The sequence below is a fragment of the Methylomicrobium sp. Wu6 genome (assembly GCF_035916875.1).
Taxonomy (GTDB): domain Bacteria; phylum Pseudomonadota; class Gammaproteobacteria; order Methylococcales; family Methylomonadaceae; genus Methylomicrobium.
The window spans coordinates 1-115,343 of sequence record NZ_JAXUHN010000096.1 but is presented as its reverse complement, the minus strand read 5'-3'; the positions used below and the strand labels follow the sequence as shown (position 1 = coordinate 115,343).

Here is a 115,343-nt window from a genome sequence, read left to right as displayed (position 1 = left end):
TTCGAGCCATGGGCGCCGAGCGTCACGACCAGAGCCTCGACCCGCTCGGCCAATTCCGCGAGCGACAAGCCGGTGCGCTGCTGCAGCAATTCGGATTCGTAGTCGTTGACCACCGCCCAGGTGGCCTGATCGAGGAAGGTCAGCAGTTCGGCGCCGTTGAACATCGGGATGCCCTGGCCAGGATCGAAAATGAACGGAATGTCGAGTTCGCTAAACTGCGCCGCATGCAACAACATCCCGTCTCTGCCGTCCGGCGATACGATCCCGATCGTGATGTCGTCCCGATGGGTCGGCACCGCATTCAGATGCGACTCGCTCATCGCGCCCGGATGAAACGCGGTGATCTGGTTGTCGTCTTCGTCGGTAGTGATATAGGCCTGACCGGTGTAATGGTTATCCAGAATCCGGATGTATTCGCGCGACAAGCCGTTCTGGCAAAGCCATTGCATGTAAGGTTCGAAATCATGGCCGACGGTTGCCATAATCAACGGATCTTCATCCAGCAGATTCAAGTTGTAGGCGATGTTCCCCGCGCAGCCGCCGAACTCCCGGCGCATGACCGGCACCAGAAACGAGACGTTCAGTATATGAACCTTGTCCGGCAAGATATGATTCTTGAAGCGGTCATGGAACACCATGATCGTGTCGTATGCCATTGAACCGCAGATCAATGCGCTCATAATTTAACTCCTGCTAAAATGTAAGTCCAAGTGACCGCCGCCCATACCAGCGACAGCATCACAGCCGACGAGCCAATGTCCTTGGCGCGGCCCGATAATTCGTGTCGTTCCAGTCCGACCCGGTCGACGATCGCTTCGATCGCCGAATTCAACAATTCGACCAGCAATACCAGCACGACGCTGCCTATCAACAACAGCTTTTCTATCGGCGTCCGGCCCAGCCAGATCGCTACTGGCGTGGTGACCACAAACAGCAGCACCTCTTGCCGGAACGCTTCCTCATGTGTCCACACTGCCTTGAAACCGGCAGCCGAAAAATAACACGCATTGATGATGCGCTTAAAGCCTTTCTCATTTTGATTTGCCATGCATTACCACAAGGTTTATTTAAAAACGGACTGACAATGCGCAAGGCATCGTTGATTACCTGGTTCTGCTTACTCGGCGTCGATCATTTTTTGATAGGCGTTGGCATCCATTAATTGATTCAAGGCGGAAGCATCGTCTGCTTGCACACAAAAAATCCAGGCGTCGAAGGGAGCATCATTGACCTGTTCGGGGCTGTCGGACAAACTGTCATTGACCGCGACAATCTCGCCGCTGACCGGGCTGTAAAGGTCGGAAGCGGTTTTGACCGATTCGACCACCGCGCATTGCTCCTGCGCCTTCACCTTCCGGCCCACTTCAGGCAACTCGACATAGACCAGGTCGCCGAGCTCCTCCTGGGCGAAGTCGGTGATACCGACGCGCACCACATTGTTGTTTTCGAGTTTCGCCCATTCATGGGTCGTGGCGTATTTCAGATTTTCCGGCAAATCACTCATATCGTCCTCTCTTGATCAATTACAAAATCTTGAGTCTGCGCAAATTTGCGCCAAGCTTCATTTTGTTTCCATCATACCATTTAAGCGCGTGTTTTCTCCACCGGACCGAGGTGAATGGCCACCCGTTTCGCCCGGTGTTACTCCGACGGTTATTGAAAAACGCAATAGCCGGAAATCAGCCACCGGCCTTGCGAGAAGATGAACTTGAACGGCGTTTCCCATCCATACGGCGATACCACGAGCAACGACGCTGTCGTATCGCCGGTCTTGAATTGTTTGATTTTGACTCCGTCGATGAAGGATTGCTTATATTCGTATTCCTGCGCGCAGAAGAATATGTCCATGTCCTCGACTTCCATCAGCGGACCTCTGCCATCGCGGGGCATGTCTTCAAACTCCTTGTCAGTCAGCTTGGCGAATTGTTGCCGGTAGCGGTCGTAATAATGGGCGACGGTCTGCTTGAATTCGGGCGCAAAATAACCACTGCCGATAAGTCGCCCGGAAAAATTGTTCAGATTCGTGGTATCGAGCACAAACCGGCCGCCGGGTAGATTCTTGATCGTCGGTTGCAAGGAGGCAACCGATTTGCCATTCGTCAGTGTCCAGGTGTAAAACTCCTTGACCACTTCCAGCAATGTGTTTTGGTCGGCTCCGGCGCTAGCCGCGGACATATGCAGGCAGAGCAGGATGGGCAACAAGCCATACCGAAAAAATATCATGACAAACCCTCTGAGTACTTACCGCTATTCGGCTGCCGCGCCAAGAAAAATCATCTCGATCCGGCTCTGATGGATTGTGAATATGAGACCGCCATAGATCGAACCGGCCACGAACTGGACGCCGGACTGACTTTTCTCGGCGTTCTTTTCGGCGTCATAGGCTTTCGTCAAGTCGGTTTCGCCGCCAATACCGGTGCCACGGCCGCTTTTCGCCTTGGAAGGCGCGCTGATTGTGATCGAGGTTAGCAATTTGGCTTGCCTCTGTGCTTCGGGAGCCATATCAACGCGGATTCCGCAGACCGGATCGCGCCAACCTTGGTGGTAAAGACCGTCGGCTTCCCATGGCTCGTCCTTGCCGCGCTCCAGGAGACAAGTGGCAAGCGACTTGACTACCTCCATTTCGGTCGGCGAGGCTCAGTCCAAGGGGCAATCCATGAACAGCAATTACGAATAGAAATTTCCGCAACATGTTCTTCGTCCTCGCGCTGTGTCGAATGCAAAAGATTCATGAGCAAACTTTTAACCGCTTGGAACCTTAAAGTGTTTATATTGTTTAACTTCAAGTTCAAACCTTCGTCAAGCTATTGTATCAAGAGACCATGAAAAATATTCACCGCATGCTGGAAGATATCCGGCAGGAAACCGTTATGACCGCCTTTTTGACCGGCCGCAAAACGCTCTCGCCAGAGGTGATGGACGCCATGCGCGACGTGCCGCGCGACCAGTTCGTTGATCCGGGCATGGCTTCTATGGCCTTCGATAACGGCCCGCTGCCGATCGGTTACGGACAGACTATATCGCAGCCCTTTATCGTCGCGTTGATGACCGATCTGTTGGCAATCAAATCCACCGATGCGATCCTCGAAATTGGCACCGGCTCGGGTTATCAGACCGCGATCCTGTCGCAGTTGGCCGCTCAGGTTTATACCCTTGAGGTGATAGAAGATTTGAGTCTCGAAGCCTTGGAGCGCTTCGAAAAGCTCGGTTATCAAAATATCCATGCCAAGGTCGGCAACGGCTATGACGGCTGGCCCGAACAGGCGCCCTACGACGGCATCATCGTGACCGCCGCCGCGCCTTATGTTCCGGACGCGCTGATCGACCAGTTGCAAGAGGGCGGACGGCTCGTTATTCCGGTCGGCCAGCCTTTCGGACACCAGGAACTGATCGTGCTCGAAAAACATGCACTTGCGCACAACAAGATCAGCAAAATCCTCGACGTCGCCTTTGTGCCGTTGGTCGATCATCCCTAAAAATGGCACTAATCGCAAGGTTAAGAGTCAAATTGCGAGTGCCTTGGTATAGGAGTTTATCGAAATGATCCATCCAAAACATCTTTTGCTGATGTTGCTGCTGTTGGTGGCATTACTGCTTCTCTCCTCCGTCCTTGCTTGGGCAGAACCTGATGCTTATGCACGACAGCGCGCGGCGATGGTGGACGAAGTCGAGGCATATATGGCTTTCACCTCCGATAGGCTGGGGCGAAAAGCATTGAGCCCGGAAGTCGCGAACGCCATGCGCAACGTGCCCCGGCATTTATTCGTCGGCGAGGATGAGCGCCCCTATGCCTATGAGAATCGACCGTTGCCGATCGGCCATGGCCAGACCATTTCACAGCCCTACATCGTCGCGGTGATGACCGAATTGCTCGACGCGAAGCCCGGTGCCAAGGTGCTCGAAATCGGCACCGGCTCGGCCTATCAGGCGGCGGTGCTCGCTGCGGTCGGCGCCGAGGTTTACAGCATCGAGATCATCGAACCCTTGGCCGACAGCGCGCGCGAGCGGCTCAAAAAACTCGGCTATCAAAACATTCATACGCGCACCGGCGACGGCTATTACGGCTGGTCCGAAGCCGCGCCGTTCGACGCGATTCTGGTGACCGCCGCGGCAAGCCACATTCCGCCGCCCCTGATCAAGCAGCTGAAACCGGGCGGACGCATGCTGATTCCGGTCGGCGACCGCTTCAATGTGCAGCAACTGGTTTTGGTCGAAAAAAGCCCTGACCAGAAAATTAAAACCCGGCAGTTGCTGCCGGTGGCCTTCGTCCCTCTGACCGGAACGCACCCTTGAGTCTCAATACCGACTCGATACCTGGCTACCGCGGGCTGCCGCTCGCTATCGCGATGCTTTCGGGGGCGGCGATCGGCTACGAAATCCTTCTGATGCGGCTATTCTCGATTATCCAGTGGCATCATTTCGCCTACATGATCATCAGTCTGGCCTTATTGGGCTATGGCATCAGCGGGGTGTTCCTGGCGCTTTTCCGGGGTTGGTTGAACGCGCGCTTCGAGTGGATTTTTCCGGCCGGCATCGTGCTGTTCAGTCTGACCGCGCCGGGCTGTTTCTGGCTCGGGCAGCGCCTGCCGTTCAATCCTTCCGAGCTATTTTGGTCGCCGGTGCAGCCGCTGTATCTCTTGCTGCTCTATCTGCTGCTGGCCCTGCCGTTCTTTTTTGCGGCCTCGGCGACCGGGCTGGCGCTGTTCCACTTCCGCGACCAGATCTCGAAGCTCTATGCGGCCGATCTGGCCGGTGCGGGCCTCGGCAGTCTGGTCATTATCGGCTTGCTGTTTGTGTTTCCGCCCGAGCAGGCGCTGATTGCCTTGGCCCTGATCGGCATCGCGGGCATTCTGCCGGTCTCGATCGCCTGGGAAAAAAACTGGCGGGGGCCGGCCATCTGTGCGGCCGTGTTGGCGTTATTTTGGCTCGCGCCGGCGGACTGGAAAACCCTGCACATCTCGCCTTATAAGGAATTGCGGCAACTGCTGCGCATTCCGGGCACGCGTATCATCGACAGTTTTTCGAATCCGATCGCCTATACCGATGTGGTCGAGAGCCCTGTCACGCCGTTGCGGCATGCGCCCGGACTCAGCCTGAACTCCGACCGCGAACCGCCCGCCCAATATGCGCTATTCTCGGACGCCGGCAATATGTCCGCGTTGACCCGCTACAACGGCGATCCGGCCACGATTTCGTATCTGGACCAGACCACCTCCGCGCTCCCTTACCATTTGAACAAGCCGAGGCAACTGTTGATTCTGGGCGTCGGCGCGGGCAGCGATTTGTTGCAGGCCGAATGGTTCGGCGTTCCCTCGGTTTATGGAGTCGAACTGAACGGCCAGTTGATCGACTACATAAAAAACAGACACGATGCGTTCAGCGGCGGCATCTTCACGAATGAACGCCTTAGACTGCACATTGGCGAGGCGCGCGGTTTCGTCTCCGCCACAAAAGAGCGCTTCGACCTGATCCAGATCGCCTTGATGGACGCCTACGGTGCTTCGTCGGCCGGCCTGTACGCCTTGAGTGAAAACTATCTCTATACGGTGGAAGCGCTGCGCGAATATATCCGCCATCTGCAACCAGGCGGCTATCTGGCGTTGACCCGCTGGGCCAAAATGCCGCCGCGCGACGCGCTGAAGCTGTTCGCGACCGCCGCCGAGGCGCTGGAGCTGTCAGGGACCACCGAGCCTGGCCGGAACATGATCTTGATCCGCGGCTGGCAGACCAGCACCCTGCTGGTCAAGAACGGCGAAGTCACACTTGCGGACATCGGCAAGCTCAAAACCTTTTGCGAGGACCGCAGTTTCGACATCGATTTTTACCCCGGCATAACCGAGACCGAGACCAATCGTTTCAACCAACTGCCGGAATCGTATTATTACCAGGGCGCAAGCCAGATCCTCGGCGTCGAACGCGCGGCCTATCTGGAGCGTTACAAATTCGCGATAGAGCCTTCGACCGACGACCGGCCTTATTTCTTTCAGTTTTTCAAATGGACGACCCTGCCTGAAATCCTGTCGCTGTATGGCCAGGGCGGCATCTCGCTGCTCGAGACCGGCTACATCATCCTGGTCGCCGGCGCGCTGCAGGCGCTGCTCGCGGCCATTCTGTTCATCGGCCTGCCGATGTGGCGTTGCCGGCAACGGCTTGGCCTGCCGGACTATTCGCCGCGCTTGTGGCGCGTGATCGGTTATTTTTTTCTGCTCGGCAATGCGTTTCTGTTCATCGAAATCGCTTTCATCCAGAAATTCATCCTGTTTCTGCATCATCCAGTGTATTCGGTCACCGTGGTGCTGTGCACGTTTCTGATTTCGGCCAGCCTCGGTAGCGCGGCGTCACGAAGGCTGCAAGACAATCGTCATGGGCATGTTGTGCCGATCGCCGGCATTGCGCTGCTGACGCTCTTCTACATTCTGTTCTTCAATAACCTGACCGGCGTATTTCTCTATCAGTCCGCGCCGGTCAAAATCGTGGTAACCGTGCTCCTGACCCTGCCTTTGGGATTTTTGATGGGCATGCCGTTTCCGCTCGGTCTGCAACGTGCGGCAACTTTGTCCCCGAGCTTGATCCCCTGGGCCTGGGGCGTCAACGGTTTCGCCTCGGTGATTAGCGCGAGTCTTGCGACTCTGATCGCGATTCACGGCGGTTTTAATGTGCTGATTTTGACGGCGGTTGGGTTTTATTTGGGCGCGGCGGTCTGCCTGCCGCGTATCGAGGAAGCGTCATAAAATCCTGATCGAGAATTTCGCTTTCCTTTTTTCTATTCATTGCTCCTTTATGCGCCGATCCTGTTCGCGGGCCGGGCTGCGCGCTGGCGCTGTAGTTATGCGTTCGTTCGCTGCCTTGACGTTGGATGCGGTGTCGAAAGCCGCCGCATGCTGCAACGGCCAATCCCGATAATTGAATACCTGTCCGTTTTCCCGCACCCGGGCGATGCTGTCCAGATCGATTTCCGCAAACACCCACTGGCTCGCATTCAATTCGCCGATCGCCAAGATGCCGTCGTCCGGAAAACCACGATCGACCGGCGTATAGATCGCCGCCGCGCCGATGTTCACATCGACCGCTTCCGACCAAGGCGCATGGCCGACTGTGGGCGACTGCACCACGTAGCACTGATTTTCGAGAGCCCGCGCCTGACAGCCGATGCGGACCCGGTTATAACCGGCCAGCGTGTCGGTGCAACTCGGCACCAGAATCAAATTCGCGCCCGCTTCGACCTGTTTTCTGGCCAGCATTGGAAATTCGCTGTCATAACAAATATTGATCGCAATGCGTCCGTAGTCGGTATCGAAGCACTTCAATTCAAGGCCGCGATTGATCAGCCATTGCTCGTTTTCAAAGCGGGTCATCATCAGTTTGTCCTGATAATCGAACTCGCCGTTCGGTGTAAACAGATAGGCGCGGTTGTGATAGATCTCGCCTTCGATCCGCACCGGAAACGTGCCCGCTTGGATATAGCAATGGTGTTTTTGCGCGAGTTCCCGGTTCAGTTCGATATAGTCGTCGAGCAAAGACTGCATCGCTGCCAGCTGCTTGCTCAGCGAGGAATAAACGTCTTGGCCGAACAGCGAAGCGAGCTCCATGCTGCCGTATTCCGGAAACAGCAGAATTTTTGCGCCCTGGTCTGCGGCCTCGCCGACCCAGCGTTCGATCTTTTGTCGGTAATTCTCCCAATTGTCGAGAAAACCGATGTCGTATTGCGCGGCGGCGATCTTAACTTTCATGTTTCAGCCAGAAGGTCATCGGTTTCGGGGTTTCTGCGTCATCGTCCAGGTCTTTCCAGAGATAAGTCGTCTTCAATTCGGGATGCTTCACATAGCCGCGTTTGTTCCAGAACTTGTCGAGCGGCACATAGTCGGCCGGCCGGCGCGGATGATCTACAGGCCGTTCGACGCAGCAGAAGGTGATGTGCTTGAAACCGCCCAGTTCCTGCGCATGCGCCTCGCGCTCCTCGAAAAAGCGCACGCCGATGCCGAGGCCACGGTAATTCTTGTCCAGCACCGATTCGCTGCAATAAAAAACCTCTTCCAGGTTATAACCGTTTTCGATGAAAGGCCGCTTCATCTCCTCTGTTTCGTATTGCATCGGGATCGCGGTCGACGCGCCGACGATCTTGTCACCGTCGAACGCAATAACGATCACGCTCTGCGTGCAATTCAGATAGGTTTGCAGGTATTTTTCCTCATATTCATAAGTGCCGTCGTACAGATACGGAAACTCACGGAACACCTGGATTCTCAGACGGGCCAGCTCCTTGATATAGGGTTCTATGGCCTTGCCGCTAAATCTTTCAATGCGAATATCTTTGGACATGAAATTGATTAAACGATGTGAAAAAGGCGCTATTTTACCAAAGCTTAGGAGGTCATGTGCGGTTTGTGCCGCATTCGGCGGACGAAACGATTTAATTGGCTTTTCAACAGCATTTCAATACTCGGGACGGGCGTTTCAAACGCCGCCAGGCCGAGAGGTTGCGCGCTTTTAAAACGCAACCTCTTTAAACGACGCATTCGGCGTCAACGTTGTCATTTTGATCAGTTGGGTCAGCTCAATCAGTTGTTTCTGTCCGTCATCGAGCAGCAAAAATTCCCGCTTTTCGGTCGTCGTAATCAGATCGATAGCGTTGCCTTCAAGGCTTTGGCCGTCCTTTAATTCGAGTTTGACCCGGTAACCATACATGCAGGCGATTTCGAGGTAATCGTGCAGTTCGCAGGCGATGAGTTTGCATTGCGTCATGATTGTGACCGTTCAATGTTGCTATGAATGCCGACATCGTAGCGTTGTAGGGGGAATGTCGGCAACGGATTTTGGCAATGACTTCGAAAGTCGCTGAGTCGCAAGACATTGCTCCGCACAGTTGCCACTGCCATGCGGCGATCGATCCGCGGTTTGGGGCGTCTTATGGCGCCCCAAACCGCAGCTATTTTACCGAAGATTGATATTAATAAGGCCGAGGCTGTTTGACCGGGACCGGCTTGGCGATCCGAGCCTTGACAGTCAGTTCGCCGCCTTCGCGCAGAATATTGAGAGTGACCATGTCGCCGACCTGCATTAGCGCTATGTGATTGTGCAACTTGGTGGCGGAGTCCACGGCTTGGCCATTCACCGCGATCACGACATCGCCTCTTTGCAGCCCCGCGTTTTCGGCTGGCGAACCCGGAACGATGCCGGCGATCACCGCGCCATGCTGCTGTTTGATCCCGAACGCACTGGCCAGGTCAGGCGTCAGATTTTGTATCTGAATGCCGAGTTGGCCGCGTTGAATCTTGCCGAACTGAATGATTTGGTTGACGACCTGATTGGCCATGTTGATCGGAATCGCGAAGCCGATGCCAACATTACCGCCGCTGGGGCCGACGATCGCGGTATTGATGCCGATCAGTTCACCTTGTAGATTGACCAGGGCGCCGCCGGAGTTGCCGGGGTTGATCGAGGCGTCGGTCTGGATGAAGTCTTCATAGCCTTCGATGCCCAAGCTGCTGCGGCCCAAGGCGCTGACAATTCCTGAAGTTACGGTTTGGCCAAGGCCGAAAGGGCTGCCGATTGCGACCACGAAATCGCCGACCTGTAAGCCATCCGAATTGCCTTTCGGCAGTTCGACCAGATTGCCGCCGGGTATCTGGATCAGTGCCACATCCGTGCCCGGATCGCTGCCGACCAGCTTGGCTTCCAGATTGCGCCCATCCTGCAAGGTGACGGTGATCTTGTCGGCTTTGTCGATCACATGATTGTTCGTGATGATATAGCCCTTAGCCGCATCGATGATCACGCCCGAGCCCAGACTCTGTCCTTCGCGTTCCATCGGCATGTTCGGAGGAATATCGAAGAAACGCCGGAAGAAAGGATCGCGCAGCAACGGATTTTCTTCGTAGCGTATCCGCGTCCGAGTTGAAATGTTCACGACGCCCGGCACGACTTTTTTGAGCATTTCGGGTAGGGGATTGTTCGCCAGCGGCAAAAACGCGCCTGCCTGCAGCGGTGTTCCGGCGGCCAGCAGGGATAAGAGCAACAGGGCTTGGAAAAATCGGGGCATGGTCTTTTTCATATTCGCTCCGTAATAAAAATCAAGGGATTACCGAAGTTAGGGCGGAAAGTAAATTGTCACGAAACCTTCGACCATAATTTTTGCGAAAAGTCGTCAAGAGCAAGACGATCGCTATGTGTTATCAAGCTTGTCTGTTTTTTGCGACAATTGCACAATAATTGCGCGACAATTGCAAAAAATCCAACAAAAATCCTTGTTTTAGTGCATAAACAGCCTTTTTTACCTTCTTTTTCAAGCCATCTCTTAGATCATACGATTTTCCGTAAGGTATTCCGGATGCCCAGCCGCCATTCTTCTGTGTATTTAAAACCCTATAAAAATCAATGTCCCATGCGCTTTTCAAGCGGTTTGCGGCTGCTTGCCGGTCGCCTTGTGGGTAAAGCCGATGTGATTTTGTTGCCTGATAAGCAGGTTTGGCATCAAAAATGCTTCCTATGAATTGTACTCTAGGGATAGGGTTGTTATTTCTCTCCTCCAATGTTGTTACGGATATAGGCGCTTATCCCTCCGGGATAGGCGCTCTTTTTTTATCAGGAGTATTGAAAAAAAATTTTTCTCCGCGGCAAGCTCAAATCGTCAACACGATTTTCCCTTGCGTATGTCCCTCTTCGATCTTTTCGTGTGCGATGGAGGCGTCTGCGAGCGGCAATTGCTCGCCGACATGAACCCGCAAGCGCCCCTGATCGAACCAGGCTGCGCACTGATCCAGAATGGCTACATGTTTGTCCCGTGCTTCGTGCAAATCCCGCAGCATCGGGGTCAGCATCAGCTCGAAGCCGATCAGCAAATTGCGCATTCGGGCTTCGGCCCAGTTCAACTCGCCAGGGTCGAGGATGGTGACTAGGCGGCCGAAATGCGCGGTGACTGGGATACTTTGCTCAAATACAGACGGTCCTACTGTATCGAAAACGAGATCGCAACCCTTTCCGTCGGTCAATTTATTGACGCTATCCGCAAAACTCTTTATTCGGTAATCGATCACCTCGTCCGCGCCCAGCGTTTTGACGAATTCGGCCTTTTGTTCCGAACTGACCGTGGTAATCACGCGCGCACCTTTAAGTTTCGCCAGTTGAATTGCGATATGACCGACGCCACCCGCGCCGGCATGAATCAGTACAGTCTGGCCTGCTTGCAAGCCACCGCGGTCAAAGAGTGCGCCCCAGGCGGTAATCAACACCAGCGGGGAGGCGGCCGCCTCGGCGAACGACAACGCTGTCGGCATCGAACTGGCCCAGCGTTGATCCACTACCGTATAGTCGGCATAGTTGCCTTGTTCGCGGCCGAGTCCGCCGTGGCAGAACCAGACCTTGTCGCCGGGTTTGAAACGGTCAACCGCAGCGCCGACCGCCACGACCTCGCCCGCGCCGTCGCAGCCGAGTACCGCCGGCAGCGGATTCGGAAAAAAAACGCCCCTGCGGCGGACTTTTGTGTCGATCGGATTGACGCCGGCCGCATGCAGTTTGACCCTGATGTCGGTCGGCGAGGCAATTTGCGGTTCGTCGATGTCACGGAGCGACAAGACTTCGGGGCCGCCGGCGGCGGTCATAAGGATGGCTTTCATAGGAATACCTGTGATGAAATGAATGAACGAAACGGATCGCCATTATATCGGGCCTTGACGGTAATCCTGAATTCGACCATCAATATCCGAATAGCGATGCGCCGGTTTCTATCGGGGATCGCCAATAAACCGCCGGGAATTGCTAAAACAACTTCTTTGAAACTTCTCATTTGTTATACTATGCGCCTTTTAAGACGAGGTCTGATGGCTCCGCTATCTGTTGAGGCGGTTTTGCAAATAGGGACGGAACCTTGGACGCGTGTCCCTGAAATGTATCAATTTCAATCGCAACGAATTCAAATACTACTCGCTAGAACAGGAACATAGAATGGCTAACAATTTAATTTCAGAAATTACCGGACAGAACGACATCGATCCGGCTGAAACGAGGGAGTGGATTGAAGCCTTGCAGGCCGTTTTGGAAAAAGACGGCAACGAACGCGCGCATTTTCTGATCGAACAATTGGTCGCGGTCGCGCGTCATTGCGGCTTTGATGTGCCGTTCAGCGCAAATACCGCCTATCTGAATACCATTCCGGTTTCAAGACAGGCCAAATATCCCGGCGATCAGGACATCGAGCAAAAAATTCGCGCTTATGTGCGCTGGAATGCAATGATGATGGTGCTTCGGGCGAACAAGCATACCAACGTCGGCGGCCATATCGCGAGTTTCGCGTCCGCGGCAACCTTATATGAAGTCGGTTACAATCATTTCTGGCGCGCGCCGTCCGATCAGCATGACGGCGATCTGATATTTACTCAGGGCCATTTGACGCCGGGCGATTATGCACGAGCGTTTTTATTGGGCCGACTGACCGAGGAGCAACTTGATGGTTTCCGTCAGGAAGTCGGCGGCAGTGGTTTGTCATCCTATCCGCATCCATGGCTGATGCCGAATTTCTGGCAATTCCCGACCGTATCGATGGGCTTAGGCCCGATCATGGCGATTTATCAGGCGCGCTTCATGCGCTATCTGCAGGGACGTGGTTTGGCCGATACGAACGGGCGCAAGGTCTGGAGCTTCCTAGGCGACGGCGAAACCGATGAGCCGGAATCGCTCGGCGCGATCGGTTTGGCCGGACGCGAAAAACTCGACAACTTGATCTTTGTGGTCAACTGCAACCTGCAGCGGTTGGACGGTCCCGTGCGCGGCAACGGCAAGATCATTCAGGAACTCGAAAGCGAATTCCGCGGCGCCGGTTGGAACGTGATCAAGGTCGTCTGGGGGCAGCGCTGGGATACCCTGTTGGCACGCGACACCGAAGGACTGCTCGCGAAACGGATGATGGAATGCGTCGACGGCGATTATCAGACCTTCAAGGCGAAGGATGGTGCCTATGTGCGCGAGTATTTCTTTAATACCCCGGAATTGAAAGCGATGGTCGCCGACTGGTCCGACCGCGACATTTGGGAATTGAACCGCGGTGGCCATGATTCGGTGAAGGTTTTTGCGGCATTCCACGCGGCGGTCAACCACGAAGGCCAGCCGACCGTGATTCTTGCGAAAACGATCAAGGGCTACGGCATGGGCGAGTCCGGCCAGGCCCAAAACATCACCCACCAGCAAAAGAAAATGAGCGAAAGCTCACTCAGCCATTTCCGCGACCGCTACAACCTGCCGGTCAGCGACGAACAATTCCATAAACTGCCGTATATCAAGTTTCCGGAAGGTTCGAAAGAGTTTGAATATATGCAGCAGCGCCGCGTCGAACTGGGCGGACATCTGCCCGCTCGTCGCGCAAAGTCTTATGCGCTGGATGTGCCGGTGCTGAGCGATTTCAAGGGGCTGTTGGAGGCGACCGGCGAAGGCCGCGAGATTTCGACCACGATGGCGTTTGTCAGGCTGTTGAACATTCTCGCGAAAGACAAGAACATCGGTAAACGCATCGTGCCGATCGTGCCTGACGAGTCCAGAACCTTCGGTATGGAAGGCATGTTCCGTCAACTCGGCATCTGGTCGCAGGTCGGCCAGCTGTACACGCCGCAGGACGCCGATCAATTGATGTTCTACAAAGAAGACAAGCACGGCCAGGTATTGCAGGAAGGCATCAACGAGGCGGGCGGCATCTGCGACTGGATCGCGGCGGGCACGTCCTATTCGACGCACAATGTGCCGATGATTCCGTTCTTTATTTACTATTCGATGTTCGGCTTCCAGCGCGTCGGCGATCTGATTTGGGCGGCCGCCGACCAGCGCACGCGGGGCTTCCTGATGGGCGGCACCGCCGGACGGACCACGCTGAACGGCGAGGGTCTCCAGCACGAAGATGGCCACAGCCATCTGATGTCCGCGACCGTGCCGAACTGCATCAGTTACGACCCGACCTATGCCTATGAATTGGCGGTGATCATTCAGGACGGCCTCAGACGAATGTATGTGAACCAGGAAGATATCTTCTATTACATCACCGTGATGAACGAAAACTACGCACATCCGGCGATGCCGAAGGGCATCGAGCTGGATATTCTGAAAGGGATGTATTGCTTCCGCCAGGGCGCGAAAAAGAAAGGACCTCGGGTGCAATTGCTCGGTTCCGGCGTGATCTTCCGTGAAGTCGAGGCGGCGGCCGATCTGTTGCGCAACGATTGGGGCATCGAGTCCGATCTGTGGAGTTGTCCGAGCTTTACCGAGCTGGCGCGCGATGGCCGCGAAGCGGAACGCTGGAGCCGTCTGCATCCGACCGAACCGTCCAAGGTGCCGCATGTGTCGAATTGCCTTGCGAATCAGCAGGGACCGGTGATCGCCGCCTCCGATTACAACCGTGCGTTTGCCGATCAGATTCGACCTTATATCGCCGCGCCTTATACCGTGCTGGGCACCGACGGTTTCGGCCGTTCGGACACGCGCGAAAATCTGCGCCGTTTCTTCGAGGTCGACCGCTTCCATGTGACGACCGCGGCATTGAAGAGCCTCGCGGATTCCGGACAGTTCGATGCGGCGAAGGTGGAAGTCGCGATCGCCAAATACGGCATCGATCCCGAGATCAAAGCGCCCTGGTTAGTTTAAGTGGAAGGAAGAAGATGACGAATTTGGTTGAAATTAGAGTACCCGATGTCGGCAATGTCGCTGATATCGATGTGGTCGAGGTATTGATCAAGCCGGGCGATGTAGTGGTGCTGGAACAAACGGTCGCTTCTCTCGAAACCGATAAAGCCAGCATGGATTTGCCGTCGAGCGCGGCGGGTACGATTCAGGAAGTCTTTATCAAGCGTGGCGACAAGGTTTCCGAAGGCACCCTGATTGCGACGGTGGCCGCAGAGGCGGGTGCTCCGGCTGTGGTGAAGACTGAAGCGCCGCAAGCGCAGCCGGAGCCGGAAGTGAAGTCAGATGATAAGCCGAAAGTCGAAAAAGCGCCTGAGCCCGCACCGGTCGCTCAGAACGCTCCTGCACCGGCGATTGTTCCAGAATCCGGCGCCGCGCTGATCGCGCATGCCTCGCCGTCCGTGCGCCTGTTTGCGCGTGAGTTGGGCGTCGATATCGCGAAAGTTGTCGCTGGCACCGGCCGCAAAGGGCGCATTTTAAAAGAAGACGTGAAGGCCTATGTCAAAAAGGCGCTGATCGAACCCACGGTGGCGGTCGGCGGCGGCATTCCGGCAATTCCGGCAGTCGATTTCTCGCCATATGGCGAAACCGAAACGGTCAAACTGAGCAAAATCAAGCGCTTGACCGGTCAAAACCTGAGCCGCGTCTGGCTGAATCTGCCGATGGTGACTTATCATGACGAGGCGGACATCACCGACCTGGAAGCGTTTCGCAATCAGATCAATGCCGAGAAGAAAAACGGCGAGGTCAAAATCACCGGCCTGATGTTCATCATCAAGGCGGTAGTCGCGGCGATGCAGCAGTTCCCCAGTTTCAACGCTTCTTTGTCGAGCGACGGCGAGAGCCTGATTCTGAAGAAATATTACAATATCGGCATTGCGGTCGATACCCCGAACGGATTAGTCGTGCCGGTCTTGCGCAACGTCGATACGAAAAGCATCAATCAACTGGCTGCCGAACTGGCCGAGAAAAGCGAGAAGGCGCGCCAGGGCAAGCTGATGCCGGGCGATATGCAGGGTGGCTGTATGAGTATTTCGAGCCTCGGCGGCATCGGCGGCACCGCATTCACGCCGATAGTGAATGCGCCGGAAGTCGCGATTCTCGGGGTAACCCGCGCGAAGATGCAGCCGGTCTGGAACGGCGGCGAATTTGTTCCTCGGTTAATGCTGCCGCTCGATTTGACCTATGATCACCGCGTGATCGACGGTGCCGAAGGCGCGCGCTTCATGGCTGCGATCAAAACCTATCTCGGCGATCTTCGCCGTCTGTTACTTTAAAGAAACCCGGAGACTCATCGCGATATGAACGGCGCAACATTGCATTCGGAAGTTTTGGTTTTAGGCGGTGGTCCCGGTGGCTATACCGCGGCGTTTCGCGCGGCCGATCTCGGCAAGCAGGTCACATTGGTCGAACGTTATCCGGTATTGGGCGGCGTCTGTCTGAATGTCGGCTGTATTCCGTCGAAGGCGCTGCTGCACATGGCGCAGTTGATCCATGAAGCGGAAGAGGTGCGGAGTCACGGTTTGAGCTTCGGCAAACCCGAAATCGACATCGACAAGATCCGCGCCTGGAAAGCGAGTGTCAGCAAGTCTCTAAACGATGGTCTGGCGGGATTGGTCAAGCAGCGCAAAGTCAATCTCGTGCAAGGCACGGGCCGTTTTACCTCGCCAAATTCGGTCGAGGTCGACACACCCGAAGGCACCAAGACGATCACCTTCGATCAGGCGATCATCGCGGCCGGTTCGCATCCGACTCAAATTCCGACGTTTCCGAATGACGACGAACGTTTATGGAATTCGACCGATGCGCTGGAACTGAAGCAGGTTCCGAAGAAGCTGCTGATCGTCGGTGGCGGCATCATCGGTCTCGAAATGGCGACCGTCTATCATGCATTCGGTTCGGAAATCAGCGTGGTCGAATTGATGGATCAGATCATTCCGGGCTGCGACAAGGATCTGGTGACTCCATTACTGCGCCGGATCAAGAAACAATACAAAAACATCTGGCTCGAAACGCGGGTCACCGCGATCGAGCCTCAGGACGACGGACTGAAAGTCTCGTTCGAAGGCAAGGGCGCGCCCGACTCGGAGGTTTTCGATGCCGTGCTGGTCGCGGTCGGACGACGGCCGAACGGCAAGCTGATCGGCGCGGAAGCGGCCGGCATCACGGTCAATGACCAGGGTTTCATTCCGGTCGACAGGCAGCAGCGCACGAATGTCGCGAATATCTTCGCGATCGGCGACATCGTCGGCAATCCGATGCTGGCTCATAAAGCCGCACACGAAGGTAAGGTCGCGGCCGAAGTCGCGGCAGGCCATAAAGCCGGATTCGATGCGTTGACCATTCCTTCGGTCGCGTATACCGATCCTGAAATTGCCTGGATGGGACTCAGCGAAAATCAGGCCAAGGCGCAAGGGCTCGATTATGACAAAGCGGTGTTTCCGTGGGCTGCGAGCGGCCGCTCATTGAGCCTCGGTCGTAAGGAAGGCGTCACCAAGATCCTTTGCGACAAGGAAACCGGTCGGCTACTCGGTGCGGGCATGGTCGGTCCGAATGCGGGCGAGTTGATTGCGGAAGCGGTATTGGCGCTCGAGATGGGTGCTGACGCAGACGACATCGCGTTGACGATACATCCGCATCCGACCTTGTCCGAAACGCTCGGCTTTGCGGCCGAAATGATCAACGGCACGATTACCGATCTTTATATCAAAAAAGGCTAATATTCTTTTTGTAGGGTATGCATTTATGTCCGAGAGGGTATTGCGTACCTTTATTAGCCCTGATGTCGGGTTATACGCTAACCCGACCTGCGTTTCGATAAGCAAACGATTTAAAATTGTCATTTGCCGCAGGCGAATTGCACTATAATTTGGCCGACCATCAGAGTCGGTCGATGATGGTTTTCCCGAGTTGGCGTCGTCAACACAAACCAGACGATCCTTCCCAATCCTCTCTCCCAACAAATGCACTTACTATAAAATACTTTCGAGTATCTTGATGAAAAGAACACTAACGATTTTGCTAACGTTGACTGTGCTCGTTCTGGTTAATTTCAATATCTGGAGCTACATCAACAACCCGTTGCAGTTGAAATCATGGACCAAAACGACCATGGGGGTGACTTTCGATCCACGACGGAAAGAATATACCCAGAAAAACGGTCAATTTCCGACCGAGGCCGAGATTGATCAGGACTTGGCCTTGCTCGAAAACAAGGTCCATGCGGTGCGTACCTACAGTGTGTTGAATGGTTTGCACAAAATACCCGAACTGGCCGCCAAGCATAATCTGAATACGACGGTCGGCGCCTGGATCGACGGCGATCTCGAAAAAAATCGTCAGGAAATAGAGACCTTGCTGCAGGTCAGCAATCAAAACAATAATAAAATCGTCCGAGTGATGGTCGGCAACGAGGTATTGTTCCGAAATGACATTTCGACGCAGCAACTGATCGACTATATCCGCGAAGTCAAGAAGCGCACTTGGCGTCCGGTCAGCACCTCGGAAACTTTCGACATTTGGTTGAAGCATCCCGAATTGGTGGCCGAGGTCGATTTCATCGGTGCGCATATTCTGCCGTATTGGAACGGCATCGCGGTCGAGGATGCGGTCGATTTTGTGTTTGAAAAATATCAAGAACTGAAGCAGGCCTATCCCGATAAACCGATCGTGATTACCGAAGTCGGCTGGCCATCGGACGGTCAGCCGTACAAACACGCGACAGCCTCGCGCACTAATCAGGCATTCTTTTTGCGGGAGTTTTTGAATCGCGCCGCCGAGCAAAAGATCCCTTACTATATCGTTGAAGCGTTCGATCAGCCGTGGAAGATGGAAATCGAAGGCTCGGCCGGTGCATATTGGGGTATCTTCAATGCCGACCGCCAGCCGAAATATCCGATGGACGGCGCGGTATTGGCCTTGCCCGGCTGGAAACACTGGGCGACTGCCGCCGCGGGGGTCAGCGCGGTGCTGATGGGTCTGTTTTTGTTTACGCGCCGAACGTTGGCATTGCCTGGCATCGTGTTTTTCGGCCTCATTACTAACCTGGCCGCGTCGTTCGTTTTTTGGACCCTATCGATCGGCGCGCAACAATATCAAAATGAATTGACGATCGCGTTCTGGATTTTGCTGATCCTGATGCAGATATTGGCGTTGACGATTCTGTTGATCGAAACGATGGAAATCGTCGAAGTCGTCTGGCACCGCCGCACCACGCGCAGTTTCCAGCCGCTGACGCCGTCGCCGGATTTCCGCTATCCGAAGGTGTCTATCCATCTGCCGATTCACAACGAGCCGCCGATGATGGTGCGGAAAACGTTGGAGGCGTTGAACAAGCTCGATTATCCGCATTTCGAAGTGCTGGTGATGGACAACAACACCAAGGACCCCGAAGTGTGGGAGCCGGTGCGCGACGACTGCGAACGGCTGGGGGAGAAATTTCGCTTTTTCCATCTCGAAAACTGGCCCGGTTTTAAGGCCGGCGCGATCAACCACGCGCTTGAACAGACGGCGCCGGATGCCGAAATTATTGCGGTGATCGACAGCGATTATATTTTGTCCCCGGACTGGCTCAAATGCATGGTGCCTTATTTCGATAATGAAAACGTCGGTTTCGTGCAGTCGCCTCAGGATTACCGCGACAGCCATGTGAATATGTTCAAACGTTTCTGTTACTGGGAATATGCCGGATTTTTCAATATCGGCATGGTGCAGCGGAATGAATACAATGCAATCATCCAGCACGGCACGATGACGATGGTGCGTAAATCGGCGCTTTTCGAAGTCGGCAAATGGTCCGAATGGTGTATCTGCGAGGACAGCGAGTTGGGTCTGCGCCTTTACGAAGCAGGCTACGATTCGGTCTATGTAAAGGATTCGTTCGGCCGCGGCCTGATGCCTGATACGATGTCCGGATATATGACACAGCGTTTCCGCTGGGTTTACGGCGCGATGCAGATCATCAAGGCGCATTGGAAGAGTTTCACGCCGACCAAAAAGTCGCCGCTGACGTCGGCCCAGCGCTATTATTTTGTCGCCGGCTGGCTGCCGTGGTTTTCTGATGCATTGGCTCTGATTTTTACCTGCGCCAGTTTGATTTTGACGGGTGTCATTTTCCTCGATCCGATTCACAGCGAATTGCCGGTCAATGCGTTCCTGCTGCCGACGATCGGGTTGTTTACCTTTAAAATTTTGCGTAGTCTGTGGCTCTATCAGGCCAAGGTGCCGTGCTCGATTTGGGAGTCGATCGGCGCTTCGTTGTCCGGTCTGTCGCTGACCCATACGGTCGCACGGGGCGTTTGGCAGGGTATGTTCGTTCCGGGCAAGCCGTTCATGCGCACGCCGAAATACGAAAAGCAGGGGCCGTTGTTCGCGGGTCTGATGGTGGTCCGTCAGGAGTTGTTTCTGCTGTTATTGCTGATCGCGGGAGTCGTCGGGATGAACTCGTTGGAACATTTCGACAATATGAGCGGGAAGCTGTGGATGGGTGTGCTCTCGGTGCAGGCAGTGCCGTATATGGCCACCGTGATCACGCTGTTAATGAGTATTTTGCCGCATTACCGGAAAAAATCGGCGCTGACAATCGAAGAGATCGACGACGAATCGATTTGACGTAAACCAGCCTGAATGTAGCCCGGGTGCAGCGAAGCGGATCCGGGCTACTCGCTTATCCCACCTGTAATAACCCCGTATGACGATCATCAAGCAAGACGATTTCATCCAAAGCATCGCCGATGCATTGCAGTATATCTCCTATTACCACCCAGTCGATTTCATCCAGGCGCTTGATGCAGCCTATCGGAAGGAGAAGAACCCTGCCGCGAAGGATGCGATGGCGCAGATCCTGATCAACTCCAGAATGTGCGCGGAAGGCCGACGGCCGATCTGCCAGGATACCGGCATCGTGACGGTATTTTTGAAGATCGGCATGCAGGTGAGCTGGGATGCGGAGATCAGCGTCGCCGACATGGTCAATGAAGGTGTCCGGCGCGCCTATTCGCATCCCGACAATGTCTTGCGCGCATCGATTCTGAGGGATCCTGCCGGCAAGCGGGTCAACACGAAAGATAACACCCCGGCGGTGATCCATATGGAAGTCGTGCCGGGCGACAAGGTCGAAGTGAATGTCGCGGCGAAAGGCGGCGGCTCGGAAGCGAAAGCCAAATTTGCGATGCTGAATCCGTCCGACAGCATAGCCGACTGGGTGCTCAAAACAGTGCCGACGATGGGCGCCGGCTGGTGTCCGCCCGGCATTCTCGGCATCGGCATCGGCGGCACCGCCGAAAAAGCGATGCTGCTGGCCAAACAGGCCTGCATGGAATCGGTCGACATTCAGGAACTGATCGAGAGAGGTCCTCACGATGCGCTCGAAGAACTGAGGCTCGAACTGTATCAAAGCGTCAATGCGCTCGGCATCGGCGCGCAGGGCTTAGGCGGCCTGACCACCGTGCTCGATGTCAAAATCCTCGATTATCCGACGCATGCGGCGAATCTGCCAATTGCGATGATTCCGAACTGCGCCGCGACCCGGCATGCGCATTTCGTACTGGATGGCACAGGTCCGGCCGAACTGGCCCCTCCGAGTCTGGATGACTGGCCGGCAATCAGCCGGGAAGGCGCGCCGGCGAAGCGTGTCGACCTCGATACGGTCACCCGTGCCGAGGCGGCAAGCTGGCAGCCGGGCGATACCTTGTTGGTCAGCGGCACCTTGCTGACCGGTCGCGATGCGGCGCACAAGCGCCTGGCCGACCTGATCCGGCGCGGCGAAGCCTTGCCGGAAGGCGTCGATTTCGAGAACAAGTTCATCTACTACGTCGGGCCGGTCGATCCGGTACGCGATGAAGTGGTCGGCCCCGCGGGACCGACGACCGCGACCCGGATGGACAAATTTACCGAGACTATGCTGGCTCATACCGGTTTGCTCGGCATGATCGGCAAGGCCGAGCGCGGTCCCGAAGCAATCGCCGCTATCAAAAAACATCAGGCGGTCTATCTGATGGCGGTCGGCGGAGCGGCGTATCTGGTTTCGAAAGCGATCCGCAAGTCCCGTGTAGTCGCTTTCGAGGATTTGGGCATGGAAGCGATCCATGAATTCGTCGTCGAAGACATGCCGGTCACCGTCGCGGTCGACAGCCGAGGTATTTCGGTGCACGAAACCGCGCCGGTCATCTGGCGGAAAAAGATCGCCGATATCGAGGTCCTGTCATCATGAGTCCGCTTTCGGTATAATTACGACTATTTTTAACCAGGAAATTTAAGGCGCTATGTCGGAAATCAAAAAAGTGGTATTGGCTTATTCCGGGGGCTTGGACACCTCGGTGATTCTCAAATGGCTGCGGGAAGTCTATGACTGTGAAGTCGTCACTTTCACGGCCGATTTGGGGCAGGGCGAGGAGGTCGAGCCCGCGCGCGCGAAAGCGCAGTCCATGGGCATCAAGGAAATCTATATCGATGACCTGCGCGAAGAATTCGCTCGCGATTTCGTGTTCCCGATGTTCCGCGCCAATGCGATTTATGAAGGCGAATACCTGCTCGGCACCTCGATCGCGCGGCCATTGATCGCGAAACGGCTGATCGAAATCGCGAATGAAACCGGCGCGGACGCGATCTCGCACGGAGCGACCGGCAAGGGCAACGATCAGGTGCGTTTTGAGTTGGGCGCTTACGCATTGCGTCCCAACATCCATATCATCGCGCCATGGCGCGAATGGCAATTGACTTCGCGGCAAACCTTGCTCGACTATGCCGAAAAACATGGCATTCCGGTCGAAATGAAAAAAGGCAAGGCATCGCCGTATTCGATGGATGCCAATTTGCTGCATATTTCCTATGAAGGACGCATTCTCGAAGACCCTTGGGCAGAGCCGGAAGAAGACATGTGGCGCTGGACCGTGTCGCCTGAAGCCGCACCCGATAAGCCGACCTATCTGGAGTTGACCTACAAACAGGGCGACATCGTTGCGATTGACGATGTGCCGCATTCTCCCGCCCAGGTGATGGAGAAGCTGAACAAGATTGCCGGCGAGAACGGCATCGGCCGTCTTGACATCGTCGAAAACCGCTATGTAGGAATGAAGTCGAGAGGCTGCTACGAAACGCCGGCCGGCACCGTGATGTTGAGAGCGCACCGCGCCATCGAGTCGTTGACATTGGACCGAGAAGTCGCGCATTTAAAGGACGAATTGATGCCGCGTTATGCGTCGCTGATTTATAACGGCTACTGGTGGAGCCCTGAGCGCCTTATGCTGCAGCAAATGATCGATTCGTCGCAAGTCAATGTGAACGGCAAGGTCAGGGTCAAATTGTACAAAGGTAATGTGACCGTGGTCGGCCGGCGTTCGGATAGCGACAGCCTATTCGACGAAAGCATTGCGACGTTCGAGGACGACGGCGGCGCTTACAATCAAAAAGATGCCGAAGGTTTCATCAAGCTGAACGCGCTCAGGATGCGCATTGCGGCGGCAAAACAATTGCGCTGATACGCAAAAATAAAATGCGGCAATGATCGATTAGCTTGTATAATTCTTTCCGAGTCATGGCATTACGATCTTTTGACAATAATAAAAAATGGGGCCGGGCGTTTAAGGGGGCTGTATCGTCCGGTTCAAGAGGCGTTAATTGATGAGCGAAAATCAAGAATTTCATTCACAAATCATTGAGGTGCGGGGGAAACTGCAAAGCGTTCCTTCGGCTCAGGCATTGGTCAAGGCTAATCGGTTTTTGCTGCTGGCTGTTATCGTATTAACGGTGTTGGTCGCGGTTCTCGGCTATTTCGTGGTGCCTCCGCATCAGTCCACGGCCTATCTGAAAAAACAGCAGAGCGCGGCGAATGCCGTTGAAGGCAATTCTGTCCTGAGTACCGAGGTGAATGCGTTAAAAGGGCAGGTGATTGGTCTGGTTAGTGGTTCGATCGAAAGCAAACTCAGAATGCTCGAAGACAGTATCCGGATGGGTGCCGCAGCCAATTCGTTGGGTACCATCGAGGATTTAAAAAACGACGTCAAAGTGTTGCGCTCCTATTCGGAGCCGTCTCCGAAGGTCCGGAATGCTGCGCAGGCCGAGAGCAATCAACAGGTGCTGCAAGAGATGTCGCAGTTGAAACGGCTGATCTATGTCAGCTTAGCGTCCTGCGGCTTGATGCTTGCGGCGATCGCCAGCATCTGGTTTAAAAACCTGAATGTATTGACTTACAAACAAACGATAAAGAATTATTTGCGCAAACAGTAATCGGTTATTGGGTAAAATAAAAAGCCGCACTCACCTTCAGGTGATGCGGCTTTTTTATTGCAATGGGCTTGCGTAATAGAAGATATTACGTAAAATCACTGCTGCTTAAAGCAGGGTGTGATGAAACACCCTGCTAAGCGCGGAGGCTTATTTGTTTTTCAGATATTCGTACAAGTCATCAACCGCCAGTTCTTCGGTCAGGCCTGCTTTTTTAACAGCTGCGTTTTTCATAATCTCATCCAGCGCTTTCGGCATGCCGCCTTTGCCTTCGCGCAGGACTTGTTCAAATTTTGCTCTGTCCAGGGTGCCGGCTTTAATCAAAGCGGGCAATTGTGGATTCGAAGCGATATCGTGGCAAGTGCCGCAACCACGGCCAAAGGCGCGCTCATAGATTTTTTTGCCGATTTCGTTAGCTTCGCTGGAGAAGGCTTGTCCGCTCAATGTGATCAAAGCGATTCCCGCGAATGTGGCTAATGATTTTTTCATGTTGACCTCTCTTGATGGTGAAAGGACTGCGGAACAGTCCGATTAATAGTTAAACTCGCTAAGGATAAGGAATTTAACAGGAAATTTCAATTCTTATTCTTTTCGATCGCCGCCAATCAGTTATGCATCATTATCGTCGCGGACAATGAATACAGGCTGAATTGAACTTGGGTTATTATCGCAAGGATTGCTGATCAGGGCTAGCGTTTCGCGTGAAAATCCGCTGATTTACGTAGGTCATAAGACCGGCAGCGTCCGTCATGTTGTCTTGAACCATTCCAGCTTGCTGTGCAGGCTCACGACGGTGCCGATGATAATCAGCGTGGGCGCCTTGATTCGTTCATCGGCGACTTGGGCCGGCAGTGTTGCGAGCGTGCCGGTAATCACTCGCTGATGATTTGTGGTGCCTTGCTGAACCAACGCGATCGGCAGGTCTTTCGGGCTGCCGTGCGCGATCAGCGCTGCGCAAATCTGTTCCAATCCGATCAGGCCCATGTAGATCACGACCGTTTGGTTCGGCGCGGCCAGTTGCGTCCAGTTCAGATTGACCGTGCCGTCTTTCAGATGGCCGGTCACGAACGTGCAGGATTGTGCATGATCGCGGTGTGTCAGCGGAATACCCGCATAGGTCGCACAACCGGAGGCGGCGGTGATGCCGGGCACGACCTGGAAAGGGATACCTTGCTGCATCAGGGTTTCGATTTCCTCGCCGCCGCGGCCGAAGATGAACGGATCGCCGCCTTTGACTCGCGCGACGCGCTTGCCGGCTTTGGCGAGATCGGCCAGCAATACATTGATCGATTCCTGGGGCAGGGTATGATCGTCGCGCTGTTTGCCGACATAAATCCTTTCCGCATCACGCCGTGCCAGATCGAGAATTTTCGGCGTGACCAGGCGGTCATAAACAATCACATCGGCCTGCTGCATCAACCGCAACGCGCGGAAGGTCAATAAATCGGGCGCGCCGGGTCCGGCGCCGATCAGATAGACTTCCCCTCTATGTTGATTGGGATCGGTCTGCGCCAGGCCAGCTAGGAGATGCTGCTCGGCTTCTTCGTCCTTGCCCGCATAGACCAGTTCGGCGGTTCGTCCTTGCAGCTGGTTTTCCCAGAATATCCGCCGCAGTGCGGGCTGTTTAATCGCTTCTTTGACCTTGTCCCGGTATTTTTCGGCAAGCTTTGCAAGGCGTCCGTAACTCGGCGGTACGACGCTTTCGATTTTAGCCCTGAGCAGTCGAGCCAGCACCGGCGAGGCACCGCCCGAGGAGACGGCGGCTATTATCGGCGACCGGTCGATGATCGCCGGAAAGATGAAGCTGCATAAGGCCGGGTTATCGACTACGTTCACCAGAATGTTGCGCTCATGCGCCAGGCGGGAGACCCATCGATTGGTTTCGCCGTCATTGGTCGCCGACACGACCAGGCGAAAATCGCCCAAATCCTCGGCGGCAAAGCGCTTGTTCAGCAAGGTTAATGGTTGGCTGGTTTTGATCGAGGAGACGCTGCTGCTGAGTTCCTCGGCGACCACGGTGATGAGGGCCCCGGCCCGGGACAACAGCTCAATTTTTCTAGCGGCCACTTCACCGCCGCCGATTACTAGACACGGCTGGTCCTGCAAATTGACAAAAAGAGGGAAATAATCCATTTCGCTGCGATCATTCTCGGAGAGTTGGGAGAGTGGTATTATAGGACGTCTTTACCGAGTCATTACAAGTTAAAATCGAACGATGGTTGAATTTGATATCGAAGTTGATGCCAGCGGCCTGCATTGCCCATTGCCGCTCTTGCGTCTGAAAAAAGCGTTGCTGGACATTGACAGCGGCGATGTGGTCAAAGTGATCGCGACCGATCCGGCTGCCCATCTGGATATCGGCGTTTATTCGGACCAGTCAGGACATAAAATCATCGATTTCGTCCGGCACGCGCAGCAGCAAATATTTTATATCCGCAAAAAATAAACCGCTGCTGGCTGTTTGGGTGTTTTTCCGCCGTTTCATCTTTCGCGTCTTTATCTCGACATCATGACTCATAGCGTCCTTCCTCGCATCGCGGGATATAAGCAACTGAAGAAATTGCGCACGGTATTGGCGACCGCGCGCGGCTGCGTGCTGCTGTCCGCTCTGCGCCAGGAAAACGAGGCAACCATTTCGCACGATCAGACCAAGCGCGTGACCTATCTTACTGAACTGTTCTCGCATATTCACAGGGAGATGTATCAGGATTGGAAGGAACAACCGACGGTCAAACACCGTCCGGGGTCGATGATCGATCCCGACAAGCGGCAAAAATTCCGCAAGGCCGTAGCGGGGCTCGTGCTCGACGATGAAAAGTGCCGCGATACCGCCGTTTTCGATAATAACGGCTTCGTGATCCGCACCGCCGACATCGCCGAACGGTTGGCCGGTTTCTATCTGAAAATGCGTAAAATTCGGCCATTTTCGTATGGCAATCGGATTACCCTCGATTTTTTTATGACCGTGCTCGGCAAGCTGCCGGCTTTCAAGAGCGTTTATGAGGCGGGCATCGATTTTCGCCGACTAACCGCCGAAGATGCGAAGGCTTTGCACAATCAACAAAGTTCGCAGGCCGATCTGACGCTTGCGTTCGAGCATGCGCTGGATCCGACACGCACGAAAAGCCTGCAAAACCCGCCGAATGCCTTCGGCAAATGGCCGGAGCATAAAACCTTCGTCGGCGGGATTCCGTTTTTGTCGCACCGGACCGAAGACGGCGTCGATTGTCTGGTCAGGATTGACGGAGGCCTGGTGCCGCTCGACAGCGTGCGCGAAGAAGACTTCGTGGCCGGCAAGCATTTCGCGGATTTTCCGTTACGCATTTCGGAACGGGTGATCGGCTATCTGCCGGGCACTGCAGAGCTGCGCGCATCCGACAAGCACGAGATCGATGGCCTGCGTTTGAGTACGAACGGCATTGCGCCGCTGTTCTGCCTGGACATCAACATGCTGACCGGTTTACGCCTGCCGAGCCATACCGAATTGATGGAGTTGCTCCGGCAATGCGAAGGCGGCAAAACACCGATTTTCAAACTGGCCAATAATGAGGCGCTGAAAACCCGTTTGCTGATCGCGGCCGATGGCGACGTGCGTCTGAAACGCGGGGTCGAAATCGCTTACGAGCGGCTTGGCCGTATCACTGCGAAGTTAGAAGCGGCGAAAGCGGCAATCTTTGAAGGCAAGACTCCGGATGCGAATCCGAAGCTGTTCATGTGCATGGGCGGCGCCGGGTCAGGCAAGACCGCCGTCGAGGAGATCGCCAGAGCCCAATGCGGCGACAATTTCGTGATCGCGTCATTGGACGAGTTTCGCAAGGTCAGCGATTTGTACCTGGTGCTGACCACCGCCGGCCATCACAGCGACGATTATGTCTATGTCGAACCGTTCGCGAACCGCTTGCGCGACATGGTCGCCGATCATGCGCGCACTTTCCGTTATAACCTGCTTTATGACGGCACCAGCATTCCCTATCATCCGCGTTACGCAAACCTGATCAAGCAATTCAAGGAGGCTGGCTTCCATACTCAGATTGCGGCGGTCGATGCGTTTATCGTGAAGCCGCCGGGGCGCGAAGAGGAACTGTTCCGTTCCGGCGTGATCGACAGCGTGAAGTCGCGTTTCGAGGACACCGGCCGCGCGTTGCCGTGGGTGATCACCGTCTACAAGCACATCCGTTCGCCCGAATCGTTTCTGAACGCGCTCGAAGACTCGGCGCTCGACAAACTGGCGCTGTTCGCGAACGACGGCGAACGCGGCAAACATTATCTGGTCGCCGAAAGTTTCATCCTGTCCGACCAGCAGGTTGACATCTTGCGCGAGAAGCAGCGCGACGGCGGCTTGGCCGAACATTTGCACCTGATTATTGCCTGGCGCTACGATTCCTTGCTGAACGTGCTGTCGCTGGGCGATCAGGACCGACTGGCCGGATTGTTCGCGCGCAACCCGGCGTTTGATGAAAGCAATATTGCCTACCTGATTTATCCGGTGCAAAACGGCAACCGGGTGCTACTGATCTACAACACCCGGCGGATGATCGATTTCGTCGAAAAACGCCAGCTTAACCCGCATGCATCCGGCGCGGAAGGCCTTCTGCACAAACCTGAAGCGCTCGCATTCCATGTCGACCCACATACGCAAGAGCCCTGGATGACCCGCCTGCAAGGGTCGATCAGCGGGTAGGGGATGATCACGGCTTTTTTGAAAGCCGACAACTCTCCCTCAATGTATCCATAAAATATGTTGTGTCTCGATCGGTACCAGGCAGCCGGGATGGTGCGGAATGATGCGGGGAGTGTAATCCTTGATCGGCCGGACCGCAGGAATCGTGAGGCTGTATACATAGCCGTTGATCGCGCCCGGAATCGGATGATCGATCGGGATTTGATGGATGGTTTGGTGAATGTCGGCGGTGGGTTCCGAAAACAATTGTACCGAGACATCGTCGGCGGTCAGATCGCCAAGGTAGATGTGCAGCTTAAAGCAGTATTGAGTGCCCTGATCTTCGGCCTGCACATTCGCGACATGGATTTTCGGCCAGAAGTCATAGAGATTCTGAAACCATTCTTTCAGTTTTTTACCTAACTCGCCTTGTTTTGCGGCCCGTTCGTGGTAATGCGCGGCCATCGGCAGATAGAAACGTTCGGTATATTCCCGAACCATCCGGTTGGCGGAAAAATACGGTGTCAGGGTGATCATGCTGGCGCGCATTTTTTTGGTCCAGCGTTCGGGGATGTCGTTTTCGTTGCGGTCATAAAAGGCCGGCACGATTTCATCCTCCAACAGACGGTAGAGAATCTCCGCCTGTTCCCGGTCACTGTGCCCGTCTTCATTGCCGTTCAAAGTCCAGCCGACTTCCGGAGTGTAGGCCTCGGCCCACCAGCCGTCAAGTTCTGAAACATTCAGACCGCCGTTGACCAAAATCTTCATGCCGCTAGTACCGCAGGCTTCCCAAGGACGCTTTGGCGTATTGATCCATAAATCAACGCCCTGCACCAGATATTCCGCAGTGACCATGTCATAATCGCTCAAAAACACTGCCCGATCACGAATCCCCGGGCGGCGCATGAACTGATGCCAGGCCTTGATCAATTGTTGGCCGGGAATATCGGCGGGGTGCGCCTTGCCCGAGATGACCAACTGCACGGGCATGGCCGGATTGCACAGAATGCGAGCCAGCCGGTCGGGATCGGTCAACAACAGGTTAGGACGTTTGTAGGTCGCGAAGCGGCGCGCGAAACCGATCGTCATCACATTCGGATCGAACAGGCGCAATACGCGCTTATCGAGTCCATTTTCGGGTAAATTACTGTGAATGTTGAGTTCGCGCCGGAATTCGTCGCGCACGAAATGAACTAGGCGCGCTCGGTTTTTCGCGCGCATTTGCCAAAGTTCCTGATCTGCGACCCGGTTGAAATTATTGCTGACTATGTCCGGATCGCAGAACCAGCGGCCCTTGCCGCAAAGGCGTGTCCATAATTCGTCTGCTTCCTTCGAATCCCACGCCGGAACGTGGACGCCGTTGGTCACATTGGTGACCGGACTGTCAAAGCGTGACCAGTTCGGAAACAGCGGACTGAAAATCTCTCTGCTGACTTCTGCGTGCAGGCGACTGACGCCGTTGACTGCCGCGCTGCCGTGTATCGCCAGATAGGCCATGTTGAAAGGCGCGGAGGGATCCGTGCAGTCGGGCGTCCGGCCCAGACTCAACAGCGTCTGTACATTGATATCGAGTTCTTTCGCATACAGCCCCAGTTGATCGTTGATCATCTGGGGACTGAATCGGTCGAAGCCGGCTTCGACCGGCGTGTGCGTGGTGAAAAGGTTGCCGGCTCGTGTAATCGTCAGAGCCGTCGCAAAATCGAGATTTTTCTCGCGCATCACATCGCGCGCCCGTTCGAGTACAACGAAGGCGGCGTGGCCTTCATTCAGATGGCATACGTCGGGCGTGATGTCCAAAGCCTGTAAAACGCGCCAACCGCCAATGCCGAGCAGAATTTCCTGCGCGAGCCGGTGTCTGGAGCCTCCGCCATACAATTCCGTGGTGATGCAGCGATCGACAGGATGATTGATCGGATCGTTCGTGTCGAGCAAATACAATTCGATGCGGCCGATTTGCGCCTGCCAGACCCTGACCCAGAGTTGATAAGGCGTTAAGAGCTTGATGCGCAGCAATTCGCCGCTCGCATCGCGCACCGGCGTGACCGGCAGATCGGTGATATTGCTGGACGGATAGAGTGCAATCTGGTTGCCGTCGGCGTCGAAATCCTGGCGAAAATAACCGTTCTGATAGAGGAGGCCGACACCGACCAACGGCAAGCCCAAATCGCTGGCGGCCTTCAAATGATCGCCGGCCAAAAGTCCGAGACCGCCGGAATAAATCGGCAGCGCCTCGCTGAGGCCGAACTCCATGCTGAAGTAGGCAATTTTCTTCAGCGCGGTTTGTTGCTCGTAATGGTGTTGGAACCAGCGATTTTCGGACAATGCAAGCCGGTGTGCCGACACGATTGCGTGCAGTTTCTGACAAAAGTCAGGGTTTTCGGAGAGCCTTTCGAGATGCGAATGCGATACCGATTGCAGTACCAGCCAAGGATTGCGCGTCAGGTTCCATAATTCGGCATCGAGTTCGCACCAGATTTCGTCCGCGCCGTGTGCCCAAGTGTAACTGCAGTCACCGGCCAGTTCGACCAGACCGTCGAGCTTTTTGGCCATGTCGGGCCGAAAGAATCCGGTTGTTTTCATAATGCTTTACCTGTGTAGAGGACGGATCGCCTGTTCAGACACTATCCGGCTGTGATTTGTTGAAATCTTTTTTTATCAGCGTAAATTGCTGCAATTGCGCATCGACCTTCGCATTGAACGATTCGGGCGGATAGCTGCCTGCTGCGTCGGCTTCGCCGGCTTCGAGATCGGTTAATATTTCCAGAGCTTGATCGACGGTCGTTACCGCATAGATCGAAAACTGTTTCGTCTGCGCTGCATGCACGACATCCCAGCGCAGCATCAGGTGTTTGATATTGCTAGTCGGGATAATTACGCCTTGCGTGCCGGTCAAGCCTTTCGCCGCGCAAATGTCGAAGAAACCTTCAATTTTTTCATTGACGCCGCCGATCGGCTGTACCTGGCCGAGTTGATTGACCGAACCGGTGATTGCAATATCCTGTCTGAGCGGCGCCCGCGCCAGTGAGGACAGAATCGCGCAAAGTTCGGCCAGCGAGGCGCTATCGCCTTCAACTTCGCCGTAGGCTTGTTCGAAGACTAGGCTTGCGGCCATCGAAAACGGGCTTTTTCTGGCATATTTCGCGGCGATGAAGCTCGACAGTATCAGCACGCCTTTCGAATGCAGCGCGCCGCCGAGCTCGGTTTCGCGCATGATGTCGACGATTTTGCCGCTTCCGAGGCGCGTGGTCGCGGTAATCCTTGAAGGCTGGCCGAACATGAAGTCGCCGACTTGCAGTATCGACAGTCCATTGATCTGGCCGACGACCTTACCTTCGGTGTCGATCAGCAGGGTGTCGCGCAAAATGTTTTCGTACAGTTTTTCGCGTATCTTGTCTAGACGCCTGATTTTGTGATCGATCGCCTGTTGCACGTCGCTGTGGGTGATCTCGGTATGGCCGTTGCTGCTTGCCCAATAATCGGCTTCGGTCAACAGATCGGTGATGCTGCGCAGATGCGTTAAAAGTTTCTCCGTGTCGCCGGTCAACCGCGCGCTATGTTCGATGATCCGGGCGACCGCCTGGCGGCTCAATGGCCTGAGGTTTTCACGGCGTGCGAGCGTCGCCAACAGGCGGGCATAGTCGGGCGTTTTGGATTCTCGGGAGACCGTATCGTCGAAGTCGGCCGCGATCTTGAAGAGATCATGAAACTCCGGATCATAGGCGCTCAGTAAATAATAAAACAGCGGTTCGCCGATCAGGATGACTTTGACATCGAGTGGAATCGGTTCGGGTTCGAGCGCCGAGGTGCTTATCAGGCTCAGCGCGCGCTCCAGGGATTCAATCTTAATTTCGCCCATTTGCAGGGTTCTTTTCAGGCTTTCCCAAGCATAGGGCTGAAACAGCAGTTTTTGCGTGTCTAGAATCAGATAACCGCCGTTCGCCTTGTGCAAGGCGCCGGGCTTGATCATCGTAAAGTCGGTGACCAGGGAGCCCATAAAGGCCTGATGATCGATCCGCCCAACCAAATTGCTGTAATTCGGATTTTGTTCGAAAACGACCGGCGCGGATTTCTTCTGGCTTAAATCCACCATCAGATTGACCTGATAGCGTTTAAAAGGATTCTGTTCCTGAGGAAATTCCATGAAAGAGATGACCTTTTCGGAATGCGGAATGAAATCGCGGATATGATCGATGATGTCCTGTTTGACATCTTTCAGATAAGCCAGAATCACTTCCTGTTTTGCGTATTTCGCCAGCAGATCGTCTATCGAGTGATTGACCGCGAGTTCAGCTACTTCGCGGTTCAGCGCCTGCAGTTTGCGCTTGGTTTCCTTGCGCCAGGACGGAAATTTTTTGAGCAGGTTCTGCAAGCGTTCCTGAAATTCGAAGATCGATTTTTCAATCTGGTGCTGCTTGTCCTTGTCGAATTTACCGAACTCTTCGGAACTGATCGGGTGTTCTTTGTCGTCAGCCGGAGCGAATGCATAGCCCGTCGGTGTTTCGGTCAGGATGATATGCGCGTCCGCGGCTTCGTCGCGCAGTTGGCTGAGTTGGTCGATTTCATGCTGGCGGGACTTACTTTCCAGTTCGCCGACTCGGGAACGGTATTCATCGCCGTCGAAGGCCGCGGGTATAGCGATGCTCAGTTCGTCGATCAACTGCTCCATATCGGACTGGAAGATTCGACCTTGGCCGGGAACGAGTTTGATCGCGTTCGGCTTGGACGGCTGGCTGAAATTATGCACATAACACCAATCGGCCGGTATCGCCTGGCGGCCGGCTTCGTGTTCGGCAAGTTGCAATACCGACGTCAGTTTTCCGGTGCCGGAGGGGGCCATCGCAAATATGTTATAACCTTTCCTGGCGATGCGGATGCCGACCTTCAGTGACTCGATCGCGCGTTCTTGGCCGACTGCGAGGTCAATATCGTCCAATTCCTCGGTGGAAGCGAAGTTCAGCTGGGATAGGTCACAAGGCTTGTAGAGTTGAGAGGGGTCTAACGGTATTATTTTCATGATGATTTCTGAGTCAATGAGGCATTATTATTTCACTGAATACGCCATACGCCGTACTTGCGCGGTTTTTATTTTACCCGAGAGATGTGATTAACATGTGAAATCTGTTGGGTAAAGACAGCAAGTTTTCATTATAGTTTTTTCGGGTTAGGATTATCATAACCTTTTTGAATTTCCCAACCCTGTGCCGATCCGATGGAGTATAAAGATTATTACAAGATCATGGGCGTCGATCGCAAGGCGACGCCGGAAGAAATCAAAAGGGCGTACCGTAAACTGGCCCGCAAATACCATCCCGATGTGAGCAAGGAAGCCAATGCCGAAGCCAAATTCAAGGAACTCGGCGAAGCTTACGAGGTGCTGAAAGATCCGAAAAAACGCGCCGCCTATGACAAAATCGGCCAGAACTGGCGGGAAGGACAGCCCTTTACGCCTCCGCCCGACTGGCAGCGTGAATTCGATTTCGGCAAGGGTTCTGCGGGCGGCCGGCCGGCAGGCTTCAGTGATTTTTTCGAGGCCTTGTTCGGCGGCGGCTTTGCGCCCGGTCAGGAAGGCGTATTTTACCGGGGCTTTCATGCCCAGGGCGAAGATCAGCAGGCGCGCATCGCGATCGATTTGGAAGACGCCTATCTTGGCGGGGTGCGGATGATTACGCTTAACATGCCGGAAATCGACGCTCAGGGCCGGATCATGTCGAATAAACGTACACTCAATATCAAAATTCCGCGCGGCATCCAGGCCAGCCAGCGCATACGCCTGGCCGGTCAGGGGATGCCGGGAGTTCACGGCGGACAGAGCGGCGATTTATATCTTGAAGTCGAGTTTAACCCCCACCGTTATTTTCATGCGAAGGGTAGGGATATTTATATGGAATTGCCAGTGACGCCATGGGAGGCCGCTTTAGGCGCAACGGTTTCAGCTCCCACTCTGGGCGGCAAGGTCGATGTCAAAATTCCTGCGGGTTCGCAATCGGGCACGCAATTGCGTCTGAAAGGCCGAGGTCTGCCTGCCGCGACGCCGGGCGATCAATTCATCACACTAAAAATTGTGACGCCGCCCGCGAACAGCGAGCCGGCAAAAGACTTATATCAAAAGATGGCTAACGTCATGCCGATGAATCCGCGAGCAGACATGGGTATCAAGTGATGACTAAAGAAATGTTTGTTATTACCGGTATGGTATTGGATGAGACCGTATGGTTTTCCCTGGTCGATCTGTGCGAGTACGCTAAAACAAGTCCCGAGCAGATCATTGAAATGGTCGAAGAAGGGGTATTGGAGCCGCAGGGCGCTAGTGTGCAAACTTGGAGGTTCGACACCAAAGCGTTGAAACGTTTACAGGTTGCGATCCGCTTACGGCAGGATCTGGGCGTAAATCTGCAAGGCGTTGCCCTGGTTTTGGATTTGCTGGAAGAAATGGAGATGCTGCGAACGCAAATGCAGGGACGATGATGCCTCCCGCTAGCAATAAAAATCCTCCTGAAATTTACGCTGGATTTCGTTGATTTCCGCTTCGTTCTGAATCAGAGCATTGACGCAGTCCCGATCGAATTGTTCGCCGGCCATTTGCCGCAGCAGTGTGAAAGCAGTTTCATTGCTCCAGGCGTCCTTGTAAGTGCGCTTGCTGGTCAGCGCATCGAACACGTCGGCGACCGCGACGATGCGGGCTTCCAGCGGTATGTCCGCGCCTTTCAGGCCGGCCGGGTAGCCGCTGCCGTTCACTTTCTCATGATGAAACTCGGCGATGTTGCGCAGAATGCTGATATCCTTGATGCCGTTGAGTTCGAAATTGTTGATCAGTTCGTCGATCATTTGCCTGCCTCTCACTGTATGCGTTTTCATCAGATTGAATTCGTCTTCGTTCAGCGGACCGGCTTTCAATAAGATGTTGTCCGGTATCGCGATTTTACCAATATCGTGCAAGGGCGAGAACATGAAGACGCGATTGATAAACATGTCGTCCAATCGGTATTGGCCCGCCAGGGCGGAGGCGATCAGGCGCGCATAGCGGGACATACGATCCAGATGGTTGCCGGTTTCCGGATCGCGGAAATGGGCGATGTCCTGGGTGGTTTTGACTGCCGCGTTCAACATGCCGATGATGGATAAATCGTTGATCACCAGCAGTGTGACGATCTGGCCGTAAATATCCAGTTTATGCAGGCAGCTTTCGGTAAATACATCGGTTTCGAACGAATTAAAAAATTGAAACCCGAAAAAAAGGCCGTGATAGAACATCGGGCGCGTGTAGCTGGCCGCATAACCCGCCTGTTCGATTTTAAGCGTGTGCTCGTGCTCGCCGTTCGCAAAGGCTATCAGGTTGTTGACGACCCGCGGTTTGCCTTGCCGCAGAATCTCTTGCAAAGATGGCGCCTGTTCCAGATCGGCTTGATAATTCGGCAATGGATTGTCTGCGCCGCTACTGTGCAGGTAGGTCGTCAGCTTCTCCGTTTTAGAATCATACAAGGCAATCGCCAGACGAGCTATAAACGGTAGTTCCGCCTGCAATATCCGATGCAGGCGTGCCAGTTTTTGCTTCAAAGAACTGGCGTCATCAAACTTGGCAAATAAATCTTGATGAGTGAACATGCTTGCTTTTGTTAAAATAACAAGAAAGTCTGTAAAGTTTAGACGTATTTTTGCCTTCCAACGTTACGAGTTGATGCATCGCAAGGTGTTGTCAGTCGAAATATCTGTAACACAGGGATGGCTTCAATGTTTTATCCAATCTAAATGTTTGGCAATGCCATATAATAGTGAGTCGATAATGATTTTGAAAAATAGCGGCTAAGACGGTCCTGTTTGATGAATCAATGCAAGCCATGATTGAATGCTGTCAGGGAAGTGCGAGCTTTCATGACCTCGCTTAAAATTTGAGGATGCAAGTCGGTGCCTGATCATATTCTTAAAGTTGACGAGGTGTAGTTGATAACATGCGCAAGACCCCCCGCTTGCCTTCGCAGGTAAAAGGATTTTTTTCCACGATTCCCGTTTTGATCCTGCTGGACGGATGCGCTCCACCACCTTATCAGCCTGTGTTGCCGCCGGCTTACATGCAGGAATTTAAACCCGCCGATCTTGATTCCGCATCCGAGCCGAAACCAGCCTTGCCGGAAGATCAAAAGCCGTCATCCCCCAAGCCCGAGGCTCTGGAGTTCAATTTAAACCAGGTCATCCATACCGCTTTAAAAGCCGATCCGGTCATAAAGTCCGCTTTTGAAAATATTACTCAGGCGGAAGCGGATTTGCTCACGGCTGGCTTACTACCGAACCCCAATATGTCGGTCAGTGGCTCGTTGATGCAGTTGGATAGGACGTTTACCGTGAACCGGCAAGGCGGCCCGCCGCAATTCGATGCCGGAATTTCGATGCCGATCGACTGGTTTTTGTTCGGTAAACGCGCCGCCGCGATCGCTTCCGGTCAACACGGCGTCGACGTTGCCACCGCGGATTTCGCCAATACGGTCAGGTTGAGAATCGCCTCTGCGATCGCGGCTTATTATTCGGTGCTGGAAGCTCAGGCGATGTTGAAGCTGGCGCAGGAAAATAACGATAATCTGACCAAGATGGAGCGGATCATCATCAATCGCGTGGCACTGGGCGGCGTCGGCACGATCGAAGCGGACAGAATCCGCCTGTCCATTTTCAGCAGCCACCGCGATGTGCATGCGCGCGAACTGGAATTGAACGCCGTCCTGAATCAATTGCGCACCTTGCTTGGCATCGTCGAAAATGTGCCGATTCAGGTGAAAGGATCGCTGGAAGTTGCGGAGCCGGCGACGCCGCTCGAGATCGACAAGGCCTTTAAATTGGCCGAGGAAAACCGTCCCGATCTTTTATCCCTGCGACGGCAACTCGATAAAGCAAATGCCGATATTTCGTTGGAAGAAAGCAAAGCCTATCCGCAAGTCGTGCCAAAGATCGGCTATACCCGCCAGTTTCAGCAGCAGGCCATCGGTTTTCCCGATGCCAACTCCTGGGGGGCGGGAGTCGATATTGTCGTGCCGCTTTTCGACCGCAATCAGGGCAATATCGCCAGGGCAAAATCGGTGTTGATTCAGTCCCGATCCAATTTGCAGGCGCAATTAACCACGCTGCGCGGCGAAATCGATCAAGCGGTCAATGCTTTTGCTTCCGCACATCAGATCATGGTCTATGATGATCCCGGTCAACTGGATGCGGCCATAAACGTGCGCGACAAAATCAATCAGGCTTATGAGTTAGGGGGTAAAACGTTGATCGAGGTCTTGGACGCACAACGAGTCTTTCTTGAGACCTACCGTTTGCACATCACCAGTCGTTCCAATTACTGGCACTCCCTATATCAACTCAATGCCGTTATCGGAAAAGAAGTGTTGCGATGAATCATTCTTTATTTTCATTTACTGGCCGAAGCCTGCGGTTCAAAGCCCGCTTAATCGTATTCGCCACTGTTATTTTGTTTGTCCCGGTTGTATGGCAAGCCGGTCAAGCCCAGCAACATATTGATGCTACGGCAGTGGTCAAACTGGCAGGGCCAAGGATTGTTGCCGTGCAAGCAGGGAGTCTTCTGGAACAAAAGCTGGATATCTCGGTTGTCCTCAGGGATCAAATCACTACGCCGCTGCTCTTGGCGACGGGTTCTGTCGTGGCGCATTTGGCGCCGGGCTCGAATCCGAGCGAGGACCGCTGGCAATTCAACACGATCGAGCTTTCCGGAGTTTATGCGGACTGGCAGCGGGCGCGCGCGGAAAAAGAATTCAACATCAAGCGCCTGACCAAGATCCGCGAATTGACTGCGGCGCAAACGCAATCGCAAGGGCTGGTGGTCGAGCGCTTGCGTAAACTGGTCGCGACCGGTACGGAGGCGATCAGAGATCTGACCGCCGCCGAAGCGAATCTTCTGCAAGTCCAACTGGAAGGCCAAAAAGCAGTTTATGAGGCCGAAACCGCGTTGACAGTCGCGACGCGTAATCGCGCCGCACTGGAACGAACCTTATTGCAAGACGGCGTCGATCCTGTGTTGCTGGAAAATGCAGCTTCCGGCACCTCCTTGATCAAAGCGGACGTGCCCGAATTAAAAATCAGCCTGGTCTCCGCCGGGCAAGCCTGCGTGGCCAAATTTTACGGCTTGCCCGGACAAACCTTCAACGGCAAGGTCAAGAGCCTGGCGCCGGCGTTATCCGCCGAACAGCATACCTTGCGCGTCTTTTTTGAATTACCGGATGTGAATAACAAATTCAAGCCGGGCATGTATGCCGAGATTGGCCTCGGCACCGATCCCAGAATGGCGATCTTGGTGCCTTCGGATGCGGTCTTGCACAGTAAGAATGCTGATTTTGTGTTCATCGGCAACGGTCCCGGCTTATGGAAGATTACCGAAGTCCAGGTCGGCGAAAGCATCGGCGATAAGGTCGAAATTCTGGCTGGATTGCAGGGTGGCGAAAAAATCATCGGCACCGGCGCGATTCTGTTGAAACCGATGCTGGTCCAGGCATTGTTGAATGAAGAGGCGGCCAAAGAGATGCAACCCGACGGTGTTTCGAAATGATTCCGCAACTCCTGAATAAGGCGATGCATCACCGCCTGATCGTGTTGGGCGCCGCGGTCGTGATTACGTTGCTTGGCCTATGGTCGTTCTCGCGGATGCAGATCGATGCCTACCCCGATATTTCCGCGCAAATGGTTCAGGTGATTACGGTTTATCCGGGGCGGGCGCCCGAGGAAGTCGAGCGTCAGGTGACCGTGCCGATCGAGATTCAAATGCGTAACGTGCCGCGGGTCGACACGATACGTTCGCGGACCATTTTTGGTTTGTCGGTCGTGCAATTGATTTTCGAGGAAGGCGTCGAGGGCTATTGGGCTCGGCAGCGAGTACAGGAAAAACTGACCGGTTTGGATTTGCCAAACGGCGCCTCGGCCGAATTGGGGCCATTGGCGACTGCTTACGGGGAAATCTTACGCTATGAGCTGGTCTCGGACGGCCGCTACGATCTGATCGAACTGCGTTCGATAAATGACTGGGTTGTCATCCCGCATTTGCTGCGCGCATCGGGCGTTGCCGATGTGAGTAATTTCGGCGGCTACGAAAAACAATATGCGGTGCTGATGAATCCGGCGCAATTACAGCGCTTCGGGTTGTCGTTGAGCGATGTGGTCGATGCGATCCAGACCAACAACGAAAGCGCGGGCGGCAGTGTGCTGTCGCGCGGCAGCATGTCCTTTGTGATTCGGGGGCGCGGAGCGCTGCAAAGCGTCGAGGAAATCGGCAAAATCTTCATCAAATCGCATGGCGGTACACCGATCTATGTGCGCGACGTGGCGGATGTCGAAATCGATTCGAAAGTGCCTTCCGGCATCTTGAGCAAGGACCGCAATGATGCGACGATCGAAGGCATCGTGCTGATGCGCCGGGGCGAAAATCCTTCGAATGTGTTGAACCATGTCAAGGATGCCATTGCCGAGCTTAACCAGGTCGATTTACCGCAGGGCGTGCAGGTCGTGCCGATTTATGACCGGTCGATGTTGGTCAATAATACGCTGCATACGGTCAGCCACAGCGTATTGCTCGGGATTTCGCTGGTGACGCTGGTGCTGCTGTTTTTTTTGGGCAGGCCCTCATTGGCCTTGCTGGTTGCGTTGACGATTCCGTTTTCGTTGTTGTTTGCGTTGGTGCTGATGAACGCGATCGGCATTCCGATCGGCCTGTTGTCGATCGGCGCGATCGATTTCGGCATCATCGTCGACGGAGCGGTGATCATAGCCGAAAACATTGCCCACCGCCTGCATGAAGCGACACAACAAAAAAATCAGACCGGCGTCGCCAAAACGGTATTGCATGCGTCGCTGGAAGTCGAGCGCCCGGTGTTTTTCTCGATACTGATGATTGTCGGTGCGTTTTTACCCTTGCTGACGCTGACGCATATCGAAGGCCTGCTGTTTCGGCCGATGGCATTGACGATTCTGTTTGCCTTGTTCGGCGCGATGCTGTTTGCGATCTTTGTGGTGCCGGCCTTGGCCAGCTATTTATTTCGGAATGGCTATCAGGACTGGGAAAGTCCGGTGTTGAAATGGCTCTATCCCCGCTATAGCGTATTGCTTGAAAAGCTTATGCGCCATCGTTGGCGCACGGTTGCTGTTGCTTTGGCGGTGCTGTTCGCCAGTTTGCTGTCGATCGTGCCCCGTCTTGGCACTGAATTTTTACCTTACATGGATGAAGGTGTGCTTTGGGTGCGTGCGAACTTCCCGGAAGGCACGGCGCTGGAGCAAACCTCCAAGTTCGGCCAGCGACTACGACAAATTGCGCTGGAGTTTCCCGACATCGATTTTATCGTGGTGCAGGCGGGACGAAGCGACAGCGGCACCGATCCCTTTCCGCCCAGCCGGATAGAAATGTTGGTCAGCCCCAAACCACGCGATCAGTGGACGCAATATACCCGCAAGCAGGAATTGGTCGCCGCTTTGGGCGCGCGCTTCCGCGCCGAATTTCCAACCACCCGCTTCAATTTTACCCAGCCGATCATCGATAGCGTGACAGAAGACGCGAACGGAACCTCAGCCAACTTGGCCGTCGAGTTTTCGGGCGCCGATTCGGAGGTGTTGCTGCGGTTGGCGCAAAAGACCAAGGAATTGTTGACGAAAGTCCAGGGTTCGGCAGACGTCAGCATCGAGCAGGAAGGACCTCAACCGCAATTGGTGATCAAGCCGGATCGCTTTCTTTGCGCGCGCTATAACATCAGCGTCGAAGATGTCAATCGACTGATCGATGTGGCGATCGGCGGCTCGCCGATCGGCCATTTGTTCGAGGGCGAGCGTCGTATCGACATTGTCGCCCGTTTCGCGCGGGAATATTTGTCTTCTCCCGCCGCGATCGGGAGGCTGCCCGTTTACAATGCGGAAGGCATTCCGATTCCTTTGGCGCAGGTCGCGCATATCGACATCATCGATGGCCAAACGATCATAGCCCGCAGCGACGGCCGCCGGCGTTTGACCGTGCGCACCGACATCGTGAACCGGGATCAAGGCGGATTTGTCGCGGAGGCGCAACGGCTGTTCGAAAAAGAAATAACGGTTCCAAGCGGCTACCGGGTGGCCTGGCTCGGCATGTTTGAAAATTTGGAGCGCGCCGCACAACACTTCAAAATCCTGGTGCCGACCAGCATCGGCGTGATTTTTATGTTGTTGCTAGCGACTTTCGGCTCGCTGCGCGCGGCGCTGATCCTCTTGTTCGCGATTCCTTTCGCCTTCGTCGGCGGGATGATGGCGCTCTATTTACGCGACATGAACGTGAACGTTTCTTCCGGCGTCGGTTTCGCGGCGGTTTTCGGCGTATCGATCATGAACGGCGTACTGATCGTGCGCACCATCACCGAATTGCGGATAAACGGCACCGCGTTGGAAACAGCGATCGTACAAGGTTCCGTGCGCTGTATCCGGCCGATTTTGATTGCTTCCTTGGTTGCGATTCTGGGCCTGGTGCCGGCCTCGCTGGCGACCGGTCTCGGTTCGGACGTCCAACGGCCTTTGGCGACCGTGATCGTGTGGGGACTGTTTAGCGCAACGGTCATGACCATTTTATTGGTGCCGGTGCTCTACCGTTTATTTGAGCCGCCGATCAATTTGCCTAGCGAAGAAGAACTGGAATTGGATGAAGTTTAAGGCTTCGGCGCTTTATAAATTGCCATTCAAACCCGGTATGCCGATGTTCTGGATATGGAGCGCATTCCTGCCCTCTTCATAGGCCAGCAGTTTGCCTTCTTCGCGCCAAAGCCGGAAGGCCAGCGAATAGGATAATACGCGCACCGGATAGCCGCGCGGCATCTCCTGGAGATAGGGCTGAATGGTCGTAAAATCCGAGGCGTGGTATTGGTTCATGATGAAACGCAAACCGCCGTTGGCGGGACCGATGTTGTAGGCCAGGAGCGCCAAAAACAAGTCTTCGTTCATTTCAGCCAGATAATGCTTAAAGGTCGCGGCCGCAACAAAGGCATTGTGTTTCGGATTTTGTAAGTCCAGTTTGTCGATCTCCAATCGCTTGGAGGCTTCTTTGATGATCGCCTTCGGCACTTGGGTAATCTGGAACAAGCCGCGCCCGCCGTCGGCGCTGTCTCTCGGCAAGAACGAAGATTCGGCTGCGGCAATGCCGTGCAGGATATTCACGTCGACATCGAAAGCCGCGGCCGCGGCCTCGATCGCGGGCGTAAATTCCTTGGACCGGTCCAGCATTTTTTGCAGGTCCTTGGCGCCGTAACGCCGGTAAGCGGCATAAACCTGATGTGACAGGGTTACCCGCCCGGCTTCTTCCTTGCCGCCAACCAGCGTGCGGAATTGTCCGTAGGCCAGCGCGAAATTATCCTGCACGCTAAACCAGCCGATGATGATAGCCAGACTGGCGGCGATCAAAGGCGTCAAAAATTCTGACTTCAAATGCAGCCATTGCCGCAACCGCCACCAGCCGAGCACAAAAAAGACCGCCATCAGCACCAACAGCAATACTCCGAACGCAAACGGCAATAAATTAGTGAAAAAACGGGTGCCGGTGAAGCGGTCGGCGGAATAACCGAGCAGCACGATAATCACGGAGATTGCGACGCTCGCCAGGCTGATCAGTTCGATAGCGATCATCGCCAGCTTTCGCTGCAGATAACCGGGCGGCGGCGCTTTCTTCTTTTTGCGGGATTTCGAGGCGCCTTTTTTGCTCGTCGATTTTTTTTTATGTGTCGCCGGTTTACGTTTCGGTTTCGGCTCAGCTTCAGGCGGCGTTATATCGGCTTCGGGTAGGCTTTCCTGTATATCCATAATGGGCTATGGGGTCATTTGTGCAAATGATCGGCGGGACACACGCCGTTGCGTAGACTAATGATAGGCCATTTTGCCGATTCCGCATGCCGCCGCAAGGTGTCATCGGGATCGACCGCGATCGGGTTTTCGACCTTGTTCAGTAGGGGCAGGTCGTTGTGCGAGTCGCTGTAAAACCAGCTATTTTGTAACGACTCATGCGAACTTTGCAGCCAGTTTTCGAGATAAGCGACCTTGCCTTCCCGAAAACATGGCAGGCCGATGAAACCGCCGGTATAGCGTCCGTCCGTGAATTCCGGCGTGGTCGCGAGCAGGTTTTCGATGCCGAACAGTTCCACGATCGGTTCGGTTACGAAACGGTTGGTTGCAGTGATCACCATCAGCGTATCGCCGCGCTTTTTATGTTTGGCGACCAGTTCGAGAGCCGGTTGCAGCAAGAGAGGGCGGATGATGTCCTCGACGAATTCGTCGCGCCACCGGAAAAGCCGTTCCGCTGTATGCAAGGACAAAGGGCGCAGCGAAAATTGCAAAAACTCGACGATGTTCAAGGTGCCGTGTTTGTAGTCGTCGTAAAACTTTGCGTTCGCCCGCTCATATTCATCTTTGTCTACGATGCCGCGATCAACCAAAAATTGTCCCCATAAATAGTCGCTGTCGTCGGCTATCAGGGTGTTGTCCAAATCGAAAATTGCTAAACTCACAGCTATCCTGTCAATAATAAAAGGCTGATCGCCTATGGAAACTCGGTTGATTTTATGGTTCAATGAAGTATTAATTTAACTGCCCCCGCCATCCTGGCAATTTTATCATATACGCGTTCGGGATAAGGCAAGGCAAACAATAAGGTTTTGACATGATAGACTCGAAAGGATACCGGCCCAATGTCGGGATCATCCTTTGCAATGACGAGGGTCGCGTGTTTTGGGCAAAACGGATGGGGATGAATGCTTGGCAGTTTCCTCAAGGCGGTATCAATCAAGACGAAGACCCCGAAACGGCGATGTATCGTGAATTGTGGGAAGAGACCGGTTTGCAGCAGCAGCATGTTCAGGTGCTTGGGCGGACTCGTTACTGGTTAAGATATAAACTGCCTGAACGTTACATTCGCAAAAATACGCTGCCGATTTGTATCGGACAAAAACAGATCTGGTTTATGTTGCGGCTGGTCACGCATGAATCCAACGTGCGTTTCGACCATTGCCCTAAACCGGAATTCGATAGCTGGCGCTGGGTGGATTACTGGGAGCCGCTGAATGATGTCGTTTATTTCAAGCGCAAGGTGTATCTGCGTGCAATGACCGAATTGAGCGTGATTTTGGCCATCGAAGGGGGGCCTGTCGAGGCGGCGGGCAAAACGGTTGGAGAAAGGCAAACGGCGAGACCTCCCAAAGGCTACCGCAGATTCAAAAACAAAAAGGCCGGGGCAAGGGCATAGTTGTGTTCTCGATGGGTAAGGATTTTCAATAGGGATCGGCTTTAGGCCGTAAACCGCTGAGCGCTTCCGGCAAGCGGTAAACGGCGGTTTCCAGACCGCCGTCCCGCTGCAGTCGAATCATCCGGTAGCCGGGCGCGGTATCGACTACGCTGAATTCCAGGCTTTTCGGCTCGAATTGAAAGCAGGTCGAGGGTGCGCTGAAGATGCGTAGCGATTCAACTTGCTTGTCCACCACCTGGTGGATATGGCCGCAAGTGACCGCCTCGACCTTAGGGTAGCGGTGCAGCACGGCAAGAAATTCATTACTATTTTCGATCATCATCGCATCGAGCCACGGGCTGGCTATCGTTAGGCAAGGATGATGCACCGCAATCAGCGCGTGCCGATCCGGGTAAGCGCGTAAGCAGTCTTCCAGAAAGTCCAATTCCTGCTTTGCCAACCGTCCGCCGGGTTTGCCTGGAATCCGGCTGTTCAAGGCAATGATCTGCCAGTCGCCGATGAATGTTTGTTTGTTGCAACTGACCCGGCCCACATTCAAGGCGCTTTGCATCAGCGCATCGTCATCGTGATTGCCGGGTAGGCAAATGCAGCGGATGCCGTAAGTCTGTAGTTTTTGTTCGATGCGCTGATAGCAGTCGAGATAAGGGTCTTGCGTCAGGTCTCCGGTGACCAGGATCAACTCGATTTTGGGATTTGCCGCGAAGGCATGGTCTAGAACCCGGTGAAAATAATATTCCGTGTCGATGCCAAGCATCGTCTCACCGGCATGCGGAAGAAGATGCAGGTCGGAAATTTGCAGGATCGTATGCGTCGGCATGCCGGGGTTTCAGTCGATCGATTTGCAGAGAATCTTGGAGTTTCTCTGCGGATTATAAAGGCTCTTCAACGAATCCGGCAGGCTGGGTAAATCCGACTGGCTGAATCCCCGCTCGATGAACCAGTGCATCGTCTGCGTCGATAAGGCGTATATCTTTTTCAATCCCATGCGCTTCGCCATACCATAGGCATATTCCAGCAACCGGTTGCCTCTGGAAGCGCCTTGGTAATCGGTATGCACGGCCAGACAGGCGATCACGCCGCTTTGGCTCTGTTCGTCCCGATGCAGTGCGGTGCAACCGATGATTAAACCGTCGCGTTCGATGATGATGTAGTCGGCGATTTCCATTTCGATTTTTTCGCGCGAGCGTTTAGCCAGAATGCCGTGCTGTTCGAGCGGTTTAATCAGTTCCAGAATGCCGCCGATGTCGTTCAGCGTCGCCGGACGCAATTCTTCGAACGGCGTCGCGCTGATCAGCGTACCGACACCGTTGCGGGTGAACAGCTCGAGCAACAGCGCGCCGTCGGTCGTGCGGTCGATCAGATGTACCCGGTCGACGCCTGCGTTCGAACAGTGGATCGCGGCTTTCAAGGGCAGGCTGACGATCATCGGAAGGCCGGGGTGTTGCTGCAGAAACGCGCAGGCTTCGAGAGTCGTCATCTGCTGGATTTGTTTGCCGCTGTCGGGATCGCAAAAGCTTTGCTCGGTCAGCAGAATCAATTTTTCGGCTTTCAGCGCTATCGCAACCTGCGTTGCGACCTGCTCTGCTGACAGATTGAAAACTTCGCCGCTCGGCGAATAGCCGATAGGCGAGATCAGCACGATCGCATCCTGATCGAGTTGCTGCGCGATCGCCGTGCCGTCGATGCGCCGCACTTCGCCGGTATGGCCGTAATCGACGCCGTCGATCACGCCGATCGGCTTGGCGGTTACGAAATTGCCGGAGGCGACCCGCAACCCGTAACCCGCCATCGGCGTATTCGCCAAGCCCAGCGACAACAGTGCCTCGATCTCGACCCGCGCGGTACCGGCCGCTTCCTTCACGCATTGCAAGGCCAGATCGCTGGTGATCCTGAGGTTGTTGTGAAATAGGGCAGGGGCGTCCAGTCTTTTCAGCCGCTCGTCGATTTGCGGGCGAATCCCGTGCACCAACACCAGACGAATGCCGAGGCTTTTCAGCAACGCGAAGTCGTGCACCAGATGATCGAAATCCGGGTCGAGTAAGGCTTCGCCGCCGAAATTGATCACGAAGGTTTTATTGCGGTGCGCGTGGATGTAGGGAGAGGAATCTCTGAACCAGTTGACGAAGGATTGGTTGGGCAACATGAAATGTTAGGTTTATTGATTATGCAGTTCGAACTTAACTTGATGAAGAAATAAGTTGATCGTAACGATCATGCGGGCCAATCATTAGGAAGCTGACGATAGTGAAACCAAAACTCTGGTGTGGCAAAGAATCAATCGGGAACCAAATCGTCTTGGTAAACGAGGCCTGGCATCTTGCAAATATAGACGGGGTGAGGAACTGGCATAGCAGGCGATCCACTCCGGATGATCTTGAACTTCGATGCTCCTTGGTAGTCGGCTCCAGGGAGCGGTCTGAGTGTCACGCCATAATTGGTTTGGGGACCTTTTGCCTCGCCCGAAGAGCTTTGGCAGATGTTCACCAGCATTTCCTTCCGATCCTCGTCGTACGATTCGATGCTGTCGATGATTCCGATGTGGTAATTGTCCCATATCACGAGGCAGAGCCGCTCAACCTCAGTAATTGATTTCACTGGTTTGAACTCACGGCGGTAATCGGCTGGGTAATACGTTTTGTATTCCTTCCAGACTCCAGCATAAACAAGATACTGGGACACGAAGCCGATACAATCGAGACCGAAGACCTTCTTCTCGACCATCTTATTGAGGATTGCCTCGGCATCGAAAGTCGGATTGCGGAAATACTCCTTATTCTTGAGTTCCGGTGCCGCACGCATTTTGTCCATGTTGTCGGTCATATGCTCCATCAGTAAAATGAAGTCGTCAGGATAGCCTTGGCCCGTGGTCAAGCGTCCGATATTGCGTGTATAGCTGCTAATCTTCTTTCGTGTCGACTCGTCGGCATATATCTTTTGATTGGCATAGCCGATGACCTGTGCGGCTTCTGCATTCCCGCCGAACTGTGGAGCGGAACACACATACTGTTTAAGCGGGATGTTCATGTCGTAGACAGGCAGACCTGGATCGGTGAGGTAGTCAACGAAGTCAGACGGAGTCTTGGTGACGATGATGGACATGGGAATTCCTCCAAATATGATCTGACGGAACGGACAGGAAATTCAACTGCTTCATTTTAATTATTCCACCTTAATGCCATTATTACAATTACAAGCACCAACCCCCTCTGTCAAGTCCCGTGAGCTTGTATCTCTCCAAACAACGCGTAGGCTGGGTTGGAGCTTTGCGGAAACCCCGCACATTTGTGCCTGAATGCTGGGTTTCGTGCCTCAACCCAGCCTACGCGCTACGGTCCTATTGCCTCAAAATATTCACAATTTTTTGATAATTAAAGCAGGCTTTTTGCATACCACCGTACCAGATAGATAAAGGAGTATTTGGATCAGTTGAGCTTTCAAATTCATCTATTTCATTTAATTTTTCAACTTTCGTTGGAAAACTATAATTGAGCCATTTCATTGAATGAGGGTCGATACTAAACGGAAACGTAGGAGCCTTTAAGGCAGGCAATATATCGTAAGAGGATCTAACTGTCATGGTGTCTCTCTTAGCTTTATCTATAATTACCACGGGACGCCTGCCGTTATGATGAAATCCTGAAAATGCTGAGTTCAAGTGATCATCTTGGAAACCATATCCAAGAAATAAAACTCCCTCGCATTCATGCACTAATCTGCCCAGTTCAGCATGATAAGTTCTGAACGGTTCGGGTTGCAGTTGTGATAACTTACCATATCCAAGCACGATTTCAGAGCCTGGAAAAATCAGCCCTTCTTTGGTGTGTCGACTTGATCTTCCTCTAGCCTTTAAAGCCTCAAGATCAGGGCCTTTGGAGAGATCATGTAGCCAGTTATTTCTTTCCCAAAAATCGAAATGAACTGAACCGTGAAGATGCAGTAAACACCGCCAGATTTTGCGGTAAAAAATGGTTTCTGGCTTAAACAGCCCAGTGTCGGAGGCGAATCCAGTATTTATCGGACGGAGTGCTTGATATACCAGATCATCGTAGTTTAGGTTGACGATAGCCAGCTCAAAATCATTATCCAACTGGCTTAAAAATCCATTCCATTGTATTAGTTGATTTTTGTACTTATCATCAGTCTTAACATTTTGACATCTTTTTCTAAACTCAAACAACAGCGATTTAGTCAAATCCGAAGCAAGGTTGTTTAAGACCTGAGTTTCGGTTGCTCGATGATGCCCAAAACACCGTATATCCGGTAGTTTCCTTCCGCTAAGAAAAGCGCCAATCGGAGAGGTAAAAATGCCGTTTAAGAATACGGCAGGCAAGAGATATAAAACATATAAAACCTCTTCGAAATTAGTAGCGGACCTAAGATGTTTTTCTAAATGATTTTTCTTATATCGCTCAATTTCTCGAACAAAAAATGAATAAAGATTGCCGTATTCATTGCTAGCTAAGGGATAACCTATTTGCGCCCATTTAGAGAATAAGATATTGATGCATTTTACAGAAGGCATACCAAGTTCTATGGATGCGCCCGCACCGACCACCACTAGAATCTTCTTCTTTTGAGGCATATTAAAATTTTAAGCTTCGTAGTCATGTGGGCAAACAGCTTTATCGTTTGTCCACTATCCGCTGATATATTGATGGGCAGCCTTGTAGGTTGGGTTAGCGATAGCGTAACCCAACGTTTGTGTCTTCGATTGTTGGGTTACGGCTGACGCCTAACCCAACCTACATTTCATCAATCCAGGTTGTCCGTGACTGCGCCTTTGGATGCAGAACTGACCAATTTCGCATATTTCGCCAACACGCCACGGGTGTAACGCGACGTTGGCTGTTTCCATTTGTCGAAACGGCGGGCAATCTCGTGCTCGTTCACATGCAAGGTTAACTGATTGGTTTCCGCGTCGATGGTGATTTGATCGCCGTTTTGTACTACAGCCAGTGCGCCGCCGGTGTAGGCTTCCGGAGTAATGTGGCCGACTACGAAACCGTGCGTGCCGCCGGAGAAGCGGCCGTCGGTGATTAGGGCAACGTCCTTGCCGAGCCCCTTGCCCATCACCGCCGAAGTCGGCGACAGCATTTCGCGCATGCCGGGGCCGCCTTTCGGACCTTCGTAGCGGATCACGATCACGTCACCCTTGACGATATCGCCGTTCAGAATCGCTTGCAGGGCCTGTTCTTCGGCATCGAAGACTTTCGCCTTGCCGGTGAAGACCAGGCCTTCCTTGCCGGTGATCTTGGCGACCGCGCCTTCGGCGGCGAGATTGCCGTACAGCACGACCAGGTGGCTGTCTTTCTTGATCGGCCGATCCAGTGGATAAATCATATCCTGGCCTTCCGGATAAGGCTTCACGTCGGTCAGGTTTTCGGCCAGCGTCTTGCCGGTCACGGTCAGGCAATCGCCGTGCAACAGGCCGCGGTCGAGCAGTTCCTTCATCAACGGCTGAATGCCGCCGATTTCGATCAGTTCGGCCATCGAATAGCGGCCGCTCGGTTTCAGGTCGGCGACCATCGGCACGTGTTTGCCGATGCGGGTGAAATCGTCCAGCGTCAGTTCGACGCCGGTCGCGTTCGCCATAGCCAATAAATGCAGCACCGCATTGGTCGAACCGCCGAGCGCAATCACGACCGTGATCGCGTTTTCGAACGCGGCCTTGGTCATGATGTCGCGTGGCTTGATGCCTTTTTTCAACAGTTCCAACACCGCCGCGCCCGCGCGTTCGCAATCGAGGCGCTTGTCTTCGGAAACCGCCGCCTGCGCGGAACTGTTCGGCAGGCTCATGCCCAGGGCTTCGATCGCGGACGCCATCGTGTTCGCGGTGTACATGCCGCCGCAGGAACCGGCGCCCGGAATCGCTTTCGCCTCGATTTCGGCCAGTTCCGCGTCGTCGATCTTGTTGTTCGCGCGCGCGCCGACCGCTTCGAAGACAGAGACCACGTCGAGCTTCTTGTCTTTATGGCAGCCCGGCAGAATCGTGCCGCCGTAAACGAAGATCGCCGGACGGTCCAAACGAGACAAGGCGATCATGCAGCCGGGCATGTTCTTGTCGCAGCCGCCGATCGCGACGATGCCGTCAAAACCCTGGCAGCCGACGACCGTTTCGATCGAATCGGCGATTACTTCGCGCGACACCAGCGAATATTTCATGCCTTCGGTGCCCATCGAGATGCCGTCGGAAATCGTAATCGTGTTGAAGATCACCGCTTTGCCATTGGCTTGATTGACGCCGCGCGCCGCATCGTCGGCCAGTCGGTTGATGTGCATGTTGCAAGGCGTTACCATGCTCCAGGTCGAAGCGATGCCGATTTGCGGTTTGTTGAAGTCTTCGTTGGTGAAGCCGACCGCGTGCAGCATCGCGCGGCTCGGCGCGCGCTCCATGCCGTCGACGACCAGGGATGAAAAATGACGGGTTTTATCGGTGCCGGGATTGTCCATGTATCAGTTCCAGGAAAATGTTGAAAAAGGAAAAAAGGGGGGCAATTCTTTAAAGATCGCGCGCCGATTTTCCGGCTGTAAAGATCGATTAAAAACTATCCCAGTTGCTTGTTTTGCGTCGCCAGCTCAGTTTCGGCAGAACGAAGCCCAAAAACATGCCGAGGGAGGCGACGAGGCCGCCATAGAGAAACCAGTCCTGCTCGGTGCGATCCTTCAATGCTTCGTTTTCACGTTCCAGTTGCTTGACTTCTTTTTCGATCTGCACGTAGCGTTCCTGATAATCGTCGCGCTCAGCCTTGATCTGGGCCGCCTCGGCAGCGGTTTCTTTGAGGTCGCTGAGTTCGCGGGCCAATTGATCCCGTTCCTTGCTCAGGGATTGTTCGAGCGTGGTGCCGGGCGTGATGAACTGTTTCAGCTTGATCAGCTCGAGCTTCATCGCCGCGTTTTCGGATTTCAGCGTCGCGTTCTCTTTTGTGGTCGACGCCGGTTGCGTCTGGCTCGGTGGCTCTTTTGCCGTGTTGTTGGTTAGGATATAACCCTCGGTGCCGTCTTGCAGACGTATGCGGGAATAACCGCTTTTCTTGTTGATTTCCAATACGGTCAGCGGAGCGCCGGTCTCCAGTATGCGCACCACGGCCCCTTTATTGCTTGCCTCGCTGCGCAACGCAATGATGTGGGTGTCTGTCACATAGACGGTCTTGGGCGTCTCTCCCGCATGGGTGGCGCCGATCATCAGCAAAGCAGTGAGGAATAGACGTTTAACCATGGGATCTCTTGAGGGGGCGGGGGAGTTGAAATTTTAACGTTATTTTCCGCAGATGAGAAATTCGAGCAGTGCTTTTTGCGCATGCAGACGGTTTTCGGCTTCTTCGAAAACGACGCTTTGCGGGCCGTCGATCACACTGGCCGCGACTTCCTCGCCGCGGTGCGCGGGCAGGCAATGCATGAACAGCGCATCCGGCTTTGCGGCGTGCATGATATCAGCTGTGATTTGATAATCCTTGAAAGCCGCTTCGCGCAATTTTTGTTCTTTTTCTTGCCCCATGCTGGCCCAGACATCGGTGACAAGAAGGTCGGCGTCCTTGGCCGCATCGATCGGCGCGGCGAAAAACCGCACATGATCGCCGGCCGCTTGTACGATCGTCTGATTTGGACGGTAGCCGTCCGGGCAGGCGAGATGCAGGCGAAAGTCGAGAAGCATCGCGGCATGAATATAGGAATGGCACATGTTGTTACCGTCCCCGATCCAAGCGACCGTTTTGCCCTTGATGTCGCCGCGCTTTTCGAAATAGGTCTGCATGTCGGCCAACAACTGGCAAGGGTGCTGCTCATCGGTCAGTCCATTGATTACCGGTACCCTGGAATTCAATGCGAAATTCGTCACCATTTCATGGCTGTGGGTGCGCAGCATCACGCAATCGACCATGCTGGAGATTACCCTGGCGCTGTCTTCGATGGGTTCGCCGCGGCCCAGTTGGGTATCACGAGGCGAAAGAAACATCGAACTGCCGCCGAAATGCGCCATGCCGGCTTCGAACGAAACACGCGTGCGGGTCGAGGATTTTTCAAAAACCATCGCGAGCACCTTGCCTTTCAACGGCTCAAAATTGGGATCGCGATGTTTTTTGAGTTCGATTGCTCGATTGATCAGTTTCCGGAATTCATAGCCGGTAATGTCGAGCAAGCTGATGAAATGTCTGACTTTCATAGTGTTACAACTTGTGCGGTATAGTCTTTAATAAGGCCGGATAAGGTGGCGGCGAGCAATTCGATTTGCGCATCGTCAATAATCAATGGCGGCAGCAGACGAATCGTTTTTTCATTGGTCACGTTGATCAACAGGCCTTGCTCCAGAGCGAGGGAGACCAGATCGCCGCAAGGCCGATCCAGTTCGATGCCGATCATCATGCCTTTGTGGCGAATATCGACAATGCCCAGGATGCCGCTAAGGCTTTCGGTCAATGTCGCGTGGATGGCGCGACCTTGCCGCTCCGCCCGTTCAATCAGATTCTCCTGCTCCAGCGTTTCCAAGACTGCCAAAGCCGCGCTACAGGCAAGCAGGTTGCCGCCGAAGGTCGAGCCGTGGTTACCCGCGGTCAGAACCTGCGCGGCCTTGCCGTGCGCGAGACAGGCGCCGATCGGGACGCCATTGCCCAAGGCTTTCGCGAGCGTTACCACATCGGGCAGTATGCCGTTGTGCTGGAAGGCGAGAAATTTACCGGTGCGGCCGACGCCGGTCTGGATTTCATCCAGCATCATTAATAAATGGTGCCGGTCGCAAAGGGCGCGTATCCGGTTCAGATAATCGGCCGCCGGCACATTCACGCCGCCTTCGCCCTGTACCGGTTCGACCAGAATCGCGACCACTCCGCTGTTTTGGGTCAACGCCTGTTCGATCGCCGCCACGTCGTTATAAGGTACGCGGATGAAGCCTTCGACCAAAGGTTCGAAACCTTGCTGTACTTTCGGGTTGCCGGTCGCGCTCAAGGTGGCCAGTGTGCGTCCGTGGAAACTTTTTTCCATCACGATGATCCGAGGAACATCGATGCCCAGACTGTGGCCGTATTTGCGCGCGATTTTGATCGCGGCTTCGTTCGCTTCGGCGCCGGAATTGCAGAAAAACACGTTATCCATGCCGCTCAATTCGGCGAGCCTGGAAGCCAGCGTTTCCTGCACCGCGATGCCGTAAACGTTCGACGTATGCAAAAGGGTTTCGCTCTGTTTACAGATTGCGCGGTGCACGGCCGGGTGCGCATGTCCCAGACTGCAAACCGCAATGCCGGACAAGGCGTCCAGATAGCGCTTGCCGTCGGTGTCCCACAACCACGCGCCGGACCCGCGCGCAAAGGTCACCGGCAGGCGCCCATAAGTTGGCATGATGTGACTACTCATTTCAATTGCCTGTAAACGAGAAAAACCGGCGACTTATCGCGGCCAGCAGAAAAAAAGGCTCGATTATAAATTTCTATTGACTATCAGGCAAGTAGCGGCGTAAAGATTTGCTTTTTTAATGCGCGCAAACTTGCTAGAATCAACCGCTTTCCTTTATTTGAGTGTTAACAAAAATGAGTGTCATTGACAGAATCAAATCCCAGTTAGAATCGAATTCCGTAGTCCTTTACATGAAAGGCTCGCCCGATTTTCCGCAATGCGGTTTTTCAGGCCAGGCTGTGCACATTCTGGATTCTTGCGGCGCAAAATATGCCTATGTGAATATTTTTGAAGATCCCGAATTGCGCGAGGCGTTGAAAAGTTATTCGAATTGGCCTACCTATCCGCAGTTATATATCTCGGGCGAACTGGTCGGCGGTTGCGACATCATGACCGATTTATACCAAAAAGGCGAACTGGCTAAAATGCTGGAGGCCGCTGCTTCCGTTGCCGGCTGATTTTCCGCGTTTTATTCCTTTCCGACCAAAGTCCCGGCGTTTGTCTAGGATAAAGCCGGCTTCATGTCGCCGCCATCGGGCGGCGACTCTCTTGCATTGTAAACTTCAGCAACTTTCTTTATTCAGCGGGTGCTGATCGACGGCGAATCGATTATGCTTCGCATTCAATCGGATATCTTGGGAATTTGCGATCTCTGATGTCGACAGCGTTAAAATTGGCTGATAAGCTTAAAATTTAAGGCTGGGAAGAGGATGCAAACAGATGAAGGTGCCGGCATACTTGTGGTTGGGAAGGCTCGCTGCGGTTTATTTGCTCTGGTTGACACTCTGGATCGTATTGGGCGACCAGTCCTTTGGCCTTAATTTTTATAATTGGGACCAGACGGCGGTAGCGCTCGCGGCTGCGTTTACGGCGTTTTTTACCGCTTGGAAAACCGATAAGCCTTATAGGGCTTTTCTGCTGTTTCAGAGCCTGAGCCTGGTTATGCTCAGCGTGTCATGGGCAACCTACGATCCCGACAACATTCATCGTGCTTTCCATTTTAAGCATGACGATCTGCCGCCTTATTCCAGCATCAGCTATGGCGGCTTTGCTTTTTTCGGCGTTTGCGCCTGGGGTTATCTGGTCCTCGAACAGTGGTTATGCTATCCGCCGACTACGTTGACCCGGGCCGTTTTTGCACTGTTGTCCGCCGGCTTGTTTTTAATCCTGGCCAATTTTTATTATCCGCTTTATTCGCCGTTGCTCGGCGCAGCATCAGGCAGGCTTGATGCAGTGATATCCGGCTTTGAGTTTCTAATGCTGGTGCTCGGTTTAATTTGTATTCTGCTGAAGCAATCGCTGGCCTTGAACATGACGCTGTTGGCAACGGCGTTGGTGTTGGCGAGTGACTTGGCCTATAGCGAGAACGATGTTCCGTATGGAATCGAGGCGGTCTGGATGTTTGGGCAGTTATTGATGCTGGCGGCGTTCACGGGATTTTCCGGTCAGCAACTGCAAGCGAACGGCAGTCAGGAATTAGGCAAGGGGCGGTCGGGCCTGTCGGCGGTGCTGATACTCTTGTCGCTGGGCGGATTGCTGTTGGCGGTCGCGGTGGGCTTTTTGCCGATTCATCGGGTTTGGAAATCGTTTTATGCGGTGTTATTCGTGGTCGCGCTGGCCGTGATTGAAGTGTGGCTGACCGACCGCTTTGATGATACGGTCAAATATCTGAAACATCATGTCCAGCGCCTGCTGCATAATCGTCTCCGGTCAGAGGACTGGAAATCGGCAGATACCCGTATTTATGCGACATTGCAATCGACAGGACTTGGCGGTTATCTCGATTTTCTGGACGCGTCCGCGCTGAAACTCAAGCGGGATGTGATCTTTCTCGGCCCGGAAAGACTGTTTCCGGTTGCGGCGGCGGATGAAGGCGAAACCGGAACAAAAACATGTTTCTTGGTGATGCCTTTCAGTCATGCCTGGTCGAACGACGTGCACAAAATCCTTTCCGGCGCCTGCAAGGCGCTGTCGGTACAAGCGGTGCGCGGCGATGACGTGTTCACGCCGACCGATATTCTGGTCGACATCTGGAAAAGTCTCAATATGGCAGATTTTGTGATCGCGGACATTACCGGCCGCAATCCGAATGTGCTTTATGAACTCGGCATCGCGCATACGCTGGCCAAGCCGGTGTTGATTATTTCGAGAAATGCCGGCGACATTCCGATCGACTTGAGCACCCGGCGGGTAATCCTCTACGGACAGAATGAAGAAACCTGGCGCGAGGATTTGGAATTAAAAGCCAGTCAGGCGATCTCCGAAATCATCCGTGCTTATGGTTTGTAAAGGAAAGTGAATGAGATTTAGAGGCATCAACATACAGGGTTTGCTTGTCTGCTTGTTAGTGGCAAATCGTTTCCTGGCCGCCGATCTTCGTGCGGCGGATCAGCCGCCGCTTGCGCCGGGATACGGCAATTTGCAATTCACTTTGCCGGAGCCTGGTACCTATCAATTGCCGCCCTTGGGCGAAGCCGCCGACGGCAACGTGCTGGACAGTCACGGCAATGCCTTGAAACTGCATGATTTACTAGGCGGCAAGGTCGTGCTGCTCAGCTTTGTCTATTCGACCTGCAACGATGTGAACGGTTGCCCATTGGCGACCGCCGTGCTGCATAAAATCAAGCAGCGCCTGGCCAAGGAAGCGGATATTGCGGCCAAACTCCGGCTGATCACGTTCAGTTTCAATCCCGAGCATGATACCCCTGAAATGATGGCGAAATATGGCGAGGAATTTCAAGCGCCGGGCGTCGAATGGCATTTTTTGACAACCGCATCCGAAGCCGACTTGCAGCCGATTCTCGACGGCTACGGGCATACGGTGCAGAAGGTTTATGACGCCGAGGGCAAAAGCACCGGCACGTTTTCGCATGTGCTGCGGGTTTATTTGATTGATCAGGATAAACGCATCCGCAATATTTATAGTGTATCGTTTCTGCACGCGGATACGCTGATCAATGACATCAGGACATTGCTGACCGCCGCACCGAAAGCCTCGGTAAAAAAGGCTGCCTCGATCGGCAAGCCGTCGCTTTATCAGTCCGGCGATAATAAGTCGCATTATGATAGCGGCGATTATCAGACCCATTCGGTTTCGATGAAGGAGAGGCAAGGCAAGTCGATCGATCTTCTGGCTCACGCACGAAAGCCGATTCTGGGCTTGCCGCGCGTACCCGTGCCGAAAGACAATCCGCTGACCGCCGCAAAAATCGGCCTGGGCCGCAAACTGTTCTATGACCGCCGCTTGTCGCTGAACAAGACGTTTTCCTGCGCGATGTGCCACATACCGGAGCAGGGCTTTACCAACAACGAAATGGCGACTGCGGTCGGCGTTGAAGGAAGGAGTGTTCGGCGCAATTCGCCGACCTTGTATAACGTGGCTTATCTTACCAGTCTGTTCCATGATGGCCGGGAGACGACCTTGGAACAACAGGTCTGGGCGCCGCTCCTGGCGCACAATGAAATGGCGAATCCGTCGATCGGTTATGTGTTGGAGTCGATCGCACGAAACGCCGACTACCACGGACTGTTTCAAAATGCCTTCGGCAGGGGGCCGAGCATGGAAACCGTCGGCATGGCGATCGCCAGCTACGAACGTGCTTTGAATTCGGCCGCTTCTCCTTTCGACCATTGGTATTACGGTAAGGATAAAAAAGCGCTGGATGAGCAAGCGCAACTGGGCTTCAAACTGTTTACCGGCAAGGCGCAGTGTTCCGGGTGCCATACGATCGACTCCCGCTTTGCGTTATTCACCGATAACGGCTTCCACAATACCGGCATCGGTTACGCAGGCGCGATGGGCGGCACGACCGGTAAGCAGCGCGTGCAGGTTGCACCGGGCGCATTCGTCGAGGTCGATCGCGGGATCATTGCTTCGGTCTCCGCCGGCAAGGACAACGACCTCGGCCGCTATGAGGTCACCCAAAAGCCCGAGGACCGTTGGAAATACAGGACGCCGCCGTTGCGCAATGTCGGTTTGACCGCGCCTTACATGCATGACGGCAGTCTACAAACATTGGAAGAGGTGGTACGGTTTTATAATGAAGGCGGACAGACGAATGAAAATCTGGACCCGATGATCCATCCCTTACATTTGAGCAATGAGGAGGTTGCGGCGTTGGTCGCGTTTCTGAAAAGCCTGACCGGTTCGAGCATCGGCGATCTGGTCGGCGATGCTTTTGCCGCGCCGGTCGGCGACGCGCGCTAAAAATTTCATTGGTGTAATCAACGCTTGATCGAGTTGCCGCGCCCAACATAAGATTTATCTATCATTGCCGGAGGATTCCTACAAGTCAGTAATATGGAGAAACCGCCGACTGTCAGCATGAAATCCGTCTCCGCAAGGTGCTTGAGAGGCAAGCCCAACCAAGCACCTTGCGAAAAATCACATTACGCTATAATAAAAAAGGTTAAGTGTGGATTGTAATATCCCTTTTCCTGTTTTAAGCCAATGATAATCGACTGGATTGTCAAGATTTAATTGGTGTCATCCTGAAATCGGGACGGGCGAAGACGATTTTGTTCACATGACCTTAGACCGGTGTGATCGCCTCTGTTTGTTACTCCTGAGTTTATTCTTCCAAACTTGATAGAGCCATGAAATTATGATTTTAGTTACTGGAGGCGCCGGTTATATCGGTTCTCACACTTGCCTGGAACTGTTGCAGGCCAATTATTCAGTCGTTGTGGTCGACAATTTTTGCAACAGTAAAGAAGAATCGCTGCGTCGAGTAGAAAAGCTGTCTGGGCGCAAAATTACACTGATAAGAGGCGATGTCCGCGACCGGATTTTGCTGCGGAAGGTGTTTGCGGAGCATAAAATTGACGCAGTGGTGCATTTCGCCGGCCTGAAGGCGGTTGGCGAGTCTGTGCAGAAGCCTCTTGTTTATTATGATAACAATGTCGCCGGTAGTGTAGCGCTTGCCGAAGTCATGGAGGAGTACGGGGTGAGGACGCTGGTATTCAGCTCTTCAGCCACGGTCTATGGTAATCCCGACAGACTTCCGTTCCGCGAGGATTTTCCGGTTGGGGCAACGACCAATCCCTATGGAAGCTCCAAATTGATGATAGAGCAGATTTACCGGGATCTGGTTACCTCCGATCCGGAATGGCGGATTGTGCTGTTACGCTACTTTAACCCGGTCGGTGCGCATGAAAGCGGCATGATCGGAGAGGATCCCAGCGGCATTCCCAATAATCTTATGCCTTTTATTGCTCAAGTCGCTACTGGCCGTCTTGAGGAGCTAAGTGTGTTCGGCAACGATTATGCAACTCCCGACGGTACTGGAGTGCGTGATTATATTCATGTGACTGATCTGGCTTTGGGCCATCTTGCTGCATTGAAAGCCATTCCGGAAATGAGCGGCGTGGTGGCGATTAATCTTGGCACCGGCCGAGGATTTAGTGTGTTGGAAATGGTGAAAGCTTTCGAAGCAGTCAGCGGTAAAAAAGTGCCTTTCCGTATCGTTCCCCGTCGCCCAGGCGATATCGGTGCGTATTATGCCGACCCGACACTGGCTTTTGAATTGTTAGGGTGGAAAGCCGAACGCGGAATTGAGGCCATGTGCCGCGATACTTGGCGCTGGCAATCGATGAATCCGGGCGGATATGCGGAGAACGATTAGCAGCCTGCCGCTTGGGTTGGCAGGTAGGCTATCGATGTATTAAAGAGTGGTATCGGTAGGTCAAAACAAACGTCCTTGCCATAGGGGGCTCACGGCCTTGTAAAAGGGCCGCCTCGGGCCCGGGCATCAGGCGTAATTCTTATCATGGGCTTCCGTCAATTCTCGCTGCGCGGCCTTCGAGCCTTGGCAGGCAAATGGAAACGGGTCGCTTTAGCCTTCACTGAAGCGGATGCATGTGCTTTCTTACGCTTGGGAAGCGGAGATCGTGAGTGGTGAGCGCTTAAACAGATCAAGCGCTCGACAGTAAACGATAGCGGATCGTTTTCATCCGGCAGCCCGTGGCTTTAGCCGATAAGCGCTTTGTTCAAAGCCAAAAAATCCGCCAATGCGCTGAAATCAGGTTGTTTCAAATACGGTAATACGCCGAGTAAAGGAATGTGAAGCGCCTGCTCGAGAGTGCTGATATTGGCTTCAGCATATGGCATGTCGGCATCGGTACGAACCGCGATCCAGCCGGCAAACTTGAGCCCTTTTATAGCGATCGCTTGCGCGGTCAATTTAGCATGATTGATACAGCCAAGTTTGATTGCTACCGTCAGGATTACCGGCAATCCGAAGGCCAGCGCAAGATCGCTGATGTCTTCCCGATCATTTATCGGTGCATACCAGCCGCCGGCGCCTTCGACCAGGACGATATCGGCCAGGTTTTTCAGTTGCTCGAAGCGGGACGTCAGCGCGGCTAAATCGACGGGGTTATTCTTTCCGGCCAGATGCGGCGAGATCGGGGGTTCGTAGGCATAAGGATTGATAAGGTCGTAGTCGATATGAATGCTAGCGTATTGTTGAAGCAGCAATGCATCATCATTTTTTAATTTGCCGCCCTCAACCCGGCAGCCCGAGGCGACCGGTTTCATGCCAACAACCGTTCTGTGCTGATTTTTGAAGGCCTGCATCAACGCCAGTGTCGCCCAAGTTTTGCCGGCATTGGTGTCGGTGCCGGTGATGAAATAGCCTTGTTGCATGATGTTTAGGCTCTTGCAGAAACCAGCAAAATTTCGAAGGTGGCAGGAATCGAGAGTCCGTAACGGTGGCGTTCATAAGCGCTTGACATCGCCTGCATCCGCGCTTTGCCGGTTAGGTTTTTCGGGCGTGCAAGATGTGAGTTATGAGCTCCGATCTGTTTCAGTTCGCGCATTAGATCGATTACCGACGCATAGCGGGAGATATGCAAAGTCCGCTGAATCCGGCAGGCGCTAAAGCCTGCCGCTTGCAAGAAGCTCATCAGTTCCTGTTCGTGAAGAAAGGCGTTCACATGCGGCAGGTCGTCAACCTTTGCCCAGGCGCTTTTGAGTTCGTGCAGGGTCTCTGGGCCGAAGGTCGAGAAGATCAGCGGGCTGCCTGGCTTCAGTATCCGCCGCAAATCGGCAAGCACTTTTTCCAGCGGGTCGCACCATTGCAGGGCCAGATTCGAATAGACGCCATCCAGGCTATCGGTTGCGAACGGCAGCCGTTCGGCGTCGGCGCAGACATAATTCAGCGCCGGTTTTGAACCCTTTTTTCGGTTCAGTTTACAACGCGCGGCTTCGATCATCGACGCTGCAATATCCAGCGCGATCACTATGTCGGGTTTGCACTCGGCGGACAACAAAAGCTCGGCCAAATTGCCGGTGCCGCAGCCGAGATCGAGCACGCTGCCTTGCATGCCTTCGGTCTCGGCCAGTTGGGTGACATCGATCGCGCTGCGCCGTTGCAGCGCCGCGGCCTGATCATAAGTCGCCGAGGCGGCGGCGAACGATTGTTTGATCCGGGATTTATCGAGCAGCGCCGCGTTCATCGTGACTCCATGAAGCCGCAAATGAGCCGAATCAGCTCTTCCTGATGGGTCAGGAAGGGCACATGCCCGGCTTTTTCGAGCAGATGCAATTGCAGGTTCGGTTGCAGGCGCTGCAAATGCGCGCCGACCGCGTGTGGAACCAGCGTGTCCCTGCCGCCAAGAATCGCCGCGAAGGGGCGGTCGAACGCCGCCAACGCCGGGCGCAAGTCGGCTTCTTTCAGGATCTTCAGGCCTTGCCGCAACGCGGTATTGTCGGGCGGGTCGCACTCGAAAACCGCCGCTTTCAAGGTCTTCAACAGGGCTTTCGTATCCGCAAGGCCGTGCACTTGCAGCGCCAGAAAGCGCAGCAGGGTTTGCTGGGCATCTTCGCTCAACTGGCCGGAAAAGACGTCCAATACGCGGGGCGAAACGCCCGGCCAATGGTCGGGGTTATTGGCCGCATCATGGGTGCGGATAAACCTGGGATTGCCGGCCAGCAATATCAATGCCTCGGCGCGCTCCGGAAAGCGGGACGCGATGTCGAGCGCGACCGTCGCGCCGAGCGACCAGCCCAGCCAGCAGGCCGGCTCATCGCCAACCGCGGCGACAAGCGCCGAACCGAGATGCTCCAGATCGAAAGCAGAAATCCTGCCACTACGCCCATGTCCCGGCAGATCGATGCAGGTGACGCGATATTGCCTGGCCAACGCTTTCGCGAAAGGCCGCCAGATTCCCGTGTGCATGCCCCAGCCGTGGATCATCACGATAGACTTGCCGTGACCGTAGGTTTCTGTATGGAGGTGTGTCATGTCGCCTTGAGCCTGTCCAATGAATCCAGCAGTCTGTCGATTTCGGCTTCTTCATGCGCGGCGGAAAAGGTTACCCTGAGCCGTGCGCTGCCTTGGGGTACGGTCGGCGGCCGGATCGCGCCGACCAAAAAGCCTTGATCAAGCAAGGCCTCGCTGAACGCCGTGGCTTTCCGGCTATCGCCGATCAGAATCGGCTGGATAGGCGAGGGGGACGGCATCAGCTCGAAGCCGATTTGCAGAGCGCCTTGCCGGAAGCGTTCGGTCAAATGTTTCAGCTTGTCGCGCCGCCAGTTTTCGGCGCGGACAAGCTTCAAGCTGGCGCGCGTGGCTTCCGCAATTGCGGGCGGCAGCGCGGTGGTGTAAATATAAGTGCGCGCTTTTTGAATCAACAGTTCGATCAGGGTGTCGGAGCCCGCCACGAAGGCGCCGAAGGTGCCGAACGCCTTGCCCAGCGTACCGACCAGTACCGGTACGTCGCTTTGCCGCAAGCCGTAATGTTCGAGTACGCCGCCACCCTGCTCGCCGAGTACGCCGAGGCCGTGTGCGTCATCGACCATCAGCCAGGCGTCCTTATCTTGGGCGAGCCTCGCGATGGCCGGCAGCGGCGCCAGATCGCCGTCCATGCTGAAGACGCCGTCGGTCACGATCAGTTTTTTACCGCTGACGGCGTTGAGGGTATTCGCCAGATGTTCGAGATCGGCATGCCGATAGCGCTTGAAGCGCGCGCCCGACGACAATCCGCCGTCGACCAGCGAGGCATGGTTCAGGCGGTCTTCGATCACCGTATCGCCGCTGCCGATGAGCGCGGAAATCGCGCCGAGGTTCGCCATGTAGCCGGTAGAGAACAATAAGGCGCGTTCGCGGCCGCAAAACTCGGCCAGTTCCTCTTCGAGCGCGTGATGGGCTGCGCTATGGCCGCAGACCAGATGCGCCGAGCCGCTGCCGACGCCGTAACGGTCGGCGGCGTTTTTGAACGCGCGGATCACTTCCGGATGATTCGCGAGGCCCAGATAATCGTTGCTGCAAAAATTGATCAGCTCGCGGCCGTCTGCAGTCAGATGGACGCCCTGGGGCGAGGCAACGATTCGCCGTTTGCGGTACAAGCCTTGAGCGGCGACTGCTGCGAGTATGTTTTCGGCATCGGTCTGGAAGGAATTCATCGAAAAAATCAGGCTAGGCTGGCCTTTAGAGGTAACTTGAGCGGGGCGGGGTTTGCGCCCCCGTTCCAAACGTTTCAATGCGTACATGGGGGCATTGAACCGGATATATCCAGGCGCCAAACGTTACGGACGGGATGTATATCCCGTCCGGCGGCGAAGAATAACGATCTGCGCCGGAGCGTATCCTTAAGGGCATAAACGGGAACGATGCATGGCGACTATTGATGCGCGTAGCTCGATCCGCCCATATGCACGCCCAGCCGGTCGAACAGCGCTTTGTCGCGATTCGTCATCGGGTTGTCGGTGGTCAGCAGTTTTTCGCCGTAGAAGATCGAATTGGCGCCGGCCAGGAAGCACAAAGCCTGCATTTCGTCGGTCATGCCGGTGCGGCCTGCGGACAAGCGCACCCGGGAATTCGGCATCATGATCCGGGCGACCGCGATGGTCCGGATGAAAACAAACGGGTCAAGCGCTTCGACGCCCATCAACGGCGTGCCTTCGACCTGCACCAACATGTTGATCGGCACGCTTTCGGGATGCGCGGGCATATTGGCCAGCTCGAGTAACAGCTTGGCGCGGTCGTCGTCGCTTTCGCCCATGCCGACGATGCCGCCGCAGCAGACGTTGATGCCGGCGTCGCGGACGCGCGCGAGCGTATCGAGACGGTCCCGGTAGGTGCGGGTAGTGATGATTTCGGAATAATACTCTTCGGAGGTGTCCAGATTGTGATTGTAGTAATCGAGGCCGCCATCCTTCAGGCGCGCGGTCTGTTCGTCGGTCAGCATGCCGAGCGTCACGCAGGTTTCCATGCCCAGCGCTTTGACGCCTTGCACCATTTCGACTACTCTCTCAATATCCTTGTCCTTCGGTTTGCGCCAGGCCGCGCCCATGCAGAATCGGCTCGCGCCTTCGGCCTTGGCACGCTCGGCGGCTTTCAGTACGTCCTCGACCGGCATCAATGCCTCCGGCTTCAGGCCGGTGTCGTAACGGGCGCTCTGCGGGCAATAGCCGCAATCTTCCGAGCAGGAGCCGGTCTTGATGCTCAACAGGCTGCTGACCTGCACTTCGTTTGGATCGAAATAGGTCCGGTGCGCGCATTGCGCCTTGAAGATCAGGTCGTTGAAAGGCAGTGCGAACAGTGCGCGCACTTCGTCGAGCTGCCAGTCATGGCGGATCGGCGCGGCGGCTTCGAGGGCGCTGGCGGCGGGATGGGCGGTCATGCGAAAGATCTCCGGGGGTAAATTGAAAACTGATCAACCCATTCATGTGAAAATGGTGAACAACTGGCTCGATATTATACAGCAACTGCTGTTTCCGCCAACCTGTATCCTGTGCGGGAATGCGGGTCAGGCGGGCCGCGATCTTTGCTCTCACTGCCAGCTGCAATTGCCGGTCAATGCTTGCTGTTGTCCGTGCTGCGCGAATGCGATGGCCGCGGCCGAGTCCGATAGGCTTTGCGGACGCTGTATCAGCAGTCCGCCCGCCTTCGATAAAGTCCATGCGCCTTTTTTGTATCAGGAAGGCATCCGCTATTTGATTACCGGTTTGAAATTCAGCGCTCGCCATGCGCATGCGCGTTTGCTCGGCCAATTGCTCGTTGAGCATGTCCGGCAGCAAGCACGGATGCCCGATTGCATCCTGCCGGTGCCTTTGCACAATGCGCGATACCGAGAACGCGGTTTCAATCAGGCGATTGAAATCGGAAGAGTCGTTGCCTCCGAGATTGGGGTTCCGCTTGATTTGACCTGTTGCCGACGGCGGCGCGATACCCCGCATCAGGCTGGGCTGAGCGCTAAACAGCGGCGCAAAAACATCAAAAATGCCTTCGAACTGGCCAGGCCGGTGCCATACCGCCATGTCGCGATTATCGACGATGTGATGACGACCGGTTCGACCGCGCATGAGATGGCTTCGCTACTCAAACGGCACGGAGTCGAGAGGATCGATGCCTGGGTTTGTGCACGGGCTTGATTCAGCATTTATATTATGATGAACAAAACCACGCAATTTACGGAGAGGACATGAGCCAAATGATGGTGCGCGATTTTTCCCGTTTGAATGATCTGACCTTCGATGTGCTGATTTGCGGCGGCGGCATTTACGGGGCCTGGACCGCCTATGATGCGGCCTTGCGTGGCCTCAAAGTCGCGCTGGTCGACCGAGGCGATTGGGCGAATGCGACATCGAGCGCATCGAGCAAGCTGGTGCACGGCGGCCTCCGTTATCTCGAGAATTTCGATTTCAAGCTGGTGCGCAAAACGCTGGCCGAACGGCAGATGCTGATGGTCGCAGCGCCGCATCGTGTGCGGCCCTTGCGCTTCGGCGTGCCGGTTTGCCGGGGCAGCCGGCTCGGCAGTTTTCGGCTGGCTGTGGGGCTGACGCTGTATGACGGACTGGCCGGTTCGATCGCCGATGAACAAGGTTTTCGGCGTTACGATGGCCGCGAGTTTGCCGGGCGCTTTCCATGTTTGCGGACATCGGGGTTGAAGGCCGGCTTTACCTATCTCGATGCGCAGACCGACGATGCGCGCCTAGTGCTGGAACTGGTTGCGGGCGCCGAAAGTGCCGGCGCCGTCTGTTTGAACTATTGCAAGGTCAGCGATTTTTTCGAACGGAACGGCATACTTGTCGAAGCGGTAGTGACCGATCAACTCACCGGAGATAGCGTCACGGTGCAGGCGAAACAGTTCGTGAATACGGCCGGGCAATGGGCGCGTTTGCTGGATGCTGAATGCAGCTACCGCTTGAGCAAGGGGGTGCATCTGATTCTGCCGAACCTGTTGGACAAGGAAGCTTTATTGTTGACCGCGAAGTCCGACGGCCGGGTGTTTTTCATGATTCCCTGGTATGGAAGAACCCTGGTCGGTACAACCGACACCGATTATGACGGCGATCTCGATGCGGTCAAGGCCGAGGATAAGGACATCGATTATTTGCTGAATGAGGTGAATGGCGTCGTCAAAGACGCGAACTGGATGAAAACAGACATCATCGGCGCTTTCGCGGGGCTGCGGGTGTTGAAGAAGAGTGATCGGTCTTCCCCGTCCGCGGTCAGCCGGGACTGGGAGTTGCATGTCGGGGACAATGGCCTGTTGACCTCGATCGGCGGCAAACTGACTTCGGCCAGAAGCGATGCGGCGCAGATTGTCGATAAACTCTGCGATCGCCTGGGAGTTCGGCAGCCGTGCACAACCTTCGGCAAGCCGCTACCCTGGTCGCCGGGGCCCGATTTTCAAGGTTGGTCAGCAGAGGTGACCCAGCGCGCCCTGGAAGTCGGAATCGATAGCGAAAGCGCGAAATGGCTGCTTTTTCGTCATGGAAGCCGCGCCTCGGAAGTCTTGGCGTTATGCGAAGACCATCCCGAATCGGCCGCACGGATCATTCCTGAGTCGCCTTTTGTCGTCGCCGATTTGCTGTTTTGTGCGCGTACCGAAATGGTCGTGCATCTCGAGGACTTGCTGCGGCGCCGGCTGCCTTTGCTGATTCTGGCGAAGTTGAAGCCGGAAGATCTGCGGCGGATCACGGACATCGTCGCGCCGGTATTGGCTTGGGATCAAGGACGGCGCGAGTCGGAACTCAAAGCCACTTGCGTTTCCTGAAGAAATTCAACAATAGGCCCGATATCGCGATAAAAATGACCCATAGCAACGGATAGCCCCATCGCCATTTCAATTCGGGCATGAATTCGAAGTTCATTCCGTAAACTCCGGCGATGAAGGTCAACGGGATGAACAGCGTCGAAAACACGGTCAACACCTTCATCGTCTCGTTCATTTTATTGCTGATGCTGGACAGGTAAATGTCCAGCATGCCGGAAATCAGGTCACGGTAGGACTCCAGCGCTTCGATGATGCGTATCGCGTGGTCATAAACATCGGTGAAATAATGTTTGGTGCGTTCGCTCAATAGCGGCGATTCGCTGCGATGGATCGCGGCCAGCAGTTCCCGGAGCGGCGAGATCGAGCGGCGCAAATATATCAGTTCGCGTTTGATTTTCTGTATCGCCGTCAGCGTATCGTTGGTCGGGTTGGTCAACAGTTCGTCTTCTATCGTTTCGATCAGATCGTCAAAGGTATCTTGCAGAGCGAAATATTCATCGATCACCGTGTCCATGATCACGTAAACCAGATAATCGCTGCCTTGAGCGCGTAGATGGCTTTGCGGGATATTCAGTCGGTTGATGATAGGGTCCAGGATGTCGTCGGGTTTTTCTTTGAAAGTAAAGACGATGTTATTCAGCAGGAGTAGGCTGATTTGCTCGTATTCGACCGATGCGTCACCGTTCTGCAAGGTAATCGCTTTGAATACGATGTACAAATAATTCTCGAAATCCTCGAATTTGGGGCGCTGATGCGTATTCAGAATGTCTTCGAGCACCAAGTCGTGGATGCCGAAATACCGCCCGATCGCCTCGATTACCGAGACATTCTGCAAGCCGTTCACAATGATCCAGGTGATCGTGTCGGGCGTGATGTAGGGCAGGATGTCGTCGACCGAGGCAAGCGTGCGTTTTTCGATTTGCGAGGCGTTGTAATTGATCACCGAAATGCTTTGGATGTGATCATGTACATCGCCGACATGCACCAGCGACCCTGGCGGCATGCCCGATTTTTCGGAGGCGTAACTTAATGATTCAATCATTTACGTTAGGGATGGGCCGATAAAACAGGAAATAAACCTTTCAAACCGCTCGCCATGAATTCGATAGCCAGCGCCGACAGCACCAGTCCCATCAGCCGGATAAAGACATTGATGCCGGTCTGGCCCAGGCGTCGGGTTAGCCAAGGGATAAAACGGATTACTATCCATAAAATCAGTACGACCGCGAGGATGTCGAGGCTGATTAGCAGATAATGCCGGACACTGTCGCCCATTTGCGCATACAGGATCACCGTACTGATCGCGCCCGGGCCGGCCAAAAGCGGCATTGACACCGGCACGATCGCGATTGACTTATGGTTTTCGAGCGTCTCCGCTTCCTGTCGGTTTTGCACTGTTTCACTGGTCTTTGCTTGCAGCATCGAGAGAGCCATTAACATCAGCAAAATACCGCCGCTGATTTTAAAGGAGTTAATACTGATACCGAAAAAATAAAGCAAATCTTCGCCGATAAACAGTGATATAAAAAGGATTGCCGTGACCGCCAATGCGGCTGTACTGGCGATCGCATTCAGTTGGGTGCGGCTGCCGCGCCCCACCATTCCGGCGATGATCGGCATTGCGCCGATCGGATCGACCACCGCCAAGAGAGTAATGAAGATTTTTATGTAGTCGGTGTATTCGAGCATGATTTATCTTCCCGCAAGGAATAACTTGCGGCGAGTGATTGTAAAGCTGCAATGCATTCTAGCCTTCGTTCGACTAGGCTATTTCCGAAGGCTTGGCAACCGGATGCATTCTGTGCTTGAACACCAGTGAGCTCAGCGCTGGCAGAACCACGAACGTGCAGGTCATGATCCAAAAAATACCGATCGTAATCACCAGGCCCATGCTCGCGATGCCCTGATGCGGCGAAAACGCCAGGCCCGCGAAACTCGACGCGGTGGTCAAGGCGCCGTAGAACATCGCCCGCGCGGTGCTCGACTGGTAGATGTTCTGCTCTTCCGACAGTGAGTGATGCAGTTTTTCGACCATGTGAATGCCGTTATCGACACCGAGCCCCAACAGTAGAGGCAGGGCGATGATATTCGCGAAGTTGATCGGCGTGTCGGTCAGCACCGTGCTGGCCATCGTAAAGAGTCCGGCCAGAATCAGCGGGGTCATGACCAGCAGGGTGTCGATCAGATTGCGCCGGATCGCCATCAGCAGCAGGGCGATCGTGATCAGCGCGATGATGATCGCTTGTTGAAAGGAGTTGATCACTTCCTTCATCGACTCCCAATACATGACCGGCAAATCGGTCGTATCCGGCGCGATCGCCTGAACGTCGGCGATGAACTTGGCCATGTTGCCGAGATCGTTCAAATCATACTTCGGAACGATCTGAATCCGGTACAGGCCGGTCTTGCTGAGCCATCTTTCCTTGATGTCCTGCGGCACGTCGTCGAGGGTCACTTCGCTCGCGTTCAGGCTCGCGTAAAGTTCGTTCATCACCTTCGGTAGCGTGCCGAGCAAGGTAATCTGCACTTGTTCGATGAATTGGCGGCGGCTGGTTTCCTGGCGCGCATCCAATTCGAGCAAAATGTCGCGCAATTCTTTGCGCAGATTGGTCAGCGATTCGATTTCCTTCGCGTCCTTTTTGGTCGGCAGGACCGTGTCGATCGCTTTGATCAGTTTAACGATGCCGGGTTCCGGCTCCAGGTCCGGCTGCAATTCGGGGAAGCGTTGCGGTTGCGCGCCGAGCATCAATGCGATTTCATCGATGATCGCCAACTTGTCTTCCTGATTGTCCGGCACGAAATCGAACAGGCTGATCGTTTTATCGACAGTATCGATCTTGGCGAGTTGCTGTTGCAAAGCTTTGGCTTTGCCCGCATCTTGCGCAAGGACCGTCAGGGTCATCGGGGACGTGTCCTTGTCCTTCATCAGACTCTTGAAAGCGATCACCGATTCGGTTTGGGGATCGCGCAGATTCAGCGGATTAAAGTCGGTCTTGACTTTGAAAACCAGAATGACCGACAGCAGGGTCAGCACCGCCGTCCCGATCGCAATCGGTTTCGCGAAATGCAGGGTCAGATGGGCAGATTTTTCCCCCAGGGTCGCCAGGGTCGGGTGTGTGGAATCTGCTTCTTTCGGCACCGAGACCGGTACGAACTTGAGCAGCAACGGTAATACGGTCAGCGTCACCAACAAACAAATGAACAAACTGGTGCCAGCCAAAAGACCCAGTTCCGACACGCCTTTATAATCGGTCGGAATGAAGGCGTACAGTCCAATCGCTGTGGTGCCGGCGCACAATAACAGCGACGGGCTGGTGCTGAGCAAGGTGCTGCGAATCGCACGGACCCTGTCGACATGATGAAGCAGGTTGTCCCGGTAGCGTAAACAGAAATGGATCGCGTATTCGACGCCGAGGCCGATATTCGAGACCGCGAATGCGACCGAAATCAGATTCAATTCCTTGACCGAAAACGCGGCGAAGCCGCCGCAAAACACCATGCCCAAGGCGAGCGTGAATAGGGTCGCCAATGTCAGTGCGAGCGAATGGTAGGCTTTCAACAGAATCACGAAAACCAGCACCACCGAGAAAATACTCGCATTGAAGGTGCCGGTGCTCATGCCCAGGAGTTCGTCATCCTCCAGGCCGACTTCGCCGGTGACCCAGACTTTGACCGCTGGCAGATTCGGCTCCTGAATGGTCGCGGCGGCTTTGCGGATCGCCTCGATCGCAATTTCGGCAGGACGAATCGAGGAATAATCGAATTTGGGGAGCACATTGATGAAGCCTTTGTTCGCGCTTGCCTTCGTGATTTTCTGCTCGGCGATCAGGTTTTCCCAGGACAACAGGCTATTTTCGCCGTTGATCCGCTTATGCAGGGCGGCATTGATCTTATCGATCAGCGAAGTCAGGTCGATCGGTACGCTTTGATCCTTGTTCGCGGAGGTCAGCGCATCTTCGAGGATCGAAAAAAAGCCGGTCAGATCCGGTTCCTTCGAAATCCGGCCGATGAAGGGCTGCGCCTGCGACAGGCTGTTCGACAAGGTTTGCAGATCGTCCTGTTCGAGATAGAGCAGGCCGTTGCGGTGGAAATACTCATTGTCGTTCGGAACGTAGACCGAATCGAAATTGGTCTTGTCCGCGGCGAGTAAACGGCCCAGGCGTTTGGTCGCCGATTTGGTCAGTTCGGGCGTGTCCGACTCGACCACCAGCAACAGCGTATGCAAATCTTTCGAGAAGTTCTGTTCGAACTTGCGGCGGTTTTGCTGAAACGGCGCATCGGGAGCGATCAGTTCCGCGGTATCGGTATTGATGCTTAAATGGCCGGCAGTGTATTGTATGACGCCAGCGACCAGCAGGCAGATGATCAGGAAGCTTTTGAACGGATTGCCTAGGATGCGATTCCCTACGGACGAGATAATGTGTTGTACGGTGGTTATGGAAGACATTGTGCGGGTGTCCTTGGTCCAGGCAATTATGGCTGGGTGAGAATATTTAACGTAGTGAACGAGTCTGTTTGCGATTCGAGTAACTGATTGTTCTGCAGCCGGATGAATAGCGCGGCGAGGTGTTCGGCATTGGCGGTTTTGATCCCTTGTTCCTGGCCGAGGCACAAAAGCGCGGTGGACCAGGCGTCGGCGATGACCGGATCGGCATGCGCGACCGTCACCGAGACCAGATCGTGCGTGACCGGGCGTCCGGTGCGCGCATCCAGGATATGGCCGTAGCGTTGGCCGTTCGCATCGAAATAATGCCGGTACGTGCCCGAGGTCATGATCGCGAGCGTGGCATCCTGAGGCATCGATAAAATTTTATGCAACTGGTGCTCGCCGGGCAGCGGTTTTTCGATTGCGATGCGCCAGGACGAGTGATCCGGCTTGTGGCCGCGGGTTTTCAGTTCGCCGCCGATTTCGACCATATAATCGTTCACGCCATGTTTTTCGAGCACGCGGCTGATGCTTTCAACGCTATAGCCTTGCGCGATCGAGGAAAGATCGACTTGTAACTCGGCTTGTTTTTTGCTCAGATGAGTATCATCGACGGGGGTCAGTTTCGCCATGCCGATCTGCTTCAGCGTATCGGCAATCGCTTTGTCGTTCGGAACGGACGGCCTTTCGCCATTAAAGCCCCAGAGCGTGAACAACGGCTTGATCGTCAGATCGTAGCAGCCTTGCGAGGCTTGATGCACGGCTGACGCGATCCGCGCCAACTGTACGATTTCGGGGCCGACTTCCTGGCTCCCGGTGTTGGCGCTGCGATTGAACACTTCGATAACCGAATCGGGGCGGTAATTCGAAAGTAGCTTATCGATAGTGGCGAATTCGTTATCGACCGCTTTTTTGACCGCTTGCGCATCGATGGGAGAGGCGGACCAATAACTGATATGATAACTGGTGCCTTGTGCAAATCCTTTTAATTGCTGCAATGCCGGTGATTTCGTACAGCCGGCGAGCGCAATGAACAAAAGCGTCGTCGTTACGCGGGACAAAACGGACGTAATACCGGTGTTCAATGTTGAGCGATGTCGATCGATAGTTAATTTTGATACAAAGCTTTTCGGGGCAAAATCGCCGAGCGCTGATTTAATCATTTGCTAATATGAATAAGGAATGGGATTGAATGCGAGTTTCCGACGGACGCAAACAATGCCGGCATTTACTTGAAGTCGCCGGATAATAACGCTTTTCAATCGAGGTCTCGCATTCGGTCGTAGGGTTTATTATAATCCGAACGGCATTTGGGTTTTTTAAAAAAATGAACGTTCGGCTAGCATGGCGTTCGCCATTAATCGTTTGCTTAATATAGCGGGACGCCATTCGCATTGACAACCCCCCTCAAGCCGTCTCAGTATCGATTGATCGAGGGCGGCATCCTGAAAAACTCGGAACGAGTTTTTACTCACTATGAATAATTTATTTTTGATTGCAATCGCGATTTTGCTCGTCGTCCTGAACGGTTTTTTCGTGGCGGCTGAGTTTGGCCTGGTCAGACTGCGTCCGACGCGTATCCGTGCGATCGCGAAGACGCAAGGCTGGCAGGGGCGGATGCTCGCGAAAGTGCACGCGCGGCTCGATGCGTATCTATCCGCCTGTCAGCTCGGCATTACGCTGGCTTCGCTTGGTCTCGGCTGGGTCGGCGAACCGGCGTTCGCCGAGCTGATTGCGCCCGGGCTGAGCCGACTGGGCATTGACTCGCCTGAATTGCTGCACAGTATCGCATTTCTGACCGCTTTCTCGGTCATTTCGTTTTTGCATATCGTGGCCGGCGAACTGGCTCCGAAGTCGCTCGCCATCCGCAGCCCCGAAAAGGTCGGACTGATCTGCGCCGCGCCGCTCTATGGCTTTTACCTGCTGATGTATCCAGCGATCCGGGTGCTGAACGTCAGCGCAAACTTTACCTTGCGACTGATTGGCATCAAACATTTAGAGGGTCATGATCCGTATTATACCGCCGAGGAACTGAAGCTGATCTTGCGCGGCAACCGGCGGAGCGACAAGTTTACCCAGGACGAATGGAATGTTTTGGCGAATACGCTCGATTTCAGCGAGTTGCAGGTTTCCGATCTGATGCGGCCCTTGCACGAAATGGCCGCGCTGCATGCGAAGAAGAGTTTGAATGATAATCTGCGGGCGGTCTGTCACAAACATTTTAGCCGCTATCCTTATTTCGATTTGAACGGCATCGACGTGCTGGGCGTGATTCATTTGAAGGATTTGTTTTTTGCGCAGCAGGAAGGCAAGGCTATCGACGATTTGCGCCAGTATCTCCGCCCTGTTCAATATGTCTCCGCGCATACCCCGGCGCTCGAATTGTTCAGAAATTTCCGCGCCGGCGCCGCGCATTTCGCGATCGTCGGCCAAAAAAAACGCATGCCGCTGGGTTTCATTACGCTGGACAATTTATTGAGCGCGATGGTCGGCGAGATTCGCGACGAATTCCGCCCGAGCGTCACCGAATGGACACGGCTCGATGATGGCACAATCATTGCCAAAGGCAGTGTGGCGATTTTTTCGCTGGAACGGATCTTGGGCATCGACATCGAGAACGAGGACCTCGAACTCGAAAACGAGGTGTCGGTCGGCGGGCTTATCCTGGCCAAACTTCGCGACATTCCGGTCGAAGGGCAGCAAGTCGAATTCCGTCAATTTGATGTGGTGATCGACAAAATGCAGGACTCGCGTATCTTAGAAATCCGCATTTTTCCGCATGTGCCGGAAAGCCTGGAGCATCCACCGGCATGAGGCCGGCGGTCCCAAGATGAATGATTCGCTAACCGACAAACCGACCCGCTTCTTGATACCGGGCATTTTGCTGACAGGCCTGCTATGGTTGAGTTACCAGGTGCTGCGCGAGTTTTTGCAGACGATCGCCTGGGCGTTGATCATTACCTATGTCATGTGGCCGTCCTATCATTGGCTCCGGCGCAAGCTGCATCACCGAAACACATTGAGCGCCGCGATCATGACCGGTATCATTTCGGCCACCATTATGCTTGCGCTTTACGGACTTGCGGATCTATTGCAGGACGAACTCAGGATGGCATATCAATCCGTCGTAAGTAATCTGCAGGATCCTGAATATCGACCGCCGGAATTTCTGGCCAAAATACCCTGGATCGGCCCCTATCTGCAGGAACAATTTGCTCAGTTGATCAGCGATCGGGCCGAAATGGTCGTGCAGATATCAGAATGGGCGCGGCAGTGGCTCGGTGAAGTGGCAAAGTTTATTGGGGGCATCGGCCATTATGTATTGAAGCTTTGCGTGATGCTGGTGATGCTGTTTTTTTGCTTCCGTGACGGCGATCGGGCAGTCGCGCAACTGCACCAGGGGTTGGTCCGTTTTCTCGGCAAATACCAGCATCTTTATTTGCAAGCGGCTGGTTATACAGTCCGCGCAGTCGTTTATGGTCTAGTTTTGGCCGCATTGGGGCAGGGAGTATTAGCCGGTGTTGGCTATGCCTTTTCCGGCGTTAGGGCGCCGGTAATGTTTGGGGCGGTGACCGCGCTGCTTGCCTTAGTGCCGATGGGAGCGACTCTGGTATGGGTTCCGTTAGGCATCGGATTAATCATCGCCGATCATCTTTGGCAGGGCTTGGCTTTGTTGGCGTGGGGGTTTCTGGTCGTCAGCACCGTTGACAATGTGATCCGCCCCTTGGTGATCAGCGGCGCCAGTCGCGTGCCGTTTCTTGTCGTGATGTTTGGCGTATTCGGCGGCCTGTCCGCTTTTGGCCCTGTCGGTTTATTTTTAGGGCCGGTAATTTTGGCGGTTCTACTTTCGGTCTGGCAGGCCTGGGTCAAACAACAGCGTCAGGATGGATAGCGGGGTGCGATTTCTGCGTGTTGCGGTAAAATAAACCGGAAACGGCTCAGTTTGGAGGCGCCGAGAAGGGGCCACTCAGTGAATCGCGGATGACTTGTTAACTTAACGTAGGTGGTAAAGATGGGAATCAGCGTTACCAAATTATTGATCGTGCTGGGCATCGCGATCGTGCTTTTCGGAACCAAGCGCCTTAGAAACGCCGGCTCCGATATCGGAGCCGCAATAAAAAATTTCCGCTCGGCGATCAAGGACGGCGAGGGCGACAGTGAAGAGCATGAGCCGGATTCGGCGATCGAAGGCGAAGTGGCCGACCGAAAGAAAGAGAAATAATTTTTGCCGGGTTACGCTGGATGGGCAGAGATTTGCTCCTGCAATCCCTGGCGGTTGCAGGAGATAAGGTAACGCCGCCACTTGGGGAGTCTAATGACAGAAGCGTTACCGGGGCCTAAGCTTGTAGCCCGGACCGAGTTTCACTCCACAAAATAACGCCCGTTAATCAAAAAGTGGACCCAGATACTTGCAAAAAAGCCCAGCATGATCGCCGGAGTGCATTTTAAATGGCTGGTAAAGGTATATAGCCCCTTGGTTTGCCCCATCAAACCGACCCCGGCCGCGGAACCGACCGCCAACATGCTGCCGCCGACGCCGGCTGTCAACGTCACCAACAGCCATTGTCCCTGGGAAATATCCGGTGCCATTGTCAGCACCGCAAGCATGATCGTGCCGTTATCGACGAAAGCCGATGCGAATCCGACCAGAATATTCGCTATGGTCGGGTTCATGCCGGCATACAGATGTTGCGAAGTCAGTTCCAGATAGCCGACAAAGCTCAAACCGCCGACTGCAAGCATCACGCCGTAGAAAAACAGCAGCGTATCCCATTCCAGATTGGCAACCTTGGAAAAGACATCAAAGGGCAAATCAAAATGTCGCTCTTTTTTGTGTTCCCACTCTTCCATTCGGTTCATGATTTTCATCGGGCCGAAATAATCGATATAGCCTTCCCTTACCACGGTCAGATTTTTGACTGCCAGATCCTTCTCGATTTGTTTCTCGGCTTCGTACTGTGCCGAGTCTTGTGCCGCGATCAGTTTAGGGGGAATCTTTTGCAGGTAATAGCTAAAGAATTTCAGGTAAGTCAACCCCAGCATCATGCCGGCAGTCGGCGGCAAGTGCAAAAAGTTTTCGAAACAGGCCGAGGTGATGATGGTCAGGATGAACAAGAATATGATCACGATGCCGCCGCGCTTCATCGGTTGCGATTCCTCGATCGGCACCGGACAGGCCTCGGGTATCCAAAAATACATGATGGCGGCCGGCACCACGAAATTGATCATCGCCGGGATCAACAGCGAAAAGAAGTCGCCAAAGGGCACGACGCCTTTTTGCCAGACCAGCAGGGTCGTGATGTCGCCGAAAGGGCTGAACGAGCCGCCGGCATTGGCGGCGACGACGACATTCACGCAAGACAGGGCGATAAAGCGTTGATTGTCCTTGCCCATCGCCAGGATCACCGATCCCATCAACAGGGCCGTGGTCAGGTTGTTGCAGGCCGAGGAAATCCCGAACGCCAGAAAGCCGGTAATCCAGAATAGTTGCCGGTAGTTGAAGTTTTTGTTTAATAGCCAGACCCGGAGGCGTTCGAATACGCCGCGGTCTTCCATCGCATTCAGGTAAGTCATCGACACCAGGATGAACAAAAACAGTTCGGCATAGGCTTCCAGCGTCGTTCGGAACGCCATGGCGGCTTTTTCGGTCATGCTGCCCCCGGCGTAAACGACGGCGATGATGACCCAGATCAGGCTGGCTGCGAACACCATCGGCTTCGATTTGCGCAGTTCGGTCACTTCTTCCAGCATTGCCAGAATATATGCGCTCACGAACAGCAGCACGATCATGTATCCAGCCCAATGATGCGTCAGATCCAGAGGCTGTTCGGTGTTCGTTCCGGTGGTTTGCTCGGATGCGAACGATAGAGCAGGGGACAGCAACCCTAAACCGATGAGGATCGTTTTGGAAGGCAGCGGCAAGCGAGCCGGCGTTCCTGTCTTAGGGTTCGGACGACAGCGATCGAGTAAATTGAGGGATGTATTCGAATAATTAAGTAGAACAAGGACAAATAAGCAGAATAAAATTTCAGAATACATAAGTCAGATATAAATGACAGAAATACTGGGTTTATTATATTAAATTGCGGTTTGACCGTCATGCAATTAAAGCCGCCGCTTGTGAAAGGCTTTCCGTCCGTGAATGCTAGCTGAAAGAGGCGCTTTACGGGAGGGAGAGCTGTGGCCGAAAGCTTCCTGCGGTATGATCAATGCTGCAGTGTTTTCCTTTTCAAGAGAACCGCCGTTATGCAAAAAAACGCCGCAGATAATGGCCGGTAAAAGAGGCCGGATGTTCCGAAATTTCTTTCGGCGTGCCTTCGGCTATCAGTGTGCCGCCGCCGTCGCCGCCTTCCGGTCCCATGTCTACTATCCAGTCCGCGGTCTTGATCACGTCCAGATTGTGTTCAATCACGATCACCGTGTTACCGTGATCACGCAGCGTGTGTAGCACCGTCAGCAGTTGCTTGATGTCGTGGAAATGCAATCCGGTGGTCGGTTCGTCAAGAATATACAGCGTTTTGCCGGTGTCGCGCTTGGACAGTTCCTTGGCTAGCTTGACTCGTTGCGCCTCGCCGCCGGATAGCGTGGTCGCGTTCTGGCCGAGCGTGATATAGCTGAGGCCGACTTCGGTCAAGGTTTGCAGCTTGCGCGAGACGGACGGAATCGCGCTGAAAAATTGGGCGGCGTCCTCGACTGTCATCTCCAGCACTTCATGGATCGTCTTGCCCTTGAAGCGGACTTCGAGCGTTTCCCGGTTGTAGCGCTTGCCGTGGCAGATTTCGCAATTGACGAAAATGTCGGGCAGAAAGTGCATTTCGACCTTGATCACGCCGTCGCCCTTGCAGGCTTCGCAGCGTCCGCCTTTCACGTTGAAACTGAAGCGTCCGGCTGTGTAACCGCGCGAGCGCGCTTCCGGGGTGCCCGCGAACAGTTCGCGGATCGGCGTGAACAGGCCGGTATAAGTGGCCGGATTCGAGCGCGGCGTGCGGCCGATCGGGCTTTGATCGATATCGACGACCTTGTCGAAATGCTCCAGTCCTTCGATCGCATCGCAAGGCGCGGGCAGGGCGCCGGCGCGATTGATCAGGCGCGCGGCCTGGCAGTACAAAGTGTCGTTCACCAGCGTCGATTTGCCGGAACCGGAAACGCCGGTCACGCAAGTCAAAAGGCCGATCGGAAATGCAATATCGACATTTTTCAGATTATTGCCGCGCGCATTACGGACGATGATCTGTTTGTCCTTATCGTTGGGCGTGGTCGTCTCGGGCGCATGAATGCCGGTCTTGCCGGACAGATATTGGCCGGTCAGCGAGGCTTCATTGTTCAGGATGTCTTCGAGTGTGCCTTGCGCAATGATCTGACCGCCGTGAATGCCCGCGCCGGGGCCGATATCGACAATATGCTGGGCGGCACGGATCGCATCTTCATCGTGTTCGACCACGATTACCGTATTGCCGAGATCGCGCAGCCGGAACAGCGTATTCAGCAGCCGCTGGTTGTCGCGCTGATGCAGGCCGATCGACGGCTCGTCGAGCACATACATCACGCCGACCAGGCCCGCGCCGATCTGGCTCGCGAGCCTTATGCGCTGGGCTTCTCCGCCGGATAACGTATCGGCGCTACGATCGAGGGTCAGATAGTCGAGGCCGACATTGACTAGAAACTCCAGGCGTTCCTGGATCTCCTTGATGATCCTGGCCGCGACCTCTCCGCGCTTGCCGGGCAGATTCAACGCTTGAAAGAACGCCAGCGCCTTGCGGATAGGAAAACGGGTCAAATGGTGAATCGGCAGATCTTCGACAAAGACATTGCGGGCCGACAGATTCAGCCGCGCGCCGTCGCACACGCTGCACGGTTTTTGCGAGAGGTACTTAGCCAGTTCCTCGCGCACCATTTGCGAATCGGTTTCGTGGTAGCGCCGTTCCATGATCGCGATGATGCCTTCGAAGCGGTGGCGCTTCTTTTTCGAGAAACCGAATTCGCCGAGCATCTTGAACTCGATTTCGTCCTCGCCGCTGCCGTACAGGATGACCGCCTGAATTTCTTTCGGCAATTCTGCAAACGGCGCTTCGGGGTCGAAGCCGTAATGCTTGGCGAGCCCGCAGATGATTTGGTAATAATACGCGTTGCGCCGGTCCCAGCCACGGATCGAGCCGCCGGCCAAGCTGATGTCCGGGTTGTGCACGACCAGTTCCGGGTCGAAATATTCGCGGACGCCCAGACCGTCGCAGCTGCCGCAGGCGCCTTTCGGATTGTTGAACGAAAAGATGCGCGGTTCGAGTTCGGTCAGACTGTAGCCGCAATGCGGACAGGCATAGCGCTCGGAAAACAGCAGTTCGGTGCCGTCGTCGATACAGGCTGCGATCGTCATGCCGTCCGCGATGCGCAATGCGGTCTCAAACGATTCCGCAAGCCGCAACGCAATGTCTTCGCGGATTTTGAAGCGATCGACGATCACCTCGATCGTATGTTTCTTCTTCAGATCCAGCGCCGGCGCTTCTTCCAGTTCATACACCACGCCGTCGATCCGCGCGCGGATGAAACCCTGTGCCCGCAAGTCTTCGAGCAACTGGCTGTGTTCGCCCTTGCGTTCGCTGACCACCGGCGCCAGCAGCATCCAGCGCTGCTCCGGCGGTTGCGCGAGCACCTGATCGACCATCTGGCTGATCGTTTGCGCCTCCAGCGACACCTGATGTTCAGGACAGCGCGGCGTGCCGGCGCGCGCATACAGCAGCCGTAAATAATCGTAGATTTCGGTAATCGTGCCGACCGTCGAGCGCGGATTATGCGAGGTGGATTTTTGCTCGATCGAGATCGCCGGCGACAAGCCTTCGATATGATCGACATCGGGCTTTTCCATGATCGCGAGAAACTGCCGGGCGTAGGCGGACAGCGATTCGACATAGCGCCGCTGGCCTTCCGCGTAAATCGTATCGAATGCCAGCGACGATTTGCCGGAGCCGGACAGCCCGGTAATCACGATCAGCCGATCTCGGGGCAAATCGAGATCTATATTCTTCAGATTATGGGTACGGGCGCCGCGGATGCTGATAGTGTCCATCAAGTAGTTCCGTGTATCGGGTTAGCCGCATACTATACGATCAAAAAGGGGGTAATTCAAACCAGACACAACAACGCGGAAATGCCGCCTTCGATTCCGAATACGCATATCACCAGGCCAAAGCAGGAAAACCAACCCAAACCGAATATTGTTCTATACTTAAAAGCGTATGGCTGGAAAAGTTGCTTGACATCGTTTAGGCGGCGTAGCCTTCCATCAGGAAAGTATCATAGAGGGCAGGCAAGTGGGTTTGTGGCATCTAGGCTTGATCAAAATATTCCAGCATTAAGGCGGTTTCCTCCCTATATTTAAATTCTCAAATGAGTCGATAGGCCAGCCGAATTCTCTCAAACAAAACGAAAAGAGAACGTCTATAGCGCGTATAGCGCGCAAGAATGCAGTTCGACAGTGCGGTTTTTCGTAGCCTTAAACATGACAACCGAGCATGAGAAATTCCGGGCCAACGAGGCGGCAAAGCTGAGTGTGATCGATTATTTGGCTTTTTATAACGGTAGAGGCGCACACCCATAATTTAAGTTAGCAATCGCCAGGCGAATTGGATCGAAATTTTTATAGGAAAAACAACATTAAGAATGTGTCCTGTTTCAGCGGATCATTACAGTTTTTACGTTTATTGTTCGTAGAGTATTCGAGAACCGTAGCGAAGTTACAGAGTATTTTAAGCAAAATATGAACATCAAATTTGATGCTTTTTTGCTTCAATGCAATTACGTCGCCGTCTTTTCTATAACAGTAGATTCTGGGGCTATTAATCCAGAGACCTAGCGGCTACTTTAAATGGTACGCGGCAGGGATTTTTGAGCAAATTTTACATTCGTTATGCACACTACATTTTAGGAGTTTTCATGCGCCCACCCCTCAAGCCCTTGAGTGCCGCCATTATGCTGGCAGGTTTTTCCCCATTTACCGCGCATGCGGCTTTTGTTCCGCCAATTGCCGACAGCTACACCGCATCGAGTTTTCCGAAGTCTAATTATGGCTCTGCCGCCCGCCTGAAAATCAACAACACCGCCGAAACGTTACTTCGCTTTGATTTGTCTACCTTACGGTCTGGAACGCTTTCCAACGATGTTGCCAAGGCGACCTTGTTTATATTTGTTAATAAAATCATCACTCCGGGGACATTAACAATTAAGCCAGTTACTACTGCGTGGACTGAATCGGGCGTTAATTCCAGCTCCTTGCCGGGACTAGGCGATATCGAGGTGAAGGAAATTCCCGTTGATCAGAGCGGTATTTATATTCCTGTGGATGTTACCAACCTGGTTAGGTCATGGGTCGCTACGCCCGCGGACAACTTCGGTTTGGCTATAGCACCCGATGTTGGAGCACCCGGCACTTCGGTTTTGATCGATAGCAAGGAAAATACACGCACAGGCCATGCCGCATTTCTTGAAATTGCCTTGACGGGGTCCGGGCCAGTGGGAGCAACCGGGTCGACAGGAGGTGTCGGCCCGACAGGGCCCGCTGGAACAACCGGCGCCACGGGAGCAGTTGGCGCCACGGGAGCAGTTGGCGCTAAGGGAGCAACCGGCGCCACGGGAGCAACCGGCGGCACGGGAGCAACCGGTGCCACGGGAGCAACCGGCGCCACGGGAGCAGGTGCCACGGGAGCAACCGGCGCCACGGGAGCAACCGGTGCCACGGGAGCAACCGGCGCCACGGGAGCAACCGGCGCCACGGGAGCAACCGGCGACACGGGAGCAACCGGCGCCACGGGAGCAGGTGCCACGGGAGCAACCGGCGCTACGGGAGCAACCGGCGCCATGGGAGCAACCGGCGCCACGGGAGCAGGTGCCACGGGAGCAACTGGCGCCACGGGAGCAACCGGCGCCACGGGAGCAACCGGCGCCACGGGAGCAACCGGCGCCACGGGAGCAGGCGTCACGGGAGCAACCGGCGCCACGGGAGCAACTGGCGCCACGGGAGCAGGCGCCACGGGAGCAACCGGCGCCACGGGTGCAACCGGCAGCAATGGCCCAACCGGCCCGACTGGCAACACAGGTCCCACCGGTCCCACCGGTCCCACCGGTCCGGGCGGCGGCGTTTTCATGGCCAAAACGACATTTATCCCCAGTAGTACAGTGCCCGCCTTTGCGCCAATATCGGGAATCCTTGGTGTACAAACTACGGAAAATGTCGCCCAAGAGATCATACCCCGAGCCTGCACACTGTCCAATCTGACTTCGAAAGCTTCCATATCAGTATCTATGACTGTCACCTTGATGAAAAATGGGGTTGGAACGGGCTATTCCTGCACCTTCAGTAGTTCCACCAGTTGCGGGGCTCCGGCTGGCTCCCCTGTTGCGCTCGTTGCAGGCGATTTGGTTGACTGGCAGTTTTCCGGTACAGCGCCGGGCGGGACGACCCAGGTTTACATCTCCGCGATCTGTCAATAAGCATTGGAGATCCAAAAAAGAGCTTGCCGACAATCCGCCGGACGGCAAGCCCTTCCACTTGATCCGGCGGCAAAACCAATGAGGAATACAAAATGGCAGAAGCATTTCTAGGCGAAATCCGCATGGTCGGTTTCAATTACGCGCCCCAGGGCTGGGCCCTGTGCGATGGACAGGTGTTATCGATCTCGCAAAACACCGCGCTCTTCGCACTGCTCGGCACCACCTACGGAGGGAATGGCCAGACCACTTTCGCGTTGCCCGACCTTCGCGGCAGGGTTCCCGTCCATCCAGGGCAAGGGCCGGGCTTGAGTCCGTATGTCCTCGGCCAAAGCAGCGGAGTGGAAGCGGTTTCGCTGAATGCCGCTCAAATACCGGCGCACTCCCATCCCGTTGCCGCTAATTCCAACTCGGGCGGCGCCGATAGCCCCATCGGCAACTTTCCCGCTGCCATTACCGATCCCAACTCGGGCGCTTCGATCAACGCATTCGCCACCACTGCCAACGGCGCGATGAACCCCGGAGTTGTCGGCGTCACGGGCGGCAGCCAGCCCCATACCAACCTCCAACCCTCTCTTTGCGTGAACTTCATCATCGCATTGCAAGGCATTTTCCCGTCTCGGAGTTAATTGACATGCCATAAGCACGCTTCCGTCTTCCCCGCGAGAGGGAGTGTGCTTTCATCCTGCTTAACCACGGATAATTGTTTATGGTTACTCTTGACAACCCGATCGCTTCCGCCGCGTTCGACCCTGCTGCAAGCACTCTTCGCGAGGAACACCCGGAGGATGAAACTTTTCTTCGGCGGCTGTACGCGTCCACTCGAACGGAGGAAATGGCTTGCGTTCCTTGGTCGGATGAACAGAAAACAGCATTTTTGGACATGCAATTCGACTTGCAGCGCGCACATTACCGGAGTTATCACCCCCAAGGAGAGTTCAAGATTGTACTGATTGGGCCGCGGCCCGCCGGGCGTTTTTATCTGGATCGTAGCGGTGAGGCTTTCCTGGTAATTGATATCGCTTTATCGCCCGAATATCGCGGGCTAGGCGTGGGTGGGCATTTGTTGGAAAATTTGTTGGCCGAAGCGAGAGTGGCGTCCACGCCGGTTCGCTTGCATGTGGAACCCTATGGCCGAGCCTTAAGATTGTATCAACGGCTTGGTTTCACTCCAATAGAAGTTCAGGGGATACGCTGGCTCATGGAATGGAAACCGGGTTGAGCAAGGCCCGCCTTTGAAAACCGCGCATTGAGCAATCGAGACGCTATGGTAAGCATCGGTCTGTGCATGATCGTCAAAAGTGAAGCGCATATCATTCGCCATTGACAGGAAAGTGTGGTGGCGCGGATCGACCGCGAAAATACAGGGCAACATTCTTCAAGATGCCCGTGTTCAAGGAATGCCGGTTTGTATCCATGTCGAATGCTTTAATTCGGCTCGGAATCTTTATCGTCGTCTGGGCTTCGTAAGGAGCGATTGAGTTGAAGTTAATGGCGGCATCAGGATCGGCCATCGTTAGTGTGCAAGGCGAGAGTCTTGTTTTTTTGCAGTTTAGAGGGGCCGGGAATCCCCATTCTACAACAAGGCATTTTCAGGATCGGACATTGCAAGATGGGAGAACTCGGGATTTTTCTGGCGCCGATCGGTAAGGATGTCAACGGCGTTCAATACAAAGCCATCTTTACCCGAATCTTTTCTCACGACTCTCCACTGATCCGCGCAGCGAATTAATTACCGCTTGGTTCGCTTGGTTGCATGGCCTAGACGCGGAATTATTATTCATTTCTGAGCGTTTCCCTACGAAATAGTTATGCTAAATCACGATTGTGAATATAATTTATCGGGTTGCGGAACGCATTCTCCCAAGAATGCCTCATGGACGGAAGGTGGTTTGGCCGACAATCCGGCTGAGCCTAAGGAATCCTGATAATAACAATGAAAAAGTGGAGAGAACGATGAGTATTTTCAAACGGCTAACAGTGACGGGGATGCTTTTTTCCTTATTCACTGTGAATGCTATCGATGCGGCGGAGCACCATAGCGGGCACGGCGGCATGTCGGGCGGCGGCGGAGGCACTGCAAGCCAGTGCCAGAAAGCAAGTCTGGAACGCTTCAAGCCGCCGCATTTGGCGAAGGTTGCGCCGGGATCGGAGTTTTCTTTTTATGCATTCAATATCGACAGCCCCGAACAGTTGTCCGCAACCGTCAAAAAAGAGCCTGTGGAATTGACGGCGGAATTCAAGGAGCCCTATTTTCTTGTCAAGGGAAGGCTCCCGGCTCATCTGACCAAGACGGCGGCTCGAATTGATATCAAGGCTTCCGCAAAATCAGCGCATTGTGAAGATGAGAAAGGCTGGCTGCTGATCATTGAATAATAAGTCCTCCTGTCTGGTGCGTAGCCTCGCGTGCAATATTTGCCGATTTTCCGTCTGTCGGATAATCTATTCCGGTTCTGTTTGTCGATGAGAGGCTCCAATGTCCGCTAACCCTCCTGTCAGACGATGCGTCGCCTATTGTTTGGCGCACCGTTTCCATATCGACGCATTGGCGAGAGTGCTCTCTGATTCGAGTCTTATCCGTTTGATCAAGGGAGCATTGCTGGTCGAAGAGAATGATACATACACGGTCATATTAGGCTACGGCGCGGTGGTGCACTGGAATGTCAGCCCGGAACGGCAGGCGGTGATCCATCGGTTGCTGTTGGCAAACGCGGAGCAGCCGTTGCCGTTAATTGAAGAAGATCATTTTACTTTCGCCTATGACTGTCCGGTCACGCGCATTGTCGAGGATCATATCGAACTCGAGTCGTCCGATCCGATTTTGATGTTTGCCTTGTCGCAGGGCATGGCGCAGTCGATAAAGCTGGCTTCTTTCGAAACTCAGGCCCTGCGCACGATCGATAATACCAGTTATATACCGAAATCGTTGGCCGACAAAGGCAGAATCAATATCAGCCGCCGCGACATTGCGAAAATCCGCGGCCAATTGTTTTTGACCAAGAGCGACATCATCGTCAATTACGATTTGCTCGATATTCCAGATTTTTTTTGGGAATACCCGGAATACGAAGACTATTACACGATCGCCGCCAAGTATCTGGAAATTGCACCTCGCACCGACGTGCTTTCGAAAAAACTGGAAACGATTCATGAATTGTTTGAAATGCTGGCCGATGAACAAAACCATCGACATTCTTCGCGGCTGGAATGGATCATCATCTGGTTGATCGCCTTCGAGATCGGTATGACGATTTACGATAAGGCGCTTTAGGATCGTTATGCTGAGCTATCGCCATGCCTTTCATGCGGGTAATTTCGCCGATGTGCTGAAGCATATAGTGCTAGTTCACATCATCGAGCATCTGAAAAAGAAGGATAAACCGTTTTGTTATATTGATACGCATGCGGGCGCGGGCATGTATGCCTTGAACAGCGAGCCGGCGTTAAAAAACCGCGAGTTTGACGGCGGCATCGCAAAATTGTGGCGGCAGGAGGGCTTGCCTGCGGGTGTGCGGCGCTATGTCGATGTGGTCGGGCAGTTCAATCAAGGAAATGAACTTCTGCGTTACCCTGGCTCTCCGTTAATCGCCGCAAGTTTGATGCGCAAGGATGACAAACTGTTCCTGTATGATTTGCATTCCACGGAATTCAAGTTCCTGCACGCGCTGGTCGAAAAAGACCGCCGTATAAGGACTTTCCATGCCGACGGCTTGATCGATTCCTTAGGCTTGTTGCCGCCGAGGGAGCGGCGCGGTCTGGTTCTGATCGATCCTTCCTACGAGCTTTCTAATGATTACCGCTTGGTCGCTGAAACCTTAAAAAAAATGCACAGACGTTTTGCAACCGGCACTTACGCGCTGTGGTACCCGGTTGTCGAACGGCAACGTATCCGCCGCCTGGAACGTGCATTGCAGGAAACCGGCATCGCCGATATTGCGTTGTTTGAGCTGGCTGTTGCCCCGGACAGCAAGGGCCATGGCATGACTGCCAGCGGAATGATCGTGATCAATCCGCCGTGGGCATTGGCGTCCGAAATGCGCCTAGAGTTGCCGTGGTTGGCTCAGGCACTGGGTGCTGAAGGGCGGGGCGGCCACAGAATCGTCAGTCTGGCACCGGAAGGCATCGATTACGCACCATAACGATCAATATTTTCTGTTTTTCAAATCCTCAGAACTTTCAGGAGACTGAGTGATTCTTGCCAAGGCTTAACGGTAGTGGCGACAGAGGGTGAATGCAGAGGTAAAACCGGGAGAGTAACAAAATAAAATTTAATTTCTGTGACCTATTTCACAACAACTATAGCGGCTAGCTGTTTTATCGGTAGCCCATTTGTAAATTGATAATAACGGACTATTCTTTTGATAACACAGTTGTCCATGTGATGAGGTCTGCCTTGAATACCGTTAGTGATCGCAATATTGATGAACCTTCGGCGTTAGAGTACGTTTTTGATAAGTTCACCGCCGGATTCCGCGAGTGGCCTGAATCGTCGGTGGACAAGCGTCTGGAGCGCTTGGCCTTCCGGGTTTCCAGAAAACCCAAGTCTTTGCGGGCGCATGTGGAGCGCATCCATTATTGTTTCAGCAATTATTTGAATGAGCAGTTGTATGCGGCGCTGATCGATTTGTTGATCGTGCTGAACAAAGCTGGCCGTGAACTGAGCAGGCGCATGATATTTGGGGCTAGGTCAAGACTTACGGAAAGTCAATTTCAAGCGCTGAGGCAGTATCTGAAAAATCAGGTAGGCGAAGAATCTTTGCCATGCAACCGTTTTTCATTGTTTACCAGGGGATTGCTGTCGTCTTCACCGCTTGTGCATATGGTCGAGGACGCGAGCGAAACCGAATATGATCCTTTGCAACTGGCCAGGGACTATGTCGAGTTTAGCCAGCTTGATGAAGCGGCCCGGGTGCTTGAGCAGGCCGTTCTGACGCGCCCGGAACGCGCTGAATTGCACCGCGAGCTTTTGTCGCTTTATCGATCGACTCGTGACCGGACAGGATTTAAGCGAGTTCATGAAGAGCTGACTCGTCTTGGCGCAAGTCTGCCGCCCGAATGGGCGCAGTTGCAAGATTTGTTAAAGGTTTGATCCATGTCGGAACATAATAAAAGACCATTAAAAGTTGCCTTGCACGGAATGGATGTCCGTAGTTGTAAAACCATGATGATGTTTTTACAGGGTCCGTGCAAGGGCGCAGCGACCGTTGTTAATGAAAACGACGCTGATGTCGATATTTTTGACGGCGATGCGCCAGTCTCAAAAAATTTATTGTCCCAACATTTGCAGACGGAAAGACAAAAGCCGACGATCGTGCTGTCTCTACAGGATTTTACACATGATGGCGCGCTCCAGGTCAGAAAGCCGGTGAAGACCGATGACATGTTGTCGGTGTTGAGAGAAGCTAAAATTTTGCTGGCGGAATTTGCTAAGAAAAAAGCCCAGAAACAGGCCGCTCCCGCCATGGCTACAGCGGTTGCCGGGGAAGCGGAAGAAGAGGAGGAAACCGGGGTTGAGCCGCAACCGCTTAAGACCTATGTACTGGATCAGAGCGAGCGTAAAAAAACCTCCAAGCATCAGACCGCGATGCGCTTCGATGAAAAAGGTTTTCAGGCCTACATCGGTTCGCTTCCTGACATTGATGTGAACGATCCGGCGCAATTTGCACAGGCGTCATATGACCCGAAAGATTATTTTCAGGGGTATATCCAATCCGCTTTTATGGTTTGCCGGGCCAAAGGCCAGATTTTGCAACTGCAATCGGGTTGGAAACCGATCATGATTTTTCCACATACTCATGAAGTCTGGCTTGACGCCGATGATCCCCAATTGCGGGCTTTCGCGGGAATTAAGCTGAACCCGAACTCTGCATCGAAGATGTCGATTAGTCCGGCGAATGCGCAAACCATGGGTTTGGGAGGCTCACTGGACAAGTTTCAGAGTATGGATGCGTTTTTATGGAAATTGGCCTGTTGGACATCAAAAGGCCGTTATCCTCATATGATCGACTACACACAACCGGTCTATTTGAAAAACTGGCCCAATTTTACCCGTTTGCTGATTACGCCGCATGCTCTCAGAATTGCGGCGTTAATGATGCAAGGGCCGAGGACGCTTACCAATATTGCGCAGGTGCTCAATATTAAGCCGCAATATGTGTTTGTATTCGCCAGCGCCGCTCACTCCCTGGGGTTGATGGGACAGGTAAAAAGAGAAGCCGATAATTTGGTTCAGCCGCCGGAGGTGAAGCCGAGCAAGGGACAGGGCTTATTGAGCCGTATCATGAATAAATTGCGTGGTTAACTCAGCACAATAGAACGACATACATATGAGTCAGTACAAAATCATTTTTACAGGACCTGTAGGCGCCGGAAAAACCACGGCAATTCACTCGATCAGCGACGTGCCACCGGTCAAGACCGATGCCTTAGCCAGCGACATGACCAAGTCCAGAAAGGCCGCCACGACTGTCGCGATGGATTATGGCGTGATGAATCTCTCCGACGGAGAGAAAATTCATTTGTACGGCACGCCAGGGCAGGAGCGTTTCGATTTCATGTGGGATATTCTGATCAACGGAGGCATCGGTTTGATTCTGCTCCTGGATAATACCCGCGCCGACCCGTTCAAGGATATGAAATTTTTCATGGATTCCTTCGGCGATTTCATCTCTAAGACCAGTGTCGCGATCGGCGTAACGCAAATGGATTTGAGCACCAAACCGACTATTGCCGATTATCATACGCAGTTTCAAGCTTCAGGATTGAAGCCGCCGATTTTCGCGGTGGACGCTAGAGTCAGAAACGATGTGTCGCTGCTGGTGCAATCCCTCCTCTATTCATTGGACCCGGGGTTGGCAGAATAATATGAGCGGCTATCATTTGACAGAAGGGCTTTTTTTATACCCGACCCCGTCTGGGGCCTACTACGCGGTGTCTTCGCACGAGATGGACAAGCCGCGCCAATTTATCCGGCAAATGCTTTTACAGTCGGCGACCAAAGCGCTGACGATCGAGAATCTTCAGGCGCTGACCGGCCTCGATGAGGCGGAAAAATGTATGGAATTGCTGCATCATTGCCAAAAGCTCGGTTGGGTGCAGGGGGTGAGCGAAGAGTTGACCTATCCGGCCGACCAACTCGACAAGATTCTGCCGAATATGCTGAGCACCATTACCGAGAACGGCAAGGTGCTGCTGGCCGATATGGAGGGATTTTATCTGGCCAGTCATGGATTCCCGCATGAAGTGGCCGAGGAGTTGTCGGCATTGAGCGCCGAGATTGCAACTGTTCATGCACGCCGTGCCGGGGTATTGGTAAATAATTTGGGGCAGGCAAGTCAGGCATGGGCAATTGTCGATGTATTCGGCAACAGTCAAATGGGTTTTTGGCCTCTCTTTATTGGCAAAAATCGTTTTGTGTTGGTCATTTCCGGGATTCCTCATTTCAATCAGCCGGAATTTGTGAGTTTGGTTTGGGCGCTGGCAATCCGTTACGCGGCCAAGGCGTCTTAATAATTTATTTTTTTATCGTTAAAGAGGAAGAAAAATGCGGGCAGATATGCTTACATCTGTGTTGACAGATTTGAATGGAACTTCAGCGGATATTGAGGCATCGGGAATCATTTCTACAGATGGTTTGATGATGGCCTCCGTTTTGCCGGCCGGAATGGATGAGGACAGAGTCGGTGCGATGAGTGCCGCGATGCTGTCCCTTGGCGACCGGACCGCGCATGAGTTAGCCAGGGGCACTCTCGAACAGGTGCTGATCAAGGGTGAAAGGGGTTACGTCCTGATGACCTATGCCGGCGATGATGCCGTATTGACCGTGCTGGCCAAACCGAATGCAAAATTGGGTTTGATTTTCCTGGATGTAAAACGCGCGGCAGAAAGCATCACCGCATTACTGTAGTGTCGTTCTTCCGTCAAAAAACATCGATCACGGTTCGGGCATTCATGCGGCCTAGTTTTGTCGGATGTAATCTTGCATTGATTTCGACCGCGACCTCCTCCTGCCTCGATTGAGTATTCTTACTACCACAGGGATGTGGGTCAGACTTGCTTTGAATGCCGTCATTTTAAGTGAAAAAATATCCTTTATTGGTATTTTATCAATTAGTTAGCAGTGTGCGGCATGATAGTGCTTGCTTGCGCATCAGTTCTTTGCTTTACTAAAGCATTAAGTTTTCGCTGCCTTTCATTATTAGGCTAGAGTGTTTCGACGTGAGTCGGCAGACCGGACATGGGCTCTGGTTATTGCCGTGAGGAACACGAGGCCGACGGTCATGCTTGTTATTAAGCGCGTCATCCCACATTTTGGGCAGGTTAAGCTTCTTGTCCGCCGTTTAAAGGTATTTTGATGGCTGTTCTCGAATTAGCCTACAGCGAATTGGGTCAACCTGATGCCGCTCCGCTGATTATTCTGCACGGATTCTTCGCTTCCTCGCGTAACTGGAAATTCATTGCGGAAAAATTGGCGGGCTCACATCGGGTGTTTGTGCTTGACCTGCGTAATCATGGAGCATCGCCGCATCATGCGTTGATGGATTACCCAGTTATGGCGGAAGATGTGCGTCAGTTTATGATGCGGCGCGGATTGACGCGCGCCAGTCTGCTTGGTCACAGCATGGGTGGCAAGATTGCGATGTGGCTGGCGCTGAATTATCCCAATATGGTCAATAAACTGATCATTGCCGATATTGCCCCAGTGACTTATTCGCATCGTTTCGACGAAACCCTTTCGGCATTAAAAATGCTGCCGTTGTCTTCGATCAGCAACCGTAAGCAGGCCGAGGAAAAGCTTGCCGACGCCATTCCCGAATTGAGTTACCGTCAATTCTTATTGCAAAATCTGATGCTTCGCGACGGTTGCTACCAGTGGCGCGTGGACCTGGATATTTTCGAGCGTTCGGCGCCGACTATCGCGGCTTTTCCCGATGTCGGAGGGCGTACGCCTTATCGGGGGCTCTCATTGTTCATTGCCGGCGCGGAGTCGAATTTTGTGAAAGCCGAGACTGTATTGCCGTTGTTTCCGAATGCGCAATTGAAGGCACTGGCAGGCGCCGGGCATTGGCTGCATGTTCAGCAGCCCGAAAGCTTTTTGGCTGCGGTGCTGGATTTTTTAGGCGCCTAAGCGATCGTCCGTTGGCTGACTGAACTCCCTTTGCGGGTAGAAACAGGAAAAATGCCGTAATATGCCCGGACAATAGGAAAGCAGAGCGAGAAATGATAAGCTATCCATCTCATTGGGCGCCATTCGGGCGCATCATCTTGGAAAAATCATTAGGAACAATGCCGTTCTTAATTTATTCATTGTGTTGGTTTGCGTTTACCGTTATCTTTTATAGCATTCTACAAACATAATAAGGAGAAATCGGATGTCAAAAGGTCAAAATTTACAGGATAATTTTCTGAATACTTTACGAAAAGAGCATACCCCTGTTTCTATCTTCCTAGTCAACGGGATCAAATTGCAAGGCAAGGTCGACTCGTTCGATCAATATGTGATCATGTTGAAAAATACGGTCAGCCAAATGGTTTACAAGCACGCCATTTCAACGATCGTGCCTGGAAAAGCGGTCAAAATGATCCCGGAAACCGAAGGCGAAGAAGAGTAATTGTTCTATACCGCGGTTTTTGTCAATTTTTGAACGCCTTTATGGCGCGTTTGTCTTTTCGGCGCTGGAGTTGTTGATTGTTTGATCGCCCCGATTCGGGTGAACGGGCTGTTCTTGTTCACCTGATCCTGCATTCCGGGCAGAAAGATCTTCTGGAGTTGAAGGAGTTGGCCAAATCGGCCGGCGCCGAGCCAATGCATGTCGTGACCGGCAGCCGCAGAAATCCAGATCCGAAATATTTTGTCGGTACAGGCAAGGTTGAAGAGATCAAGCAGGCCATTGCCGACTATAACGCCGGCATCGTTCTGTTCAATCATCCGCTGACGCCGAGTCAGGAACGGAATCTCGAAGCGGCACTCGGTGTGCGCGTCGTCGATAGGAACGGCCTGATTCTTGATATTTTTGCGCTACGCGCTCAGACCTTCGAAGGTAAACTGCAAGTCGAATTGGCGCAGCTGAAACATCTTTCGACTCGCCTGGTGCGCGGCTGGACACACTTGGAGCGGCAAAAAGGCGGTATCGGTCTGCGCGGCCCCGGCGAAACCCAATTGGAGACCGACCGGCGCTTGATCGGCGAACGCATCAAACAGATTCAGGCGCGTCTCGCAAAAGTCGAAAAGCAGCGCCATCAGAGCCGCGGTAAACGCAAAAAGGCCGAGATTGCAACCGTATCGCTGGTCGGCTATACCAACGCCGGCAAATCGACCCTGTTCAACCGGCTGACCGGTTCGAATATATATGCGGCGGATCAGTTGTTTGCAACCCTCGATCCGACCCTGCGTAGTTGTCGTTTGCCGAACAATTCGGAACTCGTGCTGGCCGATACGGTCGGCTTCATTCGCCATTTGCCGCATGAATTGGTTGCGGCGTTTAAATCGACCTTACAAGAAGCCAGCGAGGCGGATTTATTATTGCATGTAATCGATGTGCACGCGGAAGACCGCGATGCGACGATTGTCGAGGTCAATCAGGTCTTGATGGAAATCGGCGCCGATAAAATTCCCCAGCTTGAAGTTTACAACAAGATCGATTTGCTTGATGGCGCCCATCCCCGGGTCGACCGTGATGAAGCGGGCAAGCCCGCCAGAGTTTGGCTGTCCGCGGTAACAGGCGCAGGGGCGGATTTATTGCTGCAGGCGCTGGCCGAGCTATTTTCCGTGCGCAAAATCCGAATTCGTTGCCATTTACGGCCGGATCAGGGCGATATTCGTGCGAAAATGTATGCCTACGCGACGATCCTCGAAGAACAGATCGGCGATCATGGGCAGTCTGAAATGGTCATCGAAATCGATCCGAAATATTCGGGGTTTCTGGAGACGGTGCGCGGCGAAGTGATATCGTCCTGACCATCGCAAATAGAAAAATGGAATACCGGGACAGTTTGCCGAGAGGCCCTTGTTCCTTGAAGTTTTTCGTTTTTTTTCGCTATTTACGTTAAAATGCCCTTCATATTCGCAGGCACAAGGAATTGGCTTGCCGTTTTTTATTGGCAGACCCTTATTAGGAAACTGCCTTCGGCAATTATCTATTATTATGATAAGCCGTTAATTTTAAATATAAATATATTGCTATGGAGCAAAAAGTATGTCCTGGAATGAACCTGGAGGCGATAATAAAGACCCGTGGAGCGGTCGGGGCGATCAAAAAGGACCACCTGATCTTGATGAGACGATACGCAAGGCTCTGGACAAGTTACACAATCTTTTCGGCGGCAGCGGTGGCGGTGACAGCCAGGAATCGGCGGGCGGCCCGGGAAAAAATCTCGGCTTGATCGCGGTAGGCGCGGTCGCGGTGATCTGGATCGCCAGCGGCACTTATAAGGTCGATGCCGGTAATATCGGTGTGGTAACTCGCTTCGGCAAATACGTTGAAGAAACCAGTCCCGGTTTGAATTGGCATTTGCCTCTTCCCATCGAGCGGGTCGACATCGTGAATGTCGAGCAAAACCGCACGTTGGCGGTCGGCTTTTCCAGCTTTGGCGAAGCCGGCGACCGTTCGGAACCGAAAGAAGCGTTGATGCTGACCCGCGACGAGAATTATGTCGATGTGCGTCTGGTCGTGCAGTACAAGGTCAGCAATCTGTCGAACAGCGCGAAAAAGTTTCTGTTCAATGTGGTCGATCCGGCAACGACTTTGAAACAGGTCACCGAAAGCGCCGAACGTGGCGTGATCGGCAGTTCGGACATGGACTTCGTGTTGACCGAAGGCCGTAATGAGGTCGTCGCACAGGTCAAAAAGGAAATTCAGGAAGTGATGGACCGTTATGAGTCCGGCGTCGAGATTACCAGCGTGAATTTACAGGATGTGCAAGCGCCCGAGCAGGTGCAGGCGGCTTTTCAGGACGTGATCAAAGCGCGTGAAGACAAGCAGCGACTGATCAACGAGGCGGAGGCTTATTCGAACGACATCGTGCCCAAGGCGCGCGGCGCCGCGGCCAGAATGTTGCAGGAGGCAGAAGGCTACAAGGAAAGAGTCATTGCCCAAGCCGAAGGCGAAACCAACCGTTTCTCCAAGATGCTCGGAGAATACCTGAAACAGCCGGAAGTGACCCGCAAACGCCTCTACATCGACACGATGGAGTCAGTATTGGGAGAATCGAATTTGGTGATGATCGATGCGAAAGGCGGCAACAACATACTTTATTTACCGTTGGATAAGATGGCGCAAAAGTTACCTGAAATCGAAACCCAGAGCGTAACGCCACCGGCGAAAGCCGAGTCTTTACCCGTCGAAGCGGAAGAACCGATCACGGTAAGGCCATCAAGCCGTGGACGCGATGCAAGGGGACGCCAATGACAACATTCAATAAAATTATCATCGGTATCGCCGCGCTATGGTTGATCGGCGCGATGTTTGTGTTTTCGGTCAACGAAACCGAAAAAGCGATCAAATTCAAGTTTGGTAAAATCGTCGAATACGATTTTACGCCGGGACTGCATTTCAAATGGCCGTACCCGTTCAACGATATCAAAAAATTCGATTCGCGCATCCAGACGATGGTTTCGAAGCCGGAAGGTTTTTTGACCGCCGAAAAGAAAAACGTGTTTGTCGACTTTTTCGTCAAATGGCGGATTGATGATGTCAGCAGCTTTTATCAACGCGTTGCCGGTGATGTTTATCAGGCCAATAGTCGGCTGGATCCGATCATCAAGGATGCTTTTCGCGGCGAGTTTGCCAGACGCGACATCAAGCAACTGGTTTCGACCGATCGCAAAGCGATACGTGACATTATGATCGCCAACGCGCAAGCGTCGGCGAAAAACCTGGGCCTGAAAATTATCGACATCCAGGTGATGCGGATCGACTTGCCACCGGAAGTCAGCACTTCAGTGTTCCGTCGGATGGAAGCCGAACGTGAGCGGATAGCGCGCGAATTCCGTTCGCAAGGTTCGGAAGCGGCCGAAAAGATTCGTGCCGATGCGGATCGGCAAAGTGTGGTGACCAAGGCGAACGCGTTTAAAGACGCCGAAAAATTGCGAGGTGAAGGCGACGCGAAATCGTCTGAAATCTATGCAAAAGCATTCGGAGCCGATCCCGAGTTTTACGCTTTTTACCGCAGCCTGAATGCGTATAAAAAGACATTCAACAAATCCTCGACGCTGGTACTTGATGCGGATTCCGACTTCTTCCGCTATTTCAAGCAACAGAAATAGCGATTAAGTTGAACACGGCCGCCTTGCGGCTTCGATAACATTGACAAACGCCTCGCCCGTGCGGGGCGTTTTGTTTGAGTGGACTTAGAAAACATGCAACAAAAAGACTCCTGGCTCCTGCCGGACGGCATCGAAGAAATCTTGCCGGCTGACGCCAAACATCTGGAAAGTCTGAGACGCCGGCTGCTCGATATGTTTGCCTGCTGGGGTTATGAGCTGGTGATTCCGCCATTCATCGACTTTCTCGATTCGTTATTGATCGGCTCGGGGCACGATCTCGATTTGCAAACCTTCAAGCTGACAGACCAAATCAGCGGCGAAATGCTCGGCGTCAGAGCCGACATGACACCGCAGGTTGCCCGCATCGACGCGCACCATTTGCATCACGAATGGCCGACCCGATTGTGTTATTACGGCACGGTGCTGCATACCCGCGGCGATCCTTTGGAAAAAACTCGCAGTCCGATGCAGATCGGCGCGGAACTATACGGCCATGCAGGTATTGACAGCGATATCGAAGTGATTCGACTGATGCTGGAAATGCTCGCATTGACCGGTGTGTTGAATGTACATCTCGACCTGGGGCATGTCGGTATTTACCGCTCGTTGTCCCGGCAGGCTGGCTTAAGTTCAGTTCAAGAAAGTGAATTATTCGACGTACTTCAGCGCAAAGCCCGCCCGGAGCTGCTGGATCTGATGTGCAGTTACGTGCTCGATGACAATCTGAAAGCCATGTTCCTGGCGTTGCCGTTGTTGAACGGCGGCGCCGAAACCATCATCCGGGCGCGCCAGGTGTTTGCGAAGGCGGACGAAGAATTGCAAAAAGCATTGACCGATCTCGAAACGATTGCCGCAAGGCTCACGACGATGTTCCCGTCTCTGCCGGTCAGCTTCGATTTGGCGGAATTGCGCGGTTATCACTATCATACCGGGGCCGTTTTTGCGGCCTTTACGCCGGCGGTTGGCCGCGAGGTCGCGCGCGGCGGCCGCTACGACAATATCGGCGGTGTATTCGGCCGGGCCCGGCCGGCGACCGGTTTCAGCGCCGATCTGAAGTTATTGGCAGCACTGAGCGACGCGAACGGATCGGAGGATTCTCAAAGCAAAATATTCGCGCCCTGCCATGGCGATGCCGCGTTGGCTGAAAAAATCCGCGATTTACGTGCCACGGGTCACACGGTGATCCAACAATTGCCGGGTCAGGCCGGTGACGGCGCGGCAATGGGCTGTACCGCGGCCCTTGAACAAGAGAATCAAACCTGGTTCATCAAAAACTTAGCTTAGTGGAAAAAAAATGGGAAAAAATGTCGTAGTCATCGGCACGCAATGGGGCGATGAAGGTAAAGGCAAGCTGGTCGATCTTTTGACCGAACATGCGGAAGCCGTGGTGCGTTTTCAAGGCGGCCATAATGCCGGTCATACGCTGGTCATACGCGGCGAAAAAACCGTCCTGCATCTGATTCCGTCGGGTATCCTCCGTGACAACGTGCAATGCATGATCGGCAACGGCGTGGTGTTGTCGCTGAACGCATTGATAGAGGAAATAGAACTTCTCGAAAAAGCCGGCATACCGGTTCGTAATCGCTTATTGATCAGCGAATCCTGCACCCTGATATTGCCGGTGCATGTCGCGATCGATCAGGCGCGCGAGAAAGCGCGCGGTGCGAAAGCGATCGGCACGACCGGGCGCGGCATCGGTCCCGCCTACGAAGACAAGGCCGGACGCCGGGGACTGCGCGCAGGGGACCTGTCGAATCCGGCGGATTTTGCGGACAAGCTGAAGGAATTGCTGGAGTATCACAATTTCATGCTGGCCAATTACTATCATGCCGACACGGTCGATTTCCAAAAAACCTTGGATGAGGCGCTGGCGCTCGGCGAACAAGTCAAGCCGATGCTGACCGATGTCGGCGAAGCGCTGTACCGTTATCAGGACCAGGGCAAGAATCTGTTGTTCGAAGGCGCGCAGGGCGCGTTGCTCGACCTTGATCACGGCACCTTCCCTTATGTGACTTCATCGAGCACGACCGCCGGCGGCGCCGCGACCGGCTCCGGCGTCGGCCCGCTCGATCTGGATTATGTGCTCGGCATCACCAAGGCCTACGCGACTCGGGTCGGCAACGGCCCATTCCCGACCGAACTGCACGATACCTATGGCGAACATTTGGGCACGGTCGGCCATGAGTTCGGCGCCACGACCGGCCGCAAACGCCGCACCGGCTGGTTCGACGCGGTCGCCATGCGGAAATCGGTCCGGCTGAACAGCATCAGCGGCATCTGCCTGACCAAACTGGATGTACTCGACGGTCTGGACAAAGTCGGTATTTGCACGGCTTATCGTTTGAACGGGAACACGACCGAAACGGCTCCATTGGGCGCGGATCAATATCAGCAATGCGAGGCGGTGATAGAGGAAATGCCGGGTTGGTCCGAAACGACAGCCGGCGTAACCGATTATGCCAAACTGCCGGAAAACGCCAAAGCCTATATCAAACGTCTGGAAGAACTGGTCGGCGTAAAGGTGACGATTCTTTCGACCGGACCGGATCGCGATGAAACGATCATTCTGGAACACCCGTTCGCTTAAGGAACTGCGGCCGTCTCGTTTTTCCAAAAGGAATGACTCTCAAAGCTTGCAGGATTCCGTGTCATTCCTTTTCCGGTCACGAAAAATAGCCGATTGCATCGATTCGCTGCACTGCTCGACGGGGGCTTCTTCCGGTGCTTCCATTAAGTTCCGATTCAGGAAACTCGGCTTATCATGCCCCATCTTTTTTTTGAGGCAGTCGGTAAACTTCGATCTTGCCCGAGGGCACTGTTGTAATAGTCTTTGCCTTGAGGACCGAGCAGATCATAAACACGTAGGTATTATGATCGAATGCGGGTTGGCGCGGCTTGGTATGCCGAAAAGCAACATCATGTACAAACTTTGATTATTAATGTCAGGAATTATATGAAACAAAAAATCACCAAAGCCGTATTTCCCGTAGCCGGATTGGGCACGCGTTTTTTGCCTGCGACCAAGACCACCGCAAAAGAAATGCTGCCGATTGTCGATAAACCGCTGGTCCAATATGCGGTTGAAGAAGCGATCGCTGCCGGCATCGACACGATGATCTTCGTGACCGGACGCACTAAAAACGCGATCATGGACCATTTCGACAAGGCCTACGAGTTGGAAAAAGAGCTCGAAGCCAGAAACAAGACTGAAATCCTGAAGACGCTAAGAGGCATCGTGCCGCCTCATGTGTCCTGCGTGTTCATCCGCCAGTCGGAAGCATTGGGGCTCGGCCATGCGGTGCATTGCGCAAAGCCGGTGATCGGCGATGAGCCGTTCGCGGTGATCCTGCCGGACGATTTGATAGAAGACGGCACGCGCGGTTGTATGGCGCAAATGGTCGAGCTGTATAACCAAAAACGGACATCGATCCTGGGTGTGGAGCGCGTGCATCCTTCCGAAACCGGAAGCTATGGCATCGTCAAAATCGGCGAAGCTTCCGGCACGTTTAGCCCGATTGAGTTGGTCGTCGAAAAACCCAAACCCGAAGATGCGCCATCTAATTTGGCTATCGTCGGCCGTTATATTCTGACTCCGGCGATCTTCAACAAACTCGAGACGACGGGCCGCGGTGCCGGCGGCGAAATTCAACTGACCGATGGCATCGCCGCACTTATGGCCGACGAGCAAGTGCTGGCCTATGAATTCGAAGGTACACGCTATGACTGCGGTTCCAAACTCGGTTTTTTGATTGCGAACGTCGAATATGGGTTGTTGCACCCTGAATTGAAAGACGGCTTCTTAGATTATTTAAAAGAGCGTCATTTTTCAGCGTAGCTCAGTCTTCATGTAACCTTACACGCTGCCCTAGAGTTGCACCAGTGTAATGGAGGATTGTGCACGGCGATAAACCTCATAAGTTACAATTTCAGCATGCTTGCTACTCCCGGAATGAGAGTGGCTTGAATTAAAATACGATTCGGTATTTTTCGATCAACCGGTACAAGGTGATCCGGAAGATGCCGAGTTGAATCCAGCACGTCGAGACCGCCGGGAAGCGGGCTCCAGTCCATGGATGGTAATCTCGAACCCATCCAGAGACCGGGATTCCGGAAATGGCCCTATGCTCTGTGGATATGCGGGAATCGCGGTCACTATCGTAGTCCGGCAAAATAGAATTAAGATGCCATCAATGGGGTATAAATTGAATTAGGCCATTAAGGCTCTTTTAAGCGGATCATGTCCTATGAGTCGCCTGCTGATCGTTCATATGTCTCATCGATGTAAACCTTTCGTTTTCAATCCTTTCTGATGAAGGATTTTGGCCCGATCTCTGCGGTCGTGTTCGATTTTCCGGCAGGCCCGGCAGCGGACGGCGCGCGATTCGACCTTGCCATGGGCAATTTCGTACCACCATTTTTGTTGCGCGGCTTTCCAGGTTTGATGTTTGCCGCAATCGCGGCAGGTGAATTCAATATCGAGATAATAACCGCGCGCGACGAAAGTGGGAACTCCGTAGCTGTTGTAGGGCTTCAATAAGGATGGATCGCACGGGAGCGAGCCGGGCGGCGTCAGGTTGAGGTTGGCTTTGACTGCGGTTTGGATTTTGGCTTGGCGTTTACGGCGGTGGGCCTTGATTTCGGCTTTGCGTTGCTTGTTGCTTTCAATTTGCCCCATCGCGGTAAGCTAATCGGACAGGTTTGCTAAATCGCCGGTCCTTTTGCCGGTTCGCCGCGATTGGCGATGCCGAACGGAATGTGCACCATCGGAATATCCTTGCCGCTCGTCGAGAGATGGTTTTTTTGGTCGTCGAAAAAGATGTGCGGTTTGAACACGGTCAGGATGCGGTCTTTTTTCATGCCGCCCAGAAAAAACGTCTCATTCGCACTGACGCCCCAGCTTTCGAGCGTGGTGACGACTCGCTCGTGCGCGGGAGCGTTGCGCGCGGTGATGATCGCGGTGCGAAGGATTCTTTTATGGTTCCGGTCCTGTTCTATCGCCTGGTCTTCGAGTTTTTGCATGAAGGCCAGTTTTCGGAACAGATCGGCCAGCGGGCCCGGATTATGCGGAATATGCGAGCGGTCCTGCTCGTGCTGGTGAAACTGTTGCAATTGGCCGTTACGGTAAACCGATTCGGCTTCGTCGTCGGCCAGTACGCCGTCAAAATCGAAGGCGACCCGTAATTCTTCATCGTCGGGATCGTCGACAACGCTCGAAGGCAGCACCGCGCCGGCCGGATAGCCGGCGGCGATCGCTTTGAGCACGTCGTTTTCGTTGGCCGATAAAAACAGCGAAGCATTGAAGGCCGGAATGTAAGGGTAAGGCGATTTGCCTTCGGTAAACGCGGCGCGGCTGATGTCCAGGCCATGATGCCTAATCGAGCGAAATACGCGTAGGCCTGTCGTGGCCGAATTTCTGGACAGCAGCACGACTTCGACGGGTTGTTCGCTGCTGAAGCGTTCGTTAATGTTTAGAAAGCGGCGGATGAACGGGAAGGCGACGCCTTTGTCGAGTATCGCATTCTGATTTTGTTCCTGATATGCTTTGTAGGCGACGGGGCCTTGCTCGCGAAAAATGCGGTCGGATTCGCCGAGATCGAACAGGGCGCTCGAGGAGACCGCAATAACGAATTTTTTGTCGATCGGGTAGGACATGGCTAAACCTAGTACAATTCAGGCATTAACGGTACAAGACCTGATTGCAGCGAGCCGGTAAAACCGGCGCTTTCGGCGGCGGCAGTTTTTTTGCCGGCGCCTTCGCTTCAGCCGAAAACCACCAGGCCAGAGAGGCATCGCAACCGTCGCCGGCGGGCAACGGCTCCTGTCCTTCGCAATAGCGGCTGTCCTTCGGGCATTTCAGGCGGATATGAAAATGGTCGTCATGCTTCCACCAGGGGCGGATTTTGTGCAGCCAGTTCTGTCCGGCGTGCGTCCGGCAGAGTTCTCTTTTGACGCTGGCATTGACGAATAGCCGGTCGACTTCCGGCATTTCCGCGCTGATTTGCAAAATTTGTTCATTCGCTCTCGACCATTGACGGCTGTCGATCAGATCGGAATGATCGCGCAGTACAGAAGGCGCATTCCAGTTTTCGCGTTCGTTATAGGCTAGCGCCCGGCTTTCGGCCTGTTTCGACAACAGAAACCAGACATCGACATCCAGTCCGGTTTGGTGGCTGCGGTGTCCGCTCAAGGTCGGGCCGCCGCGCGGCTGTCCCATGTCGCCGATCAGCAGGACGCCAAGATGTTGCTCCGCGGCGCTTTGCCCCAAGGCTTCGATAAAATTTTTCAGGTCAGGATGGCCGTAATAACGGTGCCTGGAGAGGCGCATCACCTGATAGCCGGCGCCGTTCGGCGGCAGTTCGACGGCGCCGCTCAGGCAGCCGGCCGTATAAGAGCCGATACTTTCGGCGCCGTGGCCGAGCGTGACGGGTGTTTTGATGCCGGCCCACGGGTTGGTTCCTGCATCGGCGGAGTTATGGTTATATAGCGCCAAGAATAATACAAAGGAAGCGATTCTTTTCATAACGAACGGTAAGCGGTTGCGTGGCATGAACGGCGCGGTTTATGTGATTATTGTACAGATTTTTTGGTGAATATGCGTTGAAGTCTTTCGACTTTGTGGGATTAATCGATTCATAATCAGCCAACTATAAAATGCTATAGCCAAGGATAGCCGAACCCGAAATATTTTTGTCTATTGGCCTTGGGTTCATCGAGGATTCAGGGGGAACGGTTTTTAATCACTTCTGGTCAGATTTCTTATTCATTGCGCACTTCCAAGGGCGCGTCTTATAACCCGGTTTTATTCGGAACATTCAAATTTATGATTCAAAGATTTATTCTTTTATTCGTTATTTTTTTCGGTGCCATGATCCAAAACAGTTGGGCCGAGTCGTTCAATTTGCCGCTTTATGCGGACTACAGTCTGATCAAAAATGCGTTGGTCACCCAGCTTTTTACCGGTTCCGGCACGACCGCGAATGTCTGGAAAGACCGCCAAAATTGCAGTTTTTTGCAACTCTCCGATCCTAAGCTGGATGGACAGAATGGGCAAGTACATTTGATCAACAATGTACATGTGCGTTTCGGCACCGGCATGAATGGACAGTGTCTGCCGCTCTTCGAGTGGAGCGGCCTTCTCGAAACGTGGCAGCAGCCGACGATCAATCCGCAGCAGACTGTACTCAGTCTGCCGGTTACCCAGGCGCGCGCCTATGATCAGTCCGGCATCCCGTTGAATGTCGACAAATTGCAGGACTTGCTCAGGCGCTATGCGGAGCCGCAACTGGCGAGCTTGAAAGTCGATTTGAATAAATCGCGCGGCGACATCGAGCGCAAATTGGCCGACTATCTGCCGAAAGAAAATGAGGCGGAACTGCATCAGGTAATCAGTACGCTCAAATTTACCGGCGCGACCGCCAAGGAAGAGGGAATCTCGGTGAATCTCGGCTTCGAGGCGCCGGTGAAGCCGCTGTCGAGCACGCCGGCAGCGCCGCTGACCGCGGCCGAGCAACAGCAATGGCAGGAAGCCTGGAAGGCATGGGATGAATTTTTGAGTAAGGCGATTCAACAGGCGTCTTTTGATTCAAACTCCGAGCAACTGCGTGATTCGCTGACCGAAATTCTGCTAGAATCCCGCAGCGCCTTCCAGGCTGCAATTAAAGGCCAGCAGCCGGGCGGCAAGGATCCCGTACGGGTGTTTTTTACCGATACTTGGGAGCGCCTCGCGCCCGAGTTGCACAATTTGGCCAAGCAACTGCCGGAAATTCAGGGATTGCGCTATATGACTTTTATCGCGGCCACCGATGTGATTTATCAGTTTGAAAGCCTGGGCCGGCCATTCGGATTGGAAATCTCATCAGAAGGTTTGCGCAAGCTGGCGCGCATCCTGATCAAAGGACAGCAGGAGCGTGCGGCAATGCCGCACGCTTCGGAAACGCCGCGCGCTCAGACCAACCGGCAATTTGATCAAAGCAAGGAATTGCAGTTCTGAGCCGAGAATTATCGGCAGGAGAATCATTGATCATCGCGCTTTCCAGCGTTTGCGGATAAGCGGCTGATATTTCTTCCAAACGACGTTCGCAAGTCATTAAATTTTGTGAACTTCGCGATATTCTTCTATCCTATTACGGATTCGCATTTCAAAATCACGCGACGATTCAATCTTACAAAGTTTCGAGGAGGGCAATCATGGGCATTTCGTTGAATAAAGGCGGTAATATCAGCCTGTCTAAAACCGATCCCACGCTAAAAAATGTGCTGGTCGGTCTCGGTTGGGATGTGCGGGCGACCGACGGGGCCGACTACGACCTGGATGCGAGCGCGTTCATGGTCAAGGAAGACGGCAAGGTGCGTTCCGACGGCGATTTCATTTTTTATAATCAAACCAAATCGACCTGCGGCTCGGTCGAGCATACCGGCGACAACCGCACCGGCGCGGGCGACGGCGATGATGAGACGATCGTCGTACAATTGGACAAAGTCCCTGCCGACATTCAGCGCGTCGCTTTTACGGTCACGATTCATGATGCCGAGGCGCGCAAGCAAAATTTCGGTCAGGTCGCCAGCGCCTATGTCAGGATCGTGAACAAGGATACGAACAATGAAGTCGCGCGCTACGATTTGAGCGAAGATGCCTCGATCGAGACCGCGATGATTTTCGGCGAAATCTACCGTCACGGCGGCGAATGGAAATTTCGCGCGGTAGGACAGGGTTATGCCGGCGGCCTGGGTGCTCTGGCCCGGCAATACGGCATTAACGTTTAAATCACAGTTTCATTCAACACTAAGAGGAACAACACGATGGCGATTTCACTGAGCAAAGGCGGCAATGTCAATTTGAGTAAAGAAGCGCCCGACCTGAATAAAATCCTGGTAGGTTTGGGCTGGGATGCGCGCGCGACCGACGGTGCGGCGTTCGACCTCGACGCCAGCGCTTTCCTGGTCAAGCTGGACGGCAAGGTCCGTTCCGATAACGATTTCTGCTTCTACAACAACAAAACGGTTGCTGACGGAGCGGTCGCGCATGCCGGCGACAATCTGACCGGCGCCGGCGAGGGCGATGACGAAGTGATCAAGGTCGAATTGAGCAGAATTCCCGCCGATCTGGACAAGGTCGTCTTCGCGGTCACGATCCATGACGCGGAAGCCCGCAAACAAAATTTCGGCCAGGTCAGCCGCGCCTATATCCGCATCGTGAACGAAGAAGGCGGCCAGGAAATTGCCCGTTACGACCTGAGCGAAGATGCCTCGATCGAGACCGCGATGATCTTCGGCGAAATCTACCGGGTCGGCGCCGACTGGAAATTCAAGGCGGTCGGCCAGGGTTATGCCGGCGGCCTCGGACCGTTGGCTTCTTCCTTCGGCGTGAATGTCTAGTACCGTCTAATTCGGCCGCATGGAAATCTCCAAGGGACAGCGGCTGCCGTTGTCCTCGCTTGTCGCCGGCGCTCTCCAGACGATTCAGATCGGACTGCACATCAGCGGCTTGGGCGAAGCGCTCGATTTCGCCTGTTTCGGTCTGGATGCGCAGCAAAAGCTGGCCGACGACCGCTACATGATCTTCTTCAATCAACCGAAAACGCCTTGCGGCGGTGTCGAGCTGGCGGTTCCTGCCGGCGATCAGGCGGGGTTTCTGTGTCGGCTCGATCGTTTGCCGGCTTCGATCGACCGTCTGGTATTTACCACCGCCATCGACGGCAACGGCGCAATGAGGCAAATCCGCTCCGGCCATCTGCGCTTTTTGCAGGACGGCAAGGAGTCTGCGCGCTTTGACTTTACAGGTCAGGATTTTCAGGACGAAAAAGCCCTGATGCTCGGCGAGCTTTACCGGAAGGATGGCGCATGGCGCTTCTGCGCGACCGGTCAGGGCTTCAACGGCGGCCTGGCGGCATTGGTCAGGCGTTTCGGCGGCGAGGTCGCGGAGGATACTCCGGCACCGCCGCCGAGTGCGAAACTGTCGCTCGAAAAGAAAATCGCTGCCCATGCGCCGAAGCTGGTCGATCTGGCCAAAAAAGCCACCGTCTCCCTGGAAAAGCATCGCCTGCACGCAACGATAGCCCGGGTCGCTTTGGTGCTGGATGCCTCCGGTTCGATGAGCGGCCAGTACAGCAAAGGCCGCGTGCAGGAAGTGATCGAACGGCTGTTGCCGTTGGCGGTGCATTTCGATGACGACGGCGAACTGGATGTCTGGGCATTTTCGCGTCAGGCGCTGGCGTTGCCGCCCGCGACATTGGCCAATTATGCCGATTACATCAACGGCACCGAGCGCGGCTGGCGCAATTGGGGCCTGATGAGTATCAACAACGAGCCGGCCGTGATCGAAAAGGTGATCGCACATTACCGGGGCACGCAGTTGCCTGTCTTGGTGATCTTCGTCAGCGACGGCGGCGTCAGCCGAAACAAGGAAATCAAACAATTGCTGACCGATGCGGCATCACTACCAATTTTTTGGCAATTTGTCGGGATCGGCGGCCGGCAATACGGCATCCTGGAAAAACTCGATACGATGGCCGGGCGCCTAGTCGACAATTGCGGCTTCTTTGCGTTGGACGACCTGCACAGCGTAGACGAGCAGGCGCTGTACGACCGTTTGCTGGGCGAGTTTCCCGAATGGCTCGATGCGGCCAAAAGTAAAGGTATCGTCCGATGATGGGCTAGAATTAACCAATCAATAACCAAGAAACGCTAAACACAGAGGGCAAAGCAATGGGTATCAGTTTACAGAAAGGCCAGAAAATCTCGCTGAACAAGGAAGCGGGCGGCGCGTTGAATAAGGTGGTCATGGGCCTCGGCTGGGACGTGAAAAAAGCCGGCGGCGGTCTCTTGAAAGGCATGTTCGGCGGCGGTGGCACCGTCTCGATCGACCTGGACGCATCCTGTGTGCTGTTCGACGAACAAAAGAAGATCGTCGATACGGTCTGGTTCCGGCAATTGAAAAGCAAGGATGGCAGCGTCGTGCATACCGGCGACAATCGCACCGGCGCGGGTGATGGCGACGACGAACAGATCATCGTCGACTTGAACAAGGTGCCGGCCAATGTGAAGTCGCTGGTGTTCACAGTCAACTCTTTTACCAACCAAACTTTCGATCAGGTTGAAAACGCCTATTGCCGTCTGGTCGACAGCAGCAGCAACAAGGAAATCGCCCGCTATACGCTCAGCGGGCAAGGTTCGCATACCGCGCAGATCATGGCGAAGGTGTATCGTCATGAAGGCGAATGGAAAATGCACGCGATCGGCGAAAACGGCCACGGCCGGACCATCGACAGCCTTTTGCCGCAAATCACCGCGAATCTGTAAGACTGCATGCGTATCTGGTTCAACAAGACCTTTTCGACGATTGGCGCGGTATTCAGACAGTTGAAGGCCGGTTATCCGAACGGCGAGATCACGATCGTGTGCACGCATACGCATCGAACCGCGACCGCCTTTCTGGCGAGTGATGAGGCCTATCTGGAACCTTCCGAATTGCATGGGCTGGACTATGTCGCTTGGTGCCTGGATTTTTGCAGCGCGCACCGAATCGATGTGTTTTGGCCGGGCAAGGAAGCGGCCCTGGCCTGTCAACATCGCGAGCAGTTCGAGTCCGCCGGCGTGAAGCTGATGGCTGCGGCCGATCACGACACGTTGACGCTGCTGAACAACAAGGCGCATTTTTATCAAGATCTTCCGAAGGACGTCGCGCTGGCGATGGACTTTATCGCGGTGAATACTGCCGAAGCTTTCGAACGGGCGGTCGAAGTACTGTCGTCAAAACATAAACGCTTATGCGTGAAACCGGCCGTTTCGGTATACGGTCTCGGGTTTCGGATTTTAGACCCGGAGCGCGACAGCATCGTGCATTTGTTGAAAGGTGTCGAATACCAGATTCCTCTGCGGGAATTGCAGGGCGGCATGGCGAATACGCCGCACTTCGATACGCTCTTGGTGATGGAGCATCTGGGCGGCCCCGAATGGAGCGTCGATTGCGCGTCCCGGCACGGCGAGTTGCTGTGCGCGGCGCAGCGCAAAAAATCGCCTTTGGCCGGTCATGGCCAGGCTATCGACAATCATCCCGACATCGCCGGTATGACCGAGAGATTGATCCGGCATTACCGCTTGAACGGCTTGGTCAATATTCAATACAAGGAAGGCGAGTCGGGCCCGCGTCTGCTCGAGATCAACCCGCGCCCTTCCGGCGGTTTCGGCATGGCCTGTCTTGCCGGCGCGAATCTGGCGAAGATTGCGTTGGAAGCCTTCAACGGCGAAATGCCGGAGATTCCGCCGCTGCGTTACGGGCTGAAAGTCAGCGAAATCAATACGCCGGTGGTTTTGCTGGATGAAACTTCTGTCGTCTGACGGCTTGGCATCATCCGTTCGTAATATTTATGCGCTAGACTTACGGGGCGGCTTGATCCGTCCCTCGCGTTAAAGCTACCTCAAATCGTTGCGCCATCCCTTGTATTGAATAACTCCCGATGACCCCAACCCTCTCCATCCCACTCGAAACCGGCATTCTGCACCTCGACATCGAGCCGGGCCGCGTGCCGATAAAGCGCTTGCTCGGCTTCGCCTCGCGCATCGGCAGCAAGCGCAAGTTTCTTCTGGTCAGCAAGGTGCTCGGCAAGCATTATCCGGTCAGTCCGCTGCTGATGAGCTGGTCGTACCGTGCATTGGCGCGGTTGGTGATGAATAGCGGCTTAGGGCAAAGCTCACTGTGGATCGGCATGGCCGAAACCGCGACCGGCCTAGGCTACGGCATTTTCGAGGCGGCCAGTCACGAGGGGATGAAAAACGGCCTGTTCATGCAGACCACGCGTTATCATCTGGAAGGCGCGCCACGTCTCGAATTTGACGAGGCGCACAGCCATGCGACCGATTTTTTTCTGTATTATCCGACCGAAGCGCAAGCGTTGGCGCTTTTTTCGAACGCGGAAACACTGGTGTTGATCGACGACGAAATAAGCACCGGGCGCACTTTTTTACGGCTGATTCAGTCTTATCAAGCCGTCAACCCGGGGTTACGCAAAGTGTTCATCGTCAGCCTGGTCAATTTTGCGAGGCAGGAAGACCGCGCGAAACTCGAAGCGCAAGCTGGCGTGCAGGTGGATTGGGTCGCGCTGCGCGAGGGCAGTTTGCGTTTCGAGGATGCCGGCGATGAGACTTTGTCTCCGGTTGTCGTCAATGCGATCGGCAACGGCAGCTGCAAGAGGCATTTGCTGGCCTGGCCCGGCCGTTCCGGCATCAAGGCGCCAGTGACCTTGGCGGATGCGGACATTCAGGCGCTCCAGGAACTGTTGAATCGGGCCGGTTCGCGATCGCTGCTGGTGCTGGGTACCGGCGAATGCAATGCTCCGGCTTATTTGCTCGGGCGCGAGCTTGAGCGCCGGGGATACCGGGTCAAGGTACAAAGCACAACCCGTTCGCCGATTCATCCGGGCAATGACATTGCCTCGGTCTGCCGTTTCGAAGACAATTACGAAGACGGCATCGACAATTTCATTTACAACTTGAATCCCGATGCCTACCAAACGATCATTCTCTGCCACGAAACCCCGCTGAGCGAGCCTCTCCAAGAGCGTCTCGATGCCTGGCGCGCGATCAGCGCCGGCATCGCCATCGATCCTTCGACCGGACATGCAAAACTACATTTTTTTAGACCTGGATGATACTTTGTTTCAGACCTTGCGCAAGTGCGAACACGGCCCGCATGATCCGGCGCTGGAAGTCAGGGCTTTTTTGCCCGACGGCACGCCGAATTCGTTTGCGACGCGCAAGCAGCAATGGCTTTGGCAGTGGTTTCAGAAAGACTTCAAGATCGTGCCGGTCACCGCGCGCGATGCCGGAGCCTTCGCGCGCGTGAATCTGCCGTTTCGGGAAGAAGTCGTGCTGAATCACGGCGCGGTGATCCTGGATAAAAATCGTCAATTCGATCTGCCGTGGATGGAGCGGATGCGGGATCTCTTGCCCGATTATTATCAAAAGCTGCTGGCGGTCTGGGAGGACGTGCAGGTTTTCGCGGGTCGCCATGAAGGCTACAAATTGCGCCTGGTCCGCGATTTCGATATCGACTGGTTCGGTGTGGTGAAACATAAATCGGGCCTCGAGGCGCCGCTGAAAGCCTTGCTCGAAGATACCGTCAAGCCGCATCCTTTTGTTCAGGACGGCAGTTTATACACGCATCTGAACGGCAATAATCTGGCGCTATTGCCGAAAATCATCAATAAGGAGGATGCGGTACAGTATTTATTGGACCATTACCGGCGGCGACATCCCGAAATTTTGACGTTCGGCGCGGGTGACAGTCGGACAGACGCGCCGTTCATTACGCTCTGCGATTATGCGTTGATCCCGAAGAATACACAGTTGTTCAACACACTCGCGATGGTGCAATAAGATGACGCCACCGTTCACGGGCAGCTATTCAGCCGATGATGTCGAGTTTTTGCTGACACCGATCGATATGGAAGATACGCCGGTCGAAGTTAAGGAAGCATTGATTCAGTCGGGACAAAGACATTATTCGGAGATGCTGACGCGCGAAACGCTTCCTTCCGAGGATTATTTGCAATTGTTTCACGATGCCCTGGCGTTGAACGGCCGGCGCATGGCCGAACATCTGCTATTGCTGGCCAAACGGATCGACCAGTTGCGCAAAGATCGCATCGCGCTGGTTTCGCTCGCGCGTGCCGGTACGCCGGTCGGTGTCTTACTTAAGCATGTGCTGAAACGTCATTTCGACCGCGAAGCCGCACATTATTCGATTTCGATACTGCGCGACAAAGGCATCGATCAATATGCGTTGCGTCATATTTTGCAGCGCCATGCTAAGGAATCCTTGGTTTTTGTGGACGGCTGGACCGGCAAAGGCGTGATCGCCCGGCAATTAGCCGCCAGTTTGGACGATTTTGCCGTTTCCTGCGGCATTCGTATTCCGGCCGATTTGTTCGTGTTGACCGACCTGTCCGGGGCGGCGGCAGTCGCCGCCTCGTTTGAGGATTATCTTATACCGTCCTGCGTATTGAATTCGTCCGTATCCGGCTTGATCAGCCGTTCGATTTGGCGGCAAAACGCGGCCGATTCCGCTTCATTTCACGGTTGCGTCTACTATAAAGCCTTCGAGCCGCATGATTTATCCCATTATTTTATCGATACGATGCTGAGACATGTGGAAGATGTGTATCGAGAATCCGGCATTAGGGAATCTCAAACCCTACTCGATAAGGAAACCTTGAGGGCCGCATCGCTGGATTTTTTGCAGACCGTTGCCCAACAATATCGGTTAAGCCATTATAATTACATCAAACCTGGGATTGGCGAGGCGACTCGCGTATTGCTGAGGCGCGGGGCAGGGCGGTTGCTGCTCAGAAATGCGGATTCGGAAGCAACTCGGCATTTGCTTTGGCTGGCCGAGTCGAAATCGATTCCGGTCGAAGTGAGCAAGGATTTGCCCTATCTCGCGGCAGCTTTAATCAAAGAGGTCAAATGAAGAGTATTACCCCAGTTTCCTATCAAAACCAGCCGTTTTCACCTTGGCAACTGGGGGCGCCATTGTATATGCCAGCCCACCGGCTCGACCTTCGCGACATTGCGAATGGCGATAAGCTGCCGCAGTTGCGGTCGATGATTTTTTGCACCGAAGATGCGGTATTGAAATTTGAGGTCGACAGTTGCATCCGCCATTTGGCCCTGTGCATGCAGGGCTTTCGGGAAACCCAAGGGCGCTTCCGCTTCATTCGCGCGCGCAATCCCGAGATTCTCTCGCGTTTGCTGGACTTGCCGCATATCGAGCGCGTCGATGGCTTCGTGCTGCCGAAGTTTACGCTCGACAATTTTTCCGCCTACTTCGAGCAACTGCAGGGCACGCCTTTCAAGGTGATGCCAACGCTTGAAACCCGCGAAGTGTTCGATGCCGAGGCGATGCGCGAACTTCGCCAGGCCTTGTTGCAGGAAGGCGTAGATGCACGTATCCTGATGCTCAGAATCGGCGGCAACGATTTGATGAACCTGCTGGGTATCCGTAGGCCCCGGCACATGACGCTGTATCAAACGCCCCTGGGACAGGTGATCGCGCAATTGGTCACGCAGTTCAAGCCTTATGGTTTTGCCTTGTCCGCTCCGGTTTTCGAATATCTGGACGACTATGAGACTTTGCAGCTAGAGATTCGCCAGGATTTGGCGCATGGACTGGTCGGCAAGACCGCGATTCATCCGGATCAGGTGCCGGCGATCGAAAATGCCTATCGAGTCGAACGCTCGGACTACGAAATGGCGGTGACGATGAACGACAGCGCCGCGCCGGCCGTGTTCAGAATGCACAATGCGATGTGCGAAGTCGCGACGCACGGACAATGGAGCGATGATATCATCGCCCGGCATGCCTGTTACGGCAAGCGGGAACTGGTGTCGTTGCCGGATTATAAAGAAGTTACCATCTAATCAAACGCGCAACTTGGCGGGAGGGTTGAGAAATGTATAATCGGATAGATTTGGTTGCCGGGCAAAACTGCCCGCTGCCTGCCTCAGCCTTGCATGTCACCGTGGCGACAGGGCGCAAGATTTCGGGGCCTGATCTCGATTTGAGCGCTTTTCTATTAAATGCGCAAGGCAAGGTGTCCAGGGATGACGATTTTGTTTTTTACAATCAGCCGGTCCGCGCCGATCAGGGTGTCGAACTCGAAGCCGAACAGAACCGCTTGACCTTGCATCTGGGCAGGACGCAGTCGGAGGTTACGAAAATTGCGCTGACGATCACGATCACCGACGGGCAGGCGAAAGGCCAGGGTTTTGCGGAGGTTCAGCAGGTGACCGTGCTGGTCAAGGATTTTCTGACCGGCATCGAAATCGCGAGCTTTGCGCTCGACACGAGCAAAAATCAGGAAACCGCGCTGATCCTGGCCGAATTTTACCGGCATCAGGACAAGTGGAAGCTGCGCGCGGTCGGCCAGGGCTTCATCGGCGGCTTGCAGCCTTTGGCCGAGTTTTATGGCGTCGATATCAGCGAAGGCGAATCGAGCCCTGCACAGCAGCCAACGCTTTCTCCGGAGCCCGCGCCGCCGCAGAAACTGAATCTGAGCAAGATTACGCTCGAAAAGCGTGGCCAGTCGATCTCGCTGGAGAAAAACCGGGAGGGTTTAGGCGAGATTTTGGTCAATCTGAACTGGAACGCGGTGCCGGTCAAATCAACCGGCCTGTTCGGCAGAAAGGCGGAAGGCATCGATCTGGATCTGGCCTGTCTGTGGGAATTTCAGGACGGTGCGCGTGGTGCGGTGCAGGCCTTGGGCGGGCATTTCGGCAATCTGCGGCAGTTCCCGTTCATCGAACTCGATCAGGATGATCGCAGCGGCCGCTCGGTCGGCGGTGAAACGATGCGCATCAACGGCAGCCACTGGCAGGAATTCAGCCGGGTGCTGATTTTTGCGTTCATTTATGAAGGCGTGCCGAACTGGTCGCATGTCGATGCGGTGATCACGATCAAGTGTAAAAATCAGCCCGCTATCGAAGTGCGGCTCGACAGTCACCGCAACGATCAATTCATGTGCGCGATCGCGATGCTCGAAAACGTCAACGGCCAATTGCGCATCACTAAACTGGTCGATTATTTTTCCGGCCATCAGCAAATGGATCATGCCTATGGATGGTGCTTGAATTATGTGGCGGGAAGTAAATAAACATTTGATTTATATATAAAACAAGTCGTTTTAAAAAGCTGATTTCACCAACAATCAATGAAGGAGATAACCCATGAGTTTTGAAAGTTTCTTGAGTCAACTGAAAAGCAAAGCCAATGAATTAAAAACCGACGTTTTGAAATTCAAGAACAAGGATTTTCTTAACGCGGCAATGGCCGGTTCCGCATTGATTGCGATGGCCGACGGCAGCATTACCGGCGAAGAAAAGCAAAAAATGATCAAATTCATCGAGAGCAACGATGCGTTGTCGGTGTTTACGACCAGCGATGTGATCAAGGCGTTTCAGGATTTTGTCGGTCAACTCGAATTCGATAAGGATATCGGCGAGGCCAAGGCTTATCAGGCGTTGGGCAAAATGAAATCGAACAACGAAGCCGCGCGCTTGTTGATGCGGATGATCATTGCGATCGCTTCGTCCGACGGCAATTTCGATGCGACCGAGAAAAAAGTTGCGGTTAAAATCGCCGGCGAGCTTGGCGTCAACCCTTCAGAATTTGAATTAGTCTAAATATTGCATTATGATGAAAATCAGCGGATATTCAATTTAAAACCTATACGCGGTTCAAATTGAGTCATTTGGCGTACTCCCTACAATTATAATCAACGTCACTTGTAATCGCGGCCTGTTGAAAACCCTTTTTCAGCGGGCGCCGCGAGGCAAAGGGATTTGCAATCCCGATCATCTTTGGATCATCGGGATAGTCGGCGGAAATCCTCGTTCCAGCCGAATTGGAAATTCCTCCAAGGACGGTCCTTGCCGGCATCCATCAGGCACCAATGAAAGCCTGGCTGCCGGTCCCCATGATTATTGCCCAATCGAATGCGGGCTCAGGAGACGTTATCATGAAGACAAATCTACAAACCCTGCTACTTTTGACAGCCCTTATTGTAGGTTGCCTGCTGGTTTTCAACCAGTTCAATTCCCGGTCGCCGGTATCAGAAGACACCATCGCCTATTCGGATTTTATCAACAAGGTCAAGGCGAAACAGGTCGCCCGCGTCGAGATCATGGGCGACCATATCAAAATGCGCACAAATGACGGCCAGGAATATGAAACTTACGACCCGGACGATCCGCACATGATCGACGATTTGTTGGCCGCCGGCGTGCAGATCCGCACCGTCGCTCCGCCCAAGCAATCGATGCTGATGGAATTGTTTGTTTCCTGGTTCCCGATGCTGCTGTTGATTGCACTCTGGGTTGTCTATATGAAACGGATGCAGGGCGGAAGCGGAAACGGCAGTTTCGGCAAAAGCAAGGCGAAGCTGCTCGAGGAAGACAAGCGCACGGTCCACTTTGCCGATGTGGCCGGCTGCGAGGAAGCGAAGGAAGAAGTCGTCGAACTGGTCGATTTTCT

102 protein-coding genes (1 of these 102 running past the window's edge) are annotated in these 115,343 nt (G+C 54.1%); 60 read left to right on the top strand and 42 right to left on the bottom strand.

Annotated elements, in window-relative coordinates:
* The 5 genes from U2W12_RS19430 to U2W12_RS19410 form a co-directional block, all read right to left on the bottom strand.
* Positions 1-680, bottom strand: the 5' portion of a protein-coding gene (locus U2W12_RS19430) for a carbohydrate kinase family protein (RefSeq protein WP_326502358.1). 256 nt of this gene lie to the left of the window's left edge; 680 of the gene's 936 nt are visible here — the first part of the coding sequence; the start codon lies at positions 678-680; its stop codon lies beyond the left edge, outside the window.
* Entirely contained in the window at positions 677-1,048 is a 372-nt protein-coding gene (locus tag U2W12_RS19425) for a diacylglycerol kinase (protein ID WP_326502357.1), read from the bottom strand. Before U2W12_RS19425 ends, U2W12_RS19430 begins: the two co-directional genes overlap by 4 nt.
* Positions 1,049-1,117: 69 nt before the next feature.
* Positions 1,118-1,504 carry a glycine cleavage system protein GcvH gene (gene gcvH / locus U2W12_RS19420; RefSeq protein ID WP_326502356.1) on the bottom strand — a complete coding sequence of 129 codons (387 nt, stop codon included), beginning with the start codon at positions 1,502-1,504 and terminating at the stop codon, positions 1,118-1,120.
* A gap of 149 nt (positions 1,505-1,653) precedes the next feature.
* Positions 1,654-2,223, bottom strand: coding sequence for a hypothetical protein (locus tag U2W12_RS19415; protein ID WP_326502355.1), 570 nt, complete (start codon positions 2,221-2,223; stop codon positions 1,654-1,656).
* A 24-nt stretch (positions 2,224-2,247) separates the two neighbouring features.
* Positions 2,248-2,622, bottom strand: a complete 375-nt coding sequence (locus U2W12_RS19410) for a hypothetical protein (RefSeq protein WP_326502354.1) — start codon at positions 2,620-2,622, stop codon at positions 2,248-2,250.
* A 200-nt stretch (positions 2,623-2,822) separates the two neighbouring features.
* Here U2W12_RS19410 and U2W12_RS19405 point away from each other — a divergent pair, with 200 nt between their 5' ends.
* The 3 genes from U2W12_RS19405 to U2W12_RS19395 all read left to right on the top strand — a co-directional run bounded on the left by U2W12_RS19405 (position 2,823) and on the right by U2W12_RS19395 (position 6,731).
* Positions 2,823-3,476 carry a protein-L-isoaspartate(D-aspartate) O-methyltransferase gene (locus U2W12_RS19405; protein WP_326502353.1) on the top strand — a complete coding sequence of 218 codons (654 nt, stop codon included), beginning with the start codon at positions 2,823-2,825 and terminating at the stop codon, positions 3,474-3,476.
* Positions 3,477-3,540: 64 nt separating this feature from the next.
* Positions 3,541-4,293, top strand: a complete 753-nt coding sequence (locus U2W12_RS19400) for a protein-L-isoaspartate(D-aspartate) O-methyltransferase (RefSeq protein ID WP_326502352.1) — start codon at positions 3,541-3,543, stop codon at positions 4,291-4,293.
* On the top strand, positions 4,290-6,731 hold the full coding sequence (locus U2W12_RS19395) for an SAM-dependent methyltransferase (protein WP_326502351.1): 2,442 nt from the start codon (positions 4,290-4,292) through the stop codon (positions 6,729-6,731). Before U2W12_RS19400 ends, U2W12_RS19395 begins: the two co-directional genes overlap by 4 nt.
* Before the next feature lie 36 nt (positions 6,732-6,767).
* Here the strand turns inward: U2W12_RS19395 and U2W12_RS19390 are convergent, their stop codons facing one another.
* From U2W12_RS19390 to U2W12_RS19380, 3 genes are all read right to left on the bottom strand, one after another.
* Positions 6,768-7,730, bottom strand: coding sequence for a carbon-nitrogen hydrolase family protein (locus tag U2W12_RS19390; RefSeq protein ID WP_326502350.1), 963 nt, complete (start codon positions 7,728-7,730; stop codon positions 6,768-6,770).
* Positions 7,720-8,319 carry a GNAT family N-acetyltransferase gene (locus tag U2W12_RS19385; RefSeq protein WP_326502349.1) on the bottom strand — a complete coding sequence of 200 codons (600 nt, stop codon included), beginning with the start codon at positions 8,317-8,319 and terminating at the stop codon, positions 7,720-7,722. Before U2W12_RS19385 ends, U2W12_RS19390 begins: the two co-directional genes overlap by 11 nt.
* Before the next feature lie 168 nt (positions 8,320-8,487).
* A complete protein-coding gene (locus tag U2W12_RS19380; RefSeq protein ID WP_326502348.1) occupies positions 8,488-8,742 on the bottom strand; it encodes a Rho-binding antiterminator in 255 nt (84 codons plus the stop codon).
* Between the two features lie 77 nt (positions 8,743-8,819).
* On the opposite strand from U2W12_RS19380, the gene U2W12_RS19375 reads away from it, so the two are divergent.
* Positions 8,820-8,945: a hypothetical protein gene (locus U2W12_RS19375; RefSeq protein ID WP_326502347.1), complete on the top strand. Its 126-nt coding sequence runs from the start codon at positions 8,820-8,822 to the stop codon at positions 8,943-8,945.
* A gap of 2 nt (positions 8,946-8,947) precedes the next feature.
* Here the strand turns inward: U2W12_RS19375 and U2W12_RS19370 are convergent, their stop codons facing one another.
* The 3 genes from U2W12_RS19370 to U2W12_RS19360 all read right to left on the bottom strand — a co-directional run bounded on the left by U2W12_RS19370 (position 8,948) and on the right by U2W12_RS19360 (position 11,612).
* Positions 8,948-10,051: a Do family serine endopeptidase gene (locus tag U2W12_RS19370; RefSeq protein ID WP_326502346.1), complete on the bottom strand. Its 1,104-nt coding sequence runs from the start codon at positions 10,049-10,051 to the stop codon at positions 8,948-8,950.
* 121 nt (positions 10,052-10,172) lie between these two features.
* A complete protein-coding gene (locus U2W12_RS19365) occupies positions 10,173-10,529 on the bottom strand; it encodes a hypothetical protein (protein WP_326502345.1) in 357 nt (118 codons plus the stop codon).
* Positions 10,530-10,619: 90 nt separating this feature from the next.
* On the bottom strand, positions 10,620-11,612 hold the full coding sequence (locus U2W12_RS19360) for a zinc-dependent alcohol dehydrogenase family protein (RefSeq protein ID WP_326502344.1): 993 nt from the start codon (positions 11,610-11,612) through the stop codon (positions 10,620-10,622).
* A 328-nt stretch (positions 11,613-11,940) separates the two neighbouring features.
* On the opposite strand from U2W12_RS19360, the gene aceE reads away from it, so the two are divergent.
* The 7 genes from aceE to U2W12_RS19325 all read left to right on the top strand — a co-directional run bounded on the left by aceE (position 11,941) and on the right by U2W12_RS19325 (position 23,880).
* Positions 11,941-14,619 (top strand): pyruvate dehydrogenase (acetyl-transferring), homodimeric type, encoded by a 2,679-nt coding sequence (gene aceE / locus U2W12_RS19355; protein ID WP_326502343.1) that lies wholly within the window; start codon positions 11,941-11,943, stop codon positions 14,617-14,619.
* A gap of 14 nt (positions 14,620-14,633) precedes the next feature.
* Positions 14,634-15,932: a 2-oxo acid dehydrogenase subunit E2 gene (locus U2W12_RS19350; protein WP_326502342.1), complete on the top strand. Its 1,299-nt coding sequence runs from the start codon at positions 14,634-14,636 to the stop codon at positions 15,930-15,932.
* A gap of 24 nt (positions 15,933-15,956) precedes the next feature.
* Positions 15,957-17,375, top strand: coding sequence for a dihydrolipoyl dehydrogenase (lpdA, locus tag U2W12_RS19345; protein WP_326502341.1), 1,419 nt, complete (start codon positions 15,957-15,959; stop codon positions 17,373-17,375).
* 277 nt (positions 17,376-17,652) lie between these two features.
* Complete coding sequence (locus U2W12_RS19340; RefSeq protein WP_326502340.1) at positions 17,653-20,265, top strand: glycosyltransferase; 2,613 nt, start codon at positions 17,653-17,655, stop codon at positions 20,263-20,265.
* A 79-nt stretch (positions 20,266-20,344) separates the two neighbouring features.
* On the top strand, positions 20,345-21,865 hold the full coding sequence (locus U2W12_RS19335) for a fumarate hydratase (protein ID WP_326502339.1): 1,521 nt from the start codon (positions 20,345-20,347) through the stop codon (positions 21,863-21,865).
* Positions 21,866-21,917: 52 nt separating this feature from the next.
* Positions 21,918-23,132: an argininosuccinate synthase gene (locus tag U2W12_RS19330; RefSeq protein ID WP_326502338.1), complete on the top strand. Its 1,215-nt coding sequence runs from the start codon at positions 21,918-21,920 to the stop codon at positions 23,130-23,132.
* Between the two features lie 142 nt (positions 23,133-23,274).
* Positions 23,275-23,880 (top strand): hypothetical protein, encoded by a 606-nt coding sequence (locus U2W12_RS19325; RefSeq protein WP_326502337.1) that lies wholly within the window; start codon positions 23,275-23,277, stop codon positions 23,878-23,880.
* 147 nt (positions 23,881-24,027) lie between these two features.
* Here U2W12_RS19325 and U2W12_RS19320 read toward each other — a convergent pair whose 3' ends face one another.
* Complete coding sequence (locus U2W12_RS19320) at positions 24,028-24,366, bottom strand: c-type cytochrome (protein ID WP_326502336.1); 339 nt, start codon at positions 24,364-24,366, stop codon at positions 24,028-24,030.
* Positions 24,367-24,624: 258 nt separating this feature from the next.
* Complete coding sequence (gene cysG, locus U2W12_RS19315; RefSeq protein WP_326502335.1) at positions 24,625-26,010, bottom strand: siroheme synthase CysG; 1,386 nt, start codon at positions 26,008-26,010, stop codon at positions 24,625-24,627.
* Positions 26,011-26,092: 82 nt separating this feature from the next.
* Here cysG and U2W12_RS19310 point away from each other — a divergent pair, with 82 nt between their 5' ends.
* Together U2W12_RS19310 and U2W12_RS19305 are read left to right on the top strand one after the other, a co-directional pair.
* Positions 26,093-26,323, top strand: a complete 231-nt coding sequence (locus U2W12_RS19310) for a sulfurtransferase TusA family protein (RefSeq protein WP_326502334.1) — start codon at positions 26,093-26,095, stop codon at positions 26,321-26,323.
* Between the two features lie 63 nt (positions 26,324-26,386).
* Positions 26,387-28,558: a zeta toxin family protein gene (locus tag U2W12_RS19305; RefSeq protein WP_326502333.1), complete on the top strand. Its 2,172-nt coding sequence runs from the start codon at positions 26,387-26,389 to the stop codon at positions 28,556-28,558.
* A 39-nt stretch (positions 28,559-28,597) separates the two neighbouring features.
* Here the strand turns inward: U2W12_RS19305 and glgP are convergent, their stop codons facing one another.
* Positions 28,598-31,117, bottom strand: a complete 2,520-nt coding sequence (glgP, locus tag U2W12_RS19300) for an alpha-glucan family phosphorylase (RefSeq protein WP_326502332.1) — start codon at positions 31,115-31,117, stop codon at positions 28,598-28,600.
* A gap of 34 nt (positions 31,118-31,151) precedes the next feature.
* Positions 31,152-33,551 (bottom strand): ATP-binding protein, encoded by a 2,400-nt coding sequence (locus tag U2W12_RS19295; protein ID WP_326502331.1) that lies wholly within the window; start codon positions 33,549-33,551, stop codon positions 31,152-31,154.
* A 195-nt stretch (positions 33,552-33,746) separates the two neighbouring features.
* Here U2W12_RS19295 and U2W12_RS19290 point away from each other — a divergent pair, with 195 nt between their 5' ends.
* Positions 33,747-34,697, top strand: a complete 951-nt coding sequence (locus tag U2W12_RS19290) for a DnaJ C-terminal domain-containing protein (RefSeq protein ID WP_326502330.1) — start codon at positions 33,747-33,749, stop codon at positions 34,695-34,697.
* Positions 34,697-35,002, top strand: a complete 306-nt coding sequence (locus U2W12_RS19285; protein ID WP_326502329.1) for a chaperone modulator CbpM — start codon at positions 34,697-34,699, stop codon at positions 35,000-35,002. The genes U2W12_RS19290 and U2W12_RS19285 overlap by 1 nt, the downstream gene beginning before the upstream one ends.
* A gap of 9 nt (positions 35,003-35,011) precedes the next feature.
* Here U2W12_RS19285 and U2W12_RS19280 read toward each other — a convergent pair whose 3' ends face one another.
* The gene (locus U2W12_RS19280) at positions 35,012-36,139 is read right to left on the bottom strand and encodes an HD domain-containing phosphohydrolase (RefSeq protein ID WP_326502328.1); all 1,128 of its coding nucleotides are present in this window, start codon (positions 36,137-36,139) and stop codon (positions 35,012-35,014) included.
* Between the two features lie 344 nt (positions 36,140-36,483).
* On the opposite strand from U2W12_RS19280, the gene U2W12_RS19275 reads away from it, so the two are divergent.
* From U2W12_RS19275 to U2W12_RS19265, 3 genes are read left to right on the top strand one after another with little or no spacing between them, the layout of a single operon-like run.
* Positions 36,484-37,914 carry a TolC family protein gene (locus U2W12_RS19275; protein WP_326502327.1) on the top strand — a complete coding sequence of 477 codons (1,431 nt, stop codon included), beginning with the start codon at positions 36,484-36,486 and terminating at the stop codon, positions 37,912-37,914.
* On the top strand, positions 37,911-39,080 hold the full coding sequence (locus U2W12_RS19270; RefSeq protein ID WP_326502326.1) for an efflux RND transporter periplasmic adaptor subunit: 1,170 nt from the start codon (positions 37,911-37,913) through the stop codon (positions 39,078-39,080). The genes U2W12_RS19275 and U2W12_RS19270 overlap by 4 nt, the downstream gene beginning before the upstream one ends.
* Positions 39,077-42,187, top strand: a complete 3,111-nt coding sequence (locus tag U2W12_RS19265; protein WP_326502325.1) for a CusA/CzcA family heavy metal efflux RND transporter — start codon at positions 39,077-39,079, stop codon at positions 42,185-42,187. Before U2W12_RS19270 ends, U2W12_RS19265 begins: the two co-directional genes overlap by 4 nt.
* 12 nt (positions 42,188-42,199) lie before the next feature.
* On the opposite strand, the gene U2W12_RS19260 is transcribed toward U2W12_RS19265, so the two are convergent.
* Together U2W12_RS19260 and U2W12_RS19255 are read right to left on the bottom strand one after the other, a co-directional pair.
* The gene (locus U2W12_RS19260) at positions 42,200-43,327 is read right to left on the bottom strand and encodes a transglycosylase SLT domain-containing protein (RefSeq protein ID WP_326502324.1); all 1,128 of its coding nucleotides are present in this window, start codon (positions 43,325-43,327) and stop codon (positions 42,200-42,202) included.
* Between the two features lie 14 nt (positions 43,328-43,341).
* Positions 43,342-44,028: an HAD family hydrolase gene (locus U2W12_RS19255; RefSeq protein ID WP_326502323.1), complete on the bottom strand. Its 687-nt coding sequence runs from the start codon at positions 44,026-44,028 to the stop codon at positions 43,342-43,344.
* A 152-nt stretch (positions 44,029-44,180) separates the two neighbouring features.
* Here U2W12_RS19255 and U2W12_RS19250 point away from each other — a divergent pair, with 152 nt between their 5' ends.
* Complete coding sequence (locus U2W12_RS19250) at positions 44,181-44,762, top strand: RNA pyrophosphohydrolase (protein WP_326502322.1); 582 nt, start codon at positions 44,181-44,183, stop codon at positions 44,760-44,762.
* A gap of 25 nt (positions 44,763-44,787) precedes the next feature.
* Here U2W12_RS19250 and cpdA read toward each other — a convergent pair whose 3' ends face one another.
* From cpdA to U2W12_RS19210, 8 genes are all read right to left on the bottom strand, one after another.
* Positions 44,788-45,579 carry a 3',5'-cyclic-AMP phosphodiesterase gene (gene cpdA / locus U2W12_RS19245; protein ID WP_326502321.1) on the bottom strand — a complete coding sequence of 264 codons (792 nt, stop codon included), beginning with the start codon at positions 45,577-45,579 and terminating at the stop codon, positions 44,788-44,790.
* Between the two features lie 9 nt (positions 45,580-45,588).
* A complete protein-coding gene (gene argA / locus U2W12_RS19240; RefSeq protein WP_326502320.1) occupies positions 45,589-46,905 on the bottom strand; it encodes an amino-acid N-acetyltransferase in 1,317 nt (438 codons plus the stop codon).
* Between the two features lie 131 nt (positions 46,906-47,036).
* The gene (locus tag U2W12_RS19235; RefSeq protein WP_326502319.1) at positions 47,037-47,861 is read right to left on the bottom strand and encodes a hypothetical protein; all 825 of its coding nucleotides are present in this window, start codon (positions 47,859-47,861) and stop codon (positions 47,037-47,039) included.
* 235 nt (positions 47,862-48,096) lie between these two features.
* The gene (locus tag U2W12_RS19230) at positions 48,097-49,344 is read right to left on the bottom strand and encodes an SIR2 family protein (protein ID WP_326502318.1); all 1,248 of its coding nucleotides are present in this window, start codon (positions 49,342-49,344) and stop codon (positions 48,097-48,099) included.
* Positions 49,345-49,514: 170 nt separating this feature from the next.
* Positions 49,515-51,212 carry a dihydroxy-acid dehydratase gene (gene ilvD / locus U2W12_RS19225; RefSeq protein ID WP_326502317.1) on the bottom strand — a complete coding sequence of 566 codons (1,698 nt, stop codon included), beginning with the start codon at positions 51,210-51,212 and terminating at the stop codon, positions 49,515-49,517.
* Positions 51,213-51,300: 88 nt separating this feature from the next.
* A complete protein-coding gene (locus U2W12_RS19220) occupies positions 51,301-51,978 on the bottom strand; it encodes a TIGR04211 family SH3 domain-containing protein (protein ID WP_326502316.1) in 678 nt (225 codons plus the stop codon).
* Positions 51,979-52,017: 39 nt separating this feature from the next.
* The gene (gene argF / locus U2W12_RS19215) at positions 52,018-52,920 is read right to left on the bottom strand and encodes an ornithine carbamoyltransferase (protein ID WP_326502315.1); all 903 of its coding nucleotides are present in this window, start codon (positions 52,918-52,920) and stop codon (positions 52,018-52,020) included.
* Positions 52,917-54,104, bottom strand: coding sequence for an acetylornithine transaminase (locus tag U2W12_RS19210; protein ID WP_326502314.1), 1,188 nt, complete (start codon positions 54,102-54,104; stop codon positions 52,917-52,919). Before U2W12_RS19210 ends, argF begins: the two co-directional genes overlap by 4 nt.
* Before the next feature lie 173 nt (positions 54,105-54,277).
* Here U2W12_RS19210 and grxD point away from each other — a divergent pair, with 173 nt between their 5' ends.
* From grxD to galE, 4 genes are all read left to right on the top strand, one after another.
* Complete coding sequence (grxD, locus tag U2W12_RS19205; RefSeq protein ID WP_326502313.1) at positions 54,278-54,601, top strand: Grx4 family monothiol glutaredoxin; 324 nt, start codon at positions 54,278-54,280, stop codon at positions 54,599-54,601.
* A gap of 262 nt (positions 54,602-54,863) precedes the next feature.
* On the top strand, positions 54,864-56,432 hold the full coding sequence (locus tag U2W12_RS19200; protein WP_326502312.1) for a hypothetical protein: 1,569 nt from the start codon (positions 54,864-54,866) through the stop codon (positions 56,430-56,432).
* Positions 56,433-56,442: 10 nt separating this feature from the next.
* Entirely contained in the window at positions 56,443-58,350 is a 1,908-nt protein-coding gene (locus U2W12_RS19195) for a cytochrome c peroxidase (protein WP_326502311.1), read from the top strand.
* A 394-nt stretch (positions 58,351-58,744) separates the two neighbouring features.
* The gene (gene galE / locus U2W12_RS19190; RefSeq protein ID WP_326502395.1) at positions 58,745-59,767 is read left to right on the top strand and encodes a UDP-glucose 4-epimerase GalE; all 1,023 of its coding nucleotides are present in this window, start codon (positions 58,745-58,747) and stop codon (positions 59,765-59,767) included.
* A 344-nt stretch (positions 59,768-60,111) separates the two neighbouring features.
* Here galE and bioD read toward each other — a convergent pair whose 3' ends face one another.
* The 5 genes from bioD to bioB all read right to left on the bottom strand — a co-directional run bounded on the left by bioD (position 60,112) and on the right by bioB (position 64,769).
* Positions 60,112-60,789 (bottom strand): dethiobiotin synthase, encoded by a 678-nt coding sequence (bioD, locus tag U2W12_RS19185; protein ID WP_326502310.1) that lies wholly within the window; start codon positions 60,787-60,789, stop codon positions 60,112-60,114.
* A 5-nt stretch (positions 60,790-60,794) separates the two neighbouring features.
* Positions 60,795-61,601, bottom strand: a complete 807-nt coding sequence (gene bioC / locus U2W12_RS19180; protein ID WP_326502309.1) for a malonyl-ACP O-methyltransferase BioC — start codon at positions 61,599-61,601, stop codon at positions 60,795-60,797.
* The gene (gene bioH / locus U2W12_RS19175) at positions 61,598-62,389 is read right to left on the bottom strand and encodes a pimeloyl-ACP methyl ester esterase BioH (protein WP_326502308.1); all 792 of its coding nucleotides are present in this window, start codon (positions 62,387-62,389) and stop codon (positions 61,598-61,600) included. The genes bioC and bioH overlap by 4 nt, the downstream gene beginning before the upstream one ends.
* The gene (gene bioF, locus U2W12_RS19170) at positions 62,386-63,549 is read right to left on the bottom strand and encodes an 8-amino-7-oxononanoate synthase (protein ID WP_326502307.1); all 1,164 of its coding nucleotides are present in this window, start codon (positions 63,547-63,549) and stop codon (positions 62,386-62,388) included. Before bioF ends, bioH begins: the two co-directional genes overlap by 4 nt.
* Positions 63,550-63,767: 218 nt before the next feature.
* A complete protein-coding gene (bioB, locus tag U2W12_RS19165; protein ID WP_326502306.1) occupies positions 63,768-64,769 on the bottom strand; it encodes a biotin synthase BioB in 1,002 nt (333 codons plus the stop codon).
* 22 nt (positions 64,770-64,791) lie between these two features.
* On the opposite strand from bioB, the gene U2W12_RS19160 reads away from it, so the two are divergent.
* Together U2W12_RS19160 and U2W12_RS19155 are read left to right on the top strand one after the other, a co-directional pair.
* A complete protein-coding gene (locus U2W12_RS19160; RefSeq protein ID WP_326502305.1) occupies positions 64,792-65,520 on the top strand; it encodes a ComF family protein in 729 nt (242 codons plus the stop codon).
* A 50-nt stretch (positions 65,521-65,570) separates the two neighbouring features.
* Entirely contained in the window at positions 65,571-67,148 is a 1,578-nt protein-coding gene (locus U2W12_RS19155) for a glycerol-3-phosphate dehydrogenase/oxidase (protein WP_326502304.1), read from the top strand.
* On the opposite strand, the gene corA is transcribed toward U2W12_RS19155, so the two are convergent.
* The 4 genes from corA to U2W12_RS19135 all read right to left on the bottom strand — a co-directional run bounded on the left by corA (position 67,126) and on the right by U2W12_RS19135 (position 72,659).
* Positions 67,126-68,190, bottom strand: a complete 1,065-nt coding sequence (gene corA / locus U2W12_RS19150) for a magnesium/cobalt transporter CorA (protein ID WP_326502303.1) — start codon at positions 68,188-68,190, stop codon at positions 67,126-67,128. The two genes, U2W12_RS19155 and corA, sit on opposite strands and share 23 nt — an antisense overlap.
* A gap of 5 nt (positions 68,191-68,195) precedes the next feature.
* Positions 68,196-68,837 (bottom strand): YchE family NAAT transporter, encoded by a 642-nt coding sequence (locus U2W12_RS19145; RefSeq protein WP_326502302.1) that lies wholly within the window; start codon positions 68,835-68,837, stop codon positions 68,196-68,198.
* Positions 68,838-68,910: 73 nt separating this feature from the next.
* A complete protein-coding gene (locus tag U2W12_RS19140) occupies positions 68,911-71,595 on the bottom strand; it encodes an MMPL family transporter (RefSeq protein ID WP_326502301.1) in 2,685 nt (894 codons plus the stop codon).
* A gap of 26 nt (positions 71,596-71,621) precedes the next feature.
* A complete protein-coding gene (locus U2W12_RS19135; RefSeq protein ID WP_326502300.1) occupies positions 71,622-72,659 on the bottom strand; it encodes an FAD:protein FMN transferase in 1,038 nt (345 codons plus the stop codon).
* 391 nt (positions 72,660-73,050) lie between these two features.
* On the opposite strand from U2W12_RS19135, the gene U2W12_RS19130 reads away from it, so the two are divergent.
* The 3 genes from U2W12_RS19130 (at position 73,051) to tatA (ending at position 75,796) form a co-directional block, all read left to right on the top strand.
* A complete protein-coding gene (locus tag U2W12_RS19130; RefSeq protein WP_326502299.1) occupies positions 73,051-74,388 on the top strand; it encodes a hemolysin family protein in 1,338 nt (445 codons plus the stop codon).
* A gap of 16 nt (positions 74,389-74,404) precedes the next feature.
* Positions 74,405-75,466, top strand: a complete 1,062-nt coding sequence (locus U2W12_RS19125; protein ID WP_326502298.1) for an AI-2E family transporter — start codon at positions 74,405-74,407, stop codon at positions 75,464-75,466.
* Positions 75,467-75,586: 120 nt separating this feature from the next.
* On the top strand, positions 75,587-75,796 hold the full coding sequence (tatA, locus tag U2W12_RS19120; protein ID WP_326502297.1) for a twin-arginine translocase TatA/TatE family subunit: 210 nt from the start codon (positions 75,587-75,589) through the stop codon (positions 75,794-75,796).
* Between the two features lie 140 nt (positions 75,797-75,936).
* Here the strand turns inward: tatA and nhaD are convergent, their stop codons facing one another.
* Positions 75,937-77,364: a sodium:proton antiporter NhaD gene (nhaD, locus tag U2W12_RS19115; RefSeq protein ID WP_326502394.1), complete on the bottom strand. Its 1,428-nt coding sequence runs from the start codon at positions 77,362-77,364 to the stop codon at positions 75,937-75,939.
* 454 nt (positions 77,365-77,818) lie between these two features.
* On the bottom strand, positions 77,819-80,635 hold the full coding sequence (uvrA, locus tag U2W12_RS19110) for an excinuclease ABC subunit UvrA (RefSeq protein ID WP_326502296.1): 2,817 nt from the start codon (positions 80,633-80,635) through the stop codon (positions 77,819-77,821).
* Between the two features lie 866 nt (positions 80,636-81,501).
* On the opposite strand from uvrA, the gene U2W12_RS19105 reads away from it, so the two are divergent.
* From U2W12_RS19105 to U2W12_RS19095, 3 genes are all read left to right on the top strand, one after another.
* Entirely contained in the window at positions 81,502-83,055 is a 1,554-nt protein-coding gene (locus U2W12_RS19105) for a DNRLRE domain-containing protein (protein ID WP_326502295.1), read from the top strand.
* A 92-nt stretch (positions 83,056-83,147) separates the two neighbouring features.
* The gene (locus tag U2W12_RS19100; protein WP_326502294.1) at positions 83,148-83,681 is read left to right on the top strand and encodes a tail fiber protein; all 534 of its coding nucleotides are present in this window, start codon (positions 83,148-83,150) and stop codon (positions 83,679-83,681) included.
* An 80-nt stretch (positions 83,682-83,761) separates the two neighbouring features.
* A complete protein-coding gene (locus U2W12_RS19095) occupies positions 83,762-84,274 on the top strand; it encodes a GNAT family N-acetyltransferase (protein ID WP_326502293.1) in 513 nt (170 codons plus the stop codon).
* Between the two features lie 91 nt (positions 84,275-84,365).
* Here the strand turns inward: U2W12_RS19095 and U2W12_RS19090 are convergent, their stop codons facing one another.
* Complete coding sequence (locus U2W12_RS19090) at positions 84,366-84,566, bottom strand: hypothetical protein (RefSeq protein ID WP_326502292.1); 201 nt, start codon at positions 84,564-84,566, stop codon at positions 84,366-84,368.
* A gap of 62 nt (positions 84,567-84,628) precedes the next feature.
* Positions 84,629-84,754, bottom strand: coding sequence for a hypothetical protein (locus U2W12_RS19085; RefSeq protein WP_326502291.1), 126 nt, complete (start codon positions 84,752-84,754; stop codon positions 84,629-84,631).
* A gap of 254 nt (positions 84,755-85,008) precedes the next feature.
* Here U2W12_RS19085 and U2W12_RS19080 point away from each other — a divergent pair, with 254 nt between their 5' ends.
* From U2W12_RS19080 to galU, 16 genes are all read left to right on the top strand, one after another.
* A complete protein-coding gene (locus tag U2W12_RS19080; protein ID WP_326502290.1) occupies positions 85,009-85,428 on the top strand; it encodes a hypothetical protein in 420 nt (139 codons plus the stop codon).
* Between the two features lie 100 nt (positions 85,429-85,528).
* Positions 85,529-86,323, top strand: coding sequence for an RMD1 family protein (locus tag U2W12_RS19075; protein WP_326502289.1), 795 nt, complete (start codon positions 85,529-85,531; stop codon positions 86,321-86,323).
* Between the two features lie 7 nt (positions 86,324-86,330).
* The gene (gene rlmJ / locus U2W12_RS19070) at positions 86,331-87,191 is read left to right on the top strand and encodes a 23S rRNA (adenine(2030)-N(6))-methyltransferase RlmJ (protein WP_326502288.1); all 861 of its coding nucleotides are present in this window, start codon (positions 86,331-86,333) and stop codon (positions 87,189-87,191) included.
* A 197-nt stretch (positions 87,192-87,388) separates the two neighbouring features.
* Entirely contained in the window at positions 87,389-88,141 is a 753-nt protein-coding gene (locus U2W12_RS19065; protein WP_326502287.1) for a hypothetical protein, read from the top strand.
* A gap of 72 nt (positions 88,142-88,213) precedes the next feature.
* The gene (locus U2W12_RS19060; protein WP_326502286.1) at positions 88,214-89,353 is read left to right on the top strand and encodes a hypothetical protein; all 1,140 of its coding nucleotides are present in this window, start codon (positions 88,214-88,216) and stop codon (positions 89,351-89,353) included.
* 25 nt (positions 89,354-89,378) lie between these two features.
* Positions 89,379-89,915 (top strand): ATP/GTP-binding protein, encoded by a 537-nt coding sequence (locus tag U2W12_RS19055; protein WP_326502285.1) that lies wholly within the window; start codon positions 89,379-89,381, stop codon positions 89,913-89,915.
* 1 nt (position 89,916) lies between these two features.
* A complete protein-coding gene (locus U2W12_RS19050; protein ID WP_326502284.1) occupies positions 89,917-90,561 on the top strand; it encodes a hypothetical protein in 645 nt (214 codons plus the stop codon).
* A 34-nt stretch (positions 90,562-90,595) separates the two neighbouring features.
* Positions 90,596-90,958, top strand: a complete 363-nt coding sequence (locus U2W12_RS19045; protein ID WP_326502283.1) for a roadblock/LC7 domain-containing protein — start codon at positions 90,596-90,598, stop codon at positions 90,956-90,958.
* A gap of 447 nt (positions 90,959-91,405) precedes the next feature.
* Entirely contained in the window at positions 91,406-92,179 is a 774-nt protein-coding gene (locus tag U2W12_RS19040; protein ID WP_326502282.1) for an alpha/beta fold hydrolase, read from the top strand.
* Positions 92,180-92,423: 244 nt separating this feature from the next.
* Positions 92,424-92,663, top strand: a complete 240-nt coding sequence (hfq, locus tag U2W12_RS19035; RefSeq protein WP_326502281.1) for an RNA chaperone Hfq — start codon at positions 92,424-92,426, stop codon at positions 92,661-92,663.
* A 77-nt stretch (positions 92,664-92,740) separates the two neighbouring features.
* On the top strand, positions 92,741-94,009 hold the full coding sequence (hflX, locus tag U2W12_RS19030) for a ribosome rescue GTPase HflX (protein ID WP_326502280.1): 1,269 nt from the start codon (positions 92,741-92,743) through the stop codon (positions 94,007-94,009).
* 238 nt (positions 94,010-94,247) lie between these two features.
* Positions 94,248-95,459, top strand: a complete 1,212-nt coding sequence (hflK, locus tag U2W12_RS19025) for an FtsH protease activity modulator HflK (protein ID WP_326502279.1) — start codon at positions 94,248-94,250, stop codon at positions 95,457-95,459.
* Entirely contained in the window at positions 95,456-96,316 is an 861-nt protein-coding gene (gene hflC, locus U2W12_RS19020) for a protease modulator HflC (protein ID WP_326502278.1), read from the top strand. The genes hflK and hflC overlap by 4 nt, the downstream gene beginning before the upstream one ends.
* A 93-nt stretch (positions 96,317-96,409) precedes the next feature.
* The gene (locus U2W12_RS19015; RefSeq protein ID WP_326502277.1) at positions 96,410-97,600 is read left to right on the top strand and encodes an ATP phosphoribosyltransferase regulatory subunit; all 1,191 of its coding nucleotides are present in this window, start codon (positions 96,410-96,412) and stop codon (positions 97,598-97,600) included.
* A gap of 10 nt (positions 97,601-97,610) precedes the next feature.
* The gene (locus U2W12_RS19010) at positions 97,611-98,903 is read left to right on the top strand and encodes an adenylosuccinate synthase (RefSeq protein WP_326502276.1); all 1,293 of its coding nucleotides are present in this window, start codon (positions 97,611-97,613) and stop codon (positions 98,901-98,903) included.
* 366 nt (positions 98,904-99,269) lie between these two features.
* Positions 99,270-100,151 carry a UTP--glucose-1-phosphate uridylyltransferase GalU gene (gene galU, locus U2W12_RS19005; protein ID WP_326502275.1) on the top strand — a complete coding sequence of 294 codons (882 nt, stop codon included), beginning with the start codon at positions 99,270-99,272 and terminating at the stop codon, positions 100,149-100,151.
* A 438-nt stretch (positions 100,152-100,589) separates the two neighbouring features.
* Here the strand turns inward: galU and U2W12_RS19000 are convergent, their stop codons facing one another.
* Genes U2W12_RS19000 through mepA form a run of 3 tightly spaced genes read right to left on the bottom strand, consistent with a single transcriptional unit; the run spans position 100,590 to position 102,836 of the window.
* Positions 100,590-100,991 (bottom strand): zinc-ribbon domain containing protein, encoded by a 402-nt coding sequence (locus tag U2W12_RS19000; protein WP_326502274.1) that lies wholly within the window; start codon positions 100,989-100,991, stop codon positions 100,590-100,592.
* A gap of 26 nt (positions 100,992-101,017) precedes the next feature.
* Positions 101,018-101,968, bottom strand: coding sequence for a 5'-nucleotidase (locus tag U2W12_RS18995; protein ID WP_326502273.1), 951 nt, complete (start codon positions 101,966-101,968; stop codon positions 101,018-101,020).
* A gap of 25 nt (positions 101,969-101,993) precedes the next feature.
* Positions 101,994-102,836, bottom strand: coding sequence for a penicillin-insensitive murein endopeptidase (gene mepA / locus U2W12_RS18990; protein WP_326502272.1), 843 nt, complete (start codon positions 102,834-102,836; stop codon positions 101,994-101,996).
* Between the two features lie 345 nt (positions 102,837-103,181).
* On the opposite strand from mepA, the gene U2W12_RS18985 reads away from it, so the two are divergent.
* The 13 genes from U2W12_RS18985 to U2W12_RS18925 all read left to right on the top strand — a co-directional run.
* The gene (locus tag U2W12_RS18985; protein WP_326502271.1) at positions 103,182-104,306 is read left to right on the top strand and encodes a hypothetical protein; all 1,125 of its coding nucleotides are present in this window, start codon (positions 103,182-103,184) and stop codon (positions 104,304-104,306) included.
* Positions 104,307-104,503: 197 nt separating this feature from the next.
* On the top strand, positions 104,504-105,079 hold the full coding sequence (locus U2W12_RS18980; RefSeq protein WP_326502270.1) for a TerD family protein: 576 nt from the start codon (positions 104,504-104,506) through the stop codon (positions 105,077-105,079).
* A 36-nt stretch (positions 105,080-105,115) separates the two neighbouring features.
* On the top strand, positions 105,116-105,691 hold the full coding sequence (locus tag U2W12_RS18975; protein WP_326502269.1) for a TerD family protein: 576 nt from the start codon (positions 105,116-105,118) through the stop codon (positions 105,689-105,691).
* A gap of 19 nt (positions 105,692-105,710) precedes the next feature.
* Positions 105,711-106,964, top strand: coding sequence for a VWA domain-containing protein (locus U2W12_RS18970; protein ID WP_326502268.1), 1,254 nt, complete (start codon positions 105,711-105,713; stop codon positions 106,962-106,964).
* Positions 106,965-107,020: 56 nt separating this feature from the next.
* A complete protein-coding gene (locus U2W12_RS18965; RefSeq protein ID WP_326502267.1) occupies positions 107,021-107,614 on the top strand; it encodes a TerD family protein in 594 nt (197 codons plus the stop codon).
* A gap of 6 nt (positions 107,615-107,620) precedes the next feature.
* Entirely contained in the window at positions 107,621-108,652 is a 1,032-nt protein-coding gene (locus U2W12_RS18960) for an ATP-grasp domain-containing protein (RefSeq protein WP_326502266.1), read from the top strand.
* Positions 108,653-108,771: 119 nt separating this feature from the next.
* Positions 108,772-109,962, top strand: coding sequence for a phosphoribosyltransferase domain-containing protein (locus tag U2W12_RS18955; protein ID WP_326502265.1), 1,191 nt, complete (start codon positions 108,772-108,774; stop codon positions 109,960-109,962).
* Positions 109,931-110,689 (top strand): hydrolase, encoded by a 759-nt coding sequence (locus tag U2W12_RS18950; protein WP_326502264.1) that lies wholly within the window; start codon positions 109,931-109,933, stop codon positions 110,687-110,689. The genes U2W12_RS18955 and U2W12_RS18950 overlap by 32 nt, the downstream gene beginning before the upstream one ends.
* Position 110,690: 1 nt before the next feature.
* On the top strand, positions 110,691-111,782 hold the full coding sequence (locus tag U2W12_RS18945; protein WP_326502263.1) for a cysteine protease StiP family protein: 1,092 nt from the start codon (positions 110,691-110,693) through the stop codon (positions 111,780-111,782).
* Positions 111,779-112,732: an HpcH/HpaI aldolase/citrate lyase family protein gene (locus tag U2W12_RS18940; RefSeq protein ID WP_326502262.1), complete on the top strand. Its 954-nt coding sequence runs from the start codon at positions 111,779-111,781 to the stop codon at positions 112,730-112,732. Before U2W12_RS18945 ends, U2W12_RS18940 begins: the two co-directional genes overlap by 4 nt.
* Positions 112,733-112,764: 32 nt before the next feature.
* Complete coding sequence (locus U2W12_RS18935) at positions 112,765-113,964, top strand: TerD family protein (protein ID WP_326502261.1); 1,200 nt, start codon at positions 112,765-112,767, stop codon at positions 113,962-113,964.
* Between the two features lie 73 nt (positions 113,965-114,037).
* A complete protein-coding gene (locus U2W12_RS18930; RefSeq protein ID WP_326502260.1) occupies positions 114,038-114,493 on the top strand; it encodes a tellurite resistance TerB family protein in 456 nt (151 codons plus the stop codon).
* A 335-nt stretch (positions 114,494-114,828) separates the two neighbouring features.
* The coding region (locus tag U2W12_RS18925; protein WP_326502259.1) for an ATP-dependent metallopeptidase FtsH/Yme1/Tma family protein at positions 114,829-115,343 on the top strand (515 nt) is incomplete at its 3' end.

Excerpts from the sequence above, each read along its gene's own strand:
- U2W12_RS19290 (WP_326502330.1), top strand. The coding sequence starts at position 33,747 with ATGGAGTATAAAGATTATTACAAGATCATGGGCGTCGATCGCAAGGCG.
- U2W12_RS19360 (WP_326502344.1), bottom strand. The coding sequence starts at position 11,612 with ATGAAAGCCATCCTTATGACCGCCGCCGGCGGCCCCGAAGTCTTGTCG.
- bioH (WP_326502308.1), bottom strand. The coding sequence starts at position 62,389 with ATGACACACCTCCATACAGAAACCTACGGTCACGGCAAGTCTATCGTG.
- U2W12_RS19400 (WP_326502352.1), top strand. The coding sequence starts at position 3,541 with ATGATCCATCCAAAACATCTTTTGCTGATGTTGCTGCTGTTGGTGGCA.
- U2W12_RS19155 (WP_326502304.1), top strand. The coding sequence starts at position 65,571 with ATGAGCCAAATGATGGTGCGCGATTTTTCCCGTTTGAATGATCTGACC.
- ilvD (WP_326502317.1), bottom strand. The coding sequence starts at position 51,212 with ATGGACAATCCCGGCACCGATAAAACCCGTCATTTTTCATCCCTGGTC.
- hflK (WP_326502279.1), top strand. The coding sequence starts at position 94,248 with ATGTCCTGGAATGAACCTGGAGGCGATAATAAAGACCCGTGGAGCGGT.
- uvrA (WP_326502296.1), bottom strand. The coding sequence starts at position 80,635 with ATGGACACTATCAGCATCCGCGGCGCCCGTACCCATAATCTGAAGAAT.
- grxD (WP_326502313.1), top strand. The coding sequence starts at position 54,278 with ATGAGTGTCATTGACAGAATCAAATCCCAGTTAGAATCGAATTCCGTA.
- U2W12_RS18945 (WP_326502263.1), top strand. The coding sequence starts at position 110,691 with ATGACGCCACCGTTCACGGGCAGCTATTCAGCCGATGATGTCGAGTTT.
- U2W12_RS18975 (WP_326502269.1), top strand. The coding sequence starts at position 105,116 with ATGGCGATTTCACTGAGCAAAGGCGGCAATGTCAATTTGAGTAAAGAA.
- U2W12_RS19105 (WP_326502295.1), top strand. The coding sequence starts at position 81,502 with ATGCGCCCACCCCTCAAGCCCTTGAGTGCCGCCATTATGCTGGCAGGT.
- U2W12_RS18940 (WP_326502262.1), top strand. The coding sequence starts at position 111,779 with ATGAAGAGTATTACCCCAGTTTCCTATCAAAACCAGCCGTTTTCACCT.
- U2W12_RS18965 (WP_326502267.1), top strand. The coding sequence starts at position 107,021 with ATGGGTATCAGTTTACAGAAAGGCCAGAAAATCTCGCTGAACAAGGAA.
- U2W12_RS19310 (WP_326502334.1), top strand. The coding sequence starts at position 26,093 with ATGGTTGAATTTGATATCGAAGTTGATGCCAGCGGCCTGCATTGCCCA.
- galU (WP_326502275.1), top strand. The coding sequence starts at position 99,270 with ATGAAACAAAAAATCACCAAAGCCGTATTTCCCGTAGCCGGATTGGGC.
- argF (WP_326502315.1), bottom strand. The coding sequence starts at position 52,920 with ATGAAAGTCAGACATTTCATCAGCTTGCTCGACATTACCGGCTATGAA.
- U2W12_RS19075 (WP_326502289.1), top strand. The coding sequence starts at position 85,529 with ATGTCCGCTAACCCTCCTGTCAGACGATGCGTCGCCTATTGTTTGGCG.
- U2W12_RS19045 (WP_326502283.1), top strand. The coding sequence starts at position 90,596 with ATGCGGGCAGATATGCTTACATCTGTGTTGACAGATTTGAATGGAACT.
- U2W12_RS18955 (WP_326502265.1), top strand. The coding sequence starts at position 108,772 with ATGACCCCAACCCTCTCCATCCCACTCGAAACCGGCATTCTGCACCTC.
- bioC (WP_326502309.1), bottom strand. The coding sequence starts at position 61,601 with ATGAACGCGGCGCTGCTCGATAAATCCCGGATCAAACAATCGTTCGCC.
- gcvH (WP_326502356.1), bottom strand. The coding sequence starts at position 1,504 with ATGAGTGATTTGCCGGAAAATCTGAAATACGCCACGACCCATGAATGG.
- U2W12_RS19340 (WP_326502340.1), top strand. The coding sequence starts at position 17,653 with ATGAAAAGAACACTAACGATTTTGCTAACGTTGACTGTGCTCGTTCTG.
- U2W12_RS19235 (WP_326502319.1), bottom strand. The coding sequence starts at position 47,861 with ATGTCCATCATCGTCACCAAGACTCCGTCTGACTTCGTTGACTACCTC.
- argA (WP_326502320.1), bottom strand. The coding sequence starts at position 46,905 with ATGTTGCCCAACCAATCCTTCGTCAACTGGTTCAGAGATTCCTCTCCC.
- U2W12_RS19145 (WP_326502302.1), bottom strand. The coding sequence starts at position 68,837 with ATGCTCGAATACACCGACTACATAAAAATCTTCATTACTCTCTTGGCG.
- bioB (WP_326502306.1), bottom strand. The coding sequence starts at position 64,769 with ATGACCGCCCATCCCGCCGCCAGCGCCCTCGAAGCCGCCGCGCCGATC.
- bioF (WP_326502307.1), bottom strand. The coding sequence starts at position 63,549 with ATGAATTCCTTCCAGACCGATGCCGAAAACATACTCGCAGCAGTCGCC.
- U2W12_RS19095 (WP_326502293.1), top strand. The coding sequence starts at position 83,762 with ATGGTTACTCTTGACAACCCGATCGCTTCCGCCGCGTTCGACCCTGCT.
- U2W12_RS19010 (WP_326502276.1), top strand. The coding sequence starts at position 97,611 with ATGGGAAAAAATGTCGTAGTCATCGGCACGCAATGGGGCGATGAAGGT.
- U2W12_RS19220 (WP_326502316.1), bottom strand. The coding sequence starts at position 51,978 with ATGGTTAAACGTCTATTCCTCACTGCTTTGCTGATGATCGGCGCCACC.
- cpdA (WP_326502321.1), bottom strand. The coding sequence starts at position 45,579 with ATGCCGACGCATACGATCCTGCAAATTTCCGACCTGCATCTTCTTCCG.
- U2W12_RS19050 (WP_326502284.1), top strand. The coding sequence starts at position 89,917 with ATGAGCGGCTATCATTTGACAGAAGGGCTTTTTTTATACCCGACCCCG.
- U2W12_RS18935 (WP_326502261.1), top strand. The coding sequence starts at position 112,765 with ATGTATAATCGGATAGATTTGGTTGCCGGGCAAAACTGCCCGCTGCCT.
- U2W12_RS19295 (WP_326502331.1), bottom strand. The coding sequence starts at position 33,551 with ATGAAAATAATACCGTTAGACCCCTCTCAACTCTACAAGCCTTGTGAC.
- U2W12_RS18995 (WP_326502273.1), bottom strand. The coding sequence starts at position 101,968 with ATGTCCTACCCGATCGACAAAAAATTCGTTATTGCGGTCTCCTCGAGC.
- U2W12_RS19060 (WP_326502286.1), top strand. The coding sequence starts at position 88,214 with ATGATGATGTTTTTACAGGGTCCGTGCAAGGGCGCAGCGACCGTTGTT.
- U2W12_RS19375 (WP_326502347.1), top strand. The coding sequence starts at position 8,820 with ATGACTTCGAAAGTCGCTGAGTCGCAAGACATTGCTCCGCACAGTTGC.
- hfq (WP_326502281.1), top strand. The coding sequence starts at position 92,424 with ATGTCAAAAGGTCAAAATTTACAGGATAATTTTCTGAATACTTTACGA.
- U2W12_RS19335 (WP_326502339.1), top strand. The coding sequence starts at position 20,345 with ATGACGATCATCAAGCAAGACGATTTCATCCAAAGCATCGCCGATGCA.
- U2W12_RS19200 (WP_326502312.1), top strand. The coding sequence starts at position 54,864 with ATGAAGGTGCCGGCATACTTGTGGTTGGGAAGGCTCGCTGCGGTTTAT.
- mepA (WP_326502272.1), bottom strand. The coding sequence starts at position 102,836 with ATGAAAAGAATCGCTTCCTTTGTATTATTCTTGGCGCTATATAACCAT.
- U2W12_RS19040 (WP_326502282.1), top strand. The coding sequence starts at position 91,406 with ATGGCTGTTCTCGAATTAGCCTACAGCGAATTGGGTCAACCTGATGCC.
- U2W12_RS19130 (WP_326502299.1), top strand. The coding sequence starts at position 73,051 with ATGAATAATTTATTTTTGATTGCAATCGCGATTTTGCTCGTCGTCCTG.
- U2W12_RS19140 (WP_326502301.1), bottom strand. The coding sequence starts at position 71,595 with ATGTCTTCCATAACCACCGTACAACACATTATCTCGTCCGTAGGGAAT.
- U2W12_RS19330 (WP_326502338.1), top strand. The coding sequence starts at position 21,918 with ATGTCGGAAATCAAAAAAGTGGTATTGGCTTATTCCGGGGGCTTGGAC.
- U2W12_RS19265 (WP_326502325.1), top strand. The coding sequence starts at position 39,077 with ATGATTCCGCAACTCCTGAATAAGGCGATGCATCACCGCCTGATCGTG.
- U2W12_RS19305 (WP_326502333.1), top strand. The coding sequence starts at position 26,387 with ATGACTCATAGCGTCCTTCCTCGCATCGCGGGATATAAGCAACTGAAG.
- U2W12_RS19125 (WP_326502298.1), top strand. The coding sequence starts at position 74,405 with ATGAATGATTCGCTAACCGACAAACCGACCCGCTTCTTGATACCGGGC.
- U2W12_RS19195 (WP_326502311.1), top strand. The coding sequence starts at position 56,443 with ATGAGATTTAGAGGCATCAACATACAGGGTTTGCTTGTCTGCTTGTTA.
- U2W12_RS19380 (WP_326502348.1), bottom strand. The coding sequence starts at position 8,742 with ATGACGCAATGCAAACTCATCGCCTGCGAACTGCACGATTACCTCGAA.
- lpdA (WP_326502341.1), top strand. The coding sequence starts at position 15,957 with ATGAACGGCGCAACATTGCATTCGGAAGTTTTGGTTTTAGGCGGTGGT.
- U2W12_RS19370 (WP_326502346.1), bottom strand. The coding sequence starts at position 10,051 with ATGAAAAAGACCATGCCCCGATTTTTCCAAGCCCTGTTGCTCTTATCC.
- bioD (WP_326502310.1), bottom strand. The coding sequence starts at position 60,789 with ATGCAACAAGGCTATTTCATCACCGGCACCGACACCAATGCCGGCAAA.
- U2W12_RS18960 (WP_326502266.1), top strand. The coding sequence starts at position 107,621 with ATGCGTATCTGGTTCAACAAGACCTTTTCGACGATTGGCGCGGTATTC.
- U2W12_RS19285 (WP_326502329.1), top strand. The coding sequence starts at position 34,697 with ATGACTAAAGAAATGTTTGTTATTACCGGTATGGTATTGGATGAGACC.
- U2W12_RS18980 (WP_326502270.1), top strand. The coding sequence starts at position 104,504 with ATGGGCATTTCGTTGAATAAAGGCGGTAATATCAGCCTGTCTAAAACC.
- nhaD (WP_326502394.1), bottom strand. The coding sequence starts at position 77,364 with ATGATCGTGCTGCTGTTCGTGAGCGCATATATTCTGGCAATGCTGGAA.
- U2W12_RS18930 (WP_326502260.1), top strand. The coding sequence starts at position 114,038 with ATGAGTTTTGAAAGTTTCTTGAGTCAACTGAAAAGCAAAGCCAATGAA.
- U2W12_RS19015 (WP_326502277.1), top strand. The coding sequence starts at position 96,410 with ATGCAACAAAAAGACTCCTGGCTCCTGCCGGACGGCATCGAAGAAATC.
- hflC (WP_326502278.1), top strand. The coding sequence starts at position 95,456 with ATGACAACATTCAATAAAATTATCATCGGTATCGCCGCGCTATGGTTG.
- U2W12_RS19080 (WP_326502290.1), top strand. The coding sequence starts at position 85,009 with ATGAGTATTTTCAAACGGCTAACAGTGACGGGGATGCTTTTTTCCTTA.
- U2W12_RS19210 (WP_326502314.1), bottom strand. The coding sequence starts at position 54,104 with ATGAGTAGTCACATCATGCCAACTTATGGGCGCCTGCCGGTGACCTTT.
- cysG (WP_326502335.1), bottom strand. The coding sequence starts at position 26,010 with ATGGATTATTTCCCTCTTTTTGTCAATTTGCAGGACCAGCCGTGTCTA.
- U2W12_RS19100 (WP_326502294.1), top strand. The coding sequence starts at position 83,148 with ATGGCAGAAGCATTTCTAGGCGAAATCCGCATGGTCGGTTTCAATTAC.
- tatA (WP_326502297.1), top strand. The coding sequence starts at position 75,587 with ATGGGAATCAGCGTTACCAAATTATTGATCGTGCTGGGCATCGCGATC.
- rlmJ (WP_326502288.1), top strand. The coding sequence starts at position 86,331 with ATGCTGAGCTATCGCCATGCCTTTCATGCGGGTAATTTCGCCGATGTG.
- U2W12_RS19425 (WP_326502357.1), bottom strand. The coding sequence starts at position 1,048 with ATGGCAAATCAAAATGAGAAAGGCTTTAAGCGCATCATCAATGCGTGT.
- U2W12_RS19055 (WP_326502285.1), top strand. The coding sequence starts at position 89,379 with ATGAGTCAGTACAAAATCATTTTTACAGGACCTGTAGGCGCCGGAAAA.
- U2W12_RS19000 (WP_326502274.1), bottom strand. The coding sequence starts at position 100,991 with ATGGGGCAAATTGAAAGCAACAAGCAACGCAAAGCCGAAATCAAGGCC.
- aceE (WP_326502343.1), top strand. The coding sequence starts at position 11,941 with ATGGCTAACAATTTAATTTCAGAAATTACCGGACAGAACGACATCGAT.
- corA (WP_326502303.1), bottom strand. The coding sequence starts at position 68,190 with ATGATTGAATCATTAAGTTACGCCTCCGAAAAATCGGGCATGCCGCCA.
- U2W12_RS19350 (WP_326502342.1), top strand. The coding sequence starts at position 14,634 with ATGACGAATTTGGTTGAAATTAGAGTACCCGATGTCGGCAATGTCGCT.
- U2W12_RS19230 (WP_326502318.1), bottom strand. The coding sequence starts at position 49,344 with ATGCCTCAAAAGAAGAAGATTCTAGTGGTGGTCGGTGCGGGCGCATCC.
- U2W12_RS19405 (WP_326502353.1), top strand. The coding sequence starts at position 2,823 with ATGAAAAATATTCACCGCATGCTGGAAGATATCCGGCAGGAAACCGTT.
- U2W12_RS19275 (WP_326502327.1), top strand. The coding sequence starts at position 36,484 with ATGCGCAAGACCCCCCGCTTGCCTTCGCAGGTAAAAGGATTTTTTTCC.
- U2W12_RS18970 (WP_326502268.1), top strand. The coding sequence starts at position 105,711 with ATGGAAATCTCCAAGGGACAGCGGCTGCCGTTGTCCTCGCTTGTCGCC.
- U2W12_RS19270 (WP_326502326.1), top strand. The coding sequence starts at position 37,911 with ATGAATCATTCTTTATTTTCATTTACTGGCCGAAGCCTGCGGTTCAAA.
- U2W12_RS19250 (WP_326502322.1), top strand. The coding sequence starts at position 44,181 with ATGATAGACTCGAAAGGATACCGGCCCAATGTCGGGATCATCCTTTGC.
- U2W12_RS19385 (WP_326502349.1), bottom strand. The coding sequence starts at position 8,319 with ATGTCCAAAGATATTCGCATTGAAAGATTTAGCGGCAAGGCCATAGAA.
- U2W12_RS19260 (WP_326502324.1), bottom strand. The coding sequence starts at position 43,327 with ATGGATATACAGGAAAGCCTACCCGAAGCCGATATAACGCCGCCTGAA.
- U2W12_RS19280 (WP_326502328.1), bottom strand. The coding sequence starts at position 36,139 with ATGTTCACTCATCAAGATTTATTTGCCAAGTTTGATGACGCCAGTTCT.
- U2W12_RS19415 (WP_326502355.1), bottom strand. The coding sequence starts at position 2,223 with ATGATATTTTTTCGGTATGGCTTGTTGCCCATCCTGCTCTGCCTGCAT.
- U2W12_RS18950 (WP_326502264.1), top strand. The coding sequence starts at position 109,931 with ATGCAAAACTACATTTTTTTAGACCTGGATGATACTTTGTTTCAGACC.
- U2W12_RS19320 (WP_326502336.1), bottom strand. The coding sequence starts at position 24,366 with ATGAAAAAATCATTAGCCACATTCGCGGGAATCGCTTTGATCACATTG.
- U2W12_RS19390 (WP_326502350.1), bottom strand. The coding sequence starts at position 7,730 with ATGAAAGTTAAGATCGCCGCCGCGCAATACGACATCGGTTTTCTCGAC.
- U2W12_RS19090 (WP_326502292.1), bottom strand. The coding sequence starts at position 84,566 with ATGGCCGATCCTGATGCCGCCATTAACTTCAACTCAATCGCTCCTTAC.
- U2W12_RS18985 (WP_326502271.1), top strand. The coding sequence starts at position 103,182 with ATGATCCAAAACAGTTGGGCCGAGTCGTTCAATTTGCCGCTTTATGCG.
- U2W12_RS19410 (WP_326502354.1), bottom strand. The coding sequence starts at position 2,622 with ATGGAGGTAGTCAAGTCGCTTGCCACTTGTCTCCTGGAGCGCGGCAAG.
- U2W12_RS19325 (WP_326502337.1), top strand. The coding sequence starts at position 23,275 with ATGAGCGAAAATCAAGAATTTCATTCACAAATCATTGAGGTGCGGGGG.
- glgP (WP_326502332.1), bottom strand. The coding sequence starts at position 31,117 with ATGAAAACAACCGGATTCTTTCGGCCCGACATGGCCAAAAAGCTCGAC.